Source organism: Thalassobacterium maritimum (assembly GCF_031127805.1).
In the GTDB taxonomy this organism is placed as follows: domain Bacteria; phylum Verrucomicrobiota; class Verrucomicrobiia; order Opitutales; family Coraliomargaritaceae; genus Thalassobacterium; species Thalassobacterium maritimum.
In genome coordinates, this window is sequence record NZ_JARXHW010000009.1 from 1 (window position 1) to 114931 (window position 114931).

General features: G+C 53.2%; 99 protein-coding genes, 2 tRNA genes, 1 other RNA gene and 1 riboswitch. Of the genes, 53 read left to right on the plus strand and 49 right to left on the minus strand.

Going from position 1 to position 114931, the window contains the following annotated elements; translation table 11 throughout:
- Positions 1 to 240: 240 nt before the first annotated feature.
- From QEH52_RS05555 to QEH52_RS05570, 4 genes are all read left to right on the plus strand, one after another.
- Complete coding sequence (locus QEH52_RS05555; RefSeq protein WP_308949103.1) at positions 241 to 1101, plus strand: hypothetical protein; 861 nt, start codon at positions 241 to 243, stop codon at positions 1099 to 1101.
- A 4-nt stretch (positions 1102 to 1105) separates the two neighbouring features.
- Positions 1106 to 1966 carry a hypothetical protein gene (locus QEH52_RS05560; RefSeq protein WP_308949104.1) on the plus strand — a complete coding sequence of 287 codons (861 nt, stop codon included), beginning with the start codon at positions 1106 to 1108 and terminating at the stop codon, positions 1964 to 1966.
- Positions 1967 to 1974: 8 nt separating this feature from the next.
- Positions 1975 to 3000, plus strand: a complete 1026-nt coding sequence (locus QEH52_RS05565; RefSeq protein ID WP_308949105.1) for a carbohydrate kinase family protein — start codon at positions 1975 to 1977, stop codon at positions 2998 to 3000.
- A 129-nt stretch (positions 3001 to 3129) separates the two neighbouring features.
- Positions 3130 to 3786 carry an SGNH/GDSL hydrolase family protein gene (locus QEH52_RS05570; RefSeq protein ID WP_308949106.1) on the plus strand — a complete coding sequence of 219 codons (657 nt, stop codon included), beginning with the start codon at positions 3130 to 3132 and terminating at the stop codon, positions 3784 to 3786.
- Here the strand turns inward: QEH52_RS05570 and QEH52_RS05575 are convergent.
- The 3 genes from QEH52_RS05575 to QEH52_RS05585 all read right to left on the minus strand — a co-directional run bounded on the left by QEH52_RS05575 (position 3779) and on the right by QEH52_RS05585 (position 6910).
- A complete protein-coding gene (locus QEH52_RS05575) occupies positions 3779 to 4888 on the minus strand; it encodes a sensor histidine kinase (RefSeq protein WP_308949107.1) in 1110 nt (369 codons plus the stop codon). The genes QEH52_RS05570 and QEH52_RS05575 overlap by 8 nt on opposite strands.
- A gap of 197 nt (positions 4889 to 5085) precedes the next feature.
- On the minus strand, positions 5086 to 6294 hold the full coding sequence (gene nspC / locus QEH52_RS05580) for a carboxynorspermidine decarboxylase (protein WP_308949108.1): 1209 nt from the start codon (positions 6292 to 6294) through the stop codon (positions 5086 to 5088).
- Positions 6295 to 6361: 67 nt separating this feature from the next.
- Entirely contained in the window at positions 6362 to 6910 is a 549-nt protein-coding gene (locus tag QEH52_RS05585; RefSeq protein WP_308949109.1) for a nucleoside deaminase, read from the minus strand.
- 244 nt (positions 6911 to 7154) lie between these two features.
- Positions 7155 to 7269, plus strand: a riboswitch (TPP riboswitch).
- Positions 7270 to 7334: 65 nt separating this feature from the next.
- Between QEH52_RS05585 and thiC the strand changes: the two genes are divergently transcribed.
- The 8 genes from thiC to thiD all read left to right on the plus strand — a co-directional run bounded on the left by thiC (position 7335) and on the right by thiD (position 14565).
- Positions 7335 to 9272, plus strand: coding sequence for a phosphomethylpyrimidine synthase ThiC (gene thiC / locus QEH52_RS05590; RefSeq protein ID WP_308949110.1), 1938 nt, complete (start codon positions 7335 to 7337; stop codon positions 9270 to 9272).
- Positions 9269 to 9472, plus strand: coding sequence for a sulfur carrier protein ThiS (thiS, locus tag QEH52_RS05595; RefSeq protein ID WP_308949111.1), 204 nt, complete (start codon positions 9269 to 9271; stop codon positions 9470 to 9472). Before thiC ends, thiS begins: the two co-directional genes overlap by 4 nt.
- Positions 9473 to 9491: 19 nt before the next feature.
- Positions 9492 to 10055, plus strand: a complete 564-nt coding sequence (locus QEH52_RS05600; RefSeq protein ID WP_308949112.1) for a thiamine phosphate synthase — start codon at positions 9492 to 9494, stop codon at positions 10053 to 10055.
- The gene (thiE, locus tag QEH52_RS05605; RefSeq protein ID WP_308949113.1) at positions 10052 to 10666 is read left to right on the plus strand and encodes a thiamine phosphate synthase; all 615 of its coding nucleotides are present in this window, start codon (positions 10052 to 10054) and stop codon (positions 10664 to 10666) included. The genes QEH52_RS05600 and thiE overlap by 4 nt, the downstream gene beginning before the upstream one ends.
- Positions 10663 to 11445: a thiazole synthase gene (locus QEH52_RS05610; protein ID WP_308949114.1), complete on the plus strand. Its 783-nt coding sequence runs from the start codon at positions 10663 to 10665 to the stop codon at positions 11443 to 11445. The genes thiE and QEH52_RS05610 overlap by 4 nt, the downstream gene beginning before the upstream one ends.
- A 6-nt stretch (positions 11446 to 11451) precedes the next feature.
- The gene (thiH, locus tag QEH52_RS05615; RefSeq protein WP_308949115.1) at positions 11452 to 12588 is read left to right on the plus strand and encodes a 2-iminoacetate synthase ThiH; all 1137 of its coding nucleotides are present in this window, start codon (positions 11452 to 11454) and stop codon (positions 12586 to 12588) included.
- A gap of 63 nt (positions 12589 to 12651) precedes the next feature.
- The gene (moeB, locus tag QEH52_RS05620; RefSeq protein ID WP_308949116.1) at positions 12652 to 13770 is read left to right on the plus strand and encodes a molybdopterin-synthase adenylyltransferase MoeB; all 1119 of its coding nucleotides are present in this window, start codon (positions 12652 to 12654) and stop codon (positions 13768 to 13770) included.
- 12 nt (positions 13771 to 13782) lie between these two features.
- Entirely contained in the window at positions 13783 to 14565 is a 783-nt protein-coding gene (gene thiD, locus QEH52_RS05625) for a bifunctional hydroxymethylpyrimidine kinase/phosphomethylpyrimidine kinase (protein WP_308949117.1), read from the plus strand.
- Positions 14566 to 14573: 8 nt separating this feature from the next.
- On the opposite strand, the gene QEH52_RS05630 is transcribed toward thiD, so the two are convergent.
- Both QEH52_RS05630 and QEH52_RS05635 read right to left on the minus strand, forming a co-directional pair.
- Positions 14574 to 16862, minus strand: coding sequence for a response regulator (locus QEH52_RS05630; protein WP_308949118.1), 2289 nt, complete (start codon positions 16860 to 16862; stop codon positions 14574 to 14576).
- A gap of 44 nt (positions 16863 to 16906) precedes the next feature.
- On the minus strand, positions 16907 to 18061 hold the full coding sequence (locus QEH52_RS05635) for a sensor histidine kinase (RefSeq protein ID WP_308949119.1): 1155 nt from the start codon (positions 18059 to 18061) through the stop codon (positions 16907 to 16909).
- 429 nt (positions 18062 to 18490) lie between these two features.
- On the opposite strand from QEH52_RS05635, the gene QEH52_RS05640 reads away from it, so the two are divergent.
- From QEH52_RS05640 to QEH52_RS05650, 3 genes are read left to right on the plus strand one after another with little or no spacing between them, the layout of a single operon-like run.
- Positions 18491 to 21556 carry a thiamine pyrophosphate-dependent enzyme gene (locus QEH52_RS05640; RefSeq protein ID WP_308949120.1) on the plus strand — a complete coding sequence of 1022 codons (3066 nt, stop codon included), beginning with the start codon at positions 18491 to 18493 and terminating at the stop codon, positions 21554 to 21556.
- Positions 21556 to 22419, plus strand: a complete 864-nt coding sequence (locus tag QEH52_RS05645; RefSeq protein ID WP_308949121.1) for a heavy metal translocating P-type ATPase metal-binding domain-containing protein — start codon at positions 21556 to 21558, stop codon at positions 22417 to 22419. The genes QEH52_RS05640 and QEH52_RS05645 overlap by 1 nt, the downstream gene beginning before the upstream one ends.
- Positions 22420 to 22472: 53 nt before the next feature.
- Entirely contained in the window at positions 22473 to 23096 is a 624-nt protein-coding gene (locus QEH52_RS05650; RefSeq protein WP_308949122.1) for a LysE family transporter, read from the plus strand.
- 49 nt (positions 23097 to 23145) lie between these two features.
- Here QEH52_RS05650 and lipA read toward each other — a convergent pair whose 3' ends face one another.
- Both lipA and lipB read right to left on the minus strand, forming a co-directional pair.
- Positions 23146 to 24069, minus strand: a complete 924-nt coding sequence (gene lipA / locus QEH52_RS05655; RefSeq protein WP_308949123.1) for a lipoyl synthase — start codon at positions 24067 to 24069, stop codon at positions 23146 to 23148.
- The gene (lipB, locus tag QEH52_RS05660) at positions 24062 to 25396 is read right to left on the minus strand and encodes a lipoyl(octanoyl) transferase LipB (protein ID WP_308949124.1); all 1335 of its coding nucleotides are present in this window, start codon (positions 25394 to 25396) and stop codon (positions 24062 to 24064) included. The genes lipA and lipB overlap by 8 nt, the downstream gene beginning before the upstream one ends.
- Before the next feature lie 58 nt (positions 25397 to 25454).
- Here lipB and QEH52_RS05665 point away from each other — a divergent pair, with 58 nt between their 5' ends.
- The 4 genes from QEH52_RS05665 to QEH52_RS05680 all read left to right on the plus strand — a co-directional run bounded on the left by QEH52_RS05665 (position 25455) and on the right by QEH52_RS05680 (position 30031).
- The gene (locus QEH52_RS05665; protein WP_308949125.1) at positions 25455 to 27059 is read left to right on the plus strand and encodes a S8 family peptidase; all 1605 of its coding nucleotides are present in this window, start codon (positions 25455 to 25457) and stop codon (positions 27057 to 27059) included.
- A gap of 135 nt (positions 27060 to 27194) precedes the next feature.
- On the plus strand, positions 27195 to 28334 hold the full coding sequence (metX, locus tag QEH52_RS05670) for a homoserine O-acetyltransferase MetX (RefSeq protein WP_308949126.1): 1140 nt from the start codon (positions 27195 to 27197) through the stop codon (positions 28332 to 28334).
- A 6-nt stretch (positions 28335 to 28340) separates the two neighbouring features.
- Positions 28341 to 28952, plus strand: coding sequence for a methionine biosynthesis protein MetW (locus QEH52_RS05675; RefSeq protein WP_308949127.1), 612 nt, complete (start codon positions 28341 to 28343; stop codon positions 28950 to 28952).
- A complete protein-coding gene (locus tag QEH52_RS05680) occupies positions 28952 to 30031 on the plus strand; it encodes a hypothetical protein (RefSeq protein ID WP_308949128.1) in 1080 nt (359 codons plus the stop codon). The genes QEH52_RS05675 and QEH52_RS05680 overlap by 1 nt, the downstream gene beginning before the upstream one ends.
- A 33-nt stretch (positions 30032 to 30064) precedes the next feature.
- Here QEH52_RS05680 and QEH52_RS05685 read toward each other — a convergent pair whose 3' ends face one another.
- Positions 30065 to 31900 (minus strand): SulP family inorganic anion transporter, encoded by a 1836-nt coding sequence (locus QEH52_RS05685; RefSeq protein ID WP_308949129.1) that lies wholly within the window; start codon positions 31898 to 31900, stop codon positions 30065 to 30067.
- A 27-nt stretch (positions 31901 to 31927) separates the two neighbouring features.
- The gene (locus QEH52_RS05690) at positions 31928 to 32713 is read right to left on the minus strand and encodes an inositol monophosphatase family protein (protein ID WP_308949130.1); all 786 of its coding nucleotides are present in this window, start codon (positions 32711 to 32713) and stop codon (positions 31928 to 31930) included.
- Between the two features lie 715 nt (positions 32714 to 33428).
- Here QEH52_RS05690 and QEH52_RS05695 point away from each other — a divergent pair.
- The 3 genes from QEH52_RS05695 (at position 33429) to folP (ending at position 36546) form a co-directional block, all read left to right on the plus strand.
- On the plus strand, positions 33429 to 34037 hold the full coding sequence (locus tag QEH52_RS05695; protein ID WP_308949131.1) for a transposase: 609 nt from the start codon (positions 33429 to 33431) through the stop codon (positions 34035 to 34037).
- 657 nt (positions 34038 to 34694) lie between these two features.
- A complete protein-coding gene (locus tag QEH52_RS05700; RefSeq protein ID WP_308949132.1) occupies positions 34695 to 35714 on the plus strand; it encodes an aldo/keto reductase in 1020 nt (339 codons plus the stop codon).
- 1 nt (position 35715) lies between these two features.
- On the plus strand, positions 35716 to 36546 hold the full coding sequence (gene folP, locus QEH52_RS05705; RefSeq protein WP_308949133.1) for a dihydropteroate synthase: 831 nt from the start codon (positions 35716 to 35718) through the stop codon (positions 36544 to 36546).
- Between the two features lie 6 nt (positions 36547 to 36552).
- Here the strand turns inward: folP and QEH52_RS05710 are convergent, their stop codons facing one another.
- The 3 genes from QEH52_RS05710 to QEH52_RS05720 all read right to left on the minus strand — a co-directional run bounded on the left by QEH52_RS05710 (position 36553) and on the right by QEH52_RS05720 (position 41732).
- A complete protein-coding gene (locus QEH52_RS05710; protein WP_308949134.1) occupies positions 36553 to 38004 on the minus strand; it encodes a response regulator in 1452 nt (483 codons plus the stop codon).
- A gap of 132 nt (positions 38005 to 38136) precedes the next feature.
- Positions 38137 to 40608, minus strand: a complete 2472-nt coding sequence (locus QEH52_RS05715) for a ribonuclease R family protein (RefSeq protein ID WP_308949135.1) — start codon at positions 40606 to 40608, stop codon at positions 38137 to 38139.
- 56 nt (positions 40609 to 40664) lie between these two features.
- The gene (locus QEH52_RS05720) at positions 40665 to 41732 is read right to left on the minus strand and encodes a hypothetical protein (RefSeq protein WP_308949136.1); all 1068 of its coding nucleotides are present in this window, start codon (positions 41730 to 41732) and stop codon (positions 40665 to 40667) included.
- A gap of 207 nt (positions 41733 to 41939) precedes the next feature.
- Here QEH52_RS05720 and QEH52_RS05725 point away from each other — a divergent pair, with 207 nt between their 5' ends.
- The 3 genes from QEH52_RS05725 (at position 41940) to QEH52_RS05735 (ending at position 43363) form a co-directional block, all read left to right on the plus strand.
- Positions 41940 to 42539 (plus strand): PEP-CTERM sorting domain-containing protein, encoded by a 600-nt coding sequence (locus tag QEH52_RS05725; RefSeq protein WP_308949137.1) that lies wholly within the window; start codon positions 41940 to 41942, stop codon positions 42537 to 42539.
- A gap of 115 nt (positions 42540 to 42654) precedes the next feature.
- An RNA gene (ffs, locus tag QEH52_RS05730) (signal recognition particle sRNA small type) lies at positions 42655 to 42752 on the plus strand.
- Between the two features lie 26 nt (positions 42753 to 42778).
- Positions 42779 to 43363 carry a methyltransferase domain-containing protein gene (locus QEH52_RS05735; protein WP_308949138.1) on the plus strand — a complete coding sequence of 195 codons (585 nt, stop codon included), beginning with the start codon at positions 42779 to 42781 and terminating at the stop codon, positions 43361 to 43363.
- Here the strand turns inward: QEH52_RS05735 and QEH52_RS05740 are convergent, their stop codons facing one another.
- The 5 genes from QEH52_RS05740 to QEH52_RS05760 form a co-directional block, all read right to left on the minus strand.
- The gene (locus QEH52_RS05740) at positions 43364 to 44377 is read right to left on the minus strand and encodes a DNA/RNA non-specific endonuclease (protein WP_308949139.1); all 1014 of its coding nucleotides are present in this window, start codon (positions 44375 to 44377) and stop codon (positions 43364 to 43366) included.
- A 27-nt stretch (positions 44378 to 44404) separates the two neighbouring features.
- Complete coding sequence (msrA, locus tag QEH52_RS05745) at positions 44405 to 44932, minus strand: peptide-methionine (S)-S-oxide reductase MsrA (protein ID WP_308949140.1); 528 nt, start codon at positions 44930 to 44932, stop codon at positions 44405 to 44407.
- Positions 44932 to 45198 carry a DUF493 family protein gene (locus QEH52_RS05750; RefSeq protein WP_308949141.1) on the minus strand — a complete coding sequence of 89 codons (267 nt, stop codon included), beginning with the start codon at positions 45196 to 45198 and terminating at the stop codon, positions 44932 to 44934. Before QEH52_RS05750 ends, msrA begins: the two co-directional genes overlap by 1 nt.
- Positions 45199 to 45291: 93 nt before the next feature.
- Positions 45292 to 45540, minus strand: coding sequence for a GIY-YIG nuclease family protein (locus tag QEH52_RS05755; RefSeq protein ID WP_308949142.1), 249 nt, complete (start codon positions 45538 to 45540; stop codon positions 45292 to 45294).
- Between the two features lie 382 nt (positions 45541 to 45922).
- A tRNA-Leu gene (locus QEH52_RS05760) sits at positions 45923 to 46009 on the minus strand.
- Positions 46010 to 46235: 226 nt separating this feature from the next.
- On the opposite strand from QEH52_RS05760, the gene rpsA reads away from it, so the two are divergent.
- The 3 genes from rpsA (at position 46236) to QEH52_RS20515 (ending at position 48986) form a co-directional block, all read left to right on the plus strand.
- Complete coding sequence (rpsA, locus tag QEH52_RS05765) at positions 46236 to 47894, plus strand: 30S ribosomal protein S1 (protein ID WP_308949143.1); 1659 nt, start codon at positions 46236 to 46238, stop codon at positions 47892 to 47894.
- Between the two features lie 327 nt (positions 47895 to 48221).
- Positions 48222 to 48296 (plus strand) — tRNA-Arg (locus QEH52_RS05770).
- A gap of 441 nt (positions 48297 to 48737) precedes the next feature.
- Positions 48738 to 48986, plus strand: a complete 249-nt coding sequence (locus QEH52_RS20515; protein WP_345785447.1) for a GIY-YIG nuclease family protein — start codon at positions 48738 to 48740, stop codon at positions 48984 to 48986.
- Positions 48987 to 49836: 850 nt separating this feature from the next.
- Here the strand turns inward: QEH52_RS20515 and QEH52_RS05775 are convergent.
- From QEH52_RS05775 to QEH52_RS05810, 9 genes are all read right to left on the minus strand, one after another.
- Positions 49837 to 51792 carry a hypothetical protein gene (locus QEH52_RS05775; protein ID WP_308949144.1) on the minus strand — a complete coding sequence of 652 codons (1956 nt, stop codon included), beginning with the start codon at positions 51790 to 51792 and terminating at the stop codon, positions 49837 to 49839.
- 66 nt (positions 51793 to 51858) lie between these two features.
- The gene (locus QEH52_RS05780; RefSeq protein WP_308949145.1) at positions 51859 to 52008 is read right to left on the minus strand and encodes a hypothetical protein; all 150 of its coding nucleotides are present in this window, start codon (positions 52006 to 52008) and stop codon (positions 51859 to 51861) included.
- Positions 52009 to 52090: 82 nt separating this feature from the next.
- Positions 52091 to 52345, minus strand: coding sequence for a ParE family toxin-like protein (locus QEH52_RS05785; RefSeq protein WP_308949146.1), 255 nt, complete (start codon positions 52343 to 52345; stop codon positions 52091 to 52093).
- A 130-nt stretch (positions 52346 to 52475) separates the two neighbouring features.
- Entirely contained in the window at positions 52476 to 52691 is a 216-nt protein-coding gene (locus tag QEH52_RS20695) for a DUF6088 family protein (RefSeq protein WP_425609280.1), read from the minus strand.
- A 60-nt stretch (positions 52692 to 52751) separates the two neighbouring features.
- Positions 52752 to 53336 carry a hypothetical protein gene (locus QEH52_RS05790; RefSeq protein ID WP_308949147.1) on the minus strand — a complete coding sequence of 195 codons (585 nt, stop codon included), beginning with the start codon at positions 53334 to 53336 and terminating at the stop codon, positions 52752 to 52754.
- Positions 53333 to 54505: a PDDEXK-like family protein gene (locus tag QEH52_RS05795; protein ID WP_308949148.1), complete on the minus strand. Its 1173-nt coding sequence runs from the start codon at positions 54503 to 54505 to the stop codon at positions 53333 to 53335. Before QEH52_RS05795 ends, QEH52_RS05790 begins: the two co-directional genes overlap by 4 nt.
- A complete protein-coding gene (gene drt2, locus QEH52_RS05800; protein WP_308949149.1) occupies positions 54502 to 55842 on the minus strand; it encodes an antiviral reverse transcriptase Drt2 in 1341 nt (446 codons plus the stop codon). Before drt2 ends, QEH52_RS05795 begins: the two co-directional genes overlap by 4 nt.
- Before the next feature lie 1079 nt (positions 55843 to 56921).
- A complete protein-coding gene (locus QEH52_RS05805) occupies positions 56922 to 58247 on the minus strand; it encodes an NCS2 family permease (protein WP_308949150.1) in 1326 nt (441 codons plus the stop codon).
- Between the two features lie 39 nt (positions 58248 to 58286).
- Complete coding sequence (locus QEH52_RS05810; protein WP_308949151.1) at positions 58287 to 59093, minus strand: outer membrane protein OmpK; 807 nt, start codon at positions 59091 to 59093, stop codon at positions 58287 to 58289.
- A 181-nt stretch (positions 59094 to 59274) separates the two neighbouring features.
- On the opposite strand from QEH52_RS05810, the gene QEH52_RS05815 reads away from it, so the two are divergent.
- Positions 59275 to 60525, plus strand: coding sequence for a uracil-xanthine permease family protein (locus tag QEH52_RS05815; protein ID WP_308949152.1), 1251 nt, complete (start codon positions 59275 to 59277; stop codon positions 60523 to 60525).
- Positions 60526 to 60599: 74 nt separating this feature from the next.
- Here QEH52_RS05815 and QEH52_RS05820 read toward each other — a convergent pair whose 3' ends face one another.
- From QEH52_RS05820 to rnc, 3 genes are all read right to left on the minus strand, one after another.
- Entirely contained in the window at positions 60600 to 61544 is a 945-nt protein-coding gene (locus QEH52_RS05820; protein ID WP_308949153.1) for a PEP-CTERM sorting domain-containing protein, read from the minus strand.
- Positions 61545 to 61650: 106 nt separating this feature from the next.
- Positions 61651 to 65193: a transcription-repair coupling factor gene (mfd, locus tag QEH52_RS05825; protein ID WP_308949154.1), complete on the minus strand. Its 3543-nt coding sequence runs from the start codon at positions 65191 to 65193 to the stop codon at positions 61651 to 61653.
- 12 nt (positions 65194 to 65205) lie between these two features.
- Positions 65206 to 65883, minus strand: a complete 678-nt coding sequence (rnc, locus tag QEH52_RS05830) for a ribonuclease III (protein ID WP_308949155.1) — start codon at positions 65881 to 65883, stop codon at positions 65206 to 65208.
- A gap of 133 nt (positions 65884 to 66016) precedes the next feature.
- On the opposite strand from rnc, the gene QEH52_RS05835 reads away from it, so the two are divergent.
- Together QEH52_RS05835 and QEH52_RS05840 are read left to right on the plus strand one after the other, a co-directional pair.
- Positions 66017 to 67570 (plus strand): PhoH family protein, encoded by a 1554-nt coding sequence (locus QEH52_RS05835; protein ID WP_308949156.1) that lies wholly within the window; start codon positions 66017 to 66019, stop codon positions 67568 to 67570.
- A 213-nt stretch (positions 67571 to 67783) separates the two neighbouring features.
- On the plus strand, positions 67784 to 68326 hold the full coding sequence (locus QEH52_RS05840) for a hypothetical protein (RefSeq protein WP_308949157.1): 543 nt from the start codon (positions 67784 to 67786) through the stop codon (positions 68324 to 68326).
- Between the two features lie 436 nt (positions 68327 to 68762).
- Here QEH52_RS05840 and glyA read toward each other — a convergent pair whose 3' ends face one another.
- From glyA to QEH52_RS05870, 6 genes are all read right to left on the minus strand, one after another.
- Entirely contained in the window at positions 68763 to 70046 is a 1284-nt protein-coding gene (gene glyA / locus QEH52_RS05845) for a serine hydroxymethyltransferase (protein WP_308949158.1), read from the minus strand.
- Between the two features lie 40 nt (positions 70047 to 70086).
- Positions 70087 to 71598, minus strand: a complete 1512-nt coding sequence (locus tag QEH52_RS05850) for a hypothetical protein (protein ID WP_308949159.1) — start codon at positions 71596 to 71598, stop codon at positions 70087 to 70089.
- Between the two features lie 38 nt (positions 71599 to 71636).
- Positions 71637 to 72422 (minus strand): 5'/3'-nucleotidase SurE, encoded by a 786-nt coding sequence (gene surE / locus QEH52_RS05855; protein ID WP_308949160.1) that lies wholly within the window; start codon positions 72420 to 72422, stop codon positions 71637 to 71639.
- Between the two features lie 15 nt (positions 72423 to 72437).
- Positions 72438 to 72899 carry an acyl-CoA thioesterase gene (locus QEH52_RS05860; RefSeq protein WP_308949161.1) on the minus strand — a complete coding sequence of 154 codons (462 nt, stop codon included), beginning with the start codon at positions 72897 to 72899 and terminating at the stop codon, positions 72438 to 72440.
- A 476-nt stretch (positions 72900 to 73375) separates the two neighbouring features.
- Positions 73376 to 74332: a transaldolase gene (gene tal, locus QEH52_RS05865; RefSeq protein WP_308949162.1), complete on the minus strand. Its 957-nt coding sequence runs from the start codon at positions 74330 to 74332 to the stop codon at positions 73376 to 73378.
- 86 nt (positions 74333 to 74418) lie between these two features.
- Complete coding sequence (locus QEH52_RS05870) at positions 74419 to 74799, minus strand: DUF423 domain-containing protein (RefSeq protein ID WP_308949163.1); 381 nt, start codon at positions 74797 to 74799, stop codon at positions 74419 to 74421.
- A 126-nt stretch (positions 74800 to 74925) separates the two neighbouring features.
- On the opposite strand from QEH52_RS05870, the gene QEH52_RS05875 reads away from it, so the two are divergent.
- The 8 genes from QEH52_RS05875 (at position 74926) to QEH52_RS05910 (ending at position 83968) form a co-directional block, all read left to right on the plus strand.
- Entirely contained in the window at positions 74926 to 75513 is a 588-nt protein-coding gene (locus tag QEH52_RS05875) for a hypothetical protein (protein ID WP_308949164.1), read from the plus strand.
- 163 nt (positions 75514 to 75676) lie between these two features.
- Positions 75677 to 76774, plus strand: coding sequence for an outer membrane beta-barrel protein (locus QEH52_RS05880; RefSeq protein WP_308949165.1), 1098 nt, complete (start codon positions 75677 to 75679; stop codon positions 76772 to 76774).
- Positions 76775 to 76901: 127 nt separating this feature from the next.
- A complete protein-coding gene (locus QEH52_RS05885; RefSeq protein WP_308949166.1) occupies positions 76902 to 77897 on the plus strand; it encodes an RluA family pseudouridine synthase in 996 nt (331 codons plus the stop codon).
- Positions 77898 to 78025: 128 nt separating this feature from the next.
- Positions 78026 to 78580, plus strand: coding sequence for a preprotein translocase subunit SecG (gene secG / locus QEH52_RS05890; RefSeq protein ID WP_308949167.1), 555 nt, complete (start codon positions 78026 to 78028; stop codon positions 78578 to 78580).
- Positions 78581 to 78723: 143 nt separating this feature from the next.
- Complete coding sequence (locus QEH52_RS05895) at positions 78724 to 79509, plus strand: hypothetical protein (protein ID WP_308949168.1); 786 nt, start codon at positions 78724 to 78726, stop codon at positions 79507 to 79509.
- A 123-nt stretch (positions 79510 to 79632) separates the two neighbouring features.
- The gene (locus QEH52_RS05900; protein ID WP_308949197.1) at positions 79633 to 80394 is read left to right on the plus strand and encodes a CopG family transcriptional regulator; all 762 of its coding nucleotides are present in this window, start codon (positions 79633 to 79635) and stop codon (positions 80392 to 80394) included.
- A 122-nt stretch (positions 80395 to 80516) separates the two neighbouring features.
- Positions 80517 to 81707 carry a pyridoxal phosphate-dependent aminotransferase gene (locus QEH52_RS05905; protein ID WP_308949169.1) on the plus strand — a complete coding sequence of 397 codons (1191 nt, stop codon included), beginning with the start codon at positions 80517 to 80519 and terminating at the stop codon, positions 81705 to 81707.
- A 35-nt stretch (positions 81708 to 81742) separates the two neighbouring features.
- A complete protein-coding gene (locus QEH52_RS05910) occupies positions 81743 to 83968 on the plus strand; it encodes an NADP-dependent isocitrate dehydrogenase (RefSeq protein WP_308949170.1) in 2226 nt (741 codons plus the stop codon).
- A gap of 58 nt (positions 83969 to 84026) precedes the next feature.
- Here QEH52_RS05910 and QEH52_RS05915 read toward each other — a convergent pair whose 3' ends face one another.
- The 5 genes from QEH52_RS05915 to QEH52_RS05935 all read right to left on the minus strand — a co-directional run bounded on the left by QEH52_RS05915 (position 84027) and on the right by QEH52_RS05935 (position 87774).
- Positions 84027 to 85454, minus strand: a complete 1428-nt coding sequence (locus tag QEH52_RS05915; protein ID WP_308949171.1) for a phytoene desaturase family protein — start codon at positions 85452 to 85454, stop codon at positions 84027 to 84029.
- The gene (locus tag QEH52_RS05920) at positions 85454 to 85861 is read right to left on the minus strand and encodes a putative toxin-antitoxin system toxin component, PIN family (protein ID WP_308949172.1); all 408 of its coding nucleotides are present in this window, start codon (positions 85859 to 85861) and stop codon (positions 85454 to 85456) included. The genes QEH52_RS05915 and QEH52_RS05920 overlap by 1 nt, the downstream gene beginning before the upstream one ends.
- Positions 85861 to 86109 carry a type II toxin-antitoxin system Phd/YefM family antitoxin gene (locus QEH52_RS05925; RefSeq protein ID WP_308949173.1) on the minus strand — a complete coding sequence of 83 codons (249 nt, stop codon included), beginning with the start codon at positions 86107 to 86109 and terminating at the stop codon, positions 85861 to 85863. Before QEH52_RS05925 ends, QEH52_RS05920 begins: the two co-directional genes overlap by 1 nt.
- 128 nt (positions 86110 to 86237) lie before the next feature.
- Positions 86238 to 86489, minus strand: coding sequence for an acyl carrier protein (locus QEH52_RS05930; RefSeq protein ID WP_308949174.1), 252 nt, complete (start codon positions 86487 to 86489; stop codon positions 86238 to 86240).
- 46 nt (positions 86490 to 86535) lie between these two features.
- Complete coding sequence (locus tag QEH52_RS05935) at positions 86536 to 87774, minus strand: beta-ketoacyl-[acyl-carrier-protein] synthase family protein (RefSeq protein WP_308949175.1); 1239 nt, start codon at positions 87772 to 87774, stop codon at positions 86536 to 86538.
- A 143-nt stretch (positions 87775 to 87917) separates the two neighbouring features.
- On the opposite strand from QEH52_RS05935, the gene galE reads away from it, so the two are divergent.
- Positions 87918 to 88907, plus strand: a complete 990-nt coding sequence (galE, locus tag QEH52_RS05940; protein WP_308949176.1) for a UDP-glucose 4-epimerase GalE — start codon at positions 87918 to 87920, stop codon at positions 88905 to 88907.
- A 98-nt stretch (positions 88908 to 89005) separates the two neighbouring features.
- Here the strand turns inward: galE and QEH52_RS05945 are convergent, their stop codons facing one another.
- The gene (locus QEH52_RS05945) at positions 89006 to 89161 is read right to left on the minus strand and encodes a hypothetical protein (RefSeq protein WP_308949177.1); all 156 of its coding nucleotides are present in this window, start codon (positions 89159 to 89161) and stop codon (positions 89006 to 89008) included.
- 201 nt (positions 89162 to 89362) lie between these two features.
- On the opposite strand from QEH52_RS05945, the gene QEH52_RS05950 reads away from it, so the two are divergent.
- From QEH52_RS05950 to QEH52_RS05965, 4 genes are all read left to right on the plus strand, one after another.
- On the plus strand, positions 89363 to 90175 hold the full coding sequence (locus QEH52_RS05950; protein WP_308949178.1) for an ABC transporter ATP-binding protein: 813 nt from the start codon (positions 89363 to 89365) through the stop codon (positions 90173 to 90175).
- A gap of 16 nt (positions 90176 to 90191) precedes the next feature.
- A complete protein-coding gene (locus tag QEH52_RS05955; protein ID WP_308949179.1) occupies positions 90192 to 90716 on the plus strand; it encodes a hypothetical protein in 525 nt (174 codons plus the stop codon).
- A gap of 129 nt (positions 90717 to 90845) precedes the next feature.
- A complete protein-coding gene (locus QEH52_RS05960) occupies positions 90846 to 91814 on the plus strand; it encodes a hypothetical protein (RefSeq protein ID WP_308949180.1) in 969 nt (322 codons plus the stop codon).
- Between the two features lie 78 nt (positions 91815 to 91892).
- Positions 91893 to 92789: a hypothetical protein gene (locus QEH52_RS05965; protein ID WP_308949181.1), complete on the plus strand. Its 897-nt coding sequence runs from the start codon at positions 91893 to 91895 to the stop codon at positions 92787 to 92789.
- Positions 92790 to 92826: 37 nt separating this feature from the next.
- Here the strand turns inward: QEH52_RS05965 and QEH52_RS05970 are convergent, their stop codons facing one another.
- Positions 92827 to 93561 (minus strand): hypothetical protein, encoded by a 735-nt coding sequence (locus QEH52_RS05970; RefSeq protein WP_308949182.1) that lies wholly within the window; start codon positions 93559 to 93561, stop codon positions 92827 to 92829.
- Between the two features lie 411 nt (positions 93562 to 93972).
- On the opposite strand from QEH52_RS05970, the gene QEH52_RS05975 reads away from it, so the two are divergent.
- Entirely contained in the window at positions 93973 to 94476 is a 504-nt protein-coding gene (locus QEH52_RS05975; protein WP_308949183.1) for a hypothetical protein, read from the plus strand.
- Positions 94477 to 94497: 21 nt separating this feature from the next.
- The gene (locus QEH52_RS05980; RefSeq protein WP_308949184.1) at positions 94498 to 95538 is read left to right on the plus strand and encodes a S1C family serine protease; all 1041 of its coding nucleotides are present in this window, start codon (positions 94498 to 94500) and stop codon (positions 95536 to 95538) included.
- A 75-nt stretch (positions 95539 to 95613) separates the two neighbouring features.
- Here the strand turns inward: QEH52_RS05980 and QEH52_RS05985 are convergent, their stop codons facing one another.
- The gene (locus tag QEH52_RS05985; protein WP_154001035.1) at positions 95614 to 95817 is read right to left on the minus strand and encodes a cold-shock protein; all 204 of its coding nucleotides are present in this window, start codon (positions 95815 to 95817) and stop codon (positions 95614 to 95616) included.
- A gap of 350 nt (positions 95818 to 96167) precedes the next feature.
- Here QEH52_RS05985 and QEH52_RS05990 point away from each other — a divergent pair, with 350 nt between their 5' ends.
- From QEH52_RS05990 to QEH52_RS06010, 5 genes are all read left to right on the plus strand, one after another.
- Entirely contained in the window at positions 96168 to 97037 is an 870-nt protein-coding gene (locus QEH52_RS05990; protein WP_308949185.1) for a hypothetical protein, read from the plus strand.
- 117 nt (positions 97038 to 97154) lie between these two features.
- Entirely contained in the window at positions 97155 to 98162 is a 1008-nt protein-coding gene (gene pyrC / locus QEH52_RS05995) for a dihydroorotase (RefSeq protein WP_308949186.1), read from the plus strand.
- A gap of 15 nt (positions 98163 to 98177) precedes the next feature.
- A complete protein-coding gene (locus QEH52_RS06000) occupies positions 98178 to 98432 on the plus strand; it encodes a hypothetical protein (RefSeq protein ID WP_308949187.1) in 255 nt (84 codons plus the stop codon).
- A 119-nt stretch (positions 98433 to 98551) separates the two neighbouring features.
- Entirely contained in the window at positions 98552 to 99439 is an 888-nt protein-coding gene (locus QEH52_RS06005; protein WP_308949188.1) for a carbon-nitrogen hydrolase, read from the plus strand.
- A gap of 61 nt (positions 99440 to 99500) precedes the next feature.
- Positions 99501 to 100544, plus strand: coding sequence for an agmatine deiminase family protein (locus tag QEH52_RS06010; protein WP_308949189.1), 1044 nt, complete (start codon positions 99501 to 99503; stop codon positions 100542 to 100544).
- Between the two features lie 108 nt (positions 100545 to 100652).
- Here QEH52_RS06010 and uvrA read toward each other — a convergent pair whose 3' ends face one another.
- Entirely contained in the window at positions 100653 to 106409 is a 5757-nt protein-coding gene (uvrA, locus tag QEH52_RS06015; protein ID WP_308949190.1) for an excinuclease ABC subunit UvrA, read from the minus strand.
- A 379-nt stretch (positions 106410 to 106788) separates the two neighbouring features.
- Between uvrA and QEH52_RS06020 the strand changes: the two genes are divergently transcribed.
- The gene (locus QEH52_RS06020; protein WP_308949191.1) at positions 106789 to 107460 is read left to right on the plus strand and encodes a spermine/spermidine synthase domain-containing protein; all 672 of its coding nucleotides are present in this window, start codon (positions 106789 to 106791) and stop codon (positions 107458 to 107460) included.
- 261 nt (positions 107461 to 107721) lie between these two features.
- On the opposite strand, the gene QEH52_RS06025 is transcribed toward QEH52_RS06020, so the two are convergent.
- The 3 genes from QEH52_RS06025 to QEH52_RS06035 all read right to left on the minus strand — a co-directional run bounded on the left by QEH52_RS06025 (position 107722) and on the right by QEH52_RS06035 (position 111829).
- Positions 107722 to 110310 carry a right-handed parallel beta-helix repeat-containing protein gene (locus QEH52_RS06025; protein ID WP_308949192.1) on the minus strand — a complete coding sequence of 863 codons (2589 nt, stop codon included), beginning with the start codon at positions 110308 to 110310 and terminating at the stop codon, positions 107722 to 107724.
- A gap of 336 nt (positions 110311 to 110646) precedes the next feature.
- Entirely contained in the window at positions 110647 to 110988 is a 342-nt protein-coding gene (locus QEH52_RS06030; RefSeq protein WP_308949193.1) for an ArsR/SmtB family transcription factor, read from the minus strand.
- Positions 110989 to 111028: 40 nt separating this feature from the next.
- Positions 111029 to 111829 carry a methyltransferase gene (locus QEH52_RS06035; RefSeq protein WP_308949194.1) on the minus strand — a complete coding sequence of 267 codons (801 nt, stop codon included), beginning with the start codon at positions 111827 to 111829 and terminating at the stop codon, positions 111029 to 111031.
- 522 nt (positions 111830 to 112351) lie between these two features.
- Between QEH52_RS06035 and QEH52_RS06040 the strand changes: the two genes are divergently transcribed.
- Positions 112352 to 113992, plus strand: coding sequence for an ABC1 kinase family protein (locus QEH52_RS06040; protein WP_308949195.1), 1641 nt, complete (start codon positions 112352 to 112354; stop codon positions 113990 to 113992).
- A 298-nt stretch (positions 113993 to 114290) separates the two neighbouring features.
- Here the strand turns inward: QEH52_RS06040 and QEH52_RS06045 are convergent, their stop codons facing one another.
- Together QEH52_RS06045 and QEH52_RS20520 are read right to left on the minus strand one after the other, a co-directional pair.
- Positions 114291 to 114575 (minus strand): DUF2442 domain-containing protein, encoded by a 285-nt coding sequence (locus QEH52_RS06045; protein WP_308949196.1) that lies wholly within the window; start codon positions 114573 to 114575, stop codon positions 114291 to 114293.
- The gene (locus QEH52_RS20520; RefSeq protein ID WP_345785448.1) at positions 114526 to 114768 is read right to left on the minus strand and encodes a DUF4160 domain-containing protein; all 243 of its coding nucleotides are present in this window, start codon (positions 114766 to 114768) and stop codon (positions 114526 to 114528) included. Before QEH52_RS20520 ends, QEH52_RS06045 begins: the two co-directional genes overlap by 50 nt.
- Positions 114769 to 114931 lie beyond the last annotated feature (163 nt).

A 114931-nucleotide genomic window follows, 5' to 3' on the forward strand; every position in this document is an offset into this window, starting at 1 on the left:
GCGCTGGCGATCGGCTTGAGTTCCTAGTTTGCGGTTTGCCATGCAATGAACATGACCACTTTATTAGAATGCGCAATATTTATGTTAAAAGGTATTAGAGCACAGAGCCCATTTCGTGTCAAATTACTGGATTTGAAGAACTAGTAAAAGCTACGTAACCCAAAATTGGTAGGGTACGATTCCAGCAAATCGCAATTTTTTGGCATCACGCATGCTAAGCAATGGCTGAGATCTAAAATTATGAGTACTATCAGTCCACATATTACTGAATTCGGAACTGTCGATGATGAAGTCGAAGCAGCTTCGATGCACCGCTATTGCCGCTCTAGAAATTTTGTAGAGAAGCACGCGTCCGCCATTCAATCCACCAGCTTAAAAGGGGACTACGGTCTAGATAATAATTTTCGCGAGAGTGTGCAAGTCGGTCTCGATGTCGCGCGATCGAATCGCCTGGCTGCTGCACTTGCATTTATCGTGATGCTCATGTTTGCGATCGCTTATGCGACCGTGCCATTTCTGGAGCCAGCGATGCAGCAAGTGATACTGCTCAAAATGAAGATGGGGCCGCTGTTTGCATTCCTAGGCATGGGGCTGAGTGTAGGCTTTCTTTCGGAGTTTATGAAAGTGCGCCGTAGTGTGAGCCGGCGTTGGACTCGATCCAATACTGTAAACTTCTTATTCCTATTTCTCATGTTCGGCGTGATTGCCGCTGCGAAAGATCCGATTTACTACCTACTTGCGAACTTGTATGGTGAGGGCGGTTCCTTTTCGACGCTGCTGCAAAAAGTGTTTTTCGATCAATTCGCATGGACGCTCTTACTCGCCTGTCCGGCGCAAACCTTCCTCTTTGCCTGGAAAGCACATGGATTTTCGAGCAAGAGTTTGAGCGTCGAATGTCCGAACTTCTCAGAGTTTTTCGCCCTTAAGGTCCTGCCAGCATTGATTGCTCACTGGAGCTTCTGGTTGCCCACAAGTGTGATTATCTTTTGCTTCCCAACAGACTTACAGTTGGCAGCTTCGATCTTGGCCATGAACCTTTGGTTGGTCTTGCGCATCACTTGTGCACCGAGTTCACGCTCACTTCATCCCGTAGGGAAGTAATGCGATGTTTATAATCAATGATGCCTTTCAGTCCGGAGTGATTGAGGCTTGTTCCACTGCGTCCTCACGTCGCTACTATCGTGGGCGTAATTCAGCCTCAGCCAATGCGGATGGCTGGCACTTCCCACCCGAATTGCCTAGCGATCAGCCCGATGTTGCTGAAATTCTGGAACACAGCTCTCGAGCCGGCATCAAGGCTGTGCGGCAAAGCCTGGTGCCTGCCTGTTTCGTGTGGGCACTGATGGCGCTTATTGCTTTAGCCTATTATTGGTTGCCGGCAGCCAGTCATTTCTTCATCGGCCTGGAGCGTTTACAAGCTTTCTTGGGCCGCTTGTTCCCTTTTTTGGGGATGGGCTTGTCAGTGGGGGTGTTGGCAGAGTTGGTCCGCATCTTATCCGCTGGAAAAAAGTCCTGGGCGCGGGCAAATACAGTCAATGCAGGCTTCAATCTATTGGTGTTCGGAGTCCTAGGCCTGCTACAAGGCGTCTTCTATCAGCAACAAACTCTTTGGTTTGGTGAGGGGCAGGATTTCAGAACGCTCGCCAGCAAAGTGTTGGTTGACCAGTTCGGTTGGACTGTGTTCTTCGCGAACCCTTACCAAACGATTCTTTTTATCTGGAAGGAAAACCAGTTTAAATTCTCACGGGTGTGGCAAAGCATGCGCCCATTTAAAAGCTTTTGGGGCATGCGTGTGCTGCCCGTATTAATCACGAATTGGGCCTTTTGGATCCCGATGGTGAGTATCATCTACAGTTTTCCAAGCAGTCTACAGCTTCCCCTCGCGATCTTAGCAGTCACGATCTGGGTCATCATACTCAGCTTCCTGACTACTGAAGAAAATACAAACGACAATCATACGGACTAAGTAAAATTATGGGTAAGCAATTAAACAAACCAACTATTCTCGCCGCTGGCACCTTTGTGGTCGATTATCACAAAACCGTGAAACACTACCCGAGTGAACGGGCGAGTTCTAAAATCACTGGTGAAGTCATTAGCAATGGGGGAGCCCCTTTTAATCTACTAGTCGATCTAGCCAAACTTGGCACGCATGCCAATTTGCATGCATCCGGCCGCATCGCTCAGGACCTCGACGGTAAGTTTATTGTCGAAACCTGCAACACACACGGGATCGATATTTCGCAACTCAGTTACGACCGTGCGGCGGCAACTGGATATACCGACGTGTTTACTGTCGAAGAGTCGGGCCGTCATACCTGTTTTCACTTCGCGGGGGCGGGAGGTAATTTCTCACGTGACGATGTAAAGCTCGATACTGCCAAGCCGGATTATCTATTCTTGGGCTCACTGGGGGCTCTCGGTAAGCTAGAGGCGGTCAATCCGGATTCTGGGCGGGCCGATTCGACCAAGTTGATTCGCGATGCTCGCAAGCGTGGTATCACCACCATTATCGAATTTGCACCTTTAGACCGTGGCGCTCGCCTCGAGGAGTTCGCAGAGACCTTGGCGGAAAGTGATTATGTGATCGTGAATGATCGCGTGGCCGAGACGATTACTGAAACGAGCCTGTATTCCGAAAACATTTTCGATCCTGATTTAGCGCGTAAGGCGGCTCAACAAATTTTAGACACGGGCCTACGTATCGCCGTCATCATTCACTCCGGGGCTGGGGCTGTCTATGTCGGCGCCGATGGCACCTTCTATAAGTCGAATGGCTACTTCCTACCATGGGAGGAGCGCTCAGGCTCCGCAGGTGTGGATCATGCATTCTGTGCAGGCTTCATTAATGGCTTGATGGGCAGTCAAGACGAGGCCGAGTGCCTGCGTCGTGGTCTGGCAGTCTCGACTATGTGCCGCAAAGATCTTACGCCTTCGGATAGTATCGAGTCTATGGATACCTGCATTAGCTTTTGTGAAACATCACAGCAAGTGAAGTAATGCGAGGACGCCTGCATTGCGGGGCATGGCTAATTCAGCGTGATTCGCTGCTGCTGACTGAGCTTCGAATTTGATGTGGCCGCGTATATTGACTTGCTTCGATACGTTGTGGCGTTGAATTGGTGAGTCATGAGTATCCCATTCGAATCACAGCAGAAATTATTATTTATTGGTGATTCCATCACCGACTGTGGACGTGGCCGCCCGCTAGGGCAGCGCCGCGGGGCGGGGCTAGGGACGGGGTATGTGAGCTTTGTGGACAGCATTTTGGGAGCCGCGCATCCAGAGCTTTCTCTCCGTGTCTTGAATACAGGGATTAGCGGGAATCGTATTACAAATTTGGAGTCACGATGGCAAGAGGACGTGTTGGACCTCGAGCCCCATTGGCTTTCTGTGATGATTGGTATCAATGATGTTTGGCGCCAGTTTGATAGTGAGCCCGGCGCCGTTCAGGTGGATCCCGAGCAATACGAAACGATCTATCGCAAATTGCTGGCGAAGACTCGTCCTCAACTGGAGGGGCTGGTATTGATGACGCCTTATTTCCTGGAGAGCAATGTGAAGGATCCCATGCGCGCTAAGATGGACATCTATGGTGCTATCACGCAAAAGCTGGCGGAGGAGTTTGATGCGGTTTATGTGGATACACAGGCGGCTTTTGATCAGTATTTGGCGCATCAACCGACGCAGTCACTTTGTTCAGACCGGGTGCACCCTAACGGAGTCGGCCACATGATTCTCGCACGCTCCTTTTTGCAAGCAGTTGGCTTGAACTCGGCTATTTAGCCGGAGTTTGTGGAGCATACTTGGGCAAGCGAATCGTAAAAATTGTGCCCTCGGCGCTGGTCGTGAATTCGATTTCGCCACGGTGTGCGGTCACGATGGACTTTGCAATGGCAGTGCCGAGGCCGGTGCCATCGCTTTTACCATGTGTGACGAAGGGCTCGAAGAACTTATCCCGTATGTCGACGGGGATGCCGGGCCCGTTGTCGGCCACTGTGAGTGTGACTACTTTGTCGTTCTCCGTCGCAGTTACGGTCACTTTGCCGTCGATATCGGCACTGTGGAGCGCTTCGATGGAATTACTGATCAGGTTTTGTAGGACACGCATGAGCTTGCTGGCATCGCCTTGCAGACTGGTGCCATTACCCTGCATGATGAGTTCGACGGTCTGGTCTTTGAAAAATGGCGTGTTGAGCTCACGGAAATAGTTAAAAAGTTCGTCGATCTTGACTTCGCTGACTTCAATTTGACTGTCGCCGCGGGCAAAGGCCGCCAAATCGTTGGCCATGTTGACCATGCGATTGATTTGCGATTCGATGTTTTCGCAGATCTTGGCCACCTTGGGGTCTTCTTTATAGCGTCGCTCGATGATGGTAGAGCCTAAGCTGATAATTGAGAACGGATTTTTAAAATCGTGGAGCAGTGAGGACACCATGGTACCGACGAGCGTGAGCTTTTCGGTGCGCATAACTTCGTCCATATAGTGGTCCGTCGTGCTTTTGAGGTGGTGGATTACGCTTTCAAGGATACGCCGGACTGGTTCGGCATCTTCGATGATTTTCTTAACAGTCGCTTCGGGCACACGTGCGATGGTGCAACTGCCGAGTGAGACGGCGCCAAGAGCACGGTGTTCACCTGTGAATACGCCCACCTCTCCGAAGAAGCTACCTTCGCCGGATTGGCTGACATGTTGCAGTGTTCCATCTAGTTTCTCCTTCGTGAATGCGACTTCTCCTTTGAGTACTAGAAAAAGTGCATCGGGGGCACTTTTCTCGGGAAAGATGACCTCCGCGTCCGGCAAAGTCATGATTTCAACTTCGTCCGCGATCGTTGCGCGCCGGTCCTCTGAAATCGAGCAGATAAATGGGTGATCTTCGAGCCTCATGGTGTCTCGGTTTGTTCGGCTGTCGTCTCCATTTGTTGATTTCGGAGCTTATAAACGACCAAACTCGAAGCGACGGCTATGCCTAAGAGTAGTATGCCGAGCAGGATACCTTTTGCTTTGAGTGGTTGTGCCTTTTTCAATGTAAACGTGTAAAATTAGGAAATTTAGTTAGTTGCGATTAAGTTTCAATAATCGAATTAGGAAAGACGCATGCGGTAGTCTTCGTAGCCGAAGCGGCGCACCGTCTTTAGGCCTTCACGCTCGGAATAGAGCGAGATCGCAGGCAGGGGGACACCGTTAAACGTGCTGTTTTTCACCATGGTGTAGTGGGACATGTCAAGAAAGACCAGCCGCTGCCCGACCTCCAGCGGTTGTGAAAAGGAATAATCGCCGATCACATCGCCGGCCAAGCAAGACATGCCGCCTAATCGGTAGCTGTGGGCATACTCGTTCGCGGCACCTGCGCCTAAAATGCCCGGGCGGTAGGGCATCTCCAACACGTCGGGCATGTGGCAGGTAGCCGAACTGTCGAGGATGGCGATCTGGTGGCCCCCCGCCTCGATCAGGTCCAGCACGGTCACGACTAAGACGCCGGTGTGGAGTGCAACGGCTTCCCCGGGTTCGAGATATACGTCGAGCTGGTAGCGCTCACGGAAATATTTCACTACGCGGATGAGACGCTCGATATCATAACCGGGGCGTGTTATATGGTGGCCGCCGCCAAAATTGAGCCATTTGAGCCCGGGTATGAGATCGCCAAATTTCGCTTCGAAGGCCTCCGCGGTGTGCTCCAGTGCGTCGGCATCTTGTTCACACAGCGCGTGGAAGTGGAGTCCATCCAGATTGGAGAGTAGGTCCTTGGGGAGCGTTTCGAGCGCGCGATCAAGGGCGGCGCGCGTGGTGCCCAGTCGCGACGAAGGTGCGCAGGGATCGTAGAGCTCAGTCTCCACTTCAGAGTATTCCGGGTTGACGCGTAGACCCAATTCCGGGCGTCGCTGGCCTTCCAGCGCGCTGAGGCCTTTGGCCAGTTGTCCCGCAGAGTTGAAAACCAGGCTGTGAGCGAAGCGGCTGAGCTTTTGAATTTCCTCCGGCTTATAGGCGGCCGAGTAGACATGCACTTCGGGGCCAAAAGATTCCTGCGCAAGTAAGGCTTCATGTAGGCCACTGGAAGTGGTGCCGCTCAAATATTTGCGAATCAGTGGAAAGGTGCTAAAGCAGGCAAAGCCTTTGAGGGCCAGTAGCACCTTGGCGCCGGAGCGCTCAGAGACGGATTGCAGGAGCTGGCAGTTCTTCTCCAGTTGATCCAGATGCACGACATAGCCCGGCGAGGGAGCCTCGTCGAAAGGAATGGAAGCCAGCGCTGCGAGACTGGACTCGCTTAATGGAGGAGTGGGATCTTGAGCCATAGCTTGAGAATCTGAGTGTTTTCGCTCCGATGACCAAGATTTGATTTTGAGATTTTTAGATCGAAGATTATTGATTGCCAAGGATCGATCGTAGCACGGGGTCTTCTCCCCAGTACTTTGCGTGGATGGCAATGCCTTCGGCTTCCATTAGAGGCCCATAGACCTGAACTCCCGGCTCGGTGCGTTGGAAAATTTCCCGGATTGCGAGAGGACTTTCCGGCAGCGGGTTCTTGGCGGCAGCGGGATAGATCTGGCGAATCACCTCAGTGAGTTTAGAAGAAGTGGTGCCATAGACTACCTTACGGATGCCTGCCCAGCGTATCGCTCCGCAGCACATAATGCAGGGCTCCGTGCTGGCGTAGAGGGTGCTGGCCGCCAGTGTCGCGCGATCGAATTGTCGCGTGGCCTGACTGATCAGTCCGGTTTCCGCGTGCTGAGTGACGTCCTGCAGGGTGTAGACCGCATTCTCAAATTCAAAGATGATTTCTCCGTCTTTGACGAGTAGTGCACTAAAGGGGTGGTTGCCATGTTCGACCGCACGCTCAGCGAGTGCATAGGCATAGCTCATTAATTCGCGGTCGGCGGTAGTGGTGGCAGGATCGTCTGGTAGAGCCATAATTTGTTTCGCTGTTGTGTCGCTGTTAGCGCCCCTTCCGGAGATGGTTTGGGTGCTTTCACTATGTCCAATCGTCAGAGCAAGCAGCGTGCTGCTGAGTATCATTAGAATTTTATGCATGCAGGACCCCTAGCAACCGCCATGCCGTATCGCTGGGATGGGCACACTGTTTGGGGGCACGTCATCGCGCACTTAATGCGATTTTTTAATTTGCATTCGGTGGAGGATGTATTACGCGTGGAGGTCTTAGATATAGGAGAGCTCCAGGCGTGGAGCTGAGATTTGGGTGCGCTCCACCCGTAGATCCTTTGAACCTGATGCGTGTTAACACCGCCGTAGGGATTATCGAGTCGAATGGACCTCTGGGGCTGTTGGGCGGGATTTTTTCGAGGCAGTGTGAGGCGGATCGTGACTCACTTAAATTATGCCAGAAAATTCCATTAACGAAACTACTTCGAGCCATACCTTGTTCCCGAATTCCGAGCGTGTTTATATCACTGGCTCGCGTCCTGACCTGAAGGTGCCCATGCGTGAGATTAAACTCTCGCCAACAATTCTACCGAATGGCGCTGGCGAATTGCCCAATGATCCGGTGCGCGTCTATGATACTGCGGGCCCATGGGGCGACGCCAGCTACCATGGTGATGTGACTCAGGGCCTGCCGCGCATGCGGGAGGCGTGGATTCGGGAGCGCGGCGACGTGGAGGAATATGAGGGCCGCGAGGTGAAACCGCAGGATGATGGCTATCTCTCTGAGGTGCATAAGGCGGGGGCTCGTATGAAGGATGGCCAACGCAAGTTGATCGAATTCGACAATACGCGCCACCGTCCGATTCGCGCCAAGGCAGGCAAGGTGGTGACTCAACTGCAATATGCACGTGCGGGCATCATCACGCCGGAGATGGAGTTTATCGCGATCCGTGAAAATATGAAACTGCAGGCGGCGAAGCAGGGTGCCGAAATTTCAGCATCTGCGGATCAAAATTCGCTGAATATCCAGCATCCCGGGCAAAGCTTTGGCGCTTCGATTCCCGACGAGATTACGCCGGAGTTCGTGCGCTCCGAAGTGGCCCGCGGCCGCGCGATCATTCCTTGTAATGTGAATCACCCCGAGCTGGAGCCGATGATTATTGGCCGGAATTTCCTGGTAAAAATTAATACCAACATTGGTAACTCCGCTGTGGCTTCGTCGATCGAAGAGGAAGTTGAAAAGATGCGCTGGTCGGTGAAGTGGGGCGGCGATACACTGATGGACCTTTCCACGGGTAAGAACATTCACCAGACGCGGGAATGGATCTTGCGCAATTGCCCGGTGCCAGTCGGCACGGTCCCGATTTATCAAGCGCTGGAAAAGGTCAACGGTAAGGCCGAAGACCTGACTTGGGAAATTTTCCGCGATACTTTGATCGAGCAAGCCGAGCAAGGGGTGGATTACTTTACGATTCACGCGGCCGTGCTGCTTCCGTTTGTGCCGATGACTGCGAAGCGTATGACGGGCATCGTGAGTCGCGGTGGTTCGATCATGGCGAAGTGGTGCCTCTCGCACCATAAAGAAAATTTCCTTTATACTCACTGGGATGATATTTGCGAAATCATGGCCGCCTATGATGTCTCCTTTTCGATCGGCGACGGTTTGCGTCCAGGCTCCATTGCAGATGCAAATGATGAGGCGCAATTTGCCGAACTGAAAACTCAGGGTGAGCTCACCCGACGCGCTTGGAAATTCGGAGTGCAAGTCATGAACGAAGGTCCCGGGCACGTGCCGATGCACATGATCGAGGAAAACATGAAGAAGCAGATCGAGTGGTGCGATGAAGCACCGTTCTATACACTTGGACCACTCACGACAGATATTGCGCCGGGCTACGACCACATCACCAGCGGCATCGGTGCCGCCATGATTGGTTGGTATGGTTGCGCGATGCTTTGCTACGTGACTCCCAAGGAGCACCTCGGCCTGCCCAACAAGGACGATGTGCGCGAGGGAGTGATCACCTATAAGATCGCCGCGCATGCCGCCGACCTCGGCAAAGGGCATCCGGCCGCGCAATACCGTGACAATGCACTCTCGAAGGCGCGCTTCGAGTTCCGCTGGGAGGATCAGTTTAATCTGTCACTCGATCCGGAAAAAGCGAAGTCCTTCCACGACGAAACTTTGCCCCAAGACTCGGCGAAGACCGCGCACTTCTGCTCGATGTGTGGCCCGAATTTCTGCTCGATGAAAATCACAGAAGATGTGCGCGAGTATGCGGCCAAACTCGGCGTTTCGGAAAAAGAAGCGCTGGAAAAGGGCATGGCAGAAAAGTCGGCTGAGTTTAAAGACAAGGGTGGCGAAGTGTATCTCGCTGGATCGGAAGCATGAAGATCCGCGTAAATGACGAAGCGCGCGAAGTGCCCGAAGGCTTGCCGCTACAGGCACTGCTCGCGGAGCTAGGGCTTGAGTCGAAGCCCGGGCTTGCGGTGGCGGTCAATCAGTCCGTTGTGCCAGCGAGCGAGCTGGCTGCCTACCAGCTCGCTGCGGAGGATGCCGTGCTGATTATTCAAGCCACCCAGGGGGGCTAATGCTATGCGAGTGATTGCCGTGTCTCCAGAATCTAAATACGCCAATGAGGCAGATGTGATCGCGCGCTTGTTGCAAGCGGGCCTGATGCGTTATCATGTGCGCAAGCCGTCTTGGACGTTGGCGGACTGCGCGGAATTACTCGACGCGGTGCCGTCAGAATGGCATGCCCGAATCTCCCTGCATCAGCATCACGTGCTGGCTGAAAGCTATGCGGTGGGACTGCATTTTAAGGATGGCATGGCAGTTGATCATGCTTTGCTGGGAGGGCGAATTTGTTCCCGTTCCTTGCATCGTCTCGACGAGCTGGAGACGCTGCTGAAGCAAGTGGATTACGCTTTCTTGAGCCCGGTATTTCAGTCCATCACTAAGCATGCTTATGGCCCGTTCTGGACGGAAGCGGATTTAGCCGCGTCTCTGTCAGGCGCTTGCGCTGCAAAGCTCTATGCGTTGGGGGGCATTACCGCGGCGAATGCGGCGCGCGCCATGGCATACGGATTTGAGGGTGTGGTTGTGCACGGCTCGCTGTGGCAAGCGGTCGATCCACTGGAGGCCTTTGCCCGCTTTCGAAAGGAGGCCGCATGAATTGGCCGAAGTATATGTGCCTGACGATTGATGGTATCGAGCGTTCGCATACAGAGCAGGTGCAGGCCTTGTGCGCCGCGGGCGTGGATTGGGTGCAGCTGCGTTCAAAGGAATTGTCGGATGCGCAGCTCGAACCGATTGCCTTTGAGTGTATGATTCGTTGTCGTGAGATCGGGAGCACTTTCATATTAAATGATCGTTTGGATCTGGCGCTGAAGCTCGGTGCAGATGGGGTGCATCTCGGCAAGTTGGATACACCCTGGGCGGATGCGCGCGCACGAGCAGGGGCAGATTTCTTAATCGGTGGCACCGTAAATTCGGTGGCGGATGCGGAGATGGCGGTTGCTGCGGGCGTATTGGATTACGTGGGCGTGGGCCCGTTTAAATTTACCCACACTAAAAAGAACCTCGCGCCCGTGCTCACTCCTGCCGATTGGCAGGCCATCTTAGCAGTGCTGGGCGAGTTGCCGAGTTATGCGATCGGTGGAATCGAGCCCACTGATATTAAAGAATTATTGGCACTGGGAGTGACTGGTGCCGCGATTTGCTCGGTCTTATACCGTCAGCCGAATGTTTCGGATACCTATGCAATGTTACTGAATCAATTATGAAAACAGAGCCGCTCATTATCGCTGGAAAAACCTTCGAGTCCCGCCTTTTCGTAGGCACGGGGAAATACGCATCCGGTCAGCAGATGCAGGATAGCATTCGCGCCACAGGCAGTCAGCTGGTGACGATGGCGATGCGCCGCGTGCAGACCAAGGGCGGCGGTGACGGCATCATGGAATACATGGAGACCGAGCGGTATAGTTTACTGCCCAATACCTCCGGCGTGCGGGATGCCAAAGAAGCCATTTTTGCGGCGCAATTGGCGCGTGAAGCCTTAGGCACCAATTGGCTGAAATTGGAAATTCATCCCGACCCCAAATATTTAATGCCCGATCCGATTGAGACCGTGAAAGCCGCGGAGCAGTTAGTCAAAGAGGGCTTTATTGTGCTGCCTTATATTCATGCCGATCCGGTGCTATGTAAGCGACTGGAAGAGGTGGGCGTGGCGGCGGTGATGCCGCTGGCGGCTCCGATTGGCACGAATGAAGGGCTCGCGGCGCGGCGCTTTCTGGAGATCATCATCGCGCAAAGCAAGGTGCCCGTGATCATCGATGCCGGGCTCGGCTTACCCTCGCATGCGGCCGATGCCATGGAGATCGGGGCCGATGCGGTGCTGGTCAACACCGCGATTGCTACGGCGCGCGATCCGATTGCCATGGGGGCTGCCTTTAAGATGGCAGTTGAGTGCGGGCGCCTCGGCTATGAAGCGGGGCGTGGGCAGCAATCGATCGAAGCTGTCGCCTCATCGCCCTTAACCGCATTTTTAGATGCCGGAGTGTAAATTGCTATGAGTTATGTGGATGTATTAAATCGCCTCTCCTGGGAGGAGACGAAGGCCTCCATTCTCGCGAAGACTGCCGGGGATGTGGAGTCTGCTCTGTCGCGGCCGGTTGGTAAGTTAAGCTTGGAGGATTTCAAGGCTTTGATTGCTCCGGTGGCTCAGGATTACTTGGAGCCACTCGCCGCGCTTAGTCATGCCCGCACGGTTGAAAGATTTGGCTATACTCAGCAGATGTATGCGCCGATTTACCTTTCCAATGTGTGCAGTAATATCTGCACTTACTGTGGCTTCAGCGCGAACAATCGGATTCCACGCAAAATTCTAAATGAGGCCGAGATCCTGCAAGAGTTGCAAGCCGTCAAGGCACTGGGAATGGATCATGTGTTGTTCGTGACCGGAGAGGCGAATCTGCGGGTGGGCATTCCTTATTTGAGTAAAGCCTTTGAGCTGGCTCGGCAGACTTTTTCCAGTATTTCGATGGAGGTGCAGCCGCTCGATCAGGCGGGCTATGAAACTTTGATGGAGGCGGGACTCAGCTCGGTGCTGGTCTATCAGGAAACCTATAATCGCGACTCTTACGCGAAGTATCATCTAAAAGGAATGAAGAGCAATTTCGATTACCGGTTGGAAACTCCCGACCGGCTCGGGCGTGCGGGGATGAAGAAGATCGGGCTTGGTGCTTTGTATGGTTTGGATGACTGGCGCACGGATTCCTTTATGGTGGCGACGCATCTGCGTTATATGGAGCAGACGTATTGGAAAACGCGATACAGCTTATCCTTCCCTCGCATCCGTCCGCATGAAGGCGATTTTCAACCGGTCTCGGTGATGACGGATAAGGATCTGGTGCAATTGATCTGTGCCTATCGTTTACTAAGCTCCGAGGTCGAGCTGTCGATGTCCACACGCGAGAGCCCCGTCTTTCGCGATCATGTGCACAAGCTCGGTATTACCAGTTTAAGTGCCGGATCGAAAACCAATCCCGGCGGCTATGTGGTCGATCCGCAGAGTTTGGAGCAGTTTGAGATATCCGATGAGCGCAGCCCGGCTGAAGTCGCCACGATGCTAAGGGCCGGCGGTTACGAAGTGGTGTGGAAGGATTGGGACTCGACCTATGATGGCTGTGCCTGCGTAGGCGTGTGATCATGGAGCATCAAAAGGTTCGCAACCTGCAGAGAACCGTCTATGCATTCACCTGATACTACTATGAGCGAATTATCCAAAGATGAAATTCTGCGCTATCAGCGTCACTTGACATTGCCCCACTTCGGTGAGGCTGCGCAGTTGCAGCTCAAATCTGCCAAAGTGTTGGTGGTGGGCGCAGGGGGGCTCGGCTGTCCGGTGCTCCAATATCTCGCGGCGGCGGGAGTGGGCACGCTTGGAATTGTGGATGACGATGTCGTGAGCTTGTCCAATCTGCAGCGTCAGATTCTGTTTAACGAGTCTGAGCTCGGCCGAGGCAAGGCGGAGTTGGCCGCGCAAAAATTGCGCGCGATGAACCCGCACATTAACTGTGTGCCGCACGCCACCCGCTTAGGAGTGGACAATGCACTCGATTTGATCGCTCAGTATGATTTCGTGGTGGACGGTAGTGATAACTTTCCGACCCGTTATTTGATAAGCGATGCCTGTGTGCTGGCAAATAAGCCACTGGTCTATGGCGCGCTCTACACCTTTCAGGGGCAGGCGAGTGTTTTCAATTGGCAAGGTGGACCGACTTATCGCTGCTTATTTCCCGAGCCGCCCCGTCCCGAAGATGCGCCCAACTGTTCCGAGATCGGAGTGGTGGGAGTGTTGCCAGGGATGATTGGGATGATCCAAGCCACTGAGGTGATCAAGTTGATTACAGGAGTCGGTGAGCCATTGACGGGGAAGTTGTTAATGTTCGATGCATTGACCATGCGTCAGCAGATCGTGAGTTTCCAGCGAGTGCCTGAGCAGGCTGCGGTGACGGAGCTACGCTTGATCGAATATAGCTGTGGCGTCGCCCAGCAGCAATCAGTGGTCGAAGTGGAGCCGCAGGATTTACAGGCGGACCGCAGCGAGTATCAATTGCTGGACGTTCGGGAGGATTGGGAGCGCGCGATTTGCGCCTTACCCGGGGCGCATTTACCGCTCGGCCTGATCCTGGAGGGCCAGGCCGACTTTGAGGCGATCGGTTTTGATACCAGCAAGCCGACCTATGTGTATTGCAAGGGCGGTGTGCGCAGTTTGAAAGCCGCCGAAGCCATGCAGGCGCATTATGGATTTAAACAATTAAAGAGTCTGCGTGGCGGGATTCTGGGCTGGGCGGCCGCCGTGGACCCTGCAATGCAGACTTATTAGAGTGGAGGCCGTATGAATGCACCGCCCTTGGTATTGACGATTTCCGGTTCCGATAGTTCCGGGCATGCGGGCATGCAGACAGACAATCGCGCCATTCATGCGGTGGGTGGCTTTCCCCTAAACGTTTTGACTGCGGTGACCTTGCAAAGTCCAAAAGGCGTGGAAGCGGTGGAAATGATGTCCGCGGATTTTGTGGAAGCACAATTGAGGTCTATGTTAAAAAACTACCGTGTGCGGGCGATTAAAAGTGGCATGTTGAGCAGTGTGGAGATCGTTCATCGGGTGGCGGAAGTTTTGTCAGAGTATCCAGATATTCCCTACGTGCTCGATCCGGTGCTTTGTTCCAGTAGTGGAGCTATGTTGCTGGAGCCTTCAGCAGTGGAGGCCTTACGTTTAAAGCTCATGCCGCGTGCTTGTTTGACGACTCCTAATCTGGAGGAAGTGGCGATCCTCTCCGGAAAGAGTGAAAACCCTTATCAAGCAGCCGCGGATTTGTCAGTAGCCTGCGGTCAGGCTATTTTATTGAAAGGTGGGCATGCGACCGGACCGGAGTGCGAGGATTGGTTGTATCATCCGGGCGGGCGGCAATACTGTTTTAAGGAGGCGCGAGTCCAGACCCGTAACACGCGCGGCACCGGTTGTGCACTCAGTGCATTGATCGCCGCGCATTTGGCATGGGAACCCGATGAATTGGAAGATAGCATTCGTTCGGCGAAAGCACTCTTGAGCGAGGAGCTGCAGGAGCACTCGAAGGAATGCTGGAAGCGCGCTGGCCCTAGCTTTTATATACATTAAGCAGCATTCTACCCGTTGAGCAGGTGGTGTAATGCGTCGCTCATTTCTTTAATTCGATACGGCTTAGGCACAACAGCTTTGAAGGCCGAGTTTTTGTAGTCTGACATGACATTCGAGGTGGTGTAGCCGCTGGATGCGATGGCGACGAGGCCTGGATCGTATTCAAGTAATATACTGGCCGCCTCTTCGCCGCCCATGCCGCCAGGCACGGTGAGGTCGAAGACACAGGCGTCAAATGGTTTGCCAGCTTCTTTGGCTGCTTTATATGCCGCGATCGCCTCGTCACCGTTGGTTGAATACTCGACTTGGTAGCCGAGTAAGCTCAGGATTTCACCGGCAACTCGCATCATGGCTTCCATGTCGTCCATGACTAGGATGCGCCCTTTGCCGCGATGGATTTTCTCTTTGGCCGGTTCTTTTGTTTGGGTGTTCGGCGCTTCTGTTTTCTTTTGAAGGCTATGCGGACTCTTCGGCAGAAAGACACGAAAGGTTGAGCCATTGCCAATTGAAGATTCAGCGGTGATCGTGCCTTTGTGTGAATGAATGATGGAATAAGAGGAGGCGAGTCCGAGTCCGTTGCCGCGTTCTTTAGTGGTGAAGTAGGGGTCGAAGATTTTTTTAAGATTTTCGGAGGAAATGCCAGTTCCATTATCGGTCACTTCGATACACACATACTGGCCGGATGGTAGGGCAGGGATTTCGGCGTGGCGCACTTGCAGGTTGCGCAGATGGATGTTTATACTGCCCCCGTTGGGCATGGCCTGGTCGGCATTAATGATGAGGTTGTTGACGACTTGACTGATTTGTCCTTTGTCCGCATCGACTGCCCAGAGATCGGGATCTTTCTCGACGCTGCATTTTACGTTGGATCCGCGCAGGATAAATTGGGCCGATTCTTCGACCATTTTTGAAACGGTAGTGACTTCCAGCACGGGGGCGCCTCCTTTGGAGAAGGTGAGCAGTTGCTGGGTGAGTGATTTCGCCTGTAGGGCAGCCTTCTCGACAGCTCCCAGCTTTGTGCTGTGTTTGTGATCGTCGTCGAGTTCCATCCTCACCATCGAGATGTTTCCTAGGATGGAGCTTAACATGTTGTTGAAGTCGTGTGCGATGCCACCTGCTAGCAGGCTAATGGAATTGAGCTTCTCAGCTTTAAAGAGTTCGTCTTCAGTTTTCTTTTGTTGAGACAGGTCGCGTAATATGGTCACGCATCCATGGCGTTCGCCATCTTCATTGACGATGCAGCGAGTGTCTGCAGTAACGTGGATGCATTCGCCGTTGGTTCTTTCGAGTTGAATACCCAGCTTGGAGGGCACTTCGCCAAAGTCTGGATCTATTAAAGCGTCGGTTGGGTCTGCGAGGTGCTTGCCGGTCTTGGGGTGTTTGAGTTTGAGCACCTCTGCGAGGGGGCGGCCGACGGCGTCTGCTTGTGATATGCCGATGAGGTCTGCGGCTTCCTCGTTGAGCCGTTCGACCCGATCATTTGGGTCCGTGGCAATGACGGCATCGGAGATCGAATCCAAGGTGACGGAAAGGCGTTCTTTCTCACGTTGGAGTGCGAGTTCCGCTTGTCGGCGTTGTGTGATGTCGCGCAAGATGACGAGCAGTGCACTTTCGCCTTCCCAAATTAGATCGACCGCGGAAAGCTCGACTACGCGAGTGAGATCATTTTGATCGGGGATCTCTAGCTCGGTGGGTTCGTTACTCTGAACTTCAAAGGGAAAGATTTCGCCGACGAGTTGCTCGGGATTTGCTTCGAGTAGGCTGCCCGCGGAGGGGTTGAGGAACTTGATTTCGTAGGCTTTGCTGAGAATCAGCATGGCATCGGAATTGGCGTCGAATATATGGCGTAAGAGTGATTCGCGATACTGTATCTCAGCTGTATGTGTTTCTAGGCGATGCAGCAAATTGGAGCGTTCAATCGCGTAGCGAATGGAGCGGCGTAGTACTTCGCTATTGAGCCGATCTTTATTGAGGTAGTCTTGCGCGCCGACTTTAAGGGCTTCGAGCGAGAGTTCTTCGTCATCGGACCCTGTGAGTACAATGATGACCTCTTCGCTAGTGGTCTCCATTATTGTGCTCAGGGTATGGATTCCTTGGCTGTCGGGGAGGCTTAGGTCGAGCAGGACGAGATCGTAGCGTTGCGCCTTCAGTTGGCTGACTCCATCGGCTAAGCGCTTCACGACAGTCATGGTGAAATCTAGCTTAGAAAGGTCGAGGTATTCGGCAACGAGGTCGGCATCTGCTGCATTGTCTTCAAATAGGAGTATTTGGATGATCTTGGATTCGGCAGTCGGCATGATAGGCGTCAATTTTATCTTTTGATCTTAAGTGAAATCTAACTCTAAGCCAAGCTTTGAGCATCGGCTTTATTGAGTGCGACGTAAAAGGTGCTGCCGTGGCCATAGTTGGATTCAAACCAGATGAGTCCGCCGTGTTGTTGGGCGATTTTTTTGCAGACAGCGAGTCCAATGCCTGAGCCGTCGAATTCGTCGTGAGTATTGAGGCGACGAAAGAGATTGAAGAGCATTTCGTGGTGGTCTGGATGGATGCCTATGCCTTGATCTTCGATACTAATGATCCATTTTTGCGGCGCCTGTACGTGCTCCCCATCGTTGAAAGTGATGCGCACTTGAGGCGTTTTTTGAGGACGGTTGAACTTTATCGCGTTGGCGATCAGATTTTGAAAAAGACGTGTAAGACGCACACTGTCGCCTATGACTATCGGGGCGTGATCGATGGCTACAGTGACTTCGGCATGGGTGTCGCGTATATTAGTTCTGAGGTTGTCGATGGCATTGGCCATGATGTCATCTAAGGCGAGGGGTTCGAAGTCCTTATCCGATTTTTCTAGGCGTGCGTAGCTGAGTAGGTCTTCGATGAGGGTGCGCATGCGGTCGGCGCCGTCGCATGCGTATTTGATGTAGCGTCGTGCACGATCGTCCAGCGCTGCGGGTGAACGCTCTTGGAGTAGGCGCAGGTAGCTGGTGATCATGCGCAGAGGCTCTCGCATGTCGTGTGAAGCGATGGAAGCGAAGTTCGCGAGTTCTACATTCGCACCGCGCGCTTCAGCCAGTGCGGATTGGAATCGTTTTTCGACTTCGACTGCGCTTTCTGGCAGGGGCTGTAGTAGACCGCATAAGTAAGTATTGGGCTCCCCGGGTAGCTGACAGGCGCGGGCGGAGAGTTTGAAGCCCGCGTTACGGCCTTTGAGTGGTTTTTCTAGTAGTAAATTGAGTTCTACAGGCTGATTACTCGTGCGTGCACGGTCCAATGCGTCAAGGAAGCTACCATGCTGCGATTCTTCGATCTGCATTAGGAATTCTGTTAAGTCTCGCAGCGAATCCGTGGGGTGTATGCCGAGCAGTGCTTTGCTGTGGGCATCGCACTCGATTCGATCCTCGCTATCGATCTGCCAATAGCCCACTCCACTGACGTCGAGCGCGTTTTGAAGCGCAATCAATTGATTATGGATCTTGGGCAGACTGTGGGTTTCCATCAAAATTTTGGGTGTTGAGGGTGCTTATTATGCTGCGGATGTGGTTGGCGGCAACTTCTTATGAGCTGCGACTGACGCTGTGAGCTGAGATAAATGGCCTATTTGGGGGTTAAAAGCCGCTATTTTACAGCATTGCCTGTCCTTGAGTTAGCTTTTCTAACTCAGCTAATTAGCCCTATTGATTAGAATGTCTAAATCAAAGAAAAAACTTGATTAGTTCAACTAATTTGGGAAACTGCTCTCAACTTTGGTTAGTATAGAGGGTAGTAGTTGGCTCGAGCGTTTGGTAGGCGCTCGAGCCTTTACGTATCTGGAGGTCTTGATTGAAGTATGATTCATACTTGCTAGCAGTGGGCGAGATACCTTTAGTGATCCTTTGAATGCCTCACTTTTAATGTATTAACTGCGGGTAATTCACTCTTACTTTTCATGTCGAAACCAGCATCTAAAGCGACTTCTCAGTTTGAACCAGCTACACGCCTCGCACTCTTGCGTTCGCTGTGGCGCAGTCGTCTTGGCGACTTGCGGGAGCAGAGTTTGATTCGTCAGGGCAAGGGCTGGTTCCACATTTCAGGCATGGGGCATGAGGCTTTGGCGGCGCTTGCGCTGGAGCTGGAGCCAGAGGATTATGCATTTCCTTATTATCGGGATCGCGCCTTTTGTTTGCAGCGTGGCTTGACGGATCGTGACATGGCATTGGCGTTCTATGCCAAACGAGAGTCTTCCAGTGGCGGGCGTCAGCTGACGGGGCACTTTAGTGACCGTAAACTGAATATTTGGAGTCATCCATCCCCTGTTGGGGCGCATTTACTACCCGCCTGCGGTGCGGCTTGGGGGATGCAGTTAGATGGCAAGGATGGCGTCGTCTATGCCTCTTTGGGAGAGGCGTCGGCGCGGCAGGGAGATTTCTTTGAGGCGGTTTGTTTTGCGAAAGAGCGCAAATTGCCCATGGTCTTTGTGGTGGAAGACAATCGCATCGCGATTAGCACTTCGACCGCGGAAACCAATCCCATTGCGCTGGGAGTTTTAAATGCTGAGGAGTGGCAGCGAGTCGATGGCAGTGATGTAGAAGCTGTTGCGGCTGCTGGAAAGGTGGCGGTGGCGCATGCACGTGCGGGCCAGGGGCCTGCCTTTATTTGGTGTGATGTCGAGCGTTTTTCAAATCACTCAAGTGCGGATGATCAGCGGATGTATCGTGCTGCAGATGAGCTTGAAGCGATGCACGCTCGTGACCCGATTGCAATCTTTCAGCAAGCCATGATCAAGGATGGTCTCTTAACAGAGGCCAGTGCGAAAGCTCTGGAAGAGGAGATCCGTGAGGAGATGCGAGCTGCTTATAAAGCCGCCGGCGCGGACGTGGATCCCTTGGCTGAAGAGTGTGACTTGCACTTGCATGGGGCGCTTTCGACTCCGGATGCGATGCCCAAACTCGAGCTGGGCGAGTCGTGCCGGATTTTGGATGCGGTGAATCAGACTTTCCACAGTGCGATGGACACGATGCCTGAGGTGGTCTTCTTTGGCGAAGACATTGCCGATCCTAAGGGCGGGGTCTTTAATTTGACGAAGGGTCTTTCCAAGAAGGATCCATTGCGGGCAGTGAATTCTCCGCTAGCCGAGTCTACGATTATGGGAGTCTCGGTGGGGCTGGCATCCTATGGCAAGCGGCCCTGTTTTGAGATTCAGTTTGTTGATTTTATTTACCCCGGTTGGAATCAATTGGTCTCCAATATGGCGACACTTCGCTGGCGTAGCTTTGGACAATGGAAGTGCCCGCTTGTGATTTATGCGCCTTGTGGTGGCTATCTGCCTGGCGGAGCTTTATGGCATAGCCAATCTGGAGAGGGCTCCTTTGCTCGGGTGCCTGGTATTCGAGTGGTGGTGCCTTCTACACCGGCCGATGCGGCAGGGCTCTTTTGGACTGCTTTGCATGGCGAGGACCCGACGATCATATTACTGCCCAAGCATTTAATGTGGGCGGAGCAACGCGTTCAGCAGGTGGCAGCTGTGCCATTGGGCGTGGCACGCACTGTGCGTGAAGGCTTGCTGGTGACTTTAGTGACTTGGGGCAATTGCGTCGAATTGGTTGACGAGGCGCTGGAGACCATGGAGGGGGATGTGGATGTCGAGGTGATCGACTTACGCTCGATTCAGCCTTGGGATCGTGAGGCGATTGCAGACTCGGTGCAAAAGACTGGGCGCCTGATGATCGTGCAGGAGGACAATATGAGTGGCAGCGTTGGGCAGATGATTGTCGCGGAAATGTGTAGTGATGAGGACGTGTTACGTAGTTTAAAAAGTCCGCCTGTCATTGTTTCGAAGGCCGATGTGCATGTCGGTTTTAATCCTATTTACGAGTATGCGGCCTTGCCGGATCGCGAACGAGTGGCGGCGGCACTTGAGCGCTTACTTGCATCCACACTTCAAACCACTCTCGAACAAGCGCGTGCACCCGCTCCTATGCGTGCTTCTGTGACAGACTCCTCAGATATGATTGCTTCAGAAGAATCGGCTCCGTTTAGCTCTAGTAAAATGATCACTGTGCCGATTTTGGGCGAAGGTATTCGCGTGGCACGAGTGGTATCTATCCTCAAGCAAAGTGGGGATGCTGTGCAAGCGGATGACGCACTTTGTGAAGTTGAAACAGATAAGGCAGTCTTCCCTATTGAAAGTGATGAAGATGGAGTGCTGGGTGATTGGTTGATCTCGGAGGGAGATGAGGTTGAAGTGGGTCAGGATTTAGTTCCGCTCCAGATGCAGGGGGGTGAGCCTGATTCTGTTGCAGTGTCGAGGCCTGCAGTCGCAGCAGAAGCGTCCGAGTCTGAGGCGCAGCCTGAGGCAGGGCTCAAGCGTCAGCAGGGGGGACTATCACCTGAAGCGGTGAAGCAGTTACAGGGCATTGTGCCAGCAACTATTGAAGTGACTTGTCGCTGGGAGAATGTTCGAGACGCCCGTTTGCGTAGTAAGAAGACGCCGGGAGGCACACTTTCGACGGCGACCATGTCTGCCTGGGCGGTCTTACAAGCTATGAAGAAGCACGAGCGCTTTGCCTCGGTTGTGCGTGGCCATGAATTGGTGTATGATCCAGATCGTTTCGATCTTGGAGTAGCTGTTGCGCTACCAGGTGATGTCTTGGAGACTGCAGTCGTCAAACATGCGAATGCACTCGAATGGGATGCTTTTTCGGATGTATTCAATGAGGCACTACGCCGGACGCGTCATGGTGAGGTTGAGTCTAAGAATCGGGTGCCTTTGAGCATCTCTAGTATGGGCGCTTATAATGTGCGCTCGGCCATCCCTATTGTCGTGCCACCTTCATTGGCGACACTCTTCATCGGAGCTCCGTATGTGCTTCCTGATCCCAAATCTAAAACGAGCGAGACCATGGAAGTGGTTTCCCTAGTGCTGACTTTTGACCATCGCTGGATCAATGGAGTGGGGGCTGCTTCCTTCCTTTCCGATGTGCGCAAGGGAATTGAGCGCTTTGATTTAGTCTAGTGGCTTCGACGACTCACCGTTGTAAGCATTGCGCGACGCCCTACACTATTGAGCGCTCGGGTGTGGATGGCTTTTGCTGTGCCGGCTGTCAGCAGGTATATCAGTTAATCCAGCAGGAGGGCTTAGGGGATTATTATCGCTTGCAGGACCGTGTGGCGCAGCCGCTTAAAGACCGTGAACTAACTGAGGTCGATGCTTTGGCGCTGCGGCGTGCGCAGGTCGAGGTCGAGGCTGGCAGTGAGTCGGGTCGAGCTGTCTTCGAGGTCGAAGGTATGTCCTGTATGGGCTGTGCTTGGTTGGTGGAGCGTCTCGCGAATAGCCAGAATGGCTGTGTGCAAGCCACCGCGAGTTTGTCGCAGCACTCTTTGACGCTGGAATGGCGGCGTTCTGAATTCGATCTTTCGGTGTTGGGTTCTGAGTTGTTTAAATTCGGCTATCGCATGCGCTCGACACCGTCGGCACCGGGCTCGGGGCCGCGTATCTCACCGCTGGCCTTGCGCTGTCTCTTGACGCTCGTTTTTACAGGAAATGTCGCTCTATTGGCGGCCTACGAGCAGTTCGCTGCTGCAAATCTGGGGGAGGGCGAGGCTCTGCTAAGCCTGTTGGGCTTGATTTGCTTGTGTTTCACGCTGCTGCTGGGGGCGGCACCTTTTTTTCTTTCAAGCTATCGCGCGATTCAGATTCGTCGTTGGCACAGTGATTGGATTCCAATGACGATGATTGTGACGACGGCTGGGATTGTGGCATTTCACTGCGCGTTCTCCGGCTGGCCGTTGAATGTGGGCTGCCTCATTCTCGCGACTTTGGTGTGCGTGTTGATTGCCGCACGCTGGTTGGGCGCATTGATTTCGAAGCGATCGTGATGAGTGTGCATCTTACTCATTGCGACGGCAGTGCTGACTAGTACCTTATTGTTATGATCGAAGGTATTTCTGCGGGTTTCATTTTTTCGCTCACACTCTTTCCGGGCACGGTGTGGCTGGCCAAGGTGGGCGTGCAGGGGACTCGAGCGCAGGTGCTGGCCGTGGGGCTGGGCTTTTGGCTTTCGCACTTTTTTTGGCTGATGGTGGCAGTGCCAGGTTTAATGATGATGTCGGCGCATTTGCCCTTCATTCATTTCGGTATGCATTTGTTTGCCGCATTTGTGCTGACTTATATGGCCTTCAAATTTTTGCGTTCCAAGCGTGTTGAGCGAGTCGACGATGCTCCGGCTTTGCCGAAGCCGTGGTTGATGTTAAATCGTGCGTTCACTCAATCGCTTGCGATGCCGATGCGCTTACCTGCAGCCATGGCTATTTTGCTGGCGACGGGGGCCTATCTCAATGCACCCGCCGAGTGGGCGAGTGTGCCAAGCGTACTGTTGGGCGCTTTCATCGGGGTGACTTGGTGGTGGGGGCAATTTACCTTGCTGGCGCTTTGGTTTGCCAAGCGGGTGCCTTACCCGATCACGATCAAGTCCTTAAATAAAATCCGCCCCTTTTGCAGTGTGCTTTGCCTATGCCTCGCGGGTATTGTTTTATTCCTAGGAGTCTCTAATTGATGAAATTGATTATAACGGCAGCGGGGCGTCTAAGTAAACGCAGAGTGCTCTAGACTTCGCTGAGAGCGGCCTCTTCTTTATTGGCTGCTTGTTCGGCGAGCATTTGACGACGGCGTGCGCGCACGTCGAACATGTCGGACTGCTTGTCGGCATGGTAAGAGGAGCGGATCATGGGGCCTGATTCACAGGCGCCAAAGCCGACTTCCAAGGCAAACTCCTTCCAGCGCGCAAATTCCTCGGGCGTGACCCAGCGGTCGATATTGGCGTGTTTCTTGGAAGGCTGTAGATATTGTCCGATGGTGAGCACGTCGACGCCGACTTTGGCCATGTCGGTCAGTACTTGTTTGATTTCGTCTTCTTTCTCACCGATGCCCAGCATGATGCCGGACTTGGTGATGAAGCCGCGCGATTTCGCGTGTTCCAATACCCACAGCGAGCGATCGTAGCGAGCAGTCTTGCGAATGGGGCGTTGCAGGCGTTCCACAGTCTCAAGGTTGTGGTTGAAAATGTCGGGGCAAGCGTCGAGCACTACGTCCAGGTATTCCTGTTGGCCGCGGAAATCGGCGGTCAGCACTTCGACGGCGCATTCAGGTGAGCGGTGGTGCACGGCACGAATGGTGGCGGCCCAAACGGAGGCGCCGCCGTCTTTCAGGTCGTCGCGGGCGACGGAGGTGATGACGGCGTGGCGAAGGTTCATGCGCGCAATCGACTCGGCCACGCGAGCGGGTTCGCCCAGGTCGAGCTCGGTGGGACGGCCGGTTTGAATCGCGCAGAAGCGACATGAGCGGGTGCAAATATTACCGAGAATCATCACGGTAGCGGTGCCTCGTGACCAACATTCCCCCATGTTCGGGCATTGGGCACTCTTACAGACTGTGTGCAGGTCATTGGTATCAACGATCTCGCGCACTTCTTTATATTCGCGGCTGGTAGGGAGCTTGGCTCGCAGCCATTCTGGCTTTCGGTTATCCATCTTGTCGCGCAGTGTTCCCAAAAACTGTTTCAAATTCAACTGCTAATCGCGTTTTTACCTCTTCTATGTCTACCTTCTTATCGAGTTCATTAGTTAGAGAGGTTACCGTGCCGTCGGTAATGCCGCAGGGCACGATGCCGCTGAAGTGGTTCATGTCGGGGTTTACATTGAGTGCGAAGCCATGATAACTGATCCAGGAGCGCACTGCTACACCGATGGCGCAGATCTTGCGTTGGTTGTCGATCCAGATGCCTGTTTTGCCCTCGCGGCGAGCGCTTTGGAGGCCGTAAGTGGCCAACGTTCGGATGACGACTTCTTCTAGATCCCTTAGGTAGGCGTGAAGGTCGCGCCGGTGGCGTAGGGAGAGGATCGGGTAGCCGACGAGCTGTCCCGGCCCGTGATAGGTGATATCGCCCCCACGGTTGGATTGAACCACGTCGATGCCTAAGCGGGTGCATTCTGCTTGGGCCCAGATCAGGTGCTGTGCGGCATCTTTACGCATGCCCATGGTGTAAACGGGCGAGTGCTCGGTGAGGATGAGTGCGTCGCGGCATTGGCCCATGCGCCTGAGGTCGACGCGTTCTTTTTGGCGGGCAAAGGCGTCTTCATAATCCGTCCGGCCCCAATCAATCACTTCTAAGGGAGCCGTCATGCCATCCAGAATCTTGAATAATGCCTGCCGCATCTGATTATAGGTGTGGGCCGGTTCGGCTTGTAGCTGCTCGGCGGTCATCAGGTAAGGGCCTGTTTGCGCGAGTTCGTCGCTGCAATTCTCAATGAGCGCAGCTAAGCTCTCGCTGGTGGTTTCGAGGTGGCATTGCCAGGCTAATACGCGCTCATTGTAGAGGAAGGCTTGATTGGGGCAGGCAGCGCTGGAGGCGATGCGGGTGGCGCCAGCGGGCAGTTCGAAGCGATCGCCGTGCCAGTGAAGCACTCGCAGCTCCTCGGGCAGCTCAAGCCATGCGGGAGCTTTTTCTTCGGATTGGATGGGGTACCAGCCGATTTCTGCTTGTGGGCCGGCAGTGACAGCCGCTCCGAGCGCATCGGCGATCAGCTGAGCCCCTAGGCAAATGCCGACTAGGTATTTACCTGCAGCGATGGCTGAAACTATCAGTTCCTTTTCGGCGATAAGCCATGGATGTGCTTCAACTTCGTAAATATTCATCGGCCCGCCCATGACCAACAAGAGATCAAAGCGATCGAGCGCGGGCAGTGTGCCCTGTTCAAATACGAGGTGGCAGTGGAGACTGTGTCCGCGCGAATGGGCCCAGTCTGCAATGGCGGCAGGTCCTTCGAATGGCACATGTTGGAGGCATAAAATACGCATGATTGGTCGGATGCATAGACGGTTGTCTTTATCGGCTGAGAGTCTAGATTAAATACATATGAAATTATCTCGAACGCTTTGGACATTTATGGCGCTGGCACTCCTAGGAGGGTTGATTGGTTACTATTTGTCGAGCATGCGACCCCTTGCTTTCTCAACAGTTTCAGAGCCAGAGGCTGTAAAGTCGGTTGAGAATGGCTCGTCGGAAGATGCTCGCGAGTTTCTAGCGCAGCCATGGAACGAGGCCCCTCAACTGGCAGCTGTAGATTACCCGAGCGCCGCAATTCAGGGCGAGTTGCTACTTCGCTTTGGTTCACGAGAAGATTATTTCACCTATTTGCAGGCCTTGGCGGCGGCTGGCATTGCTCCACTGGGGCAAATTGACAGCTTGCTGACCGTGCGTATTCCAGAGCCAGCACTGGCGGTTGCCAAGCCGGGTGATTTTGGTGCGGAGGCCGATTATTCATATCAGGTCGAGAGTCCACTGCCGCCTGTGCAAATAGACCCCGAGGCACTTGCACGTTTGACCGCATTTGCAACTTCAGCGCGTATGATTACGGGCGGGCCGCTAGCAGGTTCGGGGCAGGGGGTCTTGGTGGCGGTGCTCGATTCGGGTATTCAAGCGCATCCACAATTTGATGAAGTTTCGATGCAGCAGCTAGACTTAGTCGGTGGGGGCGTGGGCGGGGACGGTGCCGCGCACGGCACTGCGGTGGCTTCGATTATTGCCGGGTACGAAGGTATTGCGCCTGATACCGAGCTCTTTGTAGTGCGGGTGCTGGACGATCAGGGGCTGGGCAATAGTTATCATGTGGCTCAGGGCATTGTGGAGGCGGTCGATCGCGGGGCACAGGTGATCAATTTGAGCCTCGGTGTTTATCAAGATTCCACCGTCTTGCGTGCCGCGGTTCAATATGCGCATGCGAGCGGGGTGCTGATGGTGGCTGCGGCGGGCAACGATGGCTATGGGCGCATGCCTTATCCGGCTGCGTATTCCGAAGTGCTGTCAGTGACCGCTGTAGATGCTCAGGGGCAATACGCCTTGTTTCCTAATCAGTCCGATGCGATTGATTTTGCTGCGCCCGGGGTGGGTGTGTTGACGGCACAGGAGGACGAAGGGACGATGCTCTTTTCCGGCACATCGGCGGCGGCTCCATTTGTGACGGGCACTTTAGCTTCCTTACTTTCCGGGGAGGCTGCCCTGCCTGCCCAGCAGGCGGTGGAACTACTGCAAAGCTATTTAAATGATCAAGGCGCACCTGGCGTGGATCCAGTCTATGGTGCAGGTGTACTCGATTGGGATCGATTGCGTGAGCGCACGACTGCCGGCATCGTTGATGCTGCCTTGGCGGATATTTATCTCGATCCTCGTGCTTTGCCGGGCACCAATATGCCGATTGAGGTGACGGTGCAAAACCGTGGCACGGCTTGGATGAATGGTGCCGAGCTAGAAGTCTTTATCGGGGAGGCGGAGCCTGTAAGCTATATACTGAATGCACTGGGGCCGGGGCAGACGACGACGCGTAAAGTCTTTACCTTGATTCCTGCCAAGGGCAGCGACGAACTTTTAAGCTTGGCGGCGAGAGTATTGCCAGCGAGCCCTAATGCAGATGTTCGCCCCAAGAATAACTTAAAGGTCGTCCGTTTTCGGCCACTTCAGTAAGTGCAGCTCATTTCGCGCAGAGCGGTGCGGTGGATTGATTTTGTCAAAAATATGTGTGAGCCGCTTTGGGCCCCTTTTTAACTGGATTTGACTGCACTCTGCGTGTACCGCTATCTGGTTTAAGTAAATTTGCATATGAATGATTCCGAACAAGCGCCGCTAATCTCTGATGAGGGAGAGGTCGGCTTCGTTGAGTATCAGGATTTTGTCTCCAAAGAGCCGTTTAATTTCGAATCTGGGGGCAGCATCCCTGAGCTGACGCTGCGCTATGAAACTTATGGCCATCTGAACGCAGCCAAGGATAATGCAATCTTGATCTGTCACGCCCTGAGTGGTGACCACCACTGCGCGGGCGTGCATGGCATCGATGAGCGCAAGCAGGGGTGGTGGAACTTTATGGTAGGCCCGGGCAAGCCGATTGATACGACGCGTTACTTTGTGATTTGCTCCAACGTGCTGGGGGGCTGTCAAGGCTCCACCGGGCCAGGTTCGATCAATCCGGAAACCGGCAAACCCTACAATCTTGATTTTCCGAAATTGACCGTGCGCGACATGGTGCGCGCGCAGTCCTTGCTGATTGATTCCTTTGGAATCGACCGTCTGCACGCCGTGATCGGCGGCAGCATGGGAGGCATGCAAACCTTGCAATGGGCGATTGATTTTCCGGATCGGCTCGGGCGCTATATCGCGTTGGCCAGTGGGGCGCGTCATACTGCACAAGCAATTGCCTTTAACGATACGGGGCGCCAAGCCATTATCTCCGATCCCGAGTGGAAGGAGGGCAACTACGAGCCAGACCAAGGACCCGCGCAAGGGCTGGCCGTGGCGCGGATGATGGCGCACATTACTTATCTCTCTGATGTGGGCATGGAGAGTAAGTTTGGGCGTAAGCGTCGTTCGGGCGATCAGTCGCGGGAGCATTTCGAAGTCGAATTCGAGGTCGAAAGCTATCTGCGCTATCAGGGTGCCAGCTTTGTGACGCGTTTCGATGCGAACACATATTTGTACCTGACTAAAGCGCTCGACCGCTTTGATTTGCACAGTCCTGAATCACTCGACGCCACGCTCAGTTCCGTCACAGCGCCTGGTTTGGTGGTTGGTTTTACTTCCGACTGGCTCTATCCGCCGCAGGGCAATCGCGAAGTGGTGGAGGCCCTCTTGCGTCTGGGCAAGGACGCCACCTACGCCGAGCTGGCGATGGATTTTGGGCATGATTCCTTTCTCTTACGTGCGCCTCAACTCTACGAATTGATGCACCGATTCCTTAGCCGTTAATCAGTTATGAAGCCTATTGATAAAAAGCGCCAAGCTGACTTTCAGATCATTGCCCACTGGGTGAATGAGGGAGACCGCGTGCTCGACCTCGGATGCGGGCGCGGGGTCTTGTTGGAATATTTGAAGCAGAAGAAGTCGATCTATGGAGTCGGGGTGGATATCGATCTGGATAAAATTCTCAGCTGCGTAAAGCGCGGAGTGCCTGCCTACCAAGGCGATATTCGCTCGATGCTAGCGACCTTTCCGGACGATGCCTTTGACCGCGTGATTTTTAGTCGTACCGTGGAGCAGTTGGATGATGCCGATGCTGTGCTGGCCGAGGGCCTGCGCGTCGGGCGTCGAGTTGCTGTGGGCTTTGTGAATAAGGCCTTTTGGTTGAACCGTCTGAATGTGCTGTTTAAAGGGCGGCGCACTGTGAACGAAGTGTATCCGAAGCCGTGGTATGAGTCCATGCCGACGAATCCGTTTTCTGTGGCAGAGTTTGAAGATTATTGCGATGCCCGCAGAATTGTGATTGAAGATAAAGTCTATCTATCGGGAGATTGGCGCAGTGAATGCTCCAAATTTCCCAATTTGATGGCAGGTTATGCGATTTATGATTTAGCATCCATTGACTGATGGCGAAGCTCGATAAAATTACGCTTTTAGAACAGTCGATCGAGCGCTTCTATGAGCGCTACTCGGCGAAGCGTATTGCTGTGGCGACACTGTTGGTCGGCGTGTTGAGTTTAGTGATGGCGCTGGTGGTCTATTGGGGCTTTGAGAGTGGTATCTTGGCTGCATTGGGTGGTTTGTTTTTTGGTTTTATCGGCATTAATATCGCGTTTTTGTGCATTGTGCCACCCGCCAAGGCATTGACAGATTCAAAGCGTCTAATTAGCCAAGCCATCCGTGAACCCGCTCGTATCAAGTCCTACGATATGCAAAAAGTGCTACTGTTGGATTCCAAGGGGAAGGAGCATGCTTTAAAAGCCCGTGACCTCGCTGTCTGGACCTCATTGGTGGTGCCTTATTTAATTGAATCGCAGGCGCGTGGTGGACAGCCACTGCGTAAGAAACCGCAACGTAAACTGACCGCCTCTGAACGAAAATACATCGAGCAACGCCGCAAAGAAGTGCTCGAAATGGAAGAGAAAATTGAGAAAGAGCGTAAGAGCTTGGAGCATGATCGGCGCGAACTAGAGATGCGGAGTGTAGATCTTAAACAGGCCGAGGAGCTTGTGATCGAGCGTTTGACCGGCGTGGAGCAAGCTGAGGCAGAGTTAGAGCAACTGAAGATTGTGGCCGCTGAGCGTGCCAATGAAAGTGCCAGCGCCTATGATGCCAAAGTCGCCGCAGCTAAGGCGGAGGAGTTGCGTGTTAAGGAGAGCGAGCTGAGCGCGCTGAAGCGGCAACTGGCCGAAGACCGTCGCAATTTTGAAAGTCAAAAAGCTGAAATGACAAAGCTTCAGGCCGCGGCAACTCGCTCGCCCTTTGGCACGGCGCATGAGCCAGTTGGTGCGCAGAGTGTGGAAGCGCGCGAAGCCGCGCTGGAAGCTCGCATGAAAAAATTGGAAGAAGAAGCGCAAGCATTGGAATCGAGAGCAAACTATTTGACCGATAGTGAAAACTCATTGATCGAGCGTCTCGATGCCTTGACGGAGCGTGAGGCAAATATCGAGCAGAGCGAGGTCGATGCGGGCCTGCGCAAGGATTAGAGCACTCAGTGGGGCTTTGACAGCTGTGTGTAGCTATACACGTTCGCCTTGTTTAGTTTTATCGATCACGGGGTCCACGTAGATAGAGACGTCTGCCTGGGTGTCGCCCAAATGTTCCTTGGCACGCTTGAGTGCTTTCGCCGTGGACATGGTCGGGTTGTTGGGTTCGTCGGTAAAGATGTTACGTGCCTCAATCTGCTCGTAGAGCCCCGACTGCTTAAGCACTCGCATCATACCAGCTTTCACTTCGCTTAGGATCAGGTAGCGCCCTTTTTCCTCCATATAAAGTAGCAGTTCCTCTAGGGCCATCACGCCGGTGGCGTCCAAGTTGTGAGCGTTGCGCATCTTGAGCACCACGATCTTGAGGTTGGGCTCTTCGCAGATGCGGCGCATCTGATCGCGAAATAGATCGGCAGCGCCGAAGAAGAGTTCCCCTTCCACGTGCACGATCGATACTTGTGGCACGGAGCGCTTACCCTCTTGGTGCATTTCAGCTAATTGCCCCTCTTCGTTAAAGGTGTATTCCACCATCTCCGGGCGGGCGACTTTCTTGAGAAAGAGCACGATGGAAGTGCCGACACCCACATAAATCGCGGTGTCGAGCGGCATGAAAAGGCCGCTGCCAAATGTCGTCGCAAAGACCGCAGCGTCCGACTTGGTGGTGCGGGTGACGATGCGAATCGCATGCTTATTGATGAGTGATATGCCGATCGCGATGACGAGCACCGCTAAGGTGCACTGTGGGATATATTCGGTAAAGGGGCCGAGTGCAAAAGCACCGATGAATACGATCACACCGCTGATATAACTGGCTAATACGGTGCGCCCGCCACTGGTGGCGCTGAGGGTGGAGCGGGTCAGCGAGCCCGATGCGGGCATACCTGAAAAAAAAGCGCAGGCAATATTAGCCATGCCGATGGAGAACATCGCTTGGTTGGCATCGAGTCGGGCCCCCGTCTTGGCCGCCAGTGATTTGCCGATCGAGATGCCCTCGAGTATGCACAATAGCGCAATTGCCAGCGCGGGGCTGGCTAATGTATGAATACTGCTCAGCGAAAAATCGGGTGCTTGGAATGACCAGTTGGCCGCATTGATACCTGGAAGAAATTGAATGTCACTGGAGCGGTCCAGGTATTTGATGTGTAGCTTTTCGACTACGAACTCGGTGAGTGCCGAAATTGCGAGCAGACTAATCGCCACATTGGGTAGTGATTTAAACTTTTTGTTGAGAGCGAAAAAGAGTGCCGCAGTGACTAGGCTCACGCCCACTGTCGCCCAATGCACGGTATCGATCGATTGATACATCAGCATGACCGACTCGTAAAAAGTGGCTCCTTTACCCGGCATTTCCAGCCCCAGAGCTTTCGGGATCTGGTTGGTGATAATGAGTAAGGCGGCCGCCGTAATATAGCCTGTGATCACCGAGCGCGAGATGTATTGCACCAGGTTGGCCACCTTGAAGTAGGCTCCCAGTGCAATGAAAAAGCCCACCATGAATATGAGCAGCGGCACCATGCCCAGCTTCTCGGCGCCTACAATGCCCAAGCTAGCAAAGGCGCTCAGTAGCATGACCGAAGTCGCATTGGTCGGCCCGAGCGTGATCAAATGGCTCTTGGCAAAAATTGGGGCGACCATCGCGGCGATGGCGGATCCGTAGATGCCGTACTGAATCGGCAGGCCTGCGATTAAGGCATAGGCCATGCCCTGGGGGAATGCGAGCAGGGCAACGTTGAGCCCTGCTCGCAGATCGCCAGCGAAGTAGCTGGTTTGATAACCTTGCAGTGACCGTCGTAGCGGCCAGAAGTTGAGCGTGTTGTAGTCTCTCGCGGCGCTCAGACCGGATTGTATATGTCTAAGCAGAGCAGGCACGACTTACAGCTTCAAGGAGTCGCCTGCTTAGTTTGCAGGGTAGAGTGTGGCCATGACCTCGTCATGGAGCGGAGCCTTGGCGGCGATAATGCAGCGCTCGTCGAAGGCGTCGCCGCCCTTCCAGCCAGTCACTTTAAAGCCCGCACCCTCGAGGCAGGGGAGGATGGCGGCACAGTCCCAGATTTCCATCATCGGGTCACACATAATATCGATGAAGCCTGAGCATAGCAGGATATAGCCACCCGCATCGCCCCATGAGCGGTAGAGAGCAGTCTTGGGAGGGAGTGCGCTCCAGTCGGCCTTGTTTTGCCACAGAGTCGTGCGGATCGGGTCGGTGGTGCAGAGTGTGGCTTGGCTCAGCGAGCAAGCCTCGCGGCCAGAGACCGGTTTGCCATTCAAAGTGGTGGTCTCACAATCGCCGATCACCATTTGCTTGAGCACAGGTTGGTTGATGGCACCGATGACAGGACGGCCCTTATACATGAGAGCGATCAGTGTCGCAAAGAGCGGCACGCCAGAGATAAAGGACTTGGTGCCATCGACCGGGTCCAGCACCCATACGAAGTCGGCGTCGTCGCGTTCGCGGCCGTATTCTTCGCCGATAATGCCGTGCTCAGGATAGCGCTCGGCCAAAATCTCGCGGATGCGTTTTTCTGCATTACGGTCAGCCAGCGTCACCGGAGTGGCGTCGGACTTGCGCTCGATTTCTACGTCTGGGCCGTAGTGAGGAAGGATCTCCTTGGCTGCCTCATCGCATAGGTAAGCGATAAACTCGATAAATTCGTCTTTTTGTGCGCGTGTAAGTTCGGACATTTTTGTGCTTTTGTATGGTGGCGCTGCGAGAGTCCCCTCGTTTCGCCCTAGTTTTTAAAAGAATTAAGGTGTAAACGCTGAAGCCTCCTGAAGTCCGAGGCAACAGCAGATTCGCGCGAGATGAAATTCGTGTCTTATATTGGGCGGGACGCCCAATCTCCCTGAGTGGCGTATTTGGAGCCAAGGCGTCCCGCCTTGTTGCGTCGTGCTCGTTACCGGGCGGAGTGACTTTGGGCGGGACGCCCAATCTCCATAGGTGCCGCATCTGGAGCCAAGGCGTCCCGCCTTGCTGCGTCGTGCTCGTTACCGGGCGGAGTTACCTTGGGCGGGACGCCCAATCTCCATGGGTGGCGTATTTGGAGCCAAGGCGTCCCGCCTTGATGCGTCGTGCTTGTTACCGAGCGGAGTTGCTTTGGGCGGGACGCCCAATCTCCATGGTTGACGCATTTGGAGCCAAGGCGTCCCGCCTTGATGCGTCGTGCTTGTTACCGAGCGGAGTTGCTTTGGGCGGGACGCCCAATCTCCATGAGTGGCGTATTTGGAGCCAAGGCGTCCCGCCTTGCTACGTCGTGCTCGTTACCGAGCGGAGTTACCTTGGGCGGGACGCCCAATCTCCATAGGTGGCGCATTTGGAGCCAAGGCGTCCCGCCTTGCTACGTCGTGCTGAGTGGAATCTGGATTCGACTTATATGTATTTTTTTGTTATGTGAGTGTTATGCAGGATTTTTTTAATCCTTACAGTGCGATTCGGATACACGGCTCAACCTTGCCACATTGGCAGCAGGGTTCTGCTTACGTTTTTACGACTTGGCGTTTGGCGGATTCTTTACCTCTTGATTTGTTGAGAGAGTGGAAAGCGGAACGGGAGGTTTGGATGGCGCAACACCCTTCGCCTTGGTCGCAAGGGGTTTGGGATCAGTATAACGAACTTTTTCCAGAGCGTATGGAGTCTTGGTTGGATCGTGGGATGGGCAGTTGCCTGTTACGGCAGGCCGCGCTTCGGCGTATTGTTTGCCTAGCTTTGCGCTTTTTTGATGGAGATCGTTACACGGTTGCTGGCTTTGTGGTGATGCCAAATCATGTGCATATTGTATTTCAGCCAATGCAGGGCTACTTGATTGAGGAAATTCTGCATTCATGGAAAAGCTATACCTCAAAAGAGCTGAATAAGTTAACCGGGGCACGAGGGGAGCTCTGGCAGCGCGGTTATTGGGATCGTTTAATTCGTAGCCGAGCGCACTTTGAGCATTGCTTGCGCTATATGCGTGAGAATCCGTCTGTAGCTCGCTTACCGGCAGGGGATTACACGATATTCGAGCGATGAGTGTCGAGCGGAGTTGCTTTGGGCGGGACGCCCAATCTCCATGGTTGGCGCATTTGGAGTCAAGGCGTCCCGCCTTGTTGCGTCGTGCTTGTTACCGAGCGGAGTGACTTTGGGCGGGACGCCCAATCTCCATAGGTAGCGCATTTGGAGCCAAGGCGTCCCGCCTTGTAGCGTCGTGCTTGTTACCGAGCGGAGTGACTTTGGGCGGGACGCCCAATCTCCATAGGTAGCGCATATGGAGTCAAGGCGTCCCGCCTTGTTGCGTCGTGCTCGTTGCCGGGCGGAGTGACTTCGGGCGGGACGCCCAATCTCCATGGCTGGCGTATTTGGAGCCAAGGCGTCCCGCCTTGTTGCGTCGTGCTCGTTGCCGAGCGGAGTGACTTTGGGCGGGACGCCCAATCTCCATGGTTGGCGCATTTGGAGTCAAGGCGTCCCGCCTTGTTGCGTCGTGCTCGTTGCCGGGCGGAGTTGCTTTGGGCGGGACGCCCAATCTCCATGGTTGGCGCATTTGGAGTCAAGGCGTCCCGCCTTGTTGCGTCGTGCTCGTTGCCGGGCGGAGTGACTTTGGGCGGGACGCCCAATCCCCATAGCTGACGTATTTAGAACCAAGGCGTATATGCATTTGTGTTTTGAATAAAGCTTTGCATAGCTCTAGGCATGGAAAAAAGACGTTTAGGACGTAGCGGCATGGTCGTTTCTGAAATTTGCCTTGGCACGATGACTTTCGGTTCGCAGCTGGATGAGCGCGAATCGTTTGCGATTATGGATGAGGCCTACGAGGCGGGCATCGATTTCTTCGATACGGCGGAAATTTATCCGGTGCCGCCCAAGGCGGAGTGGGTGAATCGCACCGAGGAAATTGTGGGCAAGTGGTTAAAAGGGAAGGATCGTAGTTCGATTTTGCTGGCTACCAAGGTGGTGGGCCCAGGGCATGGCTGGTTTGTGCCGCCGATTCGCTCAGGCAAGACGGCGCTGGATCGTCACCATATTCGTATTGCGATCGAGGGCAGCTTACGTCGTTTACAGACGGATTATGTGGACCTTTATCAAACGCACTGGCCGGATCATGACTTCGGCTACGAAGAGACTTTGCAAACACTGACCGAACTGCAAGAAGAGGGCAAAGTGCGGGTGATCGGCAGCTCCAATGAAACGGAGTGGGGCACCATGAAGGCGAATCAGGTGGCCCAGGAGAATGGCTATGCACGCTACCAGACGATTCAAAACAACTTTTCGATTAATAACCGGCGCTTTGAAGATGCCCTCGCCGACATTTGTCGCCGCGAGGGAATCAGTCTGTTGCCATACTCGCCGATCGGCGGCGGTGTGCTGAGCGGGAAATACAACAATGGTGCGCGTCCGCAAGGGGCGCGCTTCTCGGAGTATTTACAGACTGGAGGCGAGCGCCAGCGGCAGATGGCGGAGCGCTTCGTTAATGATAAGAGCCTCGCGACCACCGCGGAGCTGATCGAACTGGCGCAGGAGCTCAACATCGATGTGGTCACACTTGCGGTGGCTTGGAGTAAACAGCACGACTTTGTGGCTTCGACTATTATTGGTGCGAACTCAAGTGAGCAACTCAAGCCGAGCTTGGCCGCGGCAGGTCTGAAGCTGAGTGATGAAACGCTGCAAAAGATCGACGCGATTTCGGCGAAATATCCTTACCCGATGGGTTGATATGCGAAATCATTCGTTCTATAAAACGGCTCGCCGTGAGCTGACATTGGGGGCGCGGACGCACCTTGTCGGTATCCTAAACCTGACCCCCGATTCTTTTTCGGACGGAGGGGACTTTGTGGACCTCGATGCGGCGGTCTTGCACTTCCATGCGATGGTTGAGGCGGGGGCGGAGATGATTGATATCGGTGGCGAATCAACGCGGCCGGGCTATATACCTGTTTCGCCGACTGAGGAGATCGCACGGGTGGTGCCTTTTATTGAGAAGGTGAGGCCCCATACGGATGCTCTGATTTCGATCGATACTTCAAAGGCGGAGGTTGCTGCGGCGGCCATAGCTGCAGGCGCGGATGTCGTGAACGATGTCTGGGGCGCGCAGCGTGATCCACGCATGCCGGAGGTGATGGCTGCAGGGGGGGCGTGTGTGTTGATGCATAACCGCCCCGCGGAAGAGGCGGGCCTCGGCGATGTGATGTTGGCGATTCAAGAGTTTTTGCAGTGCTCGATCGAGCGTGTCAAAGCGGCTGGAGTGCGGGATGATGCGATCCTACTCGATCCCGGCTTGGGCTTTGGGAAGACTTACGAGGAGAATTGGGAAATTATGCGTCGCCTGCCGGAGTTGCTTGCGATGGGCTACCCCGTATTGCTCGGTGCTTCACGTAAATCGATGATCGCAAAATTGCTGGATCTAAAAGATCCGAAGGCACGTTTGAGTGGCACCTTGGCCACCACTGCGCTGGGGATTCAGGCGGGCGTTGACTTTATTCGCGTGCACGATGTGCGAGAGAACCGCGAGTGTGCGGATGTGGTCGATCATTGTCGCCGCTTCTAGCGCGGCTTAGGACTGTTCTTTCTTCTTTTTGACGATTTCTAATAAAGTGGCGCGCATTTCTTTGAGGCCGACAGGCTTGGGCAGGTAATATTCCATGCCGGCTTCTTTGAAGCGACTACGGTCGGAGATTACGTTAAAGGCGGTGACGGCAATGATGGGGATGTCTTTGACTTCGTCGCCAGCAAGGCCGCTACGAATCGCCATGGTTGCTTCGACTCCATCCATGATTGGCATATCCACGTCTGTGAGGAGGACGTCAAAGCTGGGGTCTTGCTGCAGGGCGATGATGGCTTCTTGTCCGTTCTCCACCGCGGTGACTTCTTGCCCCATCTTTTTGAGTAGCATGACGATTAAGTTGCGGCTGGCACGGTCGTCTTCAGCGGCGAGCACTTTCAGCTTCTCTGGTAGCTCTCGTAGTGTTTTGAGTCCGCTTTTACCGCTTTGCACGCGTAGACCGCCGATCGGTTTGGCGGCAGAGGGGGAGGCGATCATATGTTCCATGGTAAATCTTAGGGTACTGCGAACGCCTCCTTCTGGGATTTGCTCCGATTGCACCGTGCCTTGGTAGAATCCGACTAAGGCTTTGGCAACGGCCAGGTGTAGATACTCGATTTTGATACGGCTTCGTTCCTTGCCGCTTGCGATATTCAAGATCTCGTGCACAGAAGCTTCGCGATCTTCCTCCATGACTTCAAGGGGGTTGACTACACTGAGCTCAATGGCGTCATCTTGTTTTTTCCAGCTAATCTTGAGTGTGTGCTTCTCTTCGGGGAGTCCCGTCATGGGCACAGCTTCGATGGAGCTCAGCACCACTGATTTAATAATGGTGCTGATGTGATCGCTGTCTCCACGTAAGCGTAAGCGATTGTTTTCGTGCTCTGTTTGAATTTTGATCTGGCGACCATTTGCCCGGAAGGCGACATCTTCGCGGATCTGCTCAATGGTGTCGCGCAGGGAGACCCATTCGCGATACTGGGGTAAAAACTCGTTTTCGTTTTGGATACGTGCGAGATTCGTCAATGTATGCAGGACGGAGTGCATGTGGTGGGCACAGCCCTCGAGTTCTATGAGTTGGTCAGATGAATCATCCTCTTCGCGTAATACTTGAGCGATGCCCATGATGCCATTGAGCGGCGTCTTTAATTCATGTGACAGGGTGGCTAGCAGTGAGTCGGAGCTGTCGAAGTAAGCGGGCTCGGGTTCGGGCTTTGACTCCGGTAATTGCTCGGGCTTTGAGGCTTCTTCTGGCTTGGGCTCTGGCTGTGCGGGCTTCGTGATCTTTTTAGAGGGTACGGGCTCCTGGCTTGCATTGCGACGAATGATGTTGAGTGCGGACGCATCTAACTTTTGCTCTAGTTCTGCGATGGCTTTCGACTTGTCTTTTAAACGAGCCATCAGAAATAGAATACAGAGTCCGAGCAGTATAGTCGGGACGAGTGCTGTCAGTATTGGTAACATTATTCGGAATAAAACCTATGTGAAAGCTGCGACAGTTATAGACGCTTCAGCAGCCTTGCAAGCAAACATCAAGCGAGTGATTGACTGGGCTAGGCGTGTGTTAGCTGGAAGGTTGTTGGCAATTAGAAAACGTTATTTCGATGTGCGTTTGCGGTTGCGCCCATTCTTTTTGGGGCGTTTCGTGAGCACCTTGCCACTGGGGGCAGCCTTTGAGGCCGACTTGCTGGCTTGGCTGCTCGTCTTACGGGCAGTTTTTCTGGTGCTGCTCGTTCGCTCGGAGCTCTTGCGGCGGCCTTTGAAGGGCTTGCCTGGCTTTTTGCCGAGGTCGCGCTCATCGGAGGTCACGACGCGAAAGTCAATTTGTCGCTTAAAGCGGTCGACGCGCTCGACTTGCACCATGATGTATTGGCCGAGTGCGTAGGTCCTCTGTTTGCGTCGGCCAATCAGAGCGGTGCCTTCGGAGTTGGGATGGTAGAAGTCGTCGTCGAGTGTCGAGATATGCACCATGCCGAATGCCAGTGTGTCGGTGAGCTCGACGAAGAGACCGTGGTTCTTCACATCAGCTATGATGGCCTTAAAGTGTTGCTTATCTTCCTTCTGCAGTTCGCGGTCGTAAAATTCCAGCAGCTTGGTTTTGACTGACTCGCGCTCAGCGTCGACCGAGTTGCGCTCCGTCACGCTTATGTGGTCGCCGAGGCTTTCCAGCTTGCCTTGCGGATAGCGAATGTCGGGTTCGGGGAGGGCGGAGTCGGCGCCGATTTTGCACAGATAGCCGTCCAGTACGCGGTGCACAATCAGGTCGGCGTAGCGGCGGATGGGGGAGGTGAAGTGAGTGTAGTCGGGCTTGGAGAGGCCGTAGTGTCCATCGGCTGAGGCGCGGTATTGCGCCTGTTTGAGACTACGCAAGATGTGCACTTTGAGTGTGTAGCCTTGGGGGTGCTCTTTTAGCTTTTTAAGCAGTGCGGTCATCTCACGTGGTTTCTGTAGGTTGCCGCATTTGATGCCAAAGCTCATCATCGTCTCGCGCAGTTCTTTCAGCTTATCCTCTTCTGGCTCGTCGTGCACCCGGTAGATGCAGGGAAAGTTCTGCTTCTTCATGGTGCGTGCCACTTGCTCATTGGCGGAGAGCATAAACTCTTCGATCAATTGGTGGCTCTCGTCGTTGAATTGTTTTTCGATGCGATCGGCGTAGCCATCTTCGTCGACATAGATTTTGACATCGGTCATGTCGAGATCGAGCGAGCCTTTACTGAAGCGGCGTTTGCGCAGTTGTGAGGCGATCTGCCATAGCTGGTCGATGTGCTTTTTGAGTGTCGCCATCTCCTCGTCGCTGACTTCGTCGAGTGAACGGCCGGTGGAGCCGGTCTGGTGCTTGGGCGGTAGCGGTGTCTTGCGGATGGCAGCGAAGTCGTCCTGCGTCATGAAGGCGTAGGCTTGCTTGTAAGTGAGCCGCTTATTACTACGGATGACTGTGTTGGCAAATTTGACGTCGATGACGTCGGCATGCTCGTTGAAGGTGATGAAACAGGTCTTGGTTAGGCGGTCTTCGGCCTCAACGAGTGAGCACAGACCGTTGGAGAGCGCATGCGGTAGCATGGAAATGACGGTGCCAACTAGGTAAGTGCTATTGCCGCGCTCTTGCGCTTCACGGTCGAGGGGGCTGCCGGGTTTGACGTAATTGCTGACGTCGGCAATGTGCACGCCGACGCGAAATTTACCATTGTCGAGAAATTCCAGTGAGAGTGCGTCGTCAAAGTCTTTAGCGTCGTCGGGGTCAATGGTGAAGGTGAACAGCTCACGGCAGTCTTGGCGGTTGCCGATATCTTCGGGCCGCACCCGCTCGGGGATGCTGGCGGTCTGTTTTTCGACGGCTGCGGGGAATTTGGGGTTGAGGTCGTATTTATACAGGATCGCCTTGAACTCTGCGTCCGGCTCGTGGGTGCGACCGAGCACTTCGATGATTTCGCCCTCTGGGTTTAGGTGACGCTGTTTCCATTCCAGCATTTTGACGACAACCTTATCGCCTTTCTTAGGAATTGGGCGCATGCCAGAGTTCTGCGGGTCGGGCACTAAGATATCTTGAATAATGCGCGGATCGTCCGGGATCACGTAGGTGGCATGGCGGCCTTGAGCCAGGGTGCCGGGGATGGAGCTGTGCGCGCGTTTGAGGATACGGATGACGCGCACATTTGGCTTCGCATCTGGATCGTAAACGGGGCGTTGTTTGTGCCCTTTTCCGCGAAAGGGGCGTTTCGAGGGCTGCACTTTGCGAGCCAGCACGATATCGCCGTGCATTGCGACGCCAGTATCCTCTGCGTTGATCGGGTAGCCATCGCCAGCGGGCGCTGCGTCGGGTATGAGGATGGCGGAGCCGCTCTGGCGCACAATAATGCGACCGCTGACGAGATCCGCGTCTTCCGGAATGCAGAGGCGGTCTTTTTTTAGGCGGGCGATTTCGCCGCGTTCCAGCATTTGGTCTAGGACTGTGTGAGCTTGCTTGGTTTCTGCTTCATCGAGTTTGAGCACGGAAACGATTTCCATGCGTCGCATGGGGATGTAGTCCTGAGCTCCTAAGAGCTTCAGTAGTTTTTGGCGTAGTTCCATTATGTAAAATTGTAAAAAGTGGGGTGTGGGGCGTCCGTCTGGGACGCGCTTTCATTTTATACACCATCGCCTTCGGGGAAATAGGCGGCATTGCCTTCGAGCCCGAGAGTGATGGTAATATTGAGGAATGTGATCTCGCCCATGGAGTGGCAGAGCATAAATCGGTAGTCGTTGTGCATGTCGGCGAGTTCCTTGCGGAGCTGTCGCATTTTATCAGTGCTGGATATTTGATCGGCGCACATGCAGCTTCGTAAATGCTGAACACGATGAAGGGCGAAGCGAAGGCGTCGCCGCATTAGCGAGCGCTCTTCACGTTGATACTGTTGACTGGTTTCCACATTTATCAACTCGGTGCACAACTTTACCACCGGTAAATTGTTTTTAAAGAACTGAGGTAGATAAAGTGTGCGTCGGCCTTCATAACACTGCTGGTCGAAGTCGATGGCACGCACCCGGTACTGGCTTTCTTCGAAGTCGGGAGTGACTTCGACCACGTAGTTATAGGCGCGCATGTCGCCCAATAGACGCACAAAGCAGCGTTCATTAAATTTAATAAACTCTTTGGCTAGGCGCACAGAGTGCAGGTCTGGCTGTGGTAAATACTTACGAATAAAATCGTCGCCGGGCACGCCGATGATGTGCTCCTCAATCAAAGTATCTTTGTGCACCAAAAAGTTGATGGCGTTGGGCGAGAGTAGCTCTTCTAGTTCGAGACCGTAGATGCGGGAGGCATCGGCCTTTTTGACATAAAAGTAGTCGTGATTGTCGTTGTATTGGTTCACCACACGCACGCGCATGGGCTTGGTGTTGCCAAAGGTGCAGAAATCGACGCGATCGATGTAGAGGTTGGAGAGAATCGTTTCGTCGCCGCCGGAGCGTAAGAAAACATAGATCTTCTTCAGCCCCTCATAGAGCTCGCGTCCAAATTGCTGCTCGTAGATCAATGTCTGCCACAGGGTGTCGTCGCCGTTTTTATTGATGAGCGGGAAGGAATCCTCATATTTGAGCATGTCCTCATAGGTGACGGGGAGCTCTAAGGCGCGATGATACTCCGTCAAATATTGGCGAAAGCGATCGTTAATCGGGAAGAACTGTTTGCGGTGTTGAGTGGCGGCTGCCTGCATATTATCTATTCAAGTGTTCCTTTCATTGAAGGCGAATGAATAATAACTCAAGAGTTTGAGTTCATGTAAGCGTCTATGTTTGTTACGTTACTATATTGAGTATTACTACTCAATTTGAGGGGTTGAATGCTTGAATTGGGCTTTGTGTCGTATGTGGACACTACCATTCAATTATCAATATTAATACATACTAAACAAAGGCTTCACATGATGTCGAAAAATTATCTCCCTCTGATTGCTAAGAAATTTTTTCTTTTAGCGGTCGCCTTACTGGCGAGTCACTCAGCGCAAGCTAACTTTCACTTCGTTCTGACAGAGACGGTTGACGGTGTTCTTCTTTCCGGCTCTGGAAGTGCGGATCATAGCTCATTTATTAAGGTGATGCTTGGGGATAAAAATCCTATCTCGGGTGGGGGACTTTACCCGGGGTTTGCTATTGGTAGTGTCGGCAATGGATTGATCGATGTATTCGATGGAGGAATTCCTGACAGTGGACCCGCTGCTTTTGGTGAGGGTAGTTCTTATCTGGCGGCGACTAGTGGCACGGGCGATGCCTTTGGCTTCGATTTCGGATTTGGGGGTGCCTTCTTGTTGCTGCCAGAAGGTTATGTTGCGAACGAAGTTTTAACTGGCACAGGGTATTACGATTCGGAGACTTTTGAGAGCTTAGGCGTGAGTGTCGGCAGCTATCAGTGGGTCTTTTCGGATGGTCAAACCGTTCATTTAACGGTTGTTCCAGAGCCGGCAACGGCAGGCCTGTTGATGTCACTTGTGCTGTGTGCATTTGTGGCCACACGTCGACGCTAATGAAGCATGGCAAAGTCTGAATTTTGAGCAGCGTGAAGGGGTTTTTGCTGTGTGTGGCGGAACTTTCTTCATTTTAGGGTTGCTGCGATTCAGATTCTGAGTGTCTTCTGGCGTTGGCCGGGTCCTATGCAATGATGGACAGGTTAACCTCGTCAGGCCCGGAAGGGAGCAGCGATCGCCTAATCCTCATGTGCCGTAGGGTGCCTGGCCACTTTTGTGTACAGGCACCAGCAACGATTATGGCTAGAGATTGGAATCAGGCATACGAGCAGGACAATATTCCTTGGGATAAGGGATATGCCTCGCCCCCCTTGGTGGAATTTTTGCAGCGGCAGTCCGTGACTGGTCGCGTCTTGGTGCCAGGTTGCGGTACGGGGCATGACGTGCGCGCGCTGGCTAAGCAGGGAGCTGAAGTTTTTGGCTTGGATATTGCGCCGGGTGCGGTGCGTAAGGCGCAGTCGCACGAGGCTGCAGGCAGTGAGCGTTATGCGACGGGGGATTTTTTGAATTTAGAAACTCGGCATTGTGCTGCCTACGATTGGCTGGTGGAGCATACTTGCCTCTGTGCGCTGGATGTCAGTCAGCGAGTGGCTTATGCTCGGTCTGTGCAACAGGCACTCAAGCCGGGCGGCCACTATTTAGCGGTTTTTTATCGTGAAGTCAGTGATTATGACGGCGACGGACCGCCGCATCCGATCAGTCGTGAAGAGTCGAATGCTTTATTTGCTGACGCGTTTGAGCTCGTGGAGTCGTTTGTTCCGCAGCAGAGTTATGCGAGTCGACCAGTGGGGGCGGAGGAGGTCTGCTGGATGCGAAAGAAATGATCACCAAACGCTCGGGCTCACATAGTTGCCTAGGGTGTCGCGAATGCTGAAATCAAGTTCGGGGAGAAATTGTAGGCCTGTGGCGGCTTCAATCTCTGAGATCGAAGTGAGGTATTTGTTGAGATCTTTACTTTCGGCGGTGCTGGGGATTCTCAAGGCCAATGCGCGCAGGCCACCTTCGTCGGTGAGATCCAGTGCGATCGCATAAAAAGAGTCTGGAAAGGGGATGCCAGATGGGAGTTTGGCGTTGCCCTGGTGATAGATGGGGCCTAGGAAAATCCATACCTCACCAAAGCGTTTCGGATAGCGCAGTGTGAGTTCGCGCATGGCCTTGGCCCAGACCTCGTCTGCAAAGCTGTCTGCCATGGGCGCATAGTTGGTCGCGAGTTGAGCATCGCTGGCACCGCGCGCCCCATGTTGCCCAATGAGTGCCTTGGCGGGCGCGATCGGCCTTGGGCGCCATTCATCGTAAATCAATGCTTCAGGCTTGAGTTGAGCGACTCGAGCATCGACCTGGATGGTTTCGTCGAATTTGGCACGCTGGCGGGGAGCGTCATTCAGTCGTAGCGCGATGGCGGCGGCTTGTAGGTGACGCTCGGAAAATAGATTGGTGTAGCTCGGTTGAGGCAGGGCTCGAATTGCATGTCGACTGTGTGGCACGCCAGCTAAGAAGGGCGTGTCGGCTTCGCGGCCCAGTTCGCTGCCTTCGACCACTAAGCCCTCACTGCTGGGGATCGCATCATAACAGAGGTCGAGCAGCATTGAGACCGGAGCGGGTGTGGCCGCGTGTGTGCGCGGGCCATTGATGGCTGACAAGGCAATTTGCTCCATCTTGGCGCGCGTTTCAAAGGATCCGAAATAGTAGATCCCGCTCAAGGCCAGCACCACAAGAGCTAGCAACATGAGACAGTTGCGCAACCAGTGAGATTGCTTTGTCGGCTTCGCTTTGGTCGGAGTCTTCTTACGGGTTGCCCGCTTTTTAGCAGTTTTCTTTTTTGCGCGCTTGGTAGCCATGGGCGGAATACAAATCCTCCGCGGGAATTATTCAAGGTCGAGCTTGTGTAACTTTGGGCGAATCACCATCTGGCAGTAGGGAGCCGCTGTATTGAGTCGGTAGTAGTCTTGATGGTAGTCTTCGGCAGGGTAGAACGTGCTCACCGGAGTGATTTCAGTGACTATGGGCGCGTCGAACTGCGCTTGAGCAGCGGCCTTGGAAGTTTCGGCAGCTGCGCGTTGGGCTTCGTTGTGGTAGAAGATGGCCGAGCGATATTGAGTGCCGCAGTCGCCGCCTTGTCGATTTAGAGTCGTCGGGTCGTGTGAGCGCCAGAGCCAGTCCAGCAGAGTTTCGTAGTTGATCACTTCAGGATCGTAGTGGATCTGAGTGATTTCTGCGTGTCCCGTCGTGCCCGTGCAAACTTCTCGGTAGGTCGGGTTGCCGATTTGACCGCCCATGTAGCCAGATTCGACGGCGTGCACGCCGTCGAGGCGCTCAAAGACCGCTTCGACGCACCAAAAGCAGCCCGCCCCGAAGCTGGCGATGGAGAGGGGAGGTGTTGTTTGAGTGCTCATTACAGTGAAATCACGCCTGGAACTTGCGCCACGCGTTGGTAGATGGCGATTACCTCGTCGCTGGAGTGCACATGCATTTCCATGGTGTAGGCGATAAAGCGACCGCTGGAAGATTCGTTGGCTTTGACGGGATCGTCGGCAAAAAGATCGAGCACAGTTTGGCACTGCTTCTTAGGCACGATGAATTTGAATGGAAACAGGCAGGGCCATTCGTAGTTGGCGTCCAGTGAGGAGCGGAAGGAGTCAAGGGATTCGTCGTCTTTCATGCGCACGAGAGAAGAGGAACGCGCTGTCTTGTCAAAGCGAAGTTACGCCGGGACAGGCTTCGTTTGCCGGAACAAGTTCCGGACGAAGCCTGGTTAGAAGTGCCTTTTGGCGAATTCCCTGCCAGAGTGGGACTTTAGGTATTTTTCAAATTGGATCGCTTTGTTTTCGTCGTGGAAGGCATGCGCAGAGTCGATTTCCCAAGGGGCGTATTTGGCTGTGTGGGTGACTTTTCCTGCGTTGTGTGTGGCTAATCGTGCTTGAAGGTCAGTTGTGAAGCCTGTGTAATGCCTGTCTGGACTCGAAATACTGACTAGGCGGTAGACGTAGTAGAACTTTGGCATTTTGGGGAGGCGAGGGCACTTGCCGTTTTTAGGCAATTTGCTCGAAGGAGGAACTTTGTTTGTGAGTCACTTCAAGGCGGAGGTCTGTTGCGTGCGCTGTCTATGCAGGGCCTGCCCGGGCGTAGTCTTTCGGGGGCGTTCAGAGTCCGGGCTTGGGGCTTGGGGCTACATTTCATTACGCCCGCACATGCCTCTTCGATACGCCGGGACAGGCTTCGTTTGCCGGAACAAGTTCCGGACGAAGCCTGGTTAGAGTCTGGCTTGTTAAACATGGAAGATTGTGGCCTGCCCGGGCGTAGTTCGGAGGGGTGCTGTGGAGTCCGGCTACTCTTCGATACGCCGGGACAGGCTTCGTTTGCCGGAACAAGTTCCGGACGAAGCCTGGTAGCTAGGGCGGGGCTCGAACCCGCACGCCCTTTCGGGCAAGGGATTTTAAGTCCCCAGCGTCTGCCAATTCCGCCACCCAGCCAGATGTGTTTTTCGGCAATGAAGCAGGGAAAAAAGAGGTCTATTGCGTGCATTGCAAGTTTCTTTCCACAGGATTTTAGCCTTGCGCGTATTTTAGTACTCTCTACCTTCCCGCGTTCCTTTGCGACGGTTGGGACTGTCGGTTTCGCCTTTGGGCGGAATGAATCACCAAACAATAACCATAAACCAACTGCCGCTCCGGCGCGCAGTATAATACATACAGTAATATGAGTAATCTCATGGAAGAGCTGCTAGCTAGCAGCAATATTGATAATCTCGAAGAGGGTTCTATCCTCAAGGGAACTATCGTCGAAATCCGCCCCGCTGAAGTCGTTGTCGACATCGGTGGTAAGTCCGAAGGTATCGTTCACGCATCTGAGTTCGTGGACATGAGCGACCTCCAAGTTGGCGGTGAACTCGAAGTTTACCTCGAGAAGCTTGAAGATAAAGAAGGTAACCCTGTTATCTCTTACGACAAGGCGGAGCAAAAGAAGAACTGGGAGAAGATCGTTGAGAACTGCGTTGAAGGTTCCATCATCCCAGGTCGTGTTCGCTCCAAAGTTAAGGGCGGCCTGATCGTCAGCATCGGTGTTGACTCCTTCATGCCTGCATCTCAAATCGATGTGCAGCCTCCTAAGAATCTCGACCAATACGTTGGTCAGACATACGACTTTAAGGTCATCAAGATCAATCTTGACCGCAAGAACATCGTTGTTTCCCGTCGCGAGCTCATCGAAGAGCAACGCATGGAGAAGCGCCGTTCGCTCCTCGAAGACGTCAAGCCAGGCGATACACGCCGTGGTCAGGTCAAGAACATCACCGATTACGGTGCTTTCGTGGACCTCGACGGTCTGGACGGTCTCCTTCACATCACCGACATGTCATGGGGCCGTATCAACCACCCATCCGAGATGGTGAAGCAAGGCGAAGAGATCGAAGTGATGATCATCGAGATCGACCGCGAGCGCGAACGTGTCTCTCTTGGACTCAAGCAACTTGCCGACAATCCTTGGGAAAAGATCGAAGAACGCTTCCCAGTTGGCTCTACAGTCAAGGGCAAGGTTGTCAATCTCGTGCCTTACGGTGCCTTCATCGAAATCCAAGAGGGTGTCGAAGGTCTCGTACACGTTACCGAGCTATCTTGGACCAAGCGCATCTCCAAGCCAAGCGAAGTGCTTCGCATTGGCGAGGAAGTCGAAGCAGTTGTCCTCGGCATTCAGAAGGAAGAGCAGAAGATCTCCCTCGGCACACGTCAGCTCGAAACCAACCCATGGGAAATGGCCCGCCACAACTACCCAGTGGGCGCCCGTGTCCGTGGTAAGGTTCGTAACCTCACAACCTACGGTGCCTTCGTTGAACTCGAAGAAGGTATCGACGGTATGGTGCACGTTTCCGACATGTCCTGGACTCGCAAGGTCAACCACCCATCCGAGGTGGTCAAGAAGGGCGACGAAGTCGATGCAACCGTTCTCGACGTGGATGCAGACAGCCAGCGTATCTCGCTCGGCATGAAGCAGCTTAGCAACGACCCATGGGACGAAATTGAAACACACTTCAAGATCGGCGACATGGTCAAGGGCAAGGTATCCAAGATCACCAGCTACGGTGCCTTTGTCGAACTCGACAACGACATCGACGGCCTCGTTCACATCTCGCAAGTTAGCGAAGAGCGCATCGAGAAGATCAAGGACGTCCTCGACGAAGGTCAGGAAGTTGAAGCACGTGTTATCAAGATCGACAAAGACGAGCGCCGCATTGGCCTCTCGATCAAGGCTGCGAACTACAGCGAGGCTGACCTTGCTAAGGAACGCCAAGCTTTCGATAGCGTCACAACAGGTGAAGACCTCACCAGCCTCGGCGACTTGCTCGACGAAGCGACCAAGTAAACTTCGTTTACTCGAACCATTCTACAAAAGCCCCGCTCGTAAGAGTGGGGCTTTTTTATGCGTGCGGCAGAGCGCAGTTATAGGACGGTGCTTATTACGAAAATTGACGTGTAGCCTCGGAACTCCGTTCCGGGGAGCCGTCGGGCTGGCGCGCATGCCGAACCCCGATCCCAAAGATCGAGGTTACGGACGTGTAGCCTTGGAACTTCGTTCCGGGGAGCGTCGGACTGGCGCGCATCTAGTAAAAATCACAGTCAGTCGCTGTGATGTTCTCTTTTTCGCGTTGACCCCGTCCCAACACTCACGAATCTAAGGCGCTTACTAACTGCTCCCGTAGTTCAATGGATAGAGCGGCGGTCTCCGAAGCCGCAAATGGCAGTTCGAATCTGCCCGGGAGCACCAGCCTTCGCTTGAGCGCAGCGAAAGTGAAGGCTGTCCCGCCGTAGTCGCGAAGCGCGAAGGCGGACCGACCTTTTTGTGGTGTCGGCGCTCAAGACTACGGCTTGGCATGCCAGTTGGCTTCGCTTGAGCGCAGCGAAAGTGAAGGCTGTCCCGCCGGCCTGTGACGCCGTAATTTATGAAGGCGCACACGTGACGCCGTAATTTATGAAGGCGCACACGTGACGCCGTAATTTATGAAGGCGCAAGTCGCGAAGCGCGAAGGCGGACCGTGCGTTTCCGCGGGTTCTCGCTCAAGACTTCCGCCTTTGCGAAGCTACGGCGTGACCAGACGGCTTGGCGTGCCAGTTTTGTTTGCTTGAGCGCAGCGAAAGTGAAGGCTGTCCCGCTGGGGTAATTTCGGATTTACCGATCGAAGTCTTTGAGTTTTAATGCTCTGTGACGATGAGTGAGTTTACATATGTCTATGTGTTGAAAAGTCGTTCGAATCCAGATGCGCATTATACGGGTTGCACTCAGGATTTGAGCGCACGCTTAGCCAAACATAATTCAGGCGCTGTGCCGCACACATCGAAGTCTTGTCCGTGGCGAATTGAAACTGCCATTAGTTTTCGCTCACCTGAAAAGGCTAGGGCTTTCGAGAAATATTTAAAGTCAGGCTCTGGCCGGGAATTTGCACGGCGTCATTTTTGAGGCTTTAAGATTGATTGGATGGCTCCGCCCCTTTGAGGCTCGTTTGTAGACGAGAAAGCTTTGATCTTGGTGCTTTCGCTTGGCAGCGCGCCTGGCGCCTTCCTTTTCCAGAAAGCTGAGAGCCTCTTGGCCAAATGTGGAGGCTTTGTCGATCTCACGAACCATGACCGATCCAATTGAAAGGGTGTGCTTGATTTGATGGGGCGTGAAGGTGGCACTCGCATGCTTGTGAGGCTCGAAGAGTTCCAAGAGTGCCCTCTTGCTGTGAACGTCTTGCACGCGACCTAATCGAGAAAAGTTTCAGAATGCTTCTCAAGTCCTTTGCGTTTAGAGGCCTACCTGCTCGTTGAACTGGATGAATTTACCGAACAGTTGGCTGAGTCGAATCTTGAGCGGTTTGGGGGAGCGAGCTTCGTCTGACTATTGGATTTGCAGTAAGCCCCATTGGTGGAGGGGGTGAATAAAGTAACGCTGGATTGCGGGATCCTTATTTATAAAGCGTTGGCGTGTCAGTTCGTCGCGTAACTGCATCAAGGGTCTCGGATGTATGATCTCCTCCGAGAGCTTTTCAGCCTTCAGCCTTCAGCCATTTGCGTGCTTTAAGCTGAAGTGGATACAGTAGAAATTTGATTTCATGCGGCCTCCAACGCAAACCTCGCATGGAAAGCAAGCTCCTCGCGCATCGCTGAATATATGCTTTTCTGCCGTCTGCGCTGCATCGGCTAAAGGGCGGTATTCGGCGGGGAGGAATGCGAAGTTACTCATTGATGACGGTTAGCGTGTTGCTATTCGTCCATTTGTGAACCTAAAACTACCATCATGTTTCGATTTGTGTTTTATTGATTCTCAATCAGTCGACGGATAGTAGTTTGAGTGCTTTTTCGTAGAGGCTGCCCTCGAACTTTTTGCACGCTTCTGCGAAGGCGTGATGTCGTTCCAGAGGGCCTTCGGGGGCGTCTTTATTTCTATTTCCAAAGAATTCGCATTCATAGATGAGGTCGGCGACCGGATCGATGAATGGGTTATAGTAGGTGAATATGCCCCAAAATCGTGTGGCTTCACTGGCTTTAGTAGACGTGAAGATATTCTCAGTGTTACCGAGAATATCAAGAGGATCGGCTTCCCTATCAGTGTATTCATCACTCTGATAAATTCTTAGGTGCGTGTGCTTTAGTGCTTCGATCTCTGGATGTTTCTTGAGTAACTGCTCCACTTTGTTGATGTGCTCACGCGCTTTCTTTAAGTTGGGCCATGCACTTATCACTGCATTGTATTGACAGCGTGTTTCGGCGTAAATCCAACGCGTTTTCCATTTCGCACTGTATGCGCTCTTACTCCATGGTAGGCTATTTTTCGCCCGTTTGCAGGCTGCTAGGTGTTTATCTTGAGTCTGTTGTTTTTGTATGCGTGATAAGCAGCGCCATTCGTGGACCATTCGTTGCCACAGGAGACGGTCTTTTTGATGCTCGGTGAGTGCCTTGCTTACCTGTATCAGGAACCCTGATGGTAGCTTCGCTTCGCTGAGTGCGTTGGTAAAGTTCTCAAGGCTGCATGCATTGTTGATTAGCTCGGGCCATTCGTCGCCCCAAGGAGTTTCTACACGGATAGAATCGTTTTCGTTTAGGTGAAACCACGCCCACTTTCTTCGGCGTTTAGGCGCTTCTTCAACGCACTCGCGCCACCTTTTCACGGATTTGCGCACGGTGGATGGTTTGATGCGTTGCATGAGTGCCCAGTAGCTAATGAGTGTCCCGAAGTTCTTTGGGGAATAGAACCACCACTCTTCTACTTTGTCGCGAATCGTTCCCTGTGTGAAGAAGTGGATGATGTCACGACTGAGCGGGCTATCTTGTTCTTCAATTAGCTCTGTTCTGTTCGTGTTTTTCCAATGATAAGTTTCGTGGATTCGTTGGCTGCATCTATCCGCTAATTCGATGATTTTAAATAAGATCGGGTCGTCGATCTCATCATAGTAGGTCCAGTCGGGGAGTTTGGATGAGCCGTAATTTCGGTAGCAACTCATCAGTTGAATGAGTGCGGACTCCTCATTTTCAAAGGCGATGCTGACTTGCTCAAATGCTTGCCGCCTGTTTTTATTTAGCTGTTCTAGGAGAATGCATGCTTTGATATAGTGCAGTGCGGGGTCTTTGGGGTGATCTTCGACGCCTGCGTTTACTTGTTTATGCGCAAGCACATATGATCCCATCTTGAAGTAGATCTGTGCTTTTTCGGCGACCTTATCAGGTGCACCGTTTTGCCATTCATCGCTCTTCTCGATCTCGGAGATTTTCTCTGCTAGTTTCGCCTTCCATGAATCGCTTGAGTTTACTTTTGCGCGGGGTGGCACTGAGCTTTCGAGGTCCTTTAGTTGATGTTCGCATGGGTCGAAGTCTTTGGGGATTACTTCCCATTGCTTTGATTCTTCTAAAATCTGCTCGATCGGCTCGACTCGCATTCGTAGCTCATACCGCCTTGCGCGTATCATATTTCCCAAGTTTTGACTTCCTTCGCTATTGAGTGCTTTGAACACTTCACTTGGACTCATCAGTAGACCGTCCAGTCGAAGTAGGTTCTCGAAGTAGGTGAGTGCATTCTCGGAGTTCGCGAATATGACTCCGCCATATTTCTCACCAGGGCTCTTTCTCTTTTCGGTTACAAAGTTGCTCGGGAAGTTTTTGCGCATTTTCGGATCGGCGTAGCGTGTCCTCAGGCGACTTTCATAATATTTCTTCGCCTCTTCGCTATGATCGTGGAAGATTTGTTCGACGATACTTTTGGCGCTTTGCTCTTCTTGGGGTCTGCTCATATTGGTAAATTGTTAAAATGGTGAGGCTGCGGGCGATTGCCCGCAACCTCGTATGTCGTGGTTCGCTTACTTCGACTTGCCGCGAGCGGCTGCACTTTGTGCGCGGGTGGCGAAGGTGCCTTTCGAGACCTTGCCTCCATTAGAGCGGGCGGCTGCCGATTGGATCGCGCTTGCGCGGGTGGGTGTCATTGCGGTGGTTTTTCCTTTATTAGCCATATTTTGTATTTTGCTTAGAAAGGGCGGTTTATTCCGTCCCCTCTACCCCTAGGCTTGGAGGTTCCACAAAATAATAGGCGAATTAGCCGCGTTTTTTGATGATTTGGTTGTATTTTTCGTGGGTAACGACGCGTGTAATCACGAAACCGACCTGTCGGCGCTTCACTAGCATCCGTTTTCGACGACTCGGCGGGATCGAATATACGCCATTTAGGCGCTGTATCGGTTTTCCACCGAACTCGGCTGGGTGCTGTCGTTCATGTTCCACCGCTTGGGTGATTCTCTTACAGCGTTCGTCTTCGGCTTGGCTTAGGCATACGCCTACTTTGTTTCTCATTGCTGCTCCTTGGGTAATGGAGGCGGTTAATTCCGACCTCCTTACCCTCAGGACTCAATCTTCCACAAAATAATTAGGCTATATGGGGCAGAATCGACCGAATGCGGCTATGATGTAGCCGAGAATGAAATCAGCGAAACCTGTGTAACGTTTTAAAGGCAAGTCCGCTGATGCGCCCCGCAAGTTGCATACGCTTGGGGCTGGCATTGCGTAGCTCGATCATTTGATGACCGATTTGTGCCTTCTTGCTGGAACTATCCGTTAGGAACAAATGCTTTTGTGTAGCGACGTGACCCCTGACTTGTTCGTTAACACGTCTTAGTGTCTTTTCTTCAAGGGTTTGCATTGGGTGGTTGTTGTTCGTCTGGTCAGAAAAACTACCCTGTTTTTCTGACGGATCAAGGCTCTATTTCGCTACGAGAATATCAATGCTGTCAGTTGATGCCGGAGCGCTTTGGCTGACATGTTCAACTGGGGCGTCTTTGGGAGTGCTTGAATTGAAGAGTCCAAATGCACCGATGCCGATGCCAAGTATGAACAGGATGAATGATCCAATGCCTAGATTCTTTTCTATTTCAGGATCAGGGATTCGCTCCTCATCTCGTTGATCCATCTGCTCGTAAGTCAGGTCTTCATTTAGATACTTCTTGTAGTCGCTTGTCCAACCTGCGAACAGTGCGGAGCAAGAGAGGTAAGCGAAGGCGACTAAGGTTCCAGCTAATATGATGCCTGCGGCAAAAAGTCCAAGTGCAGCTTTTGCCTGCCATCCGACATTCTCTGGCCCTAAAGCACCTACGAAACTCAGTGTTGCGACTGCACCGCCAGAGTTAAGAAACATTAGATACTTAATCGCTTCTTTCCCCCATTGCTCTTCTAGGTGGTAAAGCTGCTCCCACCTTTTGGAGATGTATTTTCCCTCTCGTTCTCGTTTTTCACTTTCCTCTTTCCAATGGAGGTAAGCTTCGTCGGTGCGTTCCGTCTCTTCGCTCATGATTGCTGGCCCTTGAGCACTGTATTGATGATGTCGATCATTTGAATGAGTTCGTGTTCGAGATCGTCCACGAAGTGGCCGAATTGGATGGCTTGGAAGGTGTCGGCATTCCAATTGCGGTGACGGCTCCAATAGTTCCATGCGGGCCAATAACCTGTTTGTTTGGAGTTTCCGTAGGTCTTGTTGAAGCTCTCTCTAAATGTGTTGCGGACGGCCTGTTCGAGTTTGCCTTGATCGCTCAGTCCAAAGATTAGATTGGAAAAGTTACTGCCTTGAAACTCGAAGCAAATGCAGAGCGGGGTCGGCCAGTTGTCTGAATGGAAGGAGGCGCTGGAATAGACTGCTCCGAAGTCATCTTCTGGGCCGCTTAAGTGCAATTTGTGTTTCTCTGCTAAGAGAGTGAGTTTTTCTCGAAATGTGTTGAGGATGTCCCGTTTCACATCGCTCTCGGCATTACGCACCGCGAAGAACGCTTGCAGGCTTTCTGGATTTTGAAGGGCGGCGGCGGTGATTTTTTGGCTCATACGGCTGTTGGTGTTTTGGTTCGTGAGTGCCTTGATTAAGTGAATGTATTGGGTTATTGATTCGCGCACAGTTGGCACGGTGGTCGCTTCCTTACGGCAAGCTTCGAGCCAATCAATGATGTGAGTTGCGTAGGCGATGGATTGTAGTTTATCGGGGTGTGTTTTGGCGATACTTACAGGGGGCGATCCGTCTAGGGTGAGGAATAGAATGTGTCCTTCTTTGAATGCGTTGTGATAGCGTAGGATTTGGTTTTGCTGCTCTTCGGCGTAGATCTTGTTCTCGATCATGATGCAGCCACCTTTGGCGTCGCGTAATAGAATGTCGATACGACCACCACTGGTTTTGGTGACTGGGCCGATATGATACTCTTGGTCGACTCTAGCAGTTGTCGTGTCGAAATCGGTGATTTCCAGTTGATCAATAAAGAGGTCGAGGAATGCCGCACCTTGTCCATGTGAGCCTTTCGGGTTGAGTAGCTCGGCGAGTATCGGGGAGTGAGTCTTTACTTCATAATGCCCGACACCGAGGATCTGCATCAGATTGAAGTTGCCACCAGTCTCGCGTTCAAGTTCCGCCTCGTAGTGGCAGATCGTTTGAGTGAGTTGCAGGAGTTCGAGGGCTTTGTGTGTGGTGGAAGTGCTCATTTCTTCATCTCTTCTTGAAGCTTACGCCAGTGGTTCTTCATCTGTCCCTTGATTTCGGGTGCGTTCATTCGTTTCGCCGCATCGTAGGCGTAAGTAAGGAAGTTGCCTGTGCCTTTTCGTTGGGTTCCTTTACGGTTCTTGAATCGTCCAGAGATTAGGTAGCTGTATTGTAAGTATAGCTTTCGCTTTCTGAGTGGGCTTTCGGGTAATCCTTTGCTCTGTTCAATACTATTATACTTAGCCCGAGTCTTTCGTGCTAGAGAAACGCCGCGCCTCATCTTGCTGTAATAGCGTGAGAGTGAGGATGCTCGGATCAATTTTTGTGTGCCCGAGAAAGTGAAGCCTAGGTATTGCAGCGTCTTGTTCTCTAGAGCGACATGGCTCTTGTCTGCTGGGAATTCGACTCGATGAGTCTTACCCTCATTAATATCTAACTTGAGGAGAGCGATTTGCTCCATTGCTAGGTCTTCGATACGTTGAGCTTCAGTTGGAGGCGCCACGACCATTATGTCATCGCAATAGCGTCGATATAAGCCACCGACTTGGCTGGCAGCAGCGTGCATTGCTGCATCGAACTCTAACATGTAGATGTTTGACAGAATTGCGCTGATGGGCGTGCCTTGTGGAATGCCCCGTTTCTGTGAGATTTCGGGATTAAACTGAATCATGCCGCTGCCGCGGATCTTTTTTCTAAATTCGTCCGCAGTGCAGATTCGTTGCCTATTCAGTGCTTTGGGCTTCGGGTTATGTGGGCTGATCGAAAACTCCTTAAAAGCCTCGGTGCGATCTACCGAACAGAAGTTGGCGAGGCTCTTGTAAACGGAAAAGTGGTCTTTGGGGAGTCGTTGGACTCCGAGTAGGTCTTGCCAGCATGTCTTTAAGTAGTCGTGGTCTAAGCGGTCGAAAAACTTGCTAACATCCAGCCCCAAGGCGAGGCAGGGGCGTTTGACTTGGATGAAGCAGAAGACTTCTTCGGCAAAGGCGACGTTGTTCATCTGACGCCCGGGATGTCGTCGAAATGCAGTGACTGCCTCAGTGAGTCCTCTGGTCGCCAACTCTGCTTCGTAGTAAATCGAGAGGATTTGAGCGTAGTAGGAATAGATGGCTGCATCACTATGTGCACAGATCTTAATGGGGCGCTCTTTCGGCGTTCGAGTAAAACTTCCATCGTCATTCTTCTTCACCTTAGGAGTAGTCACTGTAAAGCTGAGCAGTGGGTAGAATGCGTGACTGCCAACCTTAGCCGGATCGGTGGCTAATGCCTTCGCCTTGCTGGGAGACAATGGCAGATCAAAGTGTAGGTAGTGACGTGCTTTAAACTTATATTCAGGCAGCACGTTGACCTTTCGTTACCCGGCTCTCAACAGGGGAGAGACCCGCTAAGCGGGCTGGGATCAAGGTATCGGCGCATCCGTAGTCCCTCCCCCCCTGTTTGCAAACGCAGCAAGCTGCGTTGTCACTCAGCCGAAGCTGAGGCCGATGATCAGAATATTGTGTAATATCCTTATAACCATGAAACCTATAAATAAATATATCCTTCACAGCCTTGTTGAAATCTTGCTCACCATGATAATTAATTATCAAATCGGACTTGACTTCATCAGTGAATCCCTCGGGTCCATTTAACCCCAAGGCAAGAATAGAAATAGTGTAAGGTTGGGGTGTAGCGCAACTCATCTTTTTACTGTTAATGAATTATAATTCCCCGTTAAAGGGGCGTCGTTGGGGGCTTGCTCGAGGAGTTTACCGCGCACGGCGAGATCGAAAATGAAGCGGCGCAGGCGCGGGATGGCGTCGGTCGCTTCGGCTACTTCAGCAAAATGCTGCAGTAATTGCGGGTGATTGATAGCGGATGGCGAATGGGGAGGCACGGTAGGTGGGGACGTTGGGCATCGAACGCCCAACTTTGAATGCTGAAAAGAGTGAAAGGTATTAAATGGATTGCCAAGCCGGATGTTGATGCCAGTGGGGAGTCAGCCCCATTTTGTCGAGTGGATTGGGGCATGCAGGTGCTTGGGCGATGTTTCTCTTGAATCATGAGCCGGCAGTTTTTTAGACGTAGTCATAGATCGAAGAGCGAAAGCCACGGTTTGGTATCCGAGACATCGAGCTACTCCTTTCTTTTAATTATGGCAAAAAAAGAGACGCGCCCTTGAGGTCAATCCATACAAGGTCGCCGGTGCGGCGGCGGGTTCGTAGCTGCGCTTGCTCTCGCTTTGAGGGAAGGGAATGGCGTTCTTTGTGTTGTGAGCTGACGGGCGTCTGAAGTTCGATTGACCGGCGTCCGCGAGCGGACACGCTACTTTGTTGAGAAGTGTGGTGTCGTCGCTTGCGGCGGCGGGGATTCGTGGGCGGCACTAGCTTTCGCTTTTAGGAAAGCGTTGCAGGGGACGCGGGGTGACTCTGTCGAGTTGGATCACTCCATGATGTAAAATAGCAAAAAGATCGCGCCGATGGTATAGGTCATCCAGTGCAGTTGTTTGGCTTTGCCGCTGGTGACGCGTAAGAAGATATAGAGTAGGAAACCGATCGCGATGCCGTGGGTGACGCTGAAAAATAGGGGGATGGTGATTGCGGTTAAGATCGCTGTCACGCGTTCGGTGTATTCTTCGTAGGGCACGTGTCGTAGCCCTTCGCCCATGAGTAGTCCGACAAATATGAGAGCGGGTGCGGTGGCAATGGCGGGAATTGCGGCGATCAATGGATAGCAAAAGAGTGCGATTAAGAAACAAACGCCGACCACTACGCTGGTAAAGCCTGTGCGGCCGCCTGCTTCGATCCCTGCGGCGGATTCGACATAGGAGGTAGTGGTGGAGGTGCCGAGCATTGCACCGCAGACTGTGGCTAGGGCGTCGGCGCTCAGTGCACTGTTGGCTCGAGGTAATTGATCGTTCTCATCTAAGAGCTGGGCGCGGCGGGAGAGCCCGATGATGGTACCGACAGAGTCGAATAGATCTAGAATCAGCAGGACGAAGAGTACTTGCAGTGATTCGAGGTTGGTGAAGGGGTAGAACCAATCGAGTTGTAAGAATGTTTCGCCGAGTCCGGAGGGGAGGGCGAATAAGCTCTCGGGCAGGGTGGTCAACATCTCTGGTGCGCCTTCTGTGCTGGCTGGATTGAGTACGAATAGGCCGCTGATCGCGAGTGCTAGCATACTGATGATAATCGCGCCTGGCACGCGCCAGACAGTTAAGGTGCAGATGGCAAATAAGCCTCCCAGCCCGAGTAATACGATGGGGTCGCTAAAATCTCCATGGGTGATGATGGTGGCGGGACTGGCTTCGACCAAACCAGCTGCCTTCAAGCCGAGTAGTGCGATGAAGAAGCCGATCCCGGCTTGGATACCTACTTGGAGCCCCTTGGGCACGGATTCGATGATCTGTTTGCGAACTCCGGACGCGGAGAGGATGAGGAAGATGATACCGTTCCAGAAGGTGAGACTCAAGGCGCCTTGCCATGGTATGCCCATGCCTAGCACGATGATGAAGGCGAAGTAGGCGTTGGTCCCCATGCCCGGAGCGAGGGCGATGGGATAGTTTGACATGAAGGCCATCAGGAAACACCCGATGGCCGCCGCGATGGCAGTTGCCATCATCACAGCTTGCGGGTCCATACCCGCGTTCCCGAGCAGCATCGGATTGACGACCAGGATGTAAGACATCGCAGCGAAGGTGGTGATGCCGGCGATGAGCTCTGTCTTGAGGTTGGTCTTGTGTTCTCCGAATTTAAAGAATTTTAGCATGTTTGACTGGTTCGAGATTCTTGAGTGCTGTGGCGATGTTTAGAAGTGGTATTTGAGCAGGAAGCTGCAGGCGCTTTGATCGGTTCCGATGGGCAGATCTTTTAAGCCATATTTGTTGCTCCAGTAGTCGTATTCAACACCTACATAGAGGCGTTGTGACTCATTCCATAGTAGTTTGCCCAAGTTGTATTTGATCTGTGGGTTGATGTGCAGGTTTTCTTCGTAGCCCGAGTTTTCGGATGCGAACACATAGTCAATATAGCCGTCGATGATGATTTCTGATTGGCCAAATGGGAGGGTGTAGCCGAAGCAAGGTGTCAATTGCCAGCCGCGTGAGTTATTGTTTTGCGGGTCACGATAATAGAGGTTCAGGTGAAAGTAGTCGAAGCCTGGCAGATCGAGGTCGATGCCGATGCCGTAGAGTAAGCTCTCGACGTCGCCTTCGCCGAATTCATAGGTGGTGGCAACTAACACGTCCTGCACCGGGCCGAGGCTCCATTCGCGATCTGTGATTTTTCCGAAGCTGAAGCGTGGGGAGAATTCCCCGTAGAAGGCGGACTCTTCGCCATCTGTGTCCAGATAATCGAGGTAGTCGATAAATGTGAAGCTGTCGCCAAAGCTCCAGGCACTGACATGCTCGAAGGTGACGGTCTGCTGATCTTCCGCATCGACGCGGTATTTGCCGCCATAGAGGTAGCTTAGGCTGAAGTCTTGCCACTGGATCCATTGCGGAGCCCAGCTACCAGAGTCTTCCTGAAGGGGAGCCTCTTCCGCCTGCAAATTGGGCGCAAGCGTGAGCATGCTAACTAGTGTGGATGTTTGAATGAGTCTCTGTAGAGTTTTCATGAACAGGCAAAGCATCGAAATCGGGGAGCGAGTCCAACGCTATTTCTGCATGTCCTAGAAGTAGTTGAAATGTGAGTGCGATCTATTAGTAGCACGAATCATGCGACAAAACGTGCTTCTCGTTACTTGTTTCGGTTTTTTTAACTCGCGCGCAGCCATGTGGCACAAATGATTCCGCCCCATGGCAGCAACCGACTATAAATTTCGCCTGAAAGATAGCATCATTGGCTTACAGTTTCTTTTTGTGGCCTTTGGCGCGCTGGTGCTAGTGCCCATACTGACTGGCTTAGACCCCAACGTGGCCTTGTTTACGGCAGGCATCGGAACGCTCGCTTTTCAATGTATCAATCGCAAAAAGGTGCCGCCCATCTTCCTGGCATCGTCTTTTGCCTTTATTGCACCTATTATGTATGGTGTGCAAACCTGGGGGCTGCCGGGCACATTGTCGGGCCTGATCGCGGCGGGTTTGTTTTATGTTTTAATTAGCTTCTTAGTGCGACTGCGACGTGCGGACTGGTTGCACTATATTCTGCCGCCCGTGGTGGTGGGGCCCGTGATTATCACCATCGGCCTGATTCTCGCGCCAGTTGCGGTGAATATGGCGATGGGCAAAACGGGGGATGGTAGCGTTGAGCTGGTGCCTTTGCGGCAGGCGATGTCGATTTCTTTACTTTCACTGATGGTCACGATCGTGGTGATCTTAAAAGGGCGGGGCATGTTCAAGCTACTCCCTGTGCTGTGCGGCATCGTGGCCGGTTATACGCTTTCGGTTGTGCTGGGAGTGGTGGATTTTGCGGCGGTATCGAGTGCGCCCTTATTTGCGCTGCCTGCATTTACGGCGCCTGAGTTTAATTTAGAAGCGATCTTGTATATGCTACCGATTGCAATTGCACCTGCGGTCGAGCACCTCGGCGACATTCTCGCGATCAGCAGCGCGACTAAGGAAAACTATCTGGAAAAGCCAGGCCTAAAGAATACACTTTTGGGCGATGGTGTGGCCACCTGCCTGGCGGCGTCGATGGGCGGCCCACCCAATACGACTTATTCCGAAGTCACCGGGGCGGTTAAAATCACGCAAGCCTTCAATCCAGCCATCATGACTTGGGCGGCACTCTTCGCTATCTTATTGGCATTTGTCGCGAAGCTGGGCGGTTTATTGGCGACTATCCCTGTGCCCGTGATTGGAGGTGTGTTGATCTTATTGTTCGGAATTATCGCCAGTATCGGCATTCAAACCATTGCGGATCACAAGGTCGACTATAACGATTCGCGCAATCTCATCATAAGCTCCGTGATTTTAGTCAGTGCGATTGGTGGGATGAGCTTGGACCTAGGCTTTGTCTCACTGAGTGGGATCGGGCTCGGTGCGATCTGTGGCATTGCTCTGAATTTGGTGCTGCCGCGCACTCAGCCGAAAAAAGACGAGGCCTAAGCTGGTGAGCTTAGGCCTCGGGGGTGAAATGTGATTTTGCAGTTGAGTTGTCGTGGCTATGTTTCGTGGGGCGATTACTTGCGGCTACGACGGGCAAGTGTGGCAAGCAGTGTCAGTCCACCCAGCAGGAGGCCGTAGGCTGATGGTTCAGGCACGACCATTAGAGACCCGCTAAAAGAGTAATTTGCATGTAGGTATGCAGTGGTACCATCAATTTCTGTATCTGTTATATAGCTGGCTACTTGAACTGTATCGAAATAGAGCTGAACGAGGCCGCCACCTGCATTGATGTCGTCGATAATTGATTGCCCGACATTCAGTGCGTGGCCTCCGAGTCCGCTCGCGAGCGTCGCGGCGGCGGCATCGGAATAGGCCGAAATGCTGTCGTCGTTAGTGTTGATTGTTGGCCCATAATCAATGATTTCGTAGATATTGGAGTAGCCGAAAGAAATGATCTCGGTGCCAGCGTAAGATAGGACAGCTTCGACTTCGCCTGGGTTGGCAGTGTACTGTCGATTTTCGATGGTGGAGGATAGGTCGCCAGTCCAGTCCTCGTTGATGGTATCATCGCCCAGATTCCAACTGTCTTGTATGTCGGCACCAACTTGCCCGAAACTAAGCGTAATATCACTGTAGTTGAGTGAGTTATTCGCCATATAGCTGCTTAGGTTTATCATGAAGGAGGGAGTCGTCGCTTGCGCGGCACCCAATTTAGGTCCATCTGGGTTTGTGAGGGGAGATCGATCTAAGCTGGTGATATAGTAGTCCGCGCGCAAATAGGTATTTGGATCGCCGGCATCGAGTGGAGGGGGCGCGTTTTGAATTACATTGCTGACTTGGTGTCCAGTGTTGGCATGGCCCACTTGTGCATTTCTATAGCCTGTAATGCCGTAGCCGTTGGTGGGGTTGCCGATCAGGTCGAGTTTGGAGCTAGACTCGGGCGGTAAGGCGAGGGGGAAGGCGAAGACGCTTGTTGTGGTGAGCAGTGCGGCTGCGGTGATCGCGGTGGTTGTTTTCATATAGCTGGTAGGTTTAGGTTAGTTTCGGCTTAACGCATAGGTGATTGTGCCCTAATTGTAAATCATAAACCGCTCAGGGGTGAGGTGGCTATATGCCCTGTTTTACCTATTTTGAATGCTTACGTAACCAGCGTTGGATTTCGTTGAGTCGCTTGATGGGGTCTTTGGCTTTGAGCCGCGGGAAACGGCTGCCGGACTTTAGGAATTCGCCCGATTTGCCCGGCATGGCGAGCTTGCAGATCAGGCGATCGCCTTCGCTCTCGACGCGGCGCACACCGGCGAGCTCAGCGAGGATGCGCACTTGGCTGACGGCGATCAGTGCTTCGGTGGGCAGGGGGCGCTTGCCAAAGCGATCGGCTAACTCTTCGGCGATGTTGAGTACGTCTTCTAGCTTTTCAGCTAAGGCCAGGCGGCGGTAGAAGTCGATGCGCAAGCGGGGCTCGGCGATGTATTCGCTGGGCAAGGAGGCCTCAATTAGCTCGCCTTTGCGGTTGCCATACTCAGCGTCCTTAATCGCGGCAAAGCTAAAGGAGCCGCTGGTGCTGCGGGCACGGCTGCCGCCCACGCCGGTGGTGATGAAGTCGAGTTTTACTTCCGCTCGTATGCGGTCGGCTCCCGGATCGCCTTTGAGACGAGCCACGCTCTGTTTGAGTAGTTGGCAATACAGTTCAAAGCCGATGCCGGCGATGTGTCCGCTCTGCTGTGAGCCGAGTAGGTTGCCGGCGCCGCGTAATTCCAAGTCGCGCATGGCTATGCGAAAACCGGCTCCTAGCTGGTTGTGTTGTTTGAGCGCGTTTAAGCGCTTTTGCGCTTGTTCCACAACCGCGGCGTGACGGTGCAATAATAAGTAGGCGTAGGCTTGCCGTTTAAAGCGGCCCACGCGCCCGCGGATTTGATACAGCTGCGCGAGTCCGAAACGGTCGGCTCCTTCGATGATCAATGTATTGCAATTGGGGATATCGATGCCAGATTCGATGATGGTCGTGCAGACTAACACGTCGAACTTTCCCGCTACGAATTTCGTCATGATTTTTTCCAGCGCGCCCTCAGTCATCTGTCCGTGGCCGACGGCGACTTTGAGCTTGGGGTGCATGGCTTCGATCTTAGCGGCGACGCCTAGAATGCTGTCGACTCGGTTGTGTAGGTAAAATACTTGTCCACCGCGATCGGTCTCGGCTTGGATCGCGGATTTGATTAGCTTTTCATCGTAGCTTTTTACAATGGTTTCGATGGGGCGGCGGTCCACTGGTGGGGTCTCGATCACACTCATAGCCCGTGCGCCTGCCATGGCGAGGTAGAGTGTGCGCGGGATCGGTGTGGCACTGAGTGTCAGGATGTCCACATTGCTGCGAAGTTGCTTAATACGCTCTTTTTGTTTCACACCGAAGCGTTGCTCCTCGTCGACGATTAAAAGGCCGAGATCTTGAAAGATAACGTCTTGGCTAAGCAAGCGATGGGTGCCGATGACGATATCGACCTTACCGGCTGCGAGGTGTGCGATGCTTTCTTTATTTTGTTTCGTGCTACGAAACCGGCTGATCATGTCGACAATGATCGGGTATTGAGCCATGCGCTCGCAAAAGGTGTTAAAGTGCTGCTGGCAGAGCACTGTGGTGGGCACTAGCATGGCGACTTGTTTGCCCGCGAGCACCGCTTTGAGGGCCGCGCGAATGGCGACCTCTGTCTTGCCAAAGCCCACGTCGCCGCAAATCAAGCGATCCATGGCCTCTTCTTTTTCCATGTCTTGCTTGGTGGCTTCGATCGCCGTGAGCTGGTCGGGCGTTTCTTTAAACGGAAAGGCGGCTTCAAAGTCTTTTTGCCAAGGGTGATCGGGCGGAAATGCAAAGCCGCCTGCTTGGCTGCGGCGGGCATGGAGTTGCAGCATTTCGGCCGCGTAGTCCAGCGTGGCCAACTCAGCGGCGGCACGAGTCTTGTCCCAGGCGGCGCCACCCACTTTGGCGAGCTTGGGGCTGGACTTGGTGAGGCCGACGTAGCGGGTGAGTAGGTGCGATTCTTGCAGGGGCACATGCACCGTCATTTGCTCCGCAAACTCGACGGAGATCACCTCTTTGGAGCCACCTTGTATTTCTAGCTGTGTGAGTCCGCGAAAGAGGCAAACGCCGTGTTGCAAATGCACCAGTGGGTCGCCGTCTGCTAGCTCGGTAAAGTCGAGCAATTGATCCACTTGAGAAATGGTGGGGCGCGCGCGCGCTTCGTTGCGGTCGACTTTACGGCTGCGTCGTCCGAAATACTCGGTGTCGGTGATGCATACGAATCCCGATCTTGCATTCGTTTGAAAGGGGAGGTGGAGCTTTGCCGACGAGTCGCTTGGTCGGAAAATGAAGCCACCTGAGATCGTGCCTTGCACGAACTGGCAGCTAAGCTTTGCGGTTTTCGTATTTTCTGTGAGTAGTTCTTGGATGCGTTGGGCTTCGCTCTTGCCCGCGGTCGCGAAGACGATGTGAAGCCCCTCTTGCGCCCAGTCTGCGATTTGGTTCTCAAATTTGTGGCGCGCCTCTTGTTCAGACTCGAAACGGTCATAGCCGATCTGTGCGTGAGCGGTCTGAAAGCGATAGTCGCTGGTCGCTTCAGAGCGAATCTCCACTCGCTGGGCGGAGCGGAAGAGTGCGGGATCTGTATCCAATTCGCAAATACCAGTGAGCGCGTCACGTTGATTGCGTTGGGCGAGTACTTGGTAGAATGAACGTAGAGATGCCGCGCTACTTGTCGGCCGAAGCTCAACGTGTTTGCTGTCGCCTCGGTTCAGGGGGAGATGCGAAGTTGGAGCGGCGTCTTGCGTGGTTTGGGGAGACGTCACTGGCGTGACATCGCTACGGGCAATCGCTAACTTCTCGAATCGGTAGGGGTGCTCGCGCACAAGTGCGGAGGGGTCTTCGAGTGCCCATTGCACCTCTTCGACGGGAAGGTAGCTGAGTAGTGCGCCTTCGCTGCGCACACTTTGTTCGGAGCCCGCGGCTGGGCTGGCCGGGGCGGCGGCGATGTGCAGGGCGTTTACTTCGTCGAGTGTGCGCTGACTGGTGGGGTCGAAACTGCGAATGCTCTCGATCTCGTCGCCAAAAAAATCGATGCGGTAGGGGCACTGGGCATCGTAGGGATAGATGTCGATCAGGCCGCCGCGAGTGGCGATTTGCCCGGGTTGTTCGCAGAGTGCTTCCGAGTCGTAGTCGAACTCGGTGCTGAGCTGGTCGATCAACTCGCGGAAGGGCTGGCTTTGACCGACTTCGAGTGTCAGGCGCCGTTGAGCAAAGTCGGCTTTGGCGGGGCATGCGCCCAGCAGAGCTTCGGGGGTGGCTATCAGTAGTCGTCGGTCGGGCGCTGTTTCTAGTAAGGCACTGAGCACCGAAAGTCGGTCGCATATGCGGTCGGCGCGGCGTTGGGCGTCGATGTCGGGTGGCGGATCTTCGGGGAAGTAGAGGATCTGCAGGGCGGGGCTCGTGCTCGACCATGTGGCAAAACGCTCCACTTCGGCAGCCAGTTCTTGTGCGCGGCGCGGGTCGGCGACCAAGGCGAGGGTGAGGGAGGCGGGGGATGCGCTTGCGAGTGAGTGCAGCAGCGGTGCACGCGCCTGTGCGCAAACGCCGTGGTAGAGCGTAGGTGTTGGCGTGGCTGCTTTACTTTGTGCGGGCACCTGGGACTTCGCTTATTTTAAATGTTCGAGAGCCACGGCGGCGGCTTTAGCTTCGGCGGCTTTTTTAGAGCTGCCTGTGCCACGGCCGAGTTCTTTGCCTCCGAGAAAGACGGCGGCGCTATAGTGACGGTCGTGATCGGGCCCTGCGGCGGGCAATTCTTGATAACGGGGCACTTCGCCGGCGTGATGCTTTTGCGACCACTCTTGCAGTTTGCCCTTGGGGTTCTGATTGCCCGCGCTGAGCTCGATCGCGTCGATTTGATCGCCGAAGAGGTGGAGGATCGTTTGGCGTGCGGGGGCGAGGCCGGCGTCGAGGTAGACGGCGCCGATGAGTGCTTCGAGCGCATCTTCCAACATCGCTTTACTGGGCTCGGCCTGGTGTTGGCGATGGGCGTCGCTAACTTCGAGGTATTTGCCCAGTCCCTTGGATTGTGCCACGCGGGCAAGTGATTTGCCATTCACGATGCTGGCGCGGCAGCGATCGAGTGCGCCCTCGTCGGCCTGTGGAAACTTGTTGTAGAGCACTTCCGCGACCACTAAGTCGAGTACCGCATCGCCGAGGAATTCCAGCCGTTGGTTATCGCCGCTGGCGCGATCGCAGCTCGAGTGCGTGAGCGCGAGTTGCAGCAAGGTCTCATCCTGAAAGCTGTGTTGAGAGATCGGTTCGAAGAGTCGGTCGGGCGTGTGCATCTTATGTGAAAAATTTGGAGCTTGTGGGTTTACCGCTTGCGCTGGAGAGGTCTCTCATGCAGCTTACACCTAGTTCATTTCGGTCCGGCTGCAAATACTGGAATCGCATTTCGCTCTCATTTATACAAATACCTTGTCGAAAGAAAAATCGCTCTCGTCTGTGTCTAAGGCCAAGATCTTTGTCCTAGATACCAATGTTCTCCTGCACGATCCGCAGTGCCTCCATAAGTTTGAGGATAATACGATCGCCATACCAGTCGAAGTGCTGGAAGAGTTAGATGGCAAGAAATCGGCGCCTGGGGAGCTTGGCTTTTCCGCGCGTAAAATCCACCGTGATTTGCGTGCGCTCTTTGATGAAGGCTTGGAGACGCCGCCGGAACTCAATGGTCAGGGTAGCTCCGCGTTGAGCCGCAAACTCCCTAATGGTGGACGCCTGGTGGTGGTGATTAACGACTATATGGTTGCGGGAGAGAGCGAGAGCGAAGTGCTGAATCGTCTCAAGGCCACCTTGGTCAATTTGGAGAAAATGGATAGCCGGATCTTGGCCTCCGTCTTTTTTCTGAAGGAGGTCTGCCCCGATAGTCGAGTGATTTTAGTCACCAAGGACGCCAATATGGCGCTGAAGGGCATCGCCTTGGGCTTAGAAGTTCAGGATTACATGAACGACAAGGTCACCACTGCCAAACTGGGGGGTGGGTGTAAGACGATCAAAGTTGAGAATGCGGACTATGAGCGTTTTTTGGAAGAGCAGGGGGTGGACCTCTCGCCGGAGCTGACCAGCCACCTGTATCTTAATGAGTATATTTACATTAGTAATGGCGAGTTCAGTGAGCCTGCACGTTATCGTGGGGATGGGCAGGTGGATGCCCTGATCCTGGGCACCGATGTCGGGGTGAAAATTCCGAAAGGCATACGTATTTACCCGCTCAATTCGGAGCAGCGAATGCTGATGGATGCGCTGCTGGATGAAGACATTAAGCTCGTGACCTGCAGCGGTAAGGCGGGCACGGGTAAAACCTTGGTCTCGATTGCGATGGCACTCTTTCAAACCATCGGTGAGGACAATTTGTATGAGCGTGTCTTTATCTCGCGTCCTCTGGTCAATATCGGCAAGGATACCGGCGCGCTGCCGGGCACTTTGGAGGAAAAAATGGCGCCTTACATTGCACCGTTTTTCGATAATTTAGAGGTGCTCTTTAGTAATCGCAAAGTGGTGAAGCAAGAAGAGCCCACGAATGAGGATGCGCACATCAATCGAATCACCTCGACGCGTAAGCGTAAGAAGGCGATGGCGAAACTGGCCAAGCAACCTTCAAAGCAGGAGAGCGCTGAAGAGGAAAATAAGCCGCGCAAGCCCTTTCAGTTCCTATTTGATTACGGCATGGTTGAGGTGGAAGCGATGACCTTTATTCGCGGCCGTTCGCTCTCGAATACGATTTTTATTATTGATGAAGCGCAGAATCTAACACCGCATGAGGCCAAGACAGTTGTCAGCCGCATGGCTGAGGGCTCGAAGGTGATCCTGCTTGGAGATCCGTATCAGGTGGATAGTATGTTCTTGGATGCGTGGTCCAATGGTCTGGTGCACACCGCGCAGCGCCTCAAGGGCACGGAGATCACCGCCCACTTGGAGCTGAGCACAGGAGTGCGCTCCGAGTTGGCGGACCTCGCGGCAGATCTGTTGTAGCGATGTGACGCCAGTCGCGTCCTGTGCGGGGCAGGAATTCAACATTGGACGTTTCCCGAGACCTCGCTCCACCTTCGCTCTCCGAGCTTCGGCGGACAAGTAGCGCGAGTTCGCTACGGTGCTGTGTTTTTTGTAGCGATGCGACGCCAGTCGCGTCCCTTATCTTCGCTCCTTTAGGCTTGAGTTATTATCGGATTTCTGGAGCCTATCTGCATGGACGAGCTAGAATATAAGGGTGGCTTGAAGCGTCTGGATTCTAGCTATTACGAGGGTATTAGTTTTGTCCATTGGACCATGTGCTTGAAGGACCATGCGACGGGGTGGCTAGATCCAGCCCATCATGCCGCTTTGCGTGAGATTTGCCTGCACGCATTCGCTCGTGAGTTTTTATGTTGCCCGGCGTACTGCCTGATGCCGAATCATGGTCACTTTCTGTTGGTTGGATATGATGTTCGAGCTCAACAACGGGCAGCCATTCGTTGGATGCGACGCGAGTGGAACCTGTTGCTGTCGCCTTTAAAACTGCAGCACCAACCCTATGAGAGTGTGTTGCGTGAGTTCGATCGTTCTCGCGAAGCATTTGCGTCTGTGGCTGTTTATATTCTGCGTAACGCCGAGCGGGCTGAACTAGTTGAAGACTGGCGGGAATGGCTTTATGCGGGAGCACTCTTCCCCGGGTATCCTAAGTTGGATCCGAGGAAGGTGCACTTCTGGGAAGATTTTTGGAAGGCTTACCAGAAGCATCTGAGCGCGTAAATGTCGGGATATTTGTAGCGATGCGACGCCAGTCGCGTCTGCTGCGGCCAGGAATTCAACATTGGGCGTTGAGCGTTGGATGTTCGACGTTCCCCGGGACCTCGCTAGCGCGAGTTCGCTACGGTACGGTGTTTTTTGTAGAGATGCGCCGCCAGTCGCGTCCTGTGCGGGGCAGGAATTCAACATTGTTCGTCGAACGTTGTATGCTCGACGTTCCGCGAGACCTCGCTCCACCTTCGCTCTCCGAGCTTCGGCGGACAAGTAGCGCGAGTTCGCTACGGATTGAGGTGTAGCGATGCGCCGCCAGTCACGTCCTGTGCGGGGCAGGAATTCAACATTGTACGTTGAACGTTGGACGTTCGACGTTCCCAAGTTATATAAAAAAGGCGGACTTGCTTTCGCAGGTCCGCCTTGGATTTAAATTATAAGCGTTGCCTTAGTAAGGTAGTGGATATTTTGCGGCAAGCTCAGCGACGCGTGCTTTGACGTCTTCGAGTGCTGCGTCCAGACCGTCGGTGTCGATGGCTTTCAGCACGGTGTCGATGCAGTCGGCGATGGTGACCATGTCGGCTTCAACGAAGCCGCGGCTGGTGACCGCCGGTGTGCCGAGGCGAATGCCGGATGCTTTGAAAGGAGAGCGTGTCTCGAAGGGCACGGTGTTCTTGTTGCAAGTGATGTGCGCGCGATCGAGCGTCTCTTGCGCGACCTTGGCTGTGAGGTCAGGCAGGTTTTCGCGTAGGTCGACCAAGAAAAGGTGATTGTCGGAACCCCCGGAGATGAGCTTGTAGCCACGTTCCATCATGGCTGCCGCGAGTGCTTGCGAGTTTTTGACGATTTGAGCGGCGTAGTCCTTGAAGCTGGGCTTGAGGGCTTCACCGAAGCAGACTGCTTTGGCTGCGATGACGTGCATGAGCGGTCCGCCTTGGCCACCTGGGAACATTGCAGAGTCGATGATTTTTGCGTGCTCGGCTTTGCAAAGAATCAGGCCGCCACGTGGGCCGCGTAGGGTCTTGTGCGTGGTGGTGGTGACGAAGTCGGCGTGTGGCACAGGAGAAGGATGAACGCCTGCGGCGACCAACCCTGCGATGTGAGCAATGTCGGCGAAGAGATAGGCGCCGACGGAGCGAGCGATTTCGCCCATACGTTCGAAGTCGATGATGCGTGAGTAAGCGGATGCGCCTACAGTGATCATTTTGGGCTTTTCCTTTTCGGCCACTGCAGCGAGTTCGTCGTAGTTAATCAGGCCGGTGTCTTCGCCGACGCCATATTGCACGAATTCGTAGAGTTTGCCCGAGAAATTGACGGGGCTGCCGTGTGTGAGGTGTCCGCCGTGGGCGAGGTTCATGCCCAGCACCTTGTCGCCTGGTTGGAGCACGGAGGTGTAGACTGCGAAATTAGCTTGCGAGCCAGAGTGGGGCTGCACGTTTGCGTGATCCGCGCCGAAGAGTTCTTTGGCGCGCTCGATGGCGAGGCGCTCGACGACATCGACGTGTTCGCAACCACCATACCAGCGTTTGCCGGGATAGCCTTCAGCGTATTTGTTGGTCAGGATGCTGCCTTGAGCTTCCATGACGGCTGGGTAAGTGAAATTTTCCGACGCGATGAGCTCGATGTGGCTTTCTTGGCGTTGACGCTCGGCAGCGATGGCGGCGGCGATTTCAGGATCGATTGCGGCGATCGGGTTGGCGTTGAGGGCGGGATTGGATGTTGCTGTGCTCATTGTTTGAGTGGTTTGAAAATAGTGCTTGGGCGAGGTTGGTTTAGAAGGGCCAGATCCATTCGCGGGCGGAGGATTTTTTCGCAGCGGGAGCTTCTGGCTCGGCTGTTGGGGTCGCGGCATCGGGACTTGGAGCAGGTGTTGCTGCGGCAGTTGTGGTCGTGCTGTCGTCTGCTGTGTCGGCTTCGCTTGTTGCGGGGGCGGTTTTTTCGCTCCAGAAGGGCCACCACCATGGATCCGTCTCGCGGGCTTCTTCGTATTCCTCGGCCAGCATCGCGTCGGGGGAGGGCGCGGCTTCGTTTTCGCCAAAGGGCCATGCCCAGCGTGCAAAGGTGCGTCCCCAGCCGCTGTCTTGTTGCTGAGCGGGGTCGATGCCAGCGGCCTCGGCCAGTGTAATCATTTGCTGCGCTACGTCGGCACGCCCTTTCAGGTGCTCCGCAAGTTTACTGCTGTCAGTGGGGGCGGCGGCGCGAGTGCGTGTGGGCACGCCGTCCAGTGGGCGGCCTGGCTTGTATTCGTAGATGACAAAGCCGCGTCCGATGGGGCTTAGGATTTTGCGCATACCATTGTCCCAGCGCATGAAAATGTCCTGTCCTTGCATCCTCCAGTCGCCCTCTAGCTTGCGATCCAGTGAAGTGTTGAGATTCCCGAAACGCGCGATTTCGACGCGCTCAAAGGAGTTGTCTGAGAGCTTGATGAGCCAGTTGCCGCGATAGAACGCCAGTGCGTTTTTACGACTGGAAAAGGCAATGCCACCAGTGTGAACCTCGCGTTCCGACTGGTAGTTGGCCATCCATGCGCTCGGAACTTTGTTCTCGATGGTGCGAGCCGCTGGGCGCACTTCGCTTTCGTCGTCTTCAATGATTTGTCCGGCTGCAATGATTTTGTAGCTAAATTCACGCTTGTTTGGGCGGAGGATGGAGTATTGTCCGCTGTCCCATGCGATATGCAGTTCGCTGCCTTGTTTGGCCCAGGAGCCGCGTAGGCCGTCTTGACCGCCTGCGGTGGTGGCTGCGGAGCGATCAGGCTCGATGAGCACATACTCCGCTTCGGCATCAGATTGGCCGATCTTCCAAATGCCGAAGTAGCCTTTTGCTTTGTCACGGTCGGAGGTTAGTTGGCTCTCCTTCGTGGGCGCTTTGGCCCATTGGCCTAGAATCTCGGAGGGGACCTGTTGGGCCTTTACGGTGTAGCGTTCATTGCCACTATTGTCGAGGTGGGTGATGGCGAAACCTAGCTTGTCGCGTAGAATGCGGTGTTGGCTACCGTCGGACCACTGTAGAGTGGCGCTCTCTGCGGTGCTACTCCAGCTGCCTTGGTAAACGCTGCGGTCGCTGTTGTCGCCCCAGAAATATGAGGCGCGCCCTTGGCTTTTGACTAATAAGACCAGTGCCCCTTGGTTCGGAGTCTCGATCTGCCAAGTGCCACGAAAGAGGTCGTTACTGCTTTGTGCGTGAGTGCTTTGGCTAAGTAAGCTGAAGATCGCCAGACCGCAGAAAAGGACGGCGAGGGGTCGAAAAAACTGTGTGCATCTCTGCGCGGAGAATAAAATCATAACTAGTGCCTATTTTTCACAGTCGCAACAGGCAAGAATTATTCCTGAGGCCTGCCGATTCTGGAGAAGTTTAAGAGGCTACGGCTAATGCGTCCGCTGTCGAGCACTGCGCGGTCAGATTCGGGGTGCGGTTCGACCACCGTGCCGTCGGAATACCGGAAACTGTATTTACCTGGACTCGTTTCGGCGAAGAGACTGCCGAGCTGTAGCTTGGCTGGGAAGGTTTCGACCACGGGAGTATCTGCTGTCGTCTCCAGGGGGAAGTTGATATTGACGACGCTGCCAATGTAGGCGGATTTGTTTTTGAGCGTGTCGAGAGCCATTTGGGCGGCATGGGCTGCGGCTTCTTTCAGTGATGCATTAAACGCTTCGTTGCCTTGGCCATTCGCATCGCGGATGGAGTCAAATAGGTGGTTGGGCACACTCTGGCTAAAGGCAATCGCGGGTAAATCCCACAGTACGCCCTCGATCGCACCGGCGACCGTGCCCGAGCTGAGGATTAAAGTTTCGGTGGTATTGAATCCGATATTGATACCCGATAATACGATGTCTGGCTTTTCGGGCAATAAATTGCCGAGTGCTATATTGACGCAGTCTGAGGGAGTTCCGCTAATGGCCCAGGCTTGTACGCCAGCTGCGAAATAGGATGGGCTGTCGATGACTTCAATCTCGCCGTGGCGCGTCATGCAACGGCCGGTCCAGCTTTGCTCAAAGGCAGGCGCAGCGACCGAAACACGAAAATGCGGGAGCAGCGCCTCGACGAGGCGGTGAAGAAAGGCGGACTGAATGCCGTCGTCGTTAGTGATGAGTGCGTGTGGTTTCATTGGTTTATATTGGGCTTAAACCCCCTTAGGTCGTTGGAGCACTTCGGCCGGTGCTTCAGTGATGCGTGCGCGCACGTGCTCGGGTAACTCGACAGATTTGAGTGCGCCGTCTTCGCACAGTTGCGCTAAGATCGTTGTCATGTGCCCTTTACCAGCCTGTGTGCGGGAGCCATCTTGATTGTGGCGGAAAATGCGGAACTGGTAGTCGATCGCTCGATCTTTAACCGATTTGACAGCGAGGTGGATGTCGATGGTATCGCCAAAGCGCAGTGGTGCAGAGAATTTACACTCCGCTCGGGCGCGTGGCCAGCCGACCAGTTCGCCTGGCTTTGTACGAATGAGGTCTACACCCGCGGCTTCGAAAAAGTCGCGTTCGGCCGTTTCCATGTACTTAAAAAAATTAGAGAAATGGACAAGTCCCGCCATGTCGGTTTCCGAAAACTCGATACGGCGGGTGGAAGTGTGTTCGTAAGGCATGCGTGGCAGTGATGCCGTTGCTGACGCGAAAGGCAATCTCAGGAGTCATTTTTGTCTGTAGCGATGCGACGCCAGTCGCGTCCTGTTCGGGGCAGGAATTCAACATTGGACGTTGAGCGTTGGATGTTCGACGTTCCTCGAGACCTCGCTCCACCTTCGCTCTCCGAGCTTCGGCGCACAAGTAGCGCGAGTTCGCTACGGTGCTGTGTTTTTTTTGTAGCGATGCGACGCCAGTCGCGTCCTGTGCGGCCAGGAATTCAACATTGGATGTTGAGCGTTGGATGTTCGACGTTCCCCGAGACCTCGCTCCACCTTCGCTCTCCGAGCTTCGGCGGACAAGTAGCGCGAGTTCGCTACGGTGCTGTGTTTTTTTGTAGCGATGCGACGCCAGTCGCGTCTGTGCGGCCAGGAATTCAACATTGGACGTTGAACGTTGAACGTTGGACGTTTCCCGAGACCTCGCCAGCGCGAGATCGCTACAGTTTATTCGCTACGATTTCGCGCACCTTGACCATGTCCTGACCGAATACGCGGATGCCTTGCGAGAGCTTTTCGGTCGCCATGGCGTCTTCGTTCATGAGCCAGCGGAAGGATTTCTCACTTACGTCCAGGCGCTCGATGTCGGCACTCTTGGCGCTTTGAGCGTCTAGTTTGCGTTCGACGGCTTCGTCCATGCCTTGTAGCTCTTCCAGTAGGTTCGGGCTGATCGTGAGTAGATCGCAGCCTGCCAGTTCCAGGATTTCGCCGAGGTTGCGGAAGCTGGCTCCCATGACTTCGGTTTCATAGCCGAACTTTTTATAATAGGTGTAGATTTCCTTGACGCTTAGAATGCCAGGGTCGTTGGAGCGGTCGTAGCTGGTGTCGGTGTTGGCTTTATACCAGTCTAGGATGCGTCCGACAAAGGGGGATATGAGTTGCGCGCCCGCTTCGGCGCAGGCCACGGCTTGGGCGAGCGAGAAGAGGAGTGTCATGTTACAGCGTATGCCTTCTTGCTGTAGTATTTCAGCGGCGCGTATGCCTTCCCAAGTGGATGCGATTTTGATTAGCACGCGCTCGCGCTGGATGCCTGCGGCTTCGTAAAGAGCGATCAATTCGCGGGCTTTGGCTACGGTGGCTTCTGTGTCGAAAGACAAACGGGCATCCACTTCGGTCGAAACACGCCCTGGCACGATCTCCAGAATCTTGAGGCCGAAGCCGACCAGCAGGTGGTCGATGACGAGGTCAATACGTTCTTCGCCAGTTGCTGTGGATTCGGTCGTGGACTGGATGGCGTCCTCGAGCACGCTGGCATATTCCGCTTTTTGCAGTGCTTTGAGGATGAGCGAAGGATTTGTGGTCGCATCCTGTGGCGTATAGGCCGCGAGTGTTTCAAAGTCGCCAGTATCTGCGACTACTGTGGTGAGTTCTTTGAGGGAATCGAGTGTATTTGACATAGACGTGGAAGCTTACACGTGAAGCGATTTGGAGCAAATTTGTTTTGCGGGTTTTGCATGAGTTTAACACATGCTCCGCTCGAATCTTATTCATGCTTCATTTTGAGTGCTGCGACGATTAGCGCCGCCCAGCCAATAATGAATGCGAGGCCACCGAGGGGTGTGATGGGGCCTAACCAGCGTGGTCCGCCGAGTGCGAGCCAGTAGAGCGAGCCAGAGAAGAGGGGGATCCCGATGGAGAAACATAGAAGTGCCAAGCGTTGGGCCCTCCCTGCGCACTTGTAGCTCGCGACAATTAACAGTGCCAGTGCGTGCCACATCTGGTAGTCCACTGCTGTCTCCCAGGTGGCTTGGGTGCCCGCTGTTGCGAGGCGGCTCTCTAGTGCATGTGCTCCGAATGCGCCTAATGTTACTGACGCTAGTGCGAAGCAAGCTCCGGTGAGTATGTAGGTGCGCTGAAGGCTCATGGGTGTAGCTAGTATCGCTACCTGCTTTGTGCGTCAATGGATTCTCTTGAGTTGGGTTCATTTACATTAAGCATGCTACTTTTTCCTTGCCAAAAATTCGGTACTAACCATGAAGGTGAGGCAAATATGCGTATCAGTTTATTTAATCTATCTGCCCTTGCGGCGTCTGTTGTCTCCCTGTCCCTACCTCTGCAGTCCTCTTTCGCGGATTCAGGATCAGGTCCAGCAGGTTCGGAGGCAGCTCGCATTGCGCTACTGGAGCAGCGTCTGTTGCAGTTGGAGCAACGCCTAGCCGACACCGAGCAAGAGACTAAAGAAGTTAAAGTGTTGGCAGCCAATACAGTTGCTTCTTCTGGTGCTGGGAATGTTGCCAATTCTTCGGTTCTGGGGAATGGCGCCACTTTCGACATTTTAGCAGGCAGCGCGTGGCGTAACCTTCGTTGGACTCAGGAAGAGCAGTGGGCTGGTATTAAGCGCGGTGTGACTGAAGAGAAGGTGATCGAATTGCTGGGCTATCCTCCGCGTTCGCTTGATTCTCTTAAGCCACGTGTGGATAAGGTCTATTGGTATGAGACCAGTTTGCGCGATACCAGCACTGGAATGCATGGTAAAATTTCTTTTAAAAAGGGGCGTGTGGTCGCGGTCGAAAAGCCTGACTTCAGTGCTTCACCTGTAGTTGATAAAGCTGCAGTTTCACGCCAGCGTTTGCCCTAGCTCCTCGCTCTTAGTCTTTTCTTAATTTTTTAGTTATTATTTGTTGTCGATTGGATCGAACTCATTTTTAGCTATAGATACTTTTAACCTCAATTTCGTCAGCAATTTCGCTGACTTGTTTGAGGTTGAGACAAACAAACAAAACACAAAACAAACACACAATATGAAAAACAAAATTGCTATCGCATCTGCATTTGTTGCAGCTTCTAGCTTTTCGACTGCGGAAATCGTTGTAAACGACTTCCTTTCTTTCGAAGGCTTCGTAGATATGTCTTACACTCACACTGACAGCGAGTTCGCTGGTGATGAGGGTAACGAAAACAGCTTCGCAATCGATCAGGTTGAGATCAGCTGGTTGTTCGATTTCGACACTGTTACAGCTCAAATTGACTTCGATTACGAAGACAACGATGATTCCACAACAGAAGTTGAGCAAGCGTTCGTTACATACCACATGGATGGTGGCAGCGCAGTGACTGCAGGCCGTTACGCTTCTATGCTCGGTTTCGAAGCATTTGAGCCAACTGGTTTGTATCAGTATTCCTTCGGATACGATATGTTGATTGGTGATACATCTGTGCTTCCTGGCTATGCACAAGGTGTTAAATACACACACGAATCAGACACTACATTCTTCGGTCTTTCTCTTCAAGACGAAGCTTACGACAACGGTAGCGACGCATTCGGTGGTAACCCCGATTCGACATACGCTGTTGAAGCTGCTGGTTCTGTGATCCTCGCTGAAGGCCTCACTGGTTTCTTGGGTGGTGTATACGAGAATGGTGATGACGTAGACAACTACGCAATCAACGCATACGTTACTTTCGAAACAGGTGCTTGGATCTTCGCTGCTGAAGTCAACTACGGTGACTTGGAGTCGGGTGCTACATTGGGTGCAATTGGTGTTGAAACAGCTATCGACAATGGCTTCGGTACTTCTGCAAATACTTTTGCAGCTAACGAAGAAGTGCTTCAATTCCTCTTGATGGCTAACTTCGCTTACAGCGATCAAGCATCTATCACAGGTCGTTTCACATACACAGATCATGAAGCTGACCTCGATGTTGCTGGCACAGCAGTCGATCTTGAAGCTGATGCAATGAAGTTCACATTGGCTCACGGTTATGCTTTCACAGATAACCTCTTCCTTGTGACTGAAGTTAGCTATGTTGACGGTGAGTTCGACACAGACAACGCTGCTTTCGCAGGTGATGACTTCGACGGCCTTCAAGGTGCTGTTGAGCTTATCTTCTCCTTCTAATTTGGTTTTACCAAATTAGATCGTAAAGAAATCTTATTTTTCAAAGCCCTCTCGGTTCGCCGAGGGGGCTTTTTCTTTGGCTGAATGAGCTTGCTTGCCTGCGCTAGACTTGGCGCACTGTGTATCGATGACAGATGACTCTAACCAAAACGAAAAGACGCTCCTTGATTGGGCGGCGCAGCTATGCCCTGATTCTCCACGTAAGCGACTGAAGGAGTGGATCGCATCGGGGCGCTTTTGCTTGGACGGGCGTGTGGTGACGAAGGCGGGGCTGCGTTTGTCAGATCCGGGCGCTTCCTTGACGCTCGGCACGCCAGAAAAGTCGGCCGTGGCCTGGGGGCACCGTAAGCGGATTCATCCGAAGCTGGTCTTGGTTTACCTCGATAGCGATTTGGCGATTGTGGATAAGGAGTCGGGCTTGCTCTCAGTGCCGACTGATAAGCAGGGGAAAATCTCGGCCATCGAGGTCTTGGCTAACTATTTGAATGATTCACGTGGTGAGGCCACGCGACGCAGTTTCTTTGGTTCGCCCGACGCAGTGAAGCCACTCCCGGTCCATCGTTTGGACCAATATACCAGTGGTCTCTTGTGCGTGGCATTGAATGATACTGCGCGGCAGAATCTGATCAAGCAGCTGCGAAGTCATGACTTTCTGCGTGAGTACATTGCCTATGGCGATGGGGACGCGTCACAGCCGCAGGGCACTTGGACGAATTACTTGCAGTTGGATGAGCGTGGTTACAATCAACAACTGGTTGACGGGCCCGCGGATGGGGCGACTCAGGCGATTACGCACTATCAGGTGGAAGAGGTTTTTGAGCGTCACCATGTGTCCAAGTTGCGCATTCGTCTGGAGACGGGATTGAAGCATCAAATTCGCATACAAGCCGCTGCCAACGGTCTGCCGCTGGTTGGAGATCGTATTTATCATCCGAGCACCCAAAAGGCAGTCGCCAAGAAGGGGGCCAAGTTGCCATATGGCTTTAAGCGTCAGGCATTACATGCGGCGACCATCGGTATTGTGCACCCTAGCAGCCGTAAGAAAGTGAAGTTTCAGTCCAAGATTCCGGGTGATATGCAATTGCTGGAAGAGCGCTTGCGGACCGCGAAGCATAAGGCTTGAGCCTTATTTGAATGACTATTTATTAGATTGGGGCTTGATGTTCGAGCTGCAATCCTTCCTTTTCGCTTGAACTCAGTGCAAGGCTTGGCATTTTACCCTGCTTTTCTCATTATCAACGGCTTACCATTATGAGCACATTACTCATCAGTCTTTTAACTCTCGTCCTCTTGCTGATCTCGGCATTTGTCATTCTAATCGTGCTCATGCAGCGCACTAGTCAGAGTGGCGGTATGGGAGCTGCGCTCGGTGGCGGAGCAGCAGAGTCTGCCTTCGGTTCGGATACGAATAACATTCTGACGAAGGGTACGGTTTACGGCATCATCGCTTTTTTCTTGGTGGCGTTGGGACTTTACCTGCTTTATCAAGCGCAGGCCGCGAATGCGGTGGCTGAAGTCGATATGAGCACACTCATTTCTTCTAAGGAAGAAGAGTCAGTCGCAGAAACAATTACTGAGGTCGTCGAATCTGCGAATGTGGCTGCTACAGCTGGCGCTGAGGAGGCTGCGAATGCAGCTGATAGCCTTGCTGCGGAAGTGTCGTCTACCGCAGATGCCGTGGAGGGAACTTCTGAGGCAGTTGTGGAGTCTGTAGAAGCAGGTGCTGCAGAAGTTGAAGCTCAGGTCGAAGAGGCTGTCGAATCCATCGATGCCGCTGCGAGTGATCTGTTGCCCGCTACGAATTAATGCGATTTAAGAAAACTTTTTTTTATTCTCTTTTAAGAAGGTCAGCTGTGGTCGGTTTATCCGCGGCTGGCCTTTTTTGTGCCTGCTCGTCATTAAATGCACAACGTGCAGGTGGGGAGCGCGAGGATCGCTCTTCGCGCCTGATGCCGCATATCGATGTCGAAGAGGGCGCGCAGCGCTTGGAGGCGTTTCGCCGGCAACGCCTGGATGGTGACTTTTGTTTTGAGTTCGAGCTGGAGCACAAGCCACGTCGTGCGCGCACGGTGCGCTATCAAGGCACGATGTGGGGTTCTTGGAATGATTTGGGGCCAATTACTCGCTTCCGGGTGGAACCTGTCGGCAAGAGTTCAGTTGCGCCCGTGGAGGCACCGCAAGTTGTGGAGCTGATTATTCAGAACGGTGTGTCGCCGCAGGTGTGGTTGAGACGTTCCGAGAGTGAGTCTTTTCGGTTAGTGCAAGGGCAGGCGCTGTTTGAGCCAATCTTGCCGGACTTGCTGTATTCTCCCTTTGACCTGCAAATGCCTTTCGTGTATTGGGAGCAGTTCACTTATGAGGGGCCCACCTTGGTGGGGGCTACGCGCGTGGCGCAGCAATTTTTAATGCATCCTCCCGAAGGTTCTGCGAGTGCCGCTCGTGGGATTTCCGGTGTGCGGGTGGGTTTGGATGATACTTATAATGCTTTGTGGCGTATTGAGGTGATGGATACTGATGAGGAGGTGGCATCACGCTTTGCGGTAGAGAGTTTTCAGAAAGTGCAGGAGCAGTACATTGTTAAGCGTATTACGCTTACGGAATACCCGAGCAAGGATCGCACCACCTTTGATGTGGAGTCTGCTTCGGTAGGTATATCTTTGGACCGCGAGTTGTTTTCGCCACTATCTATGCGGGCTGCGGGTGATTTTGAAGCCTACATAATGGAGGATTTGTAGAATTTATTCGGCGTTACTGTTTTATGGGGTTATCACCTTATTGAAGCATTGTCACGTTTGGTGAAATTATGTTGACTTGCTCATTATTCGAAACAGCGTTTATGCAAACGTAACACATTGATTATGAGCAGCAAAACTACTACACCACTAACTTTTGATATTAGGCAGGACCTACTGGTTAAGCTTAAGGAACTTCAAGTTAAAACTGGAGCCCGTTCCGTAAGTGAGGTGGTTCGTTATGCGGTTAGTCATTTGAAGGCTTCAGAATTGAAGTTTGCGAATACAGCGCACCGGCAAATTTCGGTGCGTTTGTCAGATGAGTTGCGCCAAGGCTTGGTTAAGATGAGCCAGCGCAAGAAGGTGAGCGTAGGCGAATTGTTGCGGGCTGCTTTGGATTCTCTGCCAGATGATCTTCCTGATTTTGAGCCGGCCAGCAAGGTCGCTAAAAAGAAAGTGGCTAAAAAGAAGCAAGCTCGCAAAGTTACTAGCAAGAAGAAGGCTGTAAAGAAAGCGGCCAAGAAGACTGTAAAGAAGGCTGTAAAGAAAGCGCCCAAGAAGGCTGTAAAGAAAGTAGCAAAGAAGAAAGTAGCCACCAAGAAGACGGTGAAAAAGAAGGTCGCTAAGAAAACTGCTGTGAAGAAAACTGTCGCTAAGAAAGCTGCAAAAAAGGCGGTGAAGACGGTGGCGAAGAAGGCTGTAAAAAAGAAAGCTGTTAAGAAAACTGCTGTTAAGAAGAAAGCAGCGAAGAAGGCCGTGAAGAAAACAGCGAAGAAGGTGGCTAAAAAGTCTGTGAAGGCTCCATCGGTTCGCAAGGTTGCGGCTAAGAAAGCCGCCAAAAAGTCGGTGAAGAAGAAAGCGGCGAAGCGTAAGACTTCGAAGAAGTAGTGCCACTTTTTATACGAATCTTAGGCAAGGCTTGCTTTTAGCCACGCAAAAGTTTTGATTCTGCGCTCTCGTAGCACTGTTTATATCGGTGCTACGAGAGCGTTTTTTTATTTATTCTACCTATGTCACAGCAAGCTAAACTCTCTACTTGGGCGAGTAACATCGCTCCATCTCCTACTCTCGCCGTCGATGCTAAGGCCAAAGAACTCAAGGCTGCAGGCGAAGACGTATGTGGCTTCGGTGCGGGTGAGCCCGATTTTGATACACCTGAGTTCATTAAAGAGGCCTGCATCCAGGCCATTCAGGAGGGCAAGACGAAGTATGCGCCCGCTCCAGGGATTCCTGCTTTGCGTGACGCGCTCGCGGAAAAATATCGCAATCAAGGTGTTGAGGGGGTGACTGCGGCACAGTGTGTGGTCAGCCCCGGCGGAAAGTACTCTTGCTACTTGGCGATTCTCGCTGTGATCAGCCCTGGGGATGAAGTGATCATTCCTGCGCCTTATTGGGTGAGCTACCCTGAAATGGTGAAACTGGCAGGTGGGGTGCCTAAGACTATCTTTGCAGGTTTGGATAATGGCTTTAAAATCACTCCGGATCAATTGCGCGCAGCCATTACGCCTAAGACACGCTTGATGATCATCAACAGCCCGTCCAACCCAACGGGCGCGATTTATTCATCGGAAGAGTTGCAAGCTCTGACTGAGGTAGCGCTGGAAGCTGGCATCTACATCATGTCCGACGAGATTTATGAGTATTTGCTCTATGATGGTGTCAAGCATGTGAGCCCTGCGTCATTTTCTAAGGAAGCCGCGAATGCTGTGATCACTGTGGCTGGCTTTAGTAAGACTTTTTCCATGACAGGTTGGCGCCTTGGCACCCTGATGGCGCCTCCCGCAGTGGCTAAAGCAGTCGCGAGTTTGCAAAGTCAAACCAGCTCTAACGCGACTACCTTTGCCCAGTATGGCGCACTGGCTGCTATGCAAAACTGGGATCAATCGATGGCTGCAGTGAACGAAATGTTGACCGTCTTCGACCGTCGTCGTCTCACACTCTTGGAAGGTCTGCGCGGTATCGATGGTATCGAGTGCGCTCGGGCGCAGGGTGCTTTCTACTTATTTCCAAACATTGAAAAAATCGGTTTGAGTGCTGCCGAATTTGCGGCCCGCATCCTAGAGGAAGAGAAGGTGGCCGTGGTGCCTGGTGAGGGCTTTGGTGCGCCGGGTTACATTCGTTTGAGCTATGCCACCTCCGACGACGTCATTGAAAAGGGCTTGGATCGTTTGGTTAAGTTTTGCGCGAAGTTAAAAGCGTAAACCATCTGCAAGCTGCTATCAGAAATTTTACTACTATGAGCGACAAAGCAAAAATCATCTACACTATCACGGACGAAGCGCCGGCCTTGGCCACGCACTCCTTATTGCCGATTATCGAGGCATATACAGCTGCGGCTGGAGTCGCTGTTGAAACGCGCGACATCTCGCTGGCAGGCCGCGTATTGGCGAGCCTGTCAGAGTTTTTGCCAGCCGATCAAAAGACCGCAGATCACCTCGCCGAGTTAGGTGATTTGGCGAAGGCTCCGGACGCTAATATCATTAAGTTGCCAAATATTTCGGCTTCGATGCCGCAGTTGATTGCGTGCATCAAAGAGTTACAGGCACAGGGCTTTGCGCTGCCGGATTATCCGAGTGATGCCAAGAGTGATGAAGAAAAAGCGATTCAGGCTGCCTACGACCGAGTGCGTGGCAGTGCGGTGAATCCAGTTCTACGTGAAGGTAACTCGGATCGTCGTGCGGCGGCTGCAGTTAAGCAGTATGCTAAAAACAATCCTCACCGCATGGGTGCTTGGTCCGCGGATTCCAAGTCGACTGTGTCGAGCATGCCGGATTCAGATTTTTATGCCAACGAAAAGTCGGTCACACTGCCTGAGGCGACCACTGCCAAGATTGAGTTGGTTGCTGCCGACGGTAGCACCACTGTTTTGAAAGAGGGTTTGGCTCTGCAAGCGGGCGAAGTGCTCGATGGCACTTTTATGAGTGCAAAAGCATTGCGCACATTCCTCGCGGAGCAAATCGAAGCTTCTAAGAAAGCGGGTGTGCTCTTTTCACTGCACATGAAGGCGACGATGATGAAGGTCTCGGACCCCATCATTTTCGGCCATGCCGTCGAAGTCTTCTATAAAGACGTTTTTGAGAAATACGCCGACACCATCGCAAAGCTCGGTGTGGATGTGAAGAACGGTCTTGGCGATCTTTATGCTAAGATCGCAACTCTACCTGCTGCAGAAAAGGCGGCGATTGAGGCTGATTTAGACGCTGTCTACAGTAACAGTCCTGCGATCGCGATGGTTGATTCTGACAAGGGCATCACTAATCTACATGTGCCGAGCGATGTGATCATCGATGCGTCTATGCCGGCAGCTATCCGTAGCTCGGGTCAAATGTGGAACGCCGCTGGGGAGCAGCAAGACACCAATTTTGTGATCCCTGATCGTTGCTATGCTGGCGTGTATGCGGAAACCGTTGAATTCTGCAAAAAGAATGGCGCTTTTGATCCGAAGACCATGGGCACTGTGCCCAATGTCGGTCTGATGGCTCAGAAAGCAGAAGAGTATGGCTCGCACGATAAGACATTTGAAATTCCTGCCGATGGCACGGTGCGCGTGGTGGATGCTGCGGGCAATGTGCTCTTCGAGCACCAAGTCGCGAAAGGCGATGTGTGGCGTGCTTGCCAAGCCAAAGATGCACCGATCCGTGATTGGGTGAAACTTGCAGTGAATCGTGCTCGTGCAACCGGAGCGCCAGCCATTTTCTGGCTCGACGCGGCGCGTGCGCACGATGCGCAGTTGATCGAGAAGGTGAACACATACTTGAAGGATCACGATACCGAAGGTTTGGATATTCGTATCCTGAGCCCGGTTGAAGCGACACGTGTCACGCTGGAGCGCGCCAAGGCTGGTGAGGACACCATTTCTGTAACAGGTAACGTGTTACGTGACTACCTGACCGATTTGTTCCCAATCCTAGAGCTGGGCACCAGTGCTAAGATGCTTTCGATCGTACCACTCATGAATGGTGGCGGTCTCTTCGAAACAGGTGCGGGCGGTTCGGCACCGAAGCACGTGCAACAGTTTGAGAAGGAAAACCACCTCCGTTGGGATTCGCTGGGCGAGTTCTTGGCGCTGGGTGTGTCTCTGGAGCACTTGTCGGCGGTCTTTGACAATGCTAAGGCGCAAACGCTTGCAGATACCTTGGACGTGGCCAACACCAAGTTCTTGACCGAGAACAAGTCGCCCTCGCGTAAGGTGAACGAACTCGACAATCGTGGCAGTCATTTCTACCTCGCGCTCTACTGGGCGGAAGCCTTGGCTGCGCAAGATAAGGATGCTGAGTTGAAAGCTCGTTTCGCACCACTTGCAGAGGCATTGGCTGCCAACGAGGCAAAGATCGTGGATGAGCTCAACTCGGCACAGGGTGTCGCTATGAACATCGGCGGTTACTACCGTCCAGTGCTGGAAAAAGCACAGGCTGCGATGCGCCCAAGTGAAACCTTCAACGCAGCTTTAGCCGCCTTGTAAGAGGTTAAACGCTAATTTTTACCATGAGGCCGTCCCGCTTGGGGCGGCCTCATTTGTTTCAGGCTCCCTGCAATACGTGCAAGTTGGCCATCGAAATGCCGCTCAGCATGGCGCCGACGATGCCGAGGAAGCCTTGATCGGTGCCGGCTAAATAGAGGTTATTTAAATGGGTGCGGCCGTCTTTGATCTTGTTGGGGGCGCCATAGATTGCGCCGTTTAGGTGGCCGGTGTATTTACGTACTGTGCGTGGGGTAAACATGTCGCTGGCGATGCGGTTGGCGTTTAAATCGAGTTTGCTGGCGGGCAGTAAGCCTAACGTGACTTTTTGCAGCTCCTCATACCAGTAGGTTTTTTGTGCAAGGTAGTCGTCCTCTGAGAGGGCGCACCACTTGTCGTGATTGGCCATGGCGGTCACGCGCAGGTAGCCTTCGTCCAATTGACGGCCCTCGCCGTATTGATAATTATTGGGAAAGCAAATGACGCCGCTCGTCGGGTCGACGAGTTCGTGTTCGACGCGCGCGTAGCGGAAGCGCTCGGCGGTGTTGAAAAAGATGATGGTGTCGTCCCATCCGAAATCGGTGGGCTGTTGATCCAGCACGGTGATGGTCTCGGTAAAGCTGAGCTGGCCAATGTTGTCACTGGCGGCGTCAGCTGGCTGATCCTCGCACAGGCGGGCGGTTTCGACCGCACCGGCGGTGGAGATGATCTTGTCGGCGGTGAGGACAGCACCGCTGTCCAGTTCGATGGAGGAGGCGTTGTTGCCGCTGGTATGGATCTTTTGAATGCCACACTTCATCTTGCGCACGCCGCCCAGCGAGCGGTATTTGTCCTGCAAGAGCTTGATGATCACGCGCACGCCGTCCAGCGGGCGGGCGAAGCCCTCGAAAAAGAGCGAACGAAACATGATGGCGAACTGGCCGTAGTCCATGTCGTGCTCCTGCGCGCTGCCGTAATACATGACTGGGCAGAAGAGCATATCTTCCAGTAGAGGATCCGATATGTGACGCTGCACCGCCGCGCGGGCGGAGCTGGGCATGGAGCCGAGGTTAAAAGCATCGAGCGTGCGGACCTCTTCCGCTAGCGCGCGGAAACCGTCGATCTGTTGCGGGAAGGCGCGTGCGACTTCCGATTCGAAAAAGGCGAAGTCATTGTTAAAGCCTAGCTCGCAGCCGGGGAAGGCGACTTTGGAGCCATTTTGCGGGCAGAGGTCCAGAGCGTCGTAGGGGATGCGCAACTGGCGTAGTAGCTTGGTCAGCGGTGTACCCTTGGTGCCTTTGGGCACGTAATTGGTCATGGCGTGCAGGCCCACGTCGAATTTACGCCCCCCCTGACTGTAAAAGGAGTTGAGCCCACCAGAGGCATTGTGACGTTCTAGTATGATGACGTTCTTACCAGCCAGCGCGAGACGGATGCCGGCGGCCATGCCAGCCATGCCAGCGCCGATGATGACGACTTCGTAGTGTTGTTGGTCGAGGGAGGGAGGCATTATTTAGAGAGGTGTTGTTCGGCGAATGCGGAAAGAGTCAAAATGTGGGTCTGTCGAAAGGGATGGAGCACGAGCAGATCGTCGTCGCCCGTGATAAGGAAGTCTGCCCTGGATGCCGCGGCGAGTTCGAGGAATTTATTGTCCTTCGGATCGCGGCAGTCGTGGATGGTCTCGGTCGGGGTGAACCATTCGGCGTCGCTTGCTATAGCTCGAAGTATTTCGAGTCTCACTTCGGAGGACATATAGCGGTCAAACTTACTCCGCATGAGAACCTCTGTAAGCTCGCTCATCGTTTGCTTCGAGAACGCGTAGAGGTGGCTTTCCAAGATGCGATGAATGCGCTGTCCTAGTGTGCCTGTTCGAAAAAGTGCGTAGCTGACATACAGGTTTGTATCGATTATGATCACTAGGACGGATTTACTTCTGCCAAGATTTCGTTAAGAATTTCTTCCGTTAAGCCATTGGCAGCCGCTTCTTTGCTGGCAGCCTTCACCAGATCGTCCAACTCTTTCATACGCATCTTTCGCAACTTTTCCCAGTCTGCCATTGGCACAAAGGCGCCAACTTCGCGGTTCTGGCGTTTAACGATGACAGGTTCACGACTACCTTTGTCGAGGAAATCGCCGAAATTTGCCCGAGCTTCAGTGGAGGACATTGTGATCATATCACTTAAAATGTACGAAACAGCTGTTTTGTCAATTTTGTACGTTTTGCGTGAAAAACAACAAAGCACAGGCTGGGAGGCCTGTGCTTTGTGAATGGAGCGATCGTGGTCGCTGGAAATTATTTCGCGTTGAATTTAGGCGTCAGGTATTCCGCGCAGCTGTCGAGTGACGCCAGCTTGGGGTAATCCTCTTCGGGCACTTCGATGCCGTGTTGCTTGCGGAGTTCCATGACGATGTCGAGGAAGTCCATGGAATCGAGGTCCATTTGGTCACGAAGATTCACTTCTGGCTTGAGGCCGGTGGTGTCTTCGTCAGGTGCGATTTCGTCGATAATGTCGATTACGATTTGTTTTACTTGATCTTCGGTCATGGTATTAAATAGCAGATGAATAATGATTTATGACAGAGCGAATCGCTTAGTCTTCAAATTTTTTGATAATGAGTGCGGAGTTGATTCCGAGCATTCCAAAGGAGTTGTTGAGGATAACTTTGACGGCGTCAACCTTGCGTGGCTCGTTAATGACGAGATTTGGCAGATCACACTCGGGGTCGAGCTCTTCCACATTAATGGTGGGGTGGATGATATTATCTTGAAAGGAGGGGAGGTTGCCTGCGAGTTCCAGTGCGCCGGCGGCGCCCATGCAGTGGCCGATATAGCCCTTGGTGTTGTTGATGTAGGTGCTGGGGCAGTCGCTAAATACCTCGGCGATGGCCTTCATCTCCTGAATGTCGCCCATTGGAGTGGAGGTGGCGTGGGTGTTGACGATGTCGACCTCGCCAGGCTCCATGCCCGCGACTGCGAGTGCTTGACGCATGCACTCGGCCTGGCGCTCGGGGTTGGGGAGCACATAGTCGGAGGCGTCAGAATTGATGCGGTAGCCCACGATCTCGCCGAGAATCTTGGCGCCGCGTGCTTGTGCGTCTTCGAGGCGCTCTAAGGTGTAAATGCAGCCACCTTCGGAGACGACGATCCCGTTGCGGCTCTTGTCGAAGGGGCGGCTGGTCTTATTGACGTCGCTTGGATGAGTGCCGAGGGCGCCTTGGCTCTTGAAGCCGGCAAAAATGCCAAAAGATTGCGTGCTTTCACTCACGCCACCGGCCAGTGCAAAGTCCACTTCTCCCAGGCGCAGCATTTGCAGGGCTTGGATGAGGCCCGCATTTCCAGCGGCACAGGCGGCACCGATGGTGTAGTGCGGGCCCGTGATGCCCATGTTGATAGTGATTTCGCCGGCCGGATTGTTGGCCACTGTGCGCGGATTGTGGTGGTGGGTCCAGAATTTGGTGTCGTAGTCGAACTTCGAGATGTTGTAGACCTCGTGCTCGGTTTCCACATTGCCATGCTCGGTGGTGCCTACGTAAACGCCGATCCGGCTCTTGTCGTAGTTCTCGAAGTCGAGTCCGCTGTCGTCGATCGCTTCGCGTGCGCAGTAGATGGCGACACTGCCTGCGCGTGTGCCCACACGAAGTTCTTTGCGTGTTTGATACTTCTTGGGGTCGAAGTCGCAGACGCCTGCGGGCACAGTGCCAATATAGCGCAAGTCGGCCATTTGGATACGTGCGACACCATCGAGGAGGTTCTTACGATACTCTTCGAGAGTGTTGCCGTTGGGCGAGGTCAGGCCGACGCCTGTGATGACGATGCGTGAATGCTGCATAGATAGCGGTAAGGGATACCACGAGTAGAGGTGGAACTGTCAATAGTGGAAAATTTTTGCTTCGGGGCAAATATGATTATGGATTTTCTGGAAGAGCGGTTTTTTAGTTTGGAAAAACATGCGAGGCTGTCTATCTGGTTCGCATGAACGTATTAGTTGTCGGAGGAGCGGGCTACATTGGTAGCCATTGTGTGCGTCAATTGCAGGCTGCAGGGCATCGTCCTGTAGTGCTAGATAATTTGGTCTTTGGCCACCGTTCGGCGGTGGGCGAGGGGGTGCCTTTTTATAACTGTGATCTGGGCGACCCCGAGGCGGTGGCTCCGATCCTGCGGGATGAGAAAATCGAGCTGGTGATGCACTTTGCGGCCTTCGCTTTTGTGGGGGAGTCTGTGACGGAGCCGCGCAAGTATTATGAAAATAATTTTGTAGCGACTCTGCGTTTGCTGGAAACGATGTTGGATAATGGAGTGAAAAAATTCGTTTTCTCCTCCACTTGCGCGACTTATGGTGAGCCGGAGTCGTTGCCGATTGTAGAAACCTTGCCGCAAGCTCCGATCAATCCTTATGGTCAGACCAAGTTGGATGTGGAAAACTGCCTAAAGGCCTTCGCGCATGCGTATGGGCTGAGTTTTGCGGCTTTCCGCTATTTTAACGCCGCGGGCGCTGCCGAGGACGGTCGCATTGGTGAGGACCATCAGCCGGAAACGCACCTGATTCCGCTAGTGATCGATGCGGCTACCGGGCGCCGGGAGAATATTAAGATTTTTGGCACCGATTATGATACCCCAGATGGCACTTGCCTGCGGGATTATGTGCATGTCGACGATCTGTCTCGGGCGCATATTGCAGTGTTTGAGAAGTTGGAAACACCCGGCGCGGGCCATTTCTATAATCTTGGCACCGGGCGCCCGAACTCTGTGCGCGAAATTATCGACGCGGTTGAAGCGGTGACAGGGCTTAAAGTGCCCGTGGTGGAAGACGAGCGCCGGGCGGGCGATCCGCCTGCACTGTATGCAGACTCCAGTAAGGCGCAAAATGAGCTCGGATGGGAAATTAAATTTACCGAGGTCAAAGACATTATCGAAACCGCGTGGCGGTGGCACCAGGCCAATCCTGAGGGCTTTGCGGACTAGGGCGCTGCGGCCTCTGGTGCTCGCTGCGGCCTTTGGTGCCGATTGCCACCTCGGCCAGGCAGCTTCGAGATGCGCTCTCGGAGCTGTCGACGCAGGTCCTAGAAGCCTGGTATGTAGTTCAGCGGGTTGAGGCTGCTGCCGTTTTCTTCGATGGTGACTCCATTTTCCGTGCGAGTGGAACCGCAGCCGGAGAGCCATAGTAGGGCGGTGGCGCAGCAAAGACTAAGGGCGATTTTGGAGAGACTTGATTTCATACGATTCCTTGGGTTGAGAGAGATCTGTGGCTTGTGCGACATCGATGGCCGCGTCGCCTGCAGACTTTGTCCAGCGTGCCGTGGCTGTAAAGCTCTAGTTCGTTTGCAATGTGCTTCCTCGTGCGATGGAGACTTTTTTAGGACAATTGGTGCACTTTTCTGTGCTCGGTATTGCACGCGGCGAAGTTTGTCCTATAACGCATGCATATGTCCGAAATCTTGACCAACGAAACTTTGCTCTCTGTTCGTGATTTGAAAGTGCATTTCCCTGTCAAGGGAGGCTTGCTTCAGCGCACGGTGGATGTGGTCAAGGCGGTGGATGGTGTCAGTTTTGATGTCCCCCGCGGTAAGACGGTCGGCCTGGTCGGAGAAAGTGGCAGTGGTAAAACGACGACCGGGCGGGCGATTGCTCGACTCGTGCCGATTGTTGCGGGGTCGGTGGAGTATGATGGCCGAGATCTCGCCGGCCTATCTCGCAGTGAGTTCTTTGCCTACCGTAAGAAGATTCAGGTCATCTTTCAGGATCCCTTCGGTTCGCTCAATCCACGGATGACAATCTACAGCATCATTGCGGAGCCACTGGATATACATTTCAAGGCCTGGTCCAAAGCTCAAAAGCAAGCCCGTGTGGCAGACCTACTGGAGAAGGTTGGGCTCTCGGCTGATTGGATGCAGCGCTATCCGCACCAGTTTAGCGGTGGTCAGCGTCAACGTATTGGGATCGCACGTGCTTTGGCGGTGGAGCCTGAGTTTATCGTTTGTGACGAGCCTGTGAGTGCGTTGGATGTCTCGGTGCAGGCGCAAATCGTGAATTTGTTACAGGATTTACAAGAAGAGCTAGGGCTCACGTATCTTTTCATCGCGCATGACCTTGCAGTGGTGGAGCACATTAGCGACGAGGTGTTGGTCATGACCGAGGGCAAGATTGTCGAGCAAGCCAGTGCCGACGAAATTTACAACAATCCACAACATCCATACACCATTAAGCTGCTTGAGGCGGTGCCGCAGCTGTAACAGCGGGTATTTTTCTATGCGTAAGATGGCATCGACTGGATCAGATTACATACAGCCTACTTTGTTTGATGAAGGGGCGCCGGCGCCCACGACTGAGGAGATCACGGCGCAAGAGCTCTCGCAATTTCTACGGAAGAAGTCGGCTCGGCGTCAATTGAGTGAGGATGCGACGGCTAAGGTCGCCCCACGTATTTATTGGCATTTTGGCAGTGAGACCTCTTTTTTTGAGCGTGTGCCGCACCGCTTATCGGCCAGCCCTATCTTGTCGGCGCGCACCAGCGTTTTTGATTATGAGCGTCCACAGCACGCGGGGCAGGCCTTGGTTGAGTGGACCTTTGTGGGGGATGCGATGCCCTCGATCGGGGCGCGTTTTCGGGTGTTTGATTTAAAGGCGGCGAAGTGGATCGGTTCCGGGCGCATCGAAGAAGATCGCGACGAGGTCTTTGCCTTTCTAGTGGCAGGCCTGTGGGCCGATTTTTATCGTTTTGAACAGGATTGTAGTGGCTTGGTCGTCGTTATTTTTGATCGTAAGAAAGCTTAGTTTTTTGTGTTTCCTCTATTTTCGGCATCGTCATCTGTAATTTCTGTGCTTGACTGATTCTGTATCGAGTGAGGAATCAATTATATGTTTTACCGTCGCGATATTGAAGATAAGAAAAGGCCTAAGCCCATGCGGTCATTTTCTCCCGACGCTATAGTTAGTTTTGAGGCTGCGGAGCCTCCCAAAAAGGGAGGTACGCTTTGGTTCGTGGCGGCAGTTTTTTTGATGATCACGGTGATTGCTGCGCTGGTCGTTATTTTGCAGCTCTATTTCTCCCATGAGCGTAAAAATGTCGTGAGTTCCGAAGGCATGGGGAATGCCGAACAATTGGAGCGTCGCCTTGCGGAGCAGATGGAGGCCGCTCGCGCGGCAGAGGACTCGCGTGCCAGTCGTGCGCCCGATGCATATGAGCTATTATCGGAACCGAAGCTGTTGCAGGCTTATCTAAGTGCAAATGGTGGTCGAGAGGAGCTTTTTTCGCTGGAGACTATGCAATTGGAGGGGCAAGTCACTTGGGCGGGGCAGCAGCAGACATTCGAATTGTTTAAGCTCAACTCAAATTTGATGCGTTTGACATTAAATGATGGCGAGAGGACGACCGCCTTTGGCTTTGATGGTCAGTCATTTTGGCAGTCCACTGAAGATGAATCCATGGCGGGGGGCGTCAGTTACAGTTTGCTGAGCCTAGCTGAGCAGGAGCGTTTCTTTGCTTGTCGCCGCTTTTTTGATCCTTTGATGGCTTATGCATTGCGTGGCCAAGGGACCTTACAAGTCATTGAGTTTGGAGAATGGCAGGGGAAAACTGCGATTCGTGTGCAACTACGTGGTGCTAGTTCAAATAGAATTGATGTGTTTGTGAGTCCGAAGACTTTGCGAGTGATCGGGCTGATTGAAAGAGTTCGAACCACCGGTGTGGAACGTTCCGTCGCATATAGTGATTTTCAGAATGTGGATGGCTACTATATCCCATTTCGCCGTGAAGCAATGCTTGGTGGTGAAACTGTTTATGACATGAAGGTCACTTCATGCCGTCCGAATGAAGATGTGCCCTCGGCGGTTTTCATGCTCCCAGACCAATTGGCTAACTCAGCGCGCTAGCTTTAGCGGTTCCATTCGACAAGCTGCCTATTTGGGTACTATAGTACTAGGAAATATACGAATAAACCCAAATTAAGTATGGAAGTGAATCAACCTAAACGAATGTTTAGCCTGCGATGGCTAGTAGCGGTCTCTATTTTCTTTCTCGCGCTACTCAGTGTGGCGATTTGGTTTATGTGGCCACGTGATACAGTTGAAGTAGATCCATACGTTCGAGATTATGGAACTTTGGAGCAATTGACACGGTTCTCGAACTTTCGCTTGGCCTATTTGCGAGCGAATGGGGGGGAGGCTTCGTTGGACAGTTTACAGAGTGTGAGGGTGACAGGTGTTTTTGAGAGTGGAGGGCAGAGTTTGCCTTTTTTTTCGCTTAAGCGTCGCCCGAGTCAGAGCATCACTACGATCACATTTCCTAATTACGAGCTCACTTATGTTGTGAATGGCGATCTTATTTGGCAGCGCTTACTCGTTCCTGGGGCGGCTCCGCTCTATGAAGTGAAGACGGGGGATGAAGCAGCAGCGCTCGCTCGCATGGGTGATTTTTTCGATCCGATTATGCGAGTTTTACTTTTTGATGAAGGCACTATAGAACGCCTGTCTCCGAGTAGTTGGATGGGGACTCCTGCTGTGAAGGTTGAATTCATTACAAAGGATGGAGATATGCGTGCCTACGCGTATGTGGAAATTGAGAACATGCGGCCACTGGTCAGAGTGGAAGAACTTGCAGGTGGGCAAGAGCGGAAAGTTCTCTATAGTGATTACCGGTCCGTGAGTGGAATGCAGGAGCCTTTCTTAGTGGAGACATACCTGAATGATGTGCTTGAGAGTCGAGTGATCTTAGAAAAGAGTGGCGTCAATGTTGGAGCGGTTGCCTCTTTGTTTCAGCCGCCTCAGGACTTGGTGCCCCTGCAAATCGAGGAAATGTCACCTGCGTCGGTGAACTCAGCAGCCGAGGCGCCAGCGCCGTCAGAATGATTTTTCTAAATTTAAGAGTCTCATCTCTTACTATCCCTTAGTGCGTCTGTTGTAGCAGTTTGTAGTTAACATTGATTTCAGCTTCTTGTGTCGAGTCTGCAAGTTGCTCTGGATAATCGAATAGCGATAGAATTGCACCTATATTAGCTTCGCACTTTTCGATGATAATTTGATTTTGCAATACTTCGTCTATGTAGGTCTCGACCTTAAAGGGTTCCTGCATGCCGGCTACGTCGCGATAGTCGTTATATAGAGTCTTGCGTATGCGCCCGTCTGGCAGTTGCTCGATTCGAGCCAGTTGATGCATGGTGCGGATATCGAAATAGGACGTCGCTTGCCGGTTAAATTTATCGGGGGCAAAGTCCACCTTCAATGTCTCGGTGCCTTGCCATTGGCTTGAAGATAAGTGCTCAATCTTGCCTTGATTGAGGAGTAATACACTCATGGTCGAATCGAAGAATTTTCCCATTTGAGCTAGTGATTGACCTTCTGGGCCTGTTTTTAGTTCGTATTTAGGTGCTTCTCCTTCTTTTTTTACTCGTTGCCAGACTACCGGCCCATTCACACCGAATGTTAAGTCGTATTCACGCATTTTAAATGTGGTTAAGCTCTTGTCCGGCTGCCGCTTAATCGAGAAAAAAGGCATTTCTTTGCCTTTGTTTATCATCACACCAGCATTGCGAATACTCAATATCGCTCTAATACTGGCTTCGCCTCCATTTGCTTTGAGGTAAGCTGAACGGAAATTGTTTAGCTGTGTTAACTCCTCCATGGTGCCGTAGGCCTTAGAACTGATCTCAGTATTTTCGAAAGTGGGCGTGCTAGGCCAAGAAAAATAAACGACGCCAGCGAGTAAGCTACACAGGAATGCAACGCCTGCGTAGGGCCACCACCATTGATATCGATCATTAATCCACTCTATTAGCATGTTCCCAGCAATGCGAATCCACCGCTTTTTAACAAGTTAAAGATGAAAAAAAGCGTTATGTGTTCTATTTTTGCGCCATTGCGACCTTGTGTGGTAGGATGCCTAAGGGCCGTATTAGATCTGATCTAAAGTAGTCATGCGCTACTATCTTAGCTGACGAGTATTTGAGACTGCGTGGATATCAGTAGTGTTTTGAATAGCATCGCCACCGAGGAGCGCTTGCACTTCTTATGAGTGTATGTGTTATCTCTCGCAATGAATGGACCTATATATCGATTCTTGTTTTTGGCCCTATTGGGCCTAGAGGCGATTACTCTGGCTCCTCTAGCCTTCGGTGAACAATCGTCTGCGTTGCCAGCACTTGCTGCGATTGAGCCGCCAGCTGCGGAATTGGCGGAGCATATGACTCAACTGCAAGTCTATACCCACAAACTATCGCTCTCACTGGCGGCTAATAATCGCCCCTTGGCTCGATTCTATTTGCATGAGTCGGTGGCCAAGCTCAAGCAGATGCAGGAAATCTTTCCAGAATATGAGGGCCAGCCGATTGCACTCTTGATTGATCGCTTGGCGCTCGAGTCTTATCAGCCACTGGATACCTTACTACGGCAGGCGGACACAGCTAGCAGCAGCCAGGGGTTTGATCATGCGCTTGAAGTTATAGTGAAAGCCTGTAATGCCTGCCATCTCTCCTGCGAGGCTCCGATTCGAATTCAACGTAATCACAGCAACCCGTTTATGCAGGATTTTAATCCATAAGTGGCGGTGGCCTTTTTTATCATGCGAAAGCTGCAATTTATAATTCTACTGTTTTGTTTGTGGGGCCGTGTGTGCTGTGCCGCTGAGGCTGTGGTGCCGGTCATTCCCACTATGGTTACTGTGTGCGCGCGCACTGGGGCGGATGTAGCAGAGGACTCGACTGTGCTACGTCGAAGCTTGGGCTTTATCGTAGAGCAAGAGGGCTTTTTGCTGACCACGTATGAGAGTTTAACCGTTCCGGAAACTGGCACACTTTTGCCTCGAATCGAGGTGCAGTTGAGCTCCGGCGCGGCGCAACAAGCCTACCGCGCACGAGTGATCGGGGTGGAGCCGACCCTAAATTTCGCAGTTTTGAAGATTGAGAGCGATGCCAGTTTTGAGGTGTCGACGATTTTGGGGGATCGCGAGTTACTTCCTGGCGAGCCGATCTTCGCACTCACTCAAGCGGATCGACCCGAGCTGCATTTAGTAAGTGGGCGTTTGCAGTCTTTAAATAGTAAAGAGTGCTATCAACAAGACCTGACTGCCACCATGTTAGCGGCTGAGATTGAGATCCCGTCTTCAGGCATCGGTGGCCCCGTCTTTGATGGCACTGGCGCGGTGATCGGAATGTATACTGGTTATCATCCGCCCGAGGATGAAGATGAACACCTGGATGAGGAGGCGGAACTGACTCACATCTTACCTATCTTTCTGGCATTCAATATTTACGATAGCATCAAGCAACGCCAAAGCCTGGCCTCTCCTTGGACCGGATTCTCCGTGCGTCCCCTAAATGCCATGGAGCAGCAGCAGTTCCCTATTGCTCAGGGCAAGTTTACTGGTGGTATTGCGCTGGAATATATTTGGGAGAATAGTCCCGCCCAAGCGATGGGCTTAAAGGTCGACGACATCTTACTCCGTTTCGCCTATTATCCGATTCATTCTCCTGCTGATTTCCAAAAGTGGCTCTACCTGTATGGGGTCGGGCGCACGGTAAAGCTTTATATACTTCGTGAGGGAGAGATTTTGCTGCAGGAATATACCATCGAGGAACGGCCTGCTTGGGCGATCCCGCAGTAGTTTTGGCGCGGCAGGCACAAAAAAACGCGCTCTCGTTATGAGAGCGCGTTAGGCATTAAAATGCGTGGGGTGCGGTTATGCAGGTGTGACTTCTGTCGCACATGGTCCCTTTGGACCGCTGCCGATTTCGAAAGATACTTGTTGACCGTCTTCGAGGGAGGCATAGCCGTCCATTTTGATTTCAGAGTGGTGGACAAAGAGATCTTTGCCGCCATCTTCTGGTGTGATGAATCCGTAGCCTTTTTCAGCGTCGAACCATTTTACGTTTCCTGTGCTCATATACTTGTGTTTCTTATTTTAATCACAGATTCTCGCCGTTTGCGAGCATCTGCGCGGCAGTTTGTATCGGATGGATTGAGCTTTGTCGCTAATAATCGTAGCCTTGTTTTTATTTGATGAATGACGACGTCAAATTAGCTGGTTTTGAAATGAAATCACCCGTTTGAAGCGCTTGTGGCTTACTCATTCGGGGCGTTTCATTTCTCGGGGCGACTAGCTGTTTAGCTCTTTAACTGCGTGGTCTGGTGACGATCTGATTAAATCTTTTGCTAAAACAAGCTTGTTGTCGCAATGGTTCGCTGTCCTCTTGACCTGCAATCAAATATATAGATATAACTTATCTTATTATTGTGAAAAAAAGAAATAAAGCGCAACGTGTGGCCCTGTTGGGGACATTGGGGGTCTTGCTATTCCTCGTGGGGAGCTGCGTCCTTGTATTATTCTGGGCTGCCAAATCGGAAGATTCCGAAATCGCGGAATCGATTCGCAAGACGATCGGTATTCCGGAGCCGGAATCTGCGCAGCCTGCGTCCGTCGTGCCAGCGCAGCAACCCGTAATTGCGGACCCTCAACAGAATGAGCCGGCTATTGTGGCCGAAGCAGCTGCGCTGCCTGAAATTACTTTTAAGGAGATTGCCGCGCAGCGGCATTTGTGGCCGAAAGAACTGACTCTGAAACTGGCGGTGCGTGTGCCGATTCGTTACAATGGAAAAGATTATGGTTTTATGGAGTTTTCCAAGGGGCTGCCGATCTTAGTCGATAGTTTATCGGCTGGGGGCGAGATTTTTTGCCGTATCGATGGCAACTATCTCAGTCTCTCTGTCTATGAGACCGACTTTTATGGTTGGTTTAAGCAGAAGTATGGCGATCGTTACGATGTGCAGCCAGTCGTGGTCGACATGGGGACTAAGGCCACTTCGCGCTATCGACTCGGGACTGAAAAGGGAGAGGCTGCATTTTGGGCGGAAATGCGCATTTGGTGTCATCAAAACTATGAGGCAGTCACTCTAATCGTTGCAGAGGACGGCTTAGTCTTTATGTGGCTGCCCAAAGAAGATGCGCCGATCGATTTTGCGCTCGAAGCGCGGGAGGTCGCCCGGCAGTTTTTACTCAAGCGCGCAAAATATGGAGGCCGCGAAAACTATGCCGCCTGTGAAATTCGTAACCCTGTTACGAATGAGTTGCTAGGAGAATCCTCTATTTTCATACCACGCCTATAGCGGGTCGCGCTTCGCATAGACACGAGGGGTGCGACTTGTTGCGTTTCGACGGCTGTTGGGAATGCGGCCTGCATTTTTTAATCGCGGTTTTGTTGTGAGGTCCACTAGTTTGCCAAGATGGAATTTACGATTCAATCGCCCATCGATATGCACTTGCACCTGCGTGAAGGTGCCATGCTGGAGCGCGTCACCCCGCTGACAGCGGAGCACTTTTCGGCGGCCATTATCATGCCCAACTTGGTGCCGCCAGTTGATAATCTGGAACGCCTGCTTCAGTATCGGAAAGAGATCGAAGCCGCTCGGGGCGATCATGCTGGGGAGGTCTTTGATCCGCTAATGATGCTTTTCTTTCGTCAATATTCCGAAGCCGAGCTGATTGCAGCGCGCGAGCACATCTTTGGCATCAAGCTCTACCCAGCGGGCGCCACCACAAATAGTGAAGCGGGCGTGAAGGCGCTGGATGAGGTGGAGGAGACCTTCGCCTTGATGGAGAAAATGGGCATTCCATTGATGATTCATGGGGAAACACATGGCTTCGTGATGGATCGGGAAAAAGAGTTCCTTCCCGTCTACGAGAACTTGGCTGAGAAGTTTCCAAAGTTGAAAATCACGATGGAGCATATCACCACCCGTGACGCAGTCGGACTGTTAGACCGCTATGAAAATCTGTACGCAACGGTCACACTGCATCACCTTGTTATCACGCTCAACGATGTGGCCGGCGGCTTACTGAATCCGCACCTCTTTTGTAAGCCCATCGCTAAGCGCCCCGAAGATCGCGAGGCATTGCTACAAGCCGCACTCGCCGCTCATCCTAAGTTGATGTTTGGTAGCGATTCCGCCCCGCATCCGATCTCCAAGAAAGAGTGCTGTGGTTGTGCCGCGGGGCTCTTTACGGCCCCGGTTTGTTTGCCGATTCTGGTCGAACTCTTCGAAAAGCACAATGCCCTCGATAATCTGCAAGCCTTCGTCAGCGGCAACGCTCAACGCATCCACGGATTCACCGCAGCTAGCAAGACTGTGAAACTGGAAAAGCTCGGCATGCAAGTGCCTGAGCGGTATGGCGACGTCGTGCCTTATCGTGCGGGGGAGACACTGCCATGGGCGGTTACAGATATTTCCTGAGAGAGCTCATTGCGTATGGAAGAAAAGAACGTTTACATTCAAGCCCTCGAGGCCGAGCAAGCGGGCGATTGGGCGAAAGCGCATGCATTGGTGCAGGATATGGTGACCGCGGAAGCGGCGTGGGTGCATGCTTATTTGCACCGTGTCGAGGGCGACGAAGCGAATGCGGCTTATTGGTATAATCGGGCGGTGCAGCCTGTTTGCACGACGAGTCTCAATGCCGAATGGCGAGCGCTATATGATGAATTGTTTGCAATCGGGCGTAAATAGTACACTGCGTGTTCTCGTGAAATCTTCACTCTTCGACCTGATGTTCATGTGCTCTTGAGCTCTGAAGCGCTCACTTGTTTTTATTGTCATCTAGGATGATCTGCTAATTCTTCTGTTATATGAACGCATTCCAGTCTAATTCACGTAAAGTTCGAATCGCCCTGATCCAAGGACGGGAGCAAGGGAGTGCGCAAGCCGATCTGGACTACACGATTGATCGCATTCGCGAGGCCGCGAATGCGGGTGCGCAGATAATTTGCACACAAGAGTTGTTTAATACTCCTTATTTTTGCCGCACTCAAGATCCTGACTTGTTCGACTTAGCGGAACCCATTCCCGGGGCGACGACACAGGCGCTCGAAGTTGTGGCGGCCGAGCTGGGGGTCGTCATTGTCGCATCGCTCTTTGAGCGTCGCGCGGCGGGCGTGTATCATAATACGGCCGCGGTGATCGATGCCGATGGTCGCTATCTTGGTAAATACCGTAAGATGCACATTCCTCAAGATCCCGGTTTTGAGGAGAAATTTTATTTCACGCCGGGCGACCTCGGCTATAAGGTCTGGGATACTAAGTTTGGTAAAATCTCCGTATTGATCTGCTGGGATCAATGGTATCCTGAAGCGGCGCGGATGGCAGCACTTGCCGGGGCGGAAATTATCTTTTATCCGACCGCAATTGGTTGGTTGCCTGAGGAGAAAGCTGAGCTTGGAGTCGCTCAGCATACTGCCTGGGAAATGGTGCAGCGAGGCCATGCAGTGGCGAATGGTTGCTATGTTGCTGCGGTTAATCGCACTGGAGTTGAGGGAGATACCGAGTTCTGGGGCCAAAGTTTTGTCGCCGATTTCTATGGGCAAATTGTCGAACGTGCGCCGGTTGAGAACGAGTATATTTTGATGGCCGATTGTGATTTAAAAGCACTGGAGGATATGCGTCGTATCTGGCCCTTCTTCCGCGATCGTCGTATCGATAGTTATGCCAACGTTACGAAGCGAATGATCGACGAGTAGCACCTAGCGCAAAGAAGAGATCGTTGAACGTTCAATGTTTGCGATTCATTTATTTTTTTTAATGTCTACATTCGAAACACCTAAAGAACTGGCTTACCGTTTCCCTGCCGAATGGGAGCCACAATCTGCTATTTGGTTTGCCTGGCCTGTGCGCCGTTCTCTTTGGCCTGATTGTTTCGATCGGGTTCGTGAGCAACTGGCTGCTCTTTACATGTTGGCCGCGCGCTATCAAGCTGTACGTGTGCTATGCGCCGCTGCCGAACAGCCCTACCTGCTCGAATTGATGTCGGCTCACGGCGACACCGCCAAGGTGGAGCTTTATGATTACCAGAGCGATGACGTGTGGATACGCGATTTTGGACCTCTCTTTCTCATTCATGATCAGCGGCGCGAGCTCTGCATCGCGGACTGGCGTTACAATGCTTGGGGGAATAAATTTCCCGACCAGCAAAAGGACGATCGTGCTTCCGAATGGATCGCCGATCAGTTGGGCATTCGTCGCTTTGCCTTCGATCAAGTGCTTGAAGGTGGCGCCGTTGAGAGTAATGGTGCGGGACACATTTTAACGACTGAAGTGGTGGTGCTGAATCCCACACGTAATGGTGACACGACTGCGGCTCAGGTCGAACGCGAGCTCACCAGTGGTCTGGGGGCGAATCAAGTGCTCTGGCTGCACGACGGTTTGGTCGGGGATGATACCGATGGTCACATTGATAATCTCGCACGTTTTTTTAAAGCCGATGGCATATTGATCGCTCACGTGGCCGAGTCCACCGATGCGAATTATCCCGCGCTGACTGAAAACCTGCGACGGGCGCAAGATTTTCGCACGCCGGCAGGCGCCCCCTTCACTTGTGTGAAATTGCCGCTGCCGGCACCGATCACTCATGCGGGCGAGCCACTTGCTGCCAGTTATTTAAATTTTGTCGTTCTGAATGGGGCGGTGCTCGTGCCTACCTACAATCAGCCAGAAAACGATGCCGCCGCGATTCGGATTATTGGAGATTGTTTCCCCGGGCGTGAGATTGTTGGTGTGGATTGCACGGACATCATTAAAGAGGGCGGCGCACTTCACTGTATGAGTCAGCATCAGCCTGCGGTTTAAAATTTCGCTGGAAGCATCAGCCTGGCTCTTTGTTTGGCATGAGTGGACCTTGTCGGCCGGGGGCTTTTGCGGAAGGCAGTCCGTAGTGCTGCCTTCCAGCTATGTAAATTAGAGGAACTTCGTGGTGGCGCTGTTTTTTACATTTTTGAGCCCGGCGACATCGCCTTGATACATCAGTTCTCCGCCGGCTTCGCCGCCGTCGGGGCCGATTTCAATGATGTAGTCCGCGTCTTTAATCACTTCTAGGTGGTGCTCGATCACCACCACTGTGTGGCCCTTGTCCACTAGGCGATGTAGGAGCTCGATCAAGCGCTCGACGTCGCTGAGGTGCAATCCGATGGTGGGCTCTTCTAAAATGTAGAGGTTGCCCTGGCCTTTGTTGTATTGACGTTCTTTGAACGTTGGCTGTCCCTTGGCGAGTTCGCTGACGAGTTTCATGCGCTGCGCTTCACCGCCGGAAAGTGTGGGCGAGTATTGCCCGAGTTCAATATAACCGAGTCCGGTCTCGACCATGAGCTGCATTAGACTGCTAAGCTGGGTGTGGAAACTGAAAAATTCGGCGGCCTCTTCGAAGCTCATTTTTAAAACATCGGCGATGCTCTTGCCATTCCAACGCAGCTCATCGAGCTCGGCTCCGTAACGGCGTCCATTGCAGTCTTCGCAGGTGACGTGGGTGTCGGGCATGAAGTTCATTTCCAGTTTCACTCGACCCGCGCCTTTACAGGTTTCGCAGCGTCCCCCCTTGGTGTTGAAGGAAAAGGTGCCGGCGGTGTAGCCGCGCATGTTGGCCTCGGGGAGCTTTGCGAAAATGTCACGAATAATATCGAAGGCGCCGATGTAGGTCGCCGGCGTGGAGCGCGGTGTCTTGCCGATCGGAGAATGGTCGACCTCGATCACTTTACGAATCGTTTCTGCGCCCTGAAGGGACTTGAAACTATTCGATGTTCGACGTTCGATGTTCGATGTTCGATGTTCCTCCGTATGCAATGCTTTCGGCGTCAATTTCTCTGCCTTGGTTTCAATCGCAGCTTCCACCAGCGGTTTGAGCAGCGCGCGGATCAGCGTGCTTTTACCTGCGCCAGAGACGCCGCAGACGACATTGAGTCGTTGCTTGGGCAGGGCGAGATCGAAGCCTTTTAGGTTTCGAAGTGCGGCACCTTGCAGTGCAATCCAAGCCTCGTTGCCTTTCTTCTTGCGCGGACTCCAAGCGGCGGGCAGTTCGCGGTGTGCGCCACGGAGCGGGTGCGCCATTTGTTGGCGCAAGTACTGTGCGGTCAGCGAGCGTTTGCTTTTCTTAATTTTGCTTAGCTTGCCACTGGCGACAATTTCGCCGCCGTGGATGCCTGCCGCGGGGCCGAGGTCGATGATTTGATCGGCGTGGCGCATGGTGGCTTCGTTGTGTTCGACGATCACCAAGGTATTGCCGCGCGCGCGTAATTGCTTGAGCGAGCTGAGTAACTTTTCGTTGTCACGGGCGTGTAAGCCGATGGAGGGCTCATCCAGCACGTAGAGCACGCCCGATAAGTTGGAGCCGAGCTGCGCGGCCAGTCGAATGCGCTGCGCTTCGCCTCCGGAGAGGGTGGCGGTGGCACGGTCGAGGCCGAGGTAGTCGAGCCCGACGCGATCCATGAAACGCATGCGCTCCTCAATCTCGGGCAGTAGCTCGTTCAACACTGTTTCACTACGCTTGTTGGTTTTAATTTGCTTGAGTACCCCTAGCAGCTTGGAAGGAGTCAGGCTCAGCAATTCTGGGAGTGAAACAGAGTGGGGAACGTCGAACGTCGAACGTCCAAGGTCCAGTTTTGTATGCTTTGATTTCTTATTCGATGTTGAGCGTTCGATGTTCGATGTTCGACGTTCATTCAGTGGCAAGCGCACCGCGCGACTCAGTTCGTTCAGGCGGGCGCCATGGCAGTCGGGGCAGGTTTCGCCATCGTCGAAGTCGTCCAGGTGGTCGACGCTGGATTCTTCTTCCTGGCTCATCCACTCAAAGAGTTGCCCGTAGCCGCGACAGGTGGGGCACCAGCCGCGTGGGCTGTTCCAGGAGAAGTGCTTCGGGTCGAGTTCGGGAAAGGCCTCGCCGGTCGCCAGGTCGGTGCGCTTGGTGGACAGTCGTGAGAGCAAATCGCCCTCGCTGGAAAGCAAAAAGGCGCTGCCTTTGCCGAGGCGGAGGGCTTCCTTCAGGCTCTGATGGGCGCTGGATTTGGCATCGGATGCGGAGAGGGCCGTCACGATGAGATCGATGTCGTGTTCCTTGTAGCGGTCGAGCTTTTTGAAGTGGCTCAGCTCGGTGAGTTGGCCATCGATACGTAGCATTTCGTAGCCGTGCTCGCGTGCCCAGTTGGCCAGTGGTTCGTGGTGCCCCTTGCGCCCGCGGATTAGCGGGGCGCACAAGTAGAGTGCATCGAAGCGCTTGCGTCCGATCTTGAAACTTGAGCCCGGTCCTTTGTATTCGTCTAGCAGTGCATCCAAGCGCTTTTGCAGCTGGGATTCGCTTTGGCTGACCACCGCTTCGCATGATGTAGGGGAATGTTGAATACCGATGCGTGCGTAAAGTAGCCGCAGGTATTGCGCTACTTCGGTGATGGTGGCGACGGTGGATTTGCGGGTGCCCTTGGTGACGCGTTGCTCAATCGCCACCGTGGGAGCGATGCCGCTCAACTCATCGACTTCAGCGCGCGGCATCTGCTCCACAAATTGACGCGCGTAGGCCGACATCGATTCCATGAAGCGGCGTTGCCCTTCGGCGAACACGATGTCGAAGGCCAGCGTGGATTTGCCCGAGCCGGAGACTCCTGTGATGACGGTGGTCTGGCCGTGCGCAATTTCGCAGCTGACGTTCTTTAAATTATGCTCGCGCGCACCGCGAATGCGGAGAGAATTTGAGTTGGCAGTCGACTGTTGGTTGTAGGAGGATTCGGGCTCGGCGGCTTGTAAGTCGGCGGTCTCCACAAGTGGAGCCCCTACGAGGGCTTCGCGTAGGTAGCTGGCGGTTTCGCAGACGGTGTCAGCGATTTGTTCGGGTGTGCCTTGCGCGATGATTTGTCCGCCGGCAGAGCCCGCTTCGGGCCCGAGCTCGACGATCCAGTCGGCTACTTTGAGAATGTCGATGTTGTGCTCGATCACGATCAAAGAGTGGCCTACATCGACCAGACTTTGCAGTACCCCGATCAGACGTTTGACGTCAGCGCGGTGCAGTCCGGTGGTGGGCTCGTCGATGAGAATCATCGCATGATTCTGAGTGTGGCGAGCCGAGCGTGGGGAGGGGGCTGCGGATAGTTTGCTGAGGTATTTAACCAGTTTCAGACGTTGTGATTCGCCGCCAGATAAGGTGTTGAGCGCCTGGCCCAATTTTAGATAGCCGAGCCCGACATCGACTAGGGGCTGTAGGCTGCGAGTGATCTTTTTGTTGTCACCAAAGAATACGACCGCGTCGTCGATATCCAGATCAAGAATGTCGGCGATGCTCTTGCCGTTGTATTCGATTTCCAGAACTTCGTCTTTGAAGCGCTTGCCCTCGCAGGTTTCGCAGGGCACGAAAATGTCGGAGACGAATTGCATCTCGATCCGCTCGAAGCCGAGCCCCGAGCAGGTGTCGCAACGTCCGTCGCCGCTGTTGAAGGAAAAATGCCCGGGGCCCATGCCGGCGGCTTGAGCGGCTTCGAGCTTTGCAAAGCACTTGCGAATTTCGTCCCATGCCTTGCTATAACTGGCAGGATTGGAGCGAGGGGTTTTACTCACCGGGCTCTGGTCGATGAGTACCACTTCCGAAAGTGGCAGCGTGGACTCGATGTCTTGAATACTGGCAGGCTCTTCGACGGTGAGTCCCTTTTGTGCGAGTAGATTCTGGTAAATGACATTGTTGAGCAGAGTGCTCTTGCCGGATCCGGAGACTCCGCTCAGACAGACGAAACTTTGCTGCGGAATGTGCAGCGTGAGCTCGTGGATGTTGTGCTTGCTCGCGCCGTAGATGGATAGCAGTGGAGAGTGGGTCGTTGAGAGTGGGGCGTTGCCTAGGCGGCGTTCTTGGGGCCGCTCGATGGTTTCGCGGCCAGAAAGATAGCGGCCGGTGTTGGTATCCGATTCTAGGATACGTTCGAAGCTGCCGCTGAAGCTTAGCTGTCCGCCGTGGACGCCGGGGCGGGGGCCAATTTCGATCAAGTTGTCGGCGGCGCGCATGACTGCCTCGTCGTGTTCGACCACGACGACGGTGTTGCCGAGGCCGGTCAGTCGTCGTAGGATCGAAATGAGTCGATCCATGTCGCGCGGGTGCAGTCCCACCGAGGGTTCATCCAAAACGAAAAGTGTATCCACCAGCGAAGAGCCGAGGCAGGACGTTAAATTGACGCGCATGGTTTCGCCCCCCGAGAGACTGCGCGAACTGCGATCGAGCGTAAGGTAGCCGAGGCCGACTTGGTCGAGAAAACTGAGTCGCGACAGAATCCCGGAGAGCGCGGAGTCTTCATGAGTTGGAGTTCCGCCTTTAGGTGGCAGCGTAGAATCTGAATGGCCGCCTAAAGGCGGCACTCCCAGCAATAAGCTGAGTAGTTCGCTCACACTCTTTTGATACAGATCCGGCAGGGTGTGGCCTTGCCATTTCCAGTTCAACGACTCCGGTTTTAACCGTGCGCCGTGACATTCGGGGCATTCGGTATAGCTGCGGAACTTGGAGAGAAAGACCCGCACGTGCATCTTATACAGGTTTTTATTGAGCCAGTCGAAAAAGCGATGCACGCCATACCATTGATTGCGGTCTTCGCGATAGTTGGGCTCACCCTCCATCACGAATTTGAGCTCTTTCTTGTTGAGCTTCGACCAAGGGATGTGGGTGCGGATTCTGTGTTTTTTGGCGGCGCGCTGCAGGTCGCGTAAGCTCTCGCTATACACTTCCCCTTGAAAGGCGCGAATGGCACCCTCGTCGATCGACAGGCTGTGGTCGGGAATGACCAATTTATAGTCGATTTCGATCACACGGCCAAAGCCGCGGCATTCCGCACAAGCGCCGAGCGGGGAGTTGAAAGAGAACAAGGCAGGACTGGCGGGGCGGAAGCTTTGCCCTGAGACGGGGGAGCGGAGACCATGCTTGAAATGCGCCAGGGCTTTGCCATCCGCATCAAAAATATCGATTTGTCCCTGTCCGAAAGCAAAGGCGGTCTGCAAGGCCTCAATTGCGCGCGAGCGAGCGCCTGCATTCAGCTTTGTGATACGATCCTGAATGACGTAGAGGGGGGAGGGGAGCTCGGGAACTGCGTCCTTGTCCTTTAAGAGTGTATCAATGCGCTCGAGTTGGCAGTTCTCATCGCTGCGGCTACTGTGACATAGCACGCGGGTGTAACCTTGGCCGCTGAGATTTTTAAGGATTTCCTGCCAGTCTAAATTTTCCGGTTTCTCGACTGGAAAGGTGAGGAGCAGTGTGTGGTCTGGGAACTTCGCCAGCAGCTTTTTCCAGGCCGACTGTGGGTTGTCGTCGGTGATTGGTTCGCCTGTGGCGGGATCGTAGAGCGTGGCGACGTTGGCAAACCAGACCTTAAAATAGTCGGCCAATTCCGTGATGGTGCCCACCGTGGAACGCGAGGTTTTGACCGTGTTGGATTGCTGGATCGCGATAGAGGGGCGGATATTGTGCACGCTGTCCACCTTCGGCCGGTCCAGCAGATCCATGAATTGACGCGTATAGGGGGAAAAAGTCTCTACGTAGCGGCGTTGCCCCTCGGCGTGCAGCGTTTCAAAGACCAAGGAGGACTTGCCGGCGCCACTCAGTCCAGTGACCACCGTCAGTTCACCGATCGGTAGATCGAGGTCGAAGCCTTTTAGATTATTTTGGCGGACGCCGCGCAGCTGGATGTATTCTTTTTTTCTGGGCATGGATAGTGGAACTTTGAGCATTATTTTGCAGAGGTCGAATCCCAGATGAATTTATTTGAATATTTTTGTCGGGACGGGGTGAACGTCCAACGCTGAACGTCCAACGTCCAATTTTGAATCAGGAGACGGGTGCGCCTATTTTATTCAGAGGTCAGAGGACAGAGGTCGGAGGACAGAGGTTGGAAGCTAATCGCTGCGAATCAGTTCGTTCTGGAAATTACGGTATGTGCCATTTTTGCGAGGCGGGAAGTGTTATCACTTAACAATATTCAACATTGGACGTTGGACGTTGGATGTTCGACGTTCCCCCCCCCCCGACGTTCCCCCCCTCCTCGCTTTACAGTTGCCAGTTCGCCTTTTTAAGCACGCTCTCTGCACTATGAAGCCACGTATTTTAATCGCTGAGTCGACCACGCCTGATGGGGCACCCATGTCGCTGTATGAACACGATGGTGCGTATTCCATTAGTTTCCGAGGTCAGGAACTCATGCACTCGAAGGCTTCGGCCTCCGAATTGTTGCTGGGTAAGATGGGGATCGAGACGATTATTAAAGCGCCTCAGCCGAAGGTGATGATCGGTGGCTTGGGACTGGGCTTTACTCTGCGCACCGTCCTTGCTGGCTTGGGGCCCGAGGCGCAAGTCGACGTGGTGGAGCTGGTGCCTAAGGTGGTGGAGTGGAATCGGGAATACCTTAAAGACTTGAACGGCGCCCTTTTGGATGATCCACGAGTAAATGTGATCGAGGCCGATGTGGTCGCTCGCATTCGGGAAGGTGAGGCGCAAAGTTATGACGCCATGATTCTGGATGTGGATAATGGGCCAACGGGCATGGTGAAGGAGAGTAATAATTCGCTCTATTCGCACAAGGGACTGCGGGCAGTGCGTAAGCACTTAAAACCCAGTGGGAGGGCTGCCTTCTGGTCGGCGGGCGATGATCCACACTTTAAAGCACGCATGGAAAAAGTCGGCTTCCGTGTCGGTCATATCCGAGCTAAAGTCCACGAACGCTCTAAGCGCGCGGCTTATGTGATCTATGTGGCGGACAAGTAGGCGAGCCCTTGCTCTCGCGCTTTCGTCAGCTTACTTAAGCGCTTTGCGGCTCTATTTGCAGCTGGTTCAGCCTGAGTTGCAATCAACATTACACAGGAGCCTGTAGCACTGAATTTGGTTGGCACTCTAAATGGATCTGCCAACTTTTGTTCATGGGCTGTGGATCTTTCTCTCCAGTAGTGGAAAGATGGGACAGCCCTGGCAGATAATTCTACCAGGGCTGGAAATTGAGAGCCTTTCCAGGCTAGTGGCTGGTATTATCTACTTTTCGATAATTTGGAAGGCGTTGATCCCCGTGCGGCGGCCGCAGGTGCCTCGCAGCTTGAATGAACTGGCTGTCTGGTTGCGGAAGACGACAAACTCTTCGCCGTCGATCGCTGTGCCCGGGCTGGTGGCGGTGGATTCTTCATAGCTGCCGTCCCATTCATGGTCGGTGTCGAGCATGTAGCGGGTTTCCTGAGTCGTCCAAGTGCCGCCGACATCGGTTTTGAACTCGACCTTCATTTCGGCGGGCACAGTTTCGCCGGTTTTACGTCCACCCCAGTAAACATAAACATCGTATGTGGCGTAAGGGATGTTGCTCACAGTGGCCGCCGTCGAGGAGGCGTTGCTCACCGCGCGGGTGCCACGCATCAATAAGGAGTCTGCCTCGTAGGGAGCGCTGTAGGTCGGAGTGGCGTTGGTGTAGTAGTAAGGCGTGTTGCTGAACGATATGTCTACGCTTGTGGCGGCACCGCTATCGTCGACTACGTCGGTAAGCGTTTCGTTGTTGACGGTTGTATTGTTCCAGTTGGGCATCGGGATGTAACCGGCCACGTCTGTCGAGGCGAGCTCGGCGCCCGCGTTGGCGAAGTTCATGCCGATGGTGTCGCCTACAATCAGGACTTCTTCGTTGTTTTCGACGATCTGGATTGCACTAAAGCCAGTTCGGCGGCTGCAATTGCCTCGGATTTTTATGCTGTCCAGCGTAACATTGCGGAAGACGACATATTCGTTGCCATCGCTGGCGACACCACTGCTGGTGGCGGTAGACTCGTTGTATGAGCCGTCCCACTGGCGGTCGGTGTCGAGCATGTAGCGGGTTTCTTGAGTGACCCAGCTGCTGCCGTCGTTCGTCTGCAGTGCGATAGACATTTCGGCTGGAACGCTTTGCCCAGAGCTGTGACCACCCCAGTAAACATACACGTCGTATTTCTCGTAAGGGATTTCGTAGAAGGTGGCTGCGGTCGAGCTGCCGTTGCTGATGGCACGCGTGCCAGTCATCATCTTGGCATCGTCGTCGAGCGGAGCTGATTGGGCGGGCGTGGCGTTAGCGTAGTAAAACGCGGTGTTGCTGAAGTCGACATCCGCTGTTGTGGCGGCACCGATGTCGTCGCTAAGGTTAGTCAACGACTCGTTGTTGACGGTTGTGTTGTTCCAATTGGCGACTGGCAGGACGCCGACTACATCCGTAGCAGATAGGATCGTGTTGACACTGTCGGAGAGATTGACGCTGATCACGCCAGCAGTCGCTGGCGGCGTAGCCGAGTCGGCGTAGTAGCCCTTGGTGTCGGTGTAGGTCTGGCTGTTCATGTCATCGCCAATGCCGTTCCAGCTGCTGCTTGGATTCACAAAATCGGGATCCGTTCCGCTACCTGGCTTAAAGGTTGTGGTGCCCGTGCTCAAAGTGACTGTTCCGTTTTTAAAGCCACCTCCGCCGCTTGCGACATCGATTGCTAAGATGCTATTTGTTGCAGTGACACTGCCACCACTGCTCGTGCGGATATTGTACTCAGCGCCGCTGCTATTGAGAAAGCTGCAAAAGTCTATGGAGACTGAAGCAGATATGACGCGCAAGCCGTTGATGTCGTTATTGGTGCTATTATTGCTGCGACGGCGCGGAAAGGTGGCTACACAATTATCTAGGTAGACATCCCCATACCAGACTTTAAAATTATTAGAATTTCCGATCGCGACACAGTCTTGGAAGGTCGCGGTTGAGGATGAAGATTGTTTAATATCATATCCGGCGTCTTCATTGTTGATGGCAGTGCAGCGTGTAAATGTAATGCCCTCAGTATTACTTTCACTCACAAATCCATCCCCTTGCCAGAAACCAGTCTGTCCGTTCCTAAGGTTGTTTTGAGCGACACAATCCACAAAGTCGACGTTGGTATTTTTAGTGCCGCCATTGTAAACGATGAAGCCAAACACATCAGGCTCCCCATAGTCCCACCAACTGCTGTCGCCAGCGCTCATGTCGGCCAGGCAATTGATGAAGGTGACGTTGTCGCATCCGCGGTCGAGACGATAGCCTTGCTTCGTGTATTCCTGTACCGTGAGGTTCTCGAAGGTCGCATTGTCCACGTTACTGAGGTAAACACCATGGCGCACATTGTGAATATTGATGTTGCGGAAAGTGACATGGTTGGCGCTGTCGGTAGTGTCGTTTTTGATACCGTAGCGCGCATGGCTGAGCTCTAAGTTTTCGACGACCCAGTAGTCGGCTTGGACTTTGATAATCTGCCATTTTCCACTGTTCGGATTTGTGCGAGTCCAAGTAGGATCACCGCTAAAGTAGGGCAGACCAGCGCCTGTATCGACCCCAATAATTGATTTGGGCAAACCGGCAGAGCCGTTGCTGGTGAGGCTGAAGGACGAAGATCCGTAGTCGCCGGATCCTAGGTGGAGAGTGTCGCCGGGGCCCATTGTAGTGTTGAGAGTGGTCGCGAGTTGGGTTTTGGGTAGGGCATTGGCCCAGTCGGAGCCGTCTTGGCTACTGGCGCCGCTTGGCGTCATGTAGTAGTCAGCTGAATACAACTGCGTAAGCGCGGCGAAAGACAGGGCTGCGGTAAGGAGTCTATTTTTCATAAGAATATGTGATCACTCAGCACGTCCCTACACGCGTGGGAAATCAAGAGGGGGCGGGGTTAAACTATAGGGGGGCGAAGGCGCAACTGCAAGCACAGCAGTCACGCTTTGTGTATACTCGACGTCTGTGTTATAGGTTCAACCCCTGATACATTGAACCTATTTACTGAATGTTTTTGGTTGTCCAAAATCCAGGATCAGATCGTAGTATGATACGTCGGCGTAGGGAGTGCCTAAGGCATCAGATTCTTAATCTCGTACGCATTGGCAGTGTATTTGGGCCATTAATACTGGTTGACCGCTCATCGACCCCATTGAAACTAGTTTCGCTTTATATTAATCAATAGCGAGGCGTTCTTTCTCTGCGCGAATCTCTGCGGGACTTCGCTTTACCACGGGGTCGTTGCGCTGGAGTAGGGACAGCATATCGAGCACCAAGTCTTGGCGGCTTAAGTAGTAGCAACGCTGTGTACCTTCTTGAGCGTAATCGACCAGTTCGGTGTGTCGCAGGACGGAGAGGTGCTGAGAAATGTTGGCCTGACGTGCGGGTAGTAAATCTTCCATGTCGGTTACGCACTTGGGCCCGGAAACCAATTCTTGTAGAATGGCCAAACGGGTCGGGTGCGAGAATGCTTTCAACAGTTCGGAGGTGACACGGGAATCATTTGAATTCGGCATGGTGAGTTTTGCTGGTTAAAAGAAGAACGTAGATAGGCGCTTATGAGTGGGATGCGTAAAAAGTGAAGAAAGCTCCGGAGGCGAAAAAGGTGTCGTTGTCGTGGGACGCATGCATGGCATCGACCCATTGCTGGCCCTCTTCTTCGGAGAGGACATTGAGCGCCGGGAGAATGCCGGCAAATCCTCGCACGCTCGATAACCAGTAGTCACCACGCCCGCACTCCGATAGGATGACGGAACGATGGCTATTTAAACTGAGTCCGGCTGCTTTTAAGTGACGTGGCATCTGACGACAGAGGTCCGGATGTGTGGCGACTGCCGAAGTCAGCAGGTGATCCACGCGACGCATGGCCTCGTAGCTTTCTTGGCCGTAGGTGGTTCCTGCGTGGTCGGCATCAAAAACGATCAATTGACCTGTTGGCGCCAATATGCGCGCGGTTTCTTGTAGCAACGATAGTGGATTCGGCACATGACTCAGCAAAGTGTGCATGACGATGACATCGAAAGAGCGCTCTTCGTAAGGCAACGCGCCTGGCTGGATGTGGTCCCAGTGAATGTCTTGTGCAACATCCTGCCGCCGCCCCTCGGCCAGTAGAACGTCGCTGATGTCGGCCCCATGAATCTCGGAGTCCGGGTGAAGCGCGTTCGCTAAGCGCCTTGCCACTACACCCGTGCCGCAGCCGAGGTCTAATGCGCGCACAGGCTGATCGCTTGGGATCGAGTCAACATAATCATCGATCATCTTTTGAAAGAAAACATGCTGACCGCGCTCTTCTAAGCGAGTGACCATTGCCTGCTGGGTGCGATCTGTTTGGGAGTCTGGATTGGTGTAAGGATCCATATGCTTGGTGTAATGTTTCAGGGAAGCTGACTTTGCGCTGCTTGATTAAACTGATGTAATGTTCAAATGCTAATATTCGAATGTTTGAATGTTATTTGCGGCGTTGATTTTATTGTCAAGGGGTGAGTTCGCAGCTAGTTCAGCTTCAGCCGCAATCAACATTACACTGGAATCGGTAGGGCCGAATTTGGTAGGCACTCTTATTATCATATTTGTTGGGGGGGGCTCATGGCCGGGGCGCAGTTAACTGGGATTATGCTTCAGCTTTAGCGCAGCTTGGTGGATTAGGAGCAGGCCGCTGCTGCGGCATCGTTATTTCTTAGAAATCCGAATCGTGCGATTTGCGAATCTTTGGTGTTGGCGATCTTGTGTTTTGCATGTTTCTGGCGAATCCTGTCTCCGCTTCTGCCTTTAACTTGCTTGTTGTCAGTGTGATGTGTATGTGTCCCTTTTGTGGCACACAATGTGATTAAGTGCTTGTGGGCATGGGATCTGAGACAGATCGAGTGTCCACATACACTTATGAATAATCTACCTCATCGACTCTTGCGATATAAGGATCTCGCTCAGTTTTTCATTGTTCACGTTCGGCCTGTGCTTGCGCGAGACACGGAGTCCTCTGTTGATTCGCAATTGAGTTCACCGAAGCTTGAAGAAGATGCGGTGGCTTTTGCCAAATCCCTTGAAAGTATGGGGCCCACATTTGTTAAATTCGGTCAGCTTTTGTCCACGCGTAGTGATTTACTGCCTGCAGAATACGTGGATGCGCTACAGCGCTTACAAGATGATTTGAAGCCGGTCGCGTATGAAGAGATGTCAGAGGTCTTTGAGCGCGAAATTGGTGCTTCTATCACGAAGGTATTTGCCGAGTTTGATCAAAGACCCATTGCGGCTGCTTCCTTAGGGCAAACTTATAAGGCTATCACGCGGAGCGGGGATGTCGTGGCGGTTAAAATCCAGCGTCCAGGCATTCGCCGACAGATTCAAGAGGACTTGGAAATTTTATCTTCGCTCGCGGCGTTTGCTGAAAAGCACAGTGATGAGGGCTCACGCTACGCTCTAGTGGAACTCGTAGCGCAGTTTAAAGTGAGTATCACCGAGGAGTTGGATTACATTCGCGAAGCTGGAAATTTGAAAAAGTTGGCGGTGATCTTGTCCAACTTTGCTCATTTGGAAGTTCCCGCTACGCATATGTCCTATTGCTCAGCCAAGGTCCTCACCATGGACTATGTCAATGGAGTTAAGATTACACAGCTTTCGGGGCTCGCTATGACAGAGCTTGATGGCAATTGCCTAGTGGATGACCTACTTAAGGCGTATTTGCATCAGTTTATTACGGAAGGTTTCTTTCACGCAGACCCTCACCCTGGGAATCTGATTTTTACTGACCAAGGACGGCTAGCATTTATGGATCTTGGCATGGTCGGACGCCTGAGCGACCAGATGCGAGATGCCATGTATCACCTGTTCTCCGGTATATGTGAAAACAAAAGCGAGCGTGTGGTGGACGTGATTATGAGCGCCGGTCTGCAAGAGAATCACTTGGTGGACCGTAAGCGTTTAAGCTCAGATGTCGCGAACCTGGTTGCACGCTCGGAGGCAATCTCGGTTAAAGAGCTGCAGTTTGGAACGCTCGTGATGCGCATCATTCATATGTGTGCCGAGCATGGAGTCATACTACCGCGCGAGTTCAATTTAGTCGGCAAAGCCTTGCTCAATATTGATCAAATCGTAATTAAGTTAGCCCCCGACTTTAATCCTGGGCAGGCCGTGAACCGGCACCTGCGAGCCATTGCCTTCAAGCGCTCACTAGAATCACTCAATCCGAGTGACGCCTTCACTGCAATGGTGCAGACCAAGGAGTTATTTCAAAAAGCTCCACACCGTTTAAACAGTCTGCTGGATAATCTTTCAGAGAATAAATTCCGAGTGAATGCAGATGTCATCGATGAAGATGCACTGATTCAAGGCTTTCAGAAAATCGCGAACCGCATCACCATCGGCGTGATCGTGGCCGCCTTAATTGTAGGCGCTGCCCTGATGATGCGAATTGATTCTGATTTTCAAATTTTCGGCTATCCTGGCATCGCCATGGTTCTACTCATCTCTGCCTTGTTGCTGGCGGCCTATACCGTGTTCGATATTTTGAAAAAGGACCAGTAGTCTTGTGGGGAAGAGGAGGTCTGTGCGGAGGCCTATTGGAGCCAAGTCAAATGGGGATGATCGCTCTGCCCAACGACTACTTTACCTCATGCGGACTGGTGATCCCATGGATTGAACCTGCCTTGAATCAGCCGTTCATATTCTTTTTCTGAGATTTCGATGCTCCACCCCCGAGTGAATGTCAGCACGAGAAGTGTGCATAAGGTGGCTATTCGATCCTTTTGCATATCGGTGAGGATGAGCATAGATGAGCGTCAGCGAAATCTATTGTCTCACTCCGCCTTGATCGACCTTTTGTCTACGAGGCCTTGGATATGAGAGGGAAGCGCTCTGGCTCATCGAGTGAGGTCAGCTCTAAGTCGACATCCAATTCATTCCAAAAAAGGTGGTGTCCATGCAAAAGTGTCACATTGAAGATTTGATCTACCTTGGCCTCCTTGAACCATGGGTAGTTCTCAAAGTTCAAGAAGTATTCACGCTCTTGAATGAGTATCCAAAACCCGTGAATCGATATGCCCTGAACTTGAACACTCTCAGGTGTTTCCAAAGTGCTTATTCCATTCTCTTCTGATTTCATTTTCATGCTCCTTTACTTGGGTTTCGACTTCTTTGAGTTCCCGAGAATTAAGGCCTTTGCTGACGGCGAGCTCAATTTGTGGTTCGATCCAGAATTTAGCTTCTCCAGACGGAGAATAGATGTGTATGTCCATCCTGCTCTCCTCGCGAGAGAAGAAGAAAAAACGGTAATTTCTGTGATAGAAGACAGTGGGACTCATCTGTGTTCACGCTAGTCAGATATGCCCGAGGTGCAATTTCTATTTTTCTGTCGATCGCGGAGACCAGGCACCCAGCCTGAGGGTTTAGTCGTCCTGTTGATTTTTAGAGTTTTACGGGCGGGTTAAATGGGTTGTCTGTGTCGTCTGGATCAGGACTCGAATG

Coding starts and splice junctions, on each gene's coding strand:
- QEH52_RS05555 (WP_308949103.1), top strand. CDS start 241: ATGAGTACTATCAGTCCACATATTACTGAATTCGGAACTGTCGATGAT.
- QEH52_RS05560 (WP_308949104.1), top strand. CDS start 1,106: ATGTTTATAATCAATGATGCCTTTCAGTCCGGAGTGATTGAGGCTTGT.
- QEH52_RS05565 (WP_308949105.1), top strand. CDS start 1,975: ATGGGTAAGCAATTAAACAAACCAACTATTCTCGCCGCTGGCACCTTT.
- QEH52_RS05570 (WP_308949106.1), top strand. CDS start 3,130: ATGAGTATCCCATTCGAATCACAGCAGAAATTATTATTTATTGGTGAT.
- QEH52_RS05575 (WP_308949107.1), bottom strand. CDS start 4,888: ATGAGGCTCGAAGATCACCCATTTATCTGCTCGATTTCAGAGGACCGG.
- nspC (WP_308949108.1), bottom strand. CDS start 6,294: ATGGCTCAAGATCCCACTCCTCCATTAAGCGAGTCCAGTCTCGCAGCG.
- QEH52_RS05585 (WP_308949109.1), bottom strand. CDS start 6,910: ATGGCTCTACCAGACGATCCTGCCACCACTACCGCCGACCGCGAATTA.
- thiC (WP_308949110.1), top strand. CDS start 7,335: ATGCCAGAAAATTCCATTAACGAAACTACTTCGAGCCATACCTTGTTC.
- thiS (WP_308949111.1), top strand. CDS start 9,269: ATGAAGATCCGCGTAAATGACGAAGCGCGCGAAGTGCCCGAAGGCTTG.
- thiE (WP_308949113.1), top strand. CDS start 10,052: ATGAATTGGCCGAAGTATATGTGCCTGACGATTGATGGTATCGAGCGT.
- QEH52_RS05610 (WP_308949114.1), top strand. CDS start 10,663: ATGAAAACAGAGCCGCTCATTATCGCTGGAAAAACCTTCGAGTCCCGC.
- thiH (WP_308949115.1), top strand. CDS start 11,452: ATGAGTTATGTGGATGTATTAAATCGCCTCTCCTGGGAGGAGACGAAG.
- moeB (WP_308949116.1), top strand. CDS start 12,652: ATGAGCGAATTATCCAAAGATGAAATTCTGCGCTATCAGCGTCACTTG.
- thiD (WP_308949117.1), top strand. CDS start 13,783: ATGAATGCACCGCCCTTGGTATTGACGATTTCCGGTTCCGATAGTTCC.
- QEH52_RS05630 (WP_308949118.1), bottom strand. CDS start 16,862: ATGCCGACTGCCGAATCCAAGATCATCCAAATACTCCTATTTGAAGAC.
- QEH52_RS05635 (WP_308949119.1), bottom strand. CDS start 18,061: ATGGAAACCCACAGTCTGCCCAAGATCCATAATCAATTGATTGCGCTT.
- QEH52_RS05640 (WP_308949120.1), top strand. CDS start 18,491: ATGTCGAAACCAGCATCTAAAGCGACTTCTCAGTTTGAACCAGCTACA.
- QEH52_RS05650 (WP_308949122.1), top strand. CDS start 22,473: ATGATCGAAGGTATTTCTGCGGGTTTCATTTTTTCGCTCACACTCTTT.
- lipA (WP_308949123.1), bottom strand. CDS start 24,069: ATGGATAACCGAAAGCCAGAATGGCTGCGAGCCAAGCTCCCTACCAGC.
- lipB (WP_308949124.1), bottom strand. CDS start 25,396: ATGCGTATTTTATGCCTCCAACATGTGCCATTCGAAGGACCTGCCGCC.
- QEH52_RS05665 (WP_308949125.1), top strand. CDS start 25,455: ATGAAATTATCTCGAACGCTTTGGACATTTATGGCGCTGGCACTCCTA.
- metX (WP_308949126.1), top strand. CDS start 27,195: ATGAATGATTCCGAACAAGCGCCGCTAATCTCTGATGAGGGAGAGGTC.
- QEH52_RS05675 (WP_308949127.1), top strand. CDS start 28,341: ATGAAGCCTATTGATAAAAAGCGCCAAGCTGACTTTCAGATCATTGCC.
- QEH52_RS05680 (WP_308949128.1), top strand. CDS start 28,952: ATGGCGAAGCTCGATAAAATTACGCTTTTAGAACAGTCGATCGAGCGC.
- QEH52_RS05690 (WP_308949130.1), bottom strand. CDS start 32,713: ATGTCCGAACTTACACGCGCACAAAAAGACGAATTTATCGAGTTTATC.
- QEH52_RS05695 (WP_308949131.1), top strand. CDS start 33,429: ATGCAGGATTTTTTTAATCCTTACAGTGCGATTCGGATACACGGCTCA.
- QEH52_RS05700 (WP_308949132.1), top strand. CDS start 34,695: ATGGAAAAAAGACGTTTAGGACGTAGCGGCATGGTCGTTTCTGAAATT.
- folP (WP_308949133.1), top strand. CDS start 35,716: ATGCGAAATCATTCGTTCTATAAAACGGCTCGCCGTGAGCTGACATTG.
- QEH52_RS05710 (WP_308949134.1), bottom strand. CDS start 38,004: ATGTTACCAATACTGACAGCACTCGTCCCGACTATACTGCTCGGACTC.
- QEH52_RS05715 (WP_308949135.1), bottom strand. CDS start 40,608: ATGGAACTACGCCAAAAACTACTGAAGCTCTTAGGAGCTCAGGACTAC.
- QEH52_RS05720 (WP_308949136.1), bottom strand. CDS start 41,732: ATGCAGGCAGCCGCCACTCAACACCGCAAACAGTTCTTCCCGATTAAC.
- QEH52_RS05725 (WP_308949137.1), top strand. CDS start 41,940: ATGATGTCGAAAAATTATCTCCCTCTGATTGCTAAGAAATTTTTTCTT.
- QEH52_RS05735 (WP_308949138.1), top strand. CDS start 42,779: ATGGCTAGAGATTGGAATCAGGCATACGAGCAGGACAATATTCCTTGG.
- QEH52_RS05740 (WP_308949139.1), bottom strand. CDS start 44,377: ATGGCTACCAAGCGCGCAAAAAAGAAAACTGCTAAAAAGCGGGCAACC.
- msrA (WP_308949140.1), bottom strand. CDS start 44,932: ATGAGCACTCAAACAACACCTCCCCTCTCCATCGCCAGCTTCGGGGCG.
- QEH52_RS05750 (WP_308949141.1), bottom strand. CDS start 45,198: ATGAAAGACGACGAATCCCTTGACTCCTTCCGCTCCTCACTGGACGCC.
- QEH52_RS05755 (WP_308949142.1), bottom strand. CDS start 45,540: ATGCCAAAGTTCTACTACGTCTACCGCCTAGTCAGTATTTCGAGTCCA.
- rpsA (WP_308949143.1), top strand. CDS start 46,236: ATGAGTAATCTCATGGAAGAGCTGCTAGCTAGCAGCAATATTGATAAT.
- QEH52_RS20515 (WP_345785447.1), top strand. CDS start 48,738: ATGAGTGAGTTTACATATGTCTATGTGTTGAAAAGTCGTTCGAATCCA.
- QEH52_RS05775 (WP_308949144.1), bottom strand. CDS start 51,792: ATGAGCAGACCCCAAGAAGAGCAAAGCGCCAAAAGTATCGTCGAACAA.
- QEH52_RS05780 (WP_308949145.1), bottom strand. CDS start 52,008: ATGGCTAATAAAGGAAAAACCACCGCAATGACACCCACCCGCGCAAGC.
- QEH52_RS05785 (WP_308949146.1), bottom strand. CDS start 52,345: ATGAGAAACAAAGTAGGCGTATGCCTAAGCCAAGCCGAAGACGAACGC.
- QEH52_RS20695 (WP_425609280.1), bottom strand. CDS start 52,691: ATGCAAACCCTTGAAGAAAAGACACTAAGACGTGTTAACGAACAAGTC.
- QEH52_RS05790 (WP_308949147.1), bottom strand. CDS start 53,336: ATGAGCGAAGAGACGGAACGCACCGACGAAGCTTACCTCCATTGGAAA.
- QEH52_RS05795 (WP_308949148.1), bottom strand. CDS start 54,505: ATGAGCACTTCCACCACACACAAAGCCCTCGAACTCCTGCAACTCACT.
- QEH52_RS05805 (WP_308949150.1), bottom strand. CDS start 58,247: ATGCTAAAATTCTTTAAATTCGGAGAACACAAGACCAACCTCAAGACA.
- QEH52_RS05810 (WP_308949151.1), bottom strand. CDS start 59,093: ATGAAAACTCTACAGAGACTCATTCAAACATCCACACTAGTTAGCATG.
- QEH52_RS05815 (WP_308949152.1), top strand. CDS start 59,275: ATGGCAGCAACCGACTATAAATTTCGCCTGAAAGATAGCATCATTGGC.
- QEH52_RS05820 (WP_308949153.1), bottom strand. CDS start 61,544: ATGAAAACAACCACCGCGATCACCGCAGCCGCACTGCTCACCACAACA.
- rnc (WP_308949155.1), bottom strand. CDS start 65,883: ATGCACACGCCCGACCGACTCTTCGAACCGATCTCTCAACACAGCTTT.
- QEH52_RS05840 (WP_308949157.1), top strand. CDS start 67,784: ATGGACGAGCTAGAATATAAGGGTGGCTTGAAGCGTCTGGATTCTAGC.
- glyA (WP_308949158.1), bottom strand. CDS start 70,046: ATGAGCACAGCAACATCCAATCCCGCCCTCAACGCCAACCCGATCGCC.
- QEH52_RS05850 (WP_308949159.1), bottom strand. CDS start 71,598: ATGATTTTATTCTCCGCGCAGAGATGCACACAGTTTTTTCGACCCCTC.
- surE (WP_308949160.1), bottom strand. CDS start 72,422: ATGAAACCACACGCACTCATCACTAACGACGACGGCATTCAGTCCGCC.
- QEH52_RS05860 (WP_308949161.1), bottom strand. CDS start 72,899: ATGCCTTACGAACACACTTCCACCCGCCGTATCGAGTTTTCGGAAACC.
- tal (WP_308949162.1), bottom strand. CDS start 74,332: ATGTCAAATACACTCGATTCCCTCAAAGAACTCACCACAGTAGTCGCA.
- QEH52_RS05870 (WP_308949163.1), bottom strand. CDS start 74,799: ATGAGCCTTCAGCGCACCTACATACTCACCGGAGCTTGCTTCGCACTA.
- QEH52_RS05875 (WP_308949164.1), top strand. CDS start 74,926: ATGCGTATCAGTTTATTTAATCTATCTGCCCTTGCGGCGTCTGTTGTC.
- QEH52_RS05880 (WP_308949165.1), top strand. CDS start 75,677: ATGAAAAACAAAATTGCTATCGCATCTGCATTTGTTGCAGCTTCTAGC.
- QEH52_RS05885 (WP_308949166.1), top strand. CDS start 76,902: ATGACAGATGACTCTAACCAAAACGAAAAGACGCTCCTTGATTGGGCG.
- secG (WP_308949167.1), top strand. CDS start 78,026: ATGAGCACATTACTCATCAGTCTTTTAACTCTCGTCCTCTTGCTGATC.
- QEH52_RS05895 (WP_308949168.1), top strand. CDS start 78,724: ATGCCGCATATCGATGTCGAAGAGGGCGCGCAGCGCTTGGAGGCGTTT.
- QEH52_RS05900 (WP_308949197.1), top strand. CDS start 79,633: ATGAGCAGCAAAACTACTACACCACTAACTTTTGATATTAGGCAGGAC.
- QEH52_RS05905 (WP_308949169.1), top strand. CDS start 80,517: ATGTCACAGCAAGCTAAACTCTCTACTTGGGCGAGTAACATCGCTCCA.
- QEH52_RS05910 (WP_308949170.1), top strand. CDS start 81,743: ATGAGCGACAAAGCAAAAATCATCTACACTATCACGGACGAAGCGCCG.
- QEH52_RS05915 (WP_308949171.1), bottom strand. CDS start 85,454: ATGCCTCCCTCCCTCGACCAACAACACTACGAAGTCGTCATCATCGGC.
- QEH52_RS05925 (WP_308949173.1), bottom strand. CDS start 86,109: ATGTCCTCCACTGAAGCTCGGGCAAATTTCGGCGATTTCCTCGACAAA.
- QEH52_RS05930 (WP_308949174.1), bottom strand. CDS start 86,489: ATGACCGAAGATCAAGTAAAACAAATCGTAATCGACATTATCGACGAA.
- QEH52_RS05935 (WP_308949175.1), bottom strand. CDS start 87,774: ATGCAGCATTCACGCATCGTCATCACAGGCGTCGGCCTGACCTCGCCC.
- galE (WP_308949176.1), top strand. CDS start 87,918: ATGAACGTATTAGTTGTCGGAGGAGCGGGCTACATTGGTAGCCATTGT.
- QEH52_RS05945 (WP_308949177.1), bottom strand. CDS start 89,161: ATGAAATCAAGTCTCTCCAAAATCGCCCTTAGTCTTTGCTGCGCCACC.
- QEH52_RS05950 (WP_308949178.1), top strand. CDS start 89,363: ATGCATATGTCCGAAATCTTGACCAACGAAACTTTGCTCTCTGTTCGT.
- QEH52_RS05955 (WP_308949179.1), top strand. CDS start 90,192: ATGCGTAAGATGGCATCGACTGGATCAGATTACATACAGCCTACTTTG.
- QEH52_RS05960 (WP_308949180.1), top strand. CDS start 90,846: ATGCGGTCATTTTCTCCCGACGCTATAGTTAGTTTTGAGGCTGCGGAG.
- QEH52_RS05965 (WP_308949181.1), top strand. CDS start 91,893: ATGGAAGTGAATCAACCTAAACGAATGTTTAGCCTGCGATGGCTAGTA.
- QEH52_RS05970 (WP_308949182.1), bottom strand. CDS start 93,561: ATGGAGGAGTTAACACAGCTAAACAATTTCCGTTCAGCTTACCTCAAA.
- QEH52_RS05975 (WP_308949183.1), top strand. CDS start 93,973: ATGAATGGACCTATATATCGATTCTTGTTTTTGGCCCTATTGGGCCTA.
- QEH52_RS05980 (WP_308949184.1), top strand. CDS start 94,498: ATGCGAAAGCTGCAATTTATAATTCTACTGTTTTGTTTGTGGGGCCGT.
- QEH52_RS05985 (WP_154001035.1), bottom strand. CDS start 95,817: ATGAGCACAGGAAACGTAAAATGGTTCGACGCTGAAAAAGGCTACGGA.
- pyrC (WP_308949186.1), top strand. CDS start 97,155: ATGGAATTTACGATTCAATCGCCCATCGATATGCACTTGCACCTGCGT.
- QEH52_RS06000 (WP_308949187.1), top strand. CDS start 98,178: ATGGAAGAAAAGAACGTTTACATTCAAGCCCTCGAGGCCGAGCAAGCG.
- QEH52_RS06005 (WP_308949188.1), top strand. CDS start 98,552: ATGAACGCATTCCAGTCTAATTCACGTAAAGTTCGAATCGCCCTGATC.
- QEH52_RS06010 (WP_308949189.1), top strand. CDS start 99,501: ATGTCTACATTCGAAACACCTAAAGAACTGGCTTACCGTTTCCCTGCC.
- uvrA (WP_308949190.1), bottom strand. CDS start 106,409: ATGCCCAGAAAAAAAGAATACATCCAGCTGCGCGGCGTCCGCCAAAAT.
- QEH52_RS06020 (WP_308949191.1), top strand. CDS start 106,789: ATGAAGCCACGTATTTTAATCGCTGAGTCGACCACGCCTGATGGGGCA.
- QEH52_RS06025 (WP_308949192.1), bottom strand. CDS start 110,310: ATGAAAAATAGACTCCTTACCGCAGCCCTGTCTTTCGCCGCGCTTACG.
- QEH52_RS06030 (WP_308949193.1), bottom strand. CDS start 110,988: ATGCCGAATTCAAATGATTCCCGTGTCACCTCCGAACTGTTGAAAGCA.
- QEH52_RS06035 (WP_308949194.1), bottom strand. CDS start 111,829: ATGGATCCTTACACCAATCCAGACTCCCAAACAGATCGCACCCAGCAG.
- QEH52_RS06040 (WP_308949195.1), top strand. CDS start 112,352: ATGAATAATCTACCTCATCGACTCTTGCGATATAAGGATCTCGCTCAG.
- QEH52_RS06045 (WP_308949196.1), bottom strand. CDS start 114,575: ATGAAAATGAAATCAGAAGAGAATGGAATAAGCACTTTGGAAACACCT.
- QEH52_RS20520 (WP_345785448.1), bottom strand. CDS start 114,768: ATGAGTCCCACTGTCTTCTATCACAGAAATTACCGTTTTTTCTTCTTC.